Annotated in this window: 76 protein-coding genes (1 of these 76 only partly in view); 44 read left to right on the top strand and 32 right to left on the bottom strand. The window is 34.7% G+C overall.

Annotation, left to right across the window (positions count from 1 at the left end; translation table 11 throughout):
• Positions 1–38 precede the first annotated feature (38 nt).
• The 11 genes from V6624_RS19600 to V6624_RS19550 all read right to left on the bottom strand — a co-directional run bounded on the left by V6624_RS19600 (position 39) and on the right by V6624_RS19550 (position 20,512).
• A complete protein-coding gene (locus V6624_RS19600) occupies positions 39–1,838 on the bottom strand; it encodes a glycoside hydrolase family 2 protein (protein WP_111289620.1) in 1,800 nt (599 codons plus the stop codon).
• 215 nt (positions 1,839–2,053) lie between these two features.
• Positions 2,054–4,465, bottom strand: a complete 2,412-nt coding sequence (locus V6624_RS19595) for a glycoside hydrolase family 2 protein (protein WP_111289622.1) — start codon at positions 4,463–4,465, stop codon at positions 2,054–2,056.
• Positions 4,466–4,540: 75 nt separating this feature from the next.
• Positions 4,541–5,731, bottom strand: coding sequence for a glycoside hydrolase family 88 protein (locus V6624_RS19590; RefSeq protein ID WP_338839904.1), 1,191 nt, complete (start codon positions 5,729–5,731; stop codon positions 4,541–4,543).
• Positions 5,732–6,003: 272 nt separating this feature from the next.
• Positions 6,004–7,524, bottom strand: coding sequence for a RagB/SusD family nutrient uptake outer membrane protein (locus V6624_RS19585; protein ID WP_338839902.1), 1,521 nt, complete (start codon positions 7,522–7,524; stop codon positions 6,004–6,006).
• A 12-nt stretch (positions 7,525–7,536) separates the two neighbouring features.
• Positions 7,537–10,539 (bottom strand): TonB-dependent receptor, encoded by a 3,003-nt coding sequence (locus V6624_RS19580; protein WP_338839901.1) that lies wholly within the window; start codon positions 10,537–10,539, stop codon positions 7,537–7,539.
• Positions 10,540–10,935: 396 nt separating this feature from the next.
• Entirely contained in the window at positions 10,936–15,030 is a 4,095-nt protein-coding gene (locus V6624_RS19575; RefSeq protein WP_338839900.1) for a two-component regulator propeller domain-containing protein, read from the bottom strand.
• Between the two features lie 460 nt (positions 15,031–15,490).
• Positions 15,491–17,083 (bottom strand): hypothetical protein, encoded by a 1,593-nt coding sequence (locus V6624_RS19570; protein ID WP_338839899.1) that lies wholly within the window; start codon positions 17,081–17,083, stop codon positions 15,491–15,493.
• A gap of 271 nt (positions 17,084–17,354) precedes the next feature.
• Complete coding sequence (uxuA, locus tag V6624_RS19565; RefSeq protein ID WP_338839898.1) at positions 17,355–18,539, bottom strand: mannonate dehydratase; 1,185 nt, start codon at positions 18,537–18,539, stop codon at positions 17,355–17,357.
• Positions 18,540–18,561: 22 nt separating this feature from the next.
• Positions 18,562–19,374, bottom strand: coding sequence for an SDR family oxidoreductase (locus V6624_RS19560; protein WP_338839897.1), 813 nt, complete (start codon positions 19,372–19,374; stop codon positions 18,562–18,564).
• A 22-nt stretch (positions 19,375–19,396) separates the two neighbouring features.
• A complete protein-coding gene (locus tag V6624_RS19555; RefSeq protein WP_338839895.1) occupies positions 19,397–20,059 on the bottom strand; it encodes a bifunctional 4-hydroxy-2-oxoglutarate aldolase/2-dehydro-3-deoxy-phosphogluconate aldolase in 663 nt (220 codons plus the stop codon).
• A gap of 3 nt (positions 20,060–20,062) precedes the next feature.
• Complete coding sequence (locus V6624_RS19550; protein ID WP_338839894.1) at positions 20,063–20,512, bottom strand: YhcH/YjgK/YiaL family protein; 450 nt, start codon at positions 20,510–20,512, stop codon at positions 20,063–20,065.
• Between the two features lie 121 nt (positions 20,513–20,633).
• Between V6624_RS19550 and V6624_RS19545 the strand changes: the two genes are divergently transcribed.
• The gene (locus V6624_RS19545; protein WP_422389347.1) at positions 20,634–21,704 is read left to right on the top strand and encodes a substrate-binding domain-containing protein; all 1,071 of its coding nucleotides are present in this window, start codon (positions 20,634–20,636) and stop codon (positions 21,702–21,704) included.
• A gap of 123 nt (positions 21,705–21,827) precedes the next feature.
• Here the strand turns inward: V6624_RS19545 and V6624_RS19540 are convergent, their stop codons facing one another.
• A complete protein-coding gene (locus V6624_RS19540; RefSeq protein ID WP_338839893.1) occupies positions 21,828–22,997 on the bottom strand; it encodes a DUF4861 family protein in 1,170 nt (389 codons plus the stop codon).
• Between the two features lie 504 nt (positions 22,998–23,501).
• Here V6624_RS19540 and V6624_RS19535 point away from each other — a divergent pair.
• From V6624_RS19535 to V6624_RS19520, 4 genes are all read left to right on the top strand, one after another.
• On the top strand, positions 23,502–26,429 hold the full coding sequence (locus V6624_RS19535; protein WP_338839892.1) for a triple tyrosine motif-containing protein: 2,928 nt from the start codon (positions 23,502–23,504) through the stop codon (positions 26,427–26,429).
• A 287-nt stretch (positions 26,430–26,716) separates the two neighbouring features.
• Complete coding sequence (locus tag V6624_RS19530; protein ID WP_338839891.1) at positions 26,717–30,595, top strand: family 16 glycosylhydrolase; 3,879 nt, start codon at positions 26,717–26,719, stop codon at positions 30,593–30,595.
• Positions 30,596–30,721: 126 nt separating this feature from the next.
• Positions 30,722–33,370, top strand: a complete 2,649-nt coding sequence (locus V6624_RS19525) for a beta-1,3-glucanase family protein (protein WP_338839890.1) — start codon at positions 30,722–30,724, stop codon at positions 33,368–33,370.
• A 135-nt stretch (positions 33,371–33,505) separates the two neighbouring features.
• Positions 33,506–35,131, top strand: coding sequence for a glycosyl hydrolase family 18 protein (locus V6624_RS19520; RefSeq protein ID WP_338839889.1), 1,626 nt, complete (start codon positions 33,506–33,508; stop codon positions 35,129–35,131).
• Between the two features lie 360 nt (positions 35,132–35,491).
• Here the strand turns inward: V6624_RS19520 and V6624_RS19515 are convergent, their stop codons facing one another.
• Positions 35,492–37,423 (bottom strand): metallophosphoesterase, encoded by a 1,932-nt coding sequence (locus tag V6624_RS19515; RefSeq protein WP_338839888.1) that lies wholly within the window; start codon positions 37,421–37,423, stop codon positions 35,492–35,494.
• 333 nt (positions 37,424–37,756) lie between these two features.
• Here V6624_RS19515 and V6624_RS19510 point away from each other — a divergent pair, with 333 nt between their 5' ends.
• The gene (locus V6624_RS19510) at positions 37,757–38,125 is read left to right on the top strand and encodes an STAS/SEC14 domain-containing protein (protein WP_111289648.1); all 369 of its coding nucleotides are present in this window, start codon (positions 37,757–37,759) and stop codon (positions 38,123–38,125) included.
• Positions 38,126–38,202: 77 nt separating this feature from the next.
• On the opposite strand, the gene V6624_RS19505 is transcribed toward V6624_RS19510, so the two are convergent.
• The 3 genes from V6624_RS19505 to V6624_RS19495 are packed head-to-tail and all read right to left on the bottom strand — an operon-like array spanning position 38,203 to position 39,419.
• The gene (locus V6624_RS19505) at positions 38,203–38,475 is read right to left on the bottom strand and encodes a PrgI family protein (protein WP_111289650.1); all 273 of its coding nucleotides are present in this window, start codon (positions 38,473–38,475) and stop codon (positions 38,203–38,205) included.
• Between the two features lie 23 nt (positions 38,476–38,498).
• Entirely contained in the window at positions 38,499–38,897 is a 399-nt protein-coding gene (locus V6624_RS19500) for a hypothetical protein (protein WP_338839887.1), read from the bottom strand.
• Between the two features lie 33 nt (positions 38,898–38,930).
• Positions 38,931–39,419 (bottom strand): hypothetical protein, encoded by a 489-nt coding sequence (locus V6624_RS19495; RefSeq protein ID WP_111289654.1) that lies wholly within the window; start codon positions 39,417–39,419, stop codon positions 38,931–38,933.
• A 231-nt stretch (positions 39,420–39,650) separates the two neighbouring features.
• Between V6624_RS19495 and V6624_RS19490 the strand changes: the two genes are divergently transcribed.
• Positions 39,651–40,124 (top strand): CinA family protein, encoded by a 474-nt coding sequence (locus V6624_RS19490; protein ID WP_338839886.1) that lies wholly within the window; start codon positions 39,651–39,653, stop codon positions 40,122–40,124.
• A 329-nt stretch (positions 40,125–40,453) separates the two neighbouring features.
• Positions 40,454–40,915, top strand: a complete 462-nt coding sequence (gene tnpA, locus V6624_RS19485) for an IS200/IS605 family transposase (RefSeq protein WP_338839885.1) — start codon at positions 40,454–40,456, stop codon at positions 40,913–40,915.
• A 94-nt stretch (positions 40,916–41,009) separates the two neighbouring features.
• Here tnpA and V6624_RS19480 read toward each other — a convergent pair whose 3' ends face one another.
• Positions 41,010–41,924: a DsbA family protein gene (locus tag V6624_RS19480; RefSeq protein ID WP_338839884.1), complete on the bottom strand. Its 915-nt coding sequence runs from the start codon at positions 41,922–41,924 to the stop codon at positions 41,010–41,012.
• Positions 41,925–42,206: 282 nt separating this feature from the next.
• Between V6624_RS19480 and V6624_RS19475 the strand changes: the two genes are divergently transcribed.
• The 5 genes from V6624_RS19475 (at position 42,207) to V6624_RS19455 (ending at position 46,063) form a co-directional block, all read left to right on the top strand.
• Positions 42,207–42,902 (top strand): SMI1/KNR4 family protein, encoded by a 696-nt coding sequence (locus V6624_RS19475; protein ID WP_338839883.1) that lies wholly within the window; start codon positions 42,207–42,209, stop codon positions 42,900–42,902.
• A 17-nt stretch (positions 42,903–42,919) separates the two neighbouring features.
• Positions 42,920–43,450: a hypothetical protein gene (locus V6624_RS19470; RefSeq protein ID WP_338839882.1), complete on the top strand. Its 531-nt coding sequence runs from the start codon at positions 42,920–42,922 to the stop codon at positions 43,448–43,450.
• Positions 43,451–43,476: 26 nt separating this feature from the next.
• A complete protein-coding gene (locus tag V6624_RS19465; RefSeq protein WP_338839881.1) occupies positions 43,477–44,832 on the top strand; it encodes a DUF6138 family protein in 1,356 nt (451 codons plus the stop codon).
• A gap of 130 nt (positions 44,833–44,962) precedes the next feature.
• Positions 44,963–45,442, top strand: a complete 480-nt coding sequence (locus tag V6624_RS19460) for a TlpA disulfide reductase family protein (RefSeq protein WP_338839880.1) — start codon at positions 44,963–44,965, stop codon at positions 45,440–45,442.
• Positions 45,443–45,448: 6 nt separating this feature from the next.
• The gene (locus tag V6624_RS19455; RefSeq protein ID WP_338839879.1) at positions 45,449–46,063 is read left to right on the top strand and encodes a thioredoxin family protein; all 615 of its coding nucleotides are present in this window, start codon (positions 45,449–45,451) and stop codon (positions 46,061–46,063) included.
• A gap of 134 nt (positions 46,064–46,197) precedes the next feature.
• Here the strand turns inward: V6624_RS19455 and V6624_RS19450 are convergent, their stop codons facing one another.
• From V6624_RS19450 to V6624_RS19435, 4 genes are all read right to left on the bottom strand, one after another.
• A complete protein-coding gene (locus V6624_RS19450) occupies positions 46,198–47,427 on the bottom strand; it encodes a PQQ-dependent sugar dehydrogenase (protein ID WP_338839878.1) in 1,230 nt (409 codons plus the stop codon).
• 353 nt (positions 47,428–47,780) lie between these two features.
• Positions 47,781–48,074, bottom strand: coding sequence for a DUF3861 domain-containing protein (locus tag V6624_RS19445; protein WP_111290139.1), 294 nt, complete (start codon positions 48,072–48,074; stop codon positions 47,781–47,783).
• Positions 48,075–48,094: 20 nt separating this feature from the next.
• Positions 48,095–48,826 (bottom strand): LytTR family DNA-binding domain-containing protein, encoded by a 732-nt coding sequence (locus tag V6624_RS19440; protein ID WP_338839877.1) that lies wholly within the window; start codon positions 48,824–48,826, stop codon positions 48,095–48,097.
• Positions 48,823–49,872 (bottom strand): sensor histidine kinase, encoded by a 1,050-nt coding sequence (locus tag V6624_RS19435; RefSeq protein WP_338839876.1) that lies wholly within the window; start codon positions 49,870–49,872, stop codon positions 48,823–48,825. The genes V6624_RS19440 and V6624_RS19435 overlap by 4 nt, the downstream gene beginning before the upstream one ends.
• Positions 49,873–50,137: 265 nt before the next feature.
• Between V6624_RS19435 and V6624_RS19430 the strand changes: the two genes are divergently transcribed.
• The 4 genes from V6624_RS19430 (at position 50,138) to V6624_RS19415 (ending at position 56,761) form a co-directional block, all read left to right on the top strand.
• Positions 50,138–51,301: an efflux RND transporter periplasmic adaptor subunit gene (locus V6624_RS19430; RefSeq protein WP_338839874.1), complete on the top strand. Its 1,164-nt coding sequence runs from the start codon at positions 50,138–50,140 to the stop codon at positions 51,299–51,301.
• A gap of 5 nt (positions 51,302–51,306) precedes the next feature.
• Positions 51,307–54,477 carry an efflux RND transporter permease subunit gene (locus V6624_RS19425; RefSeq protein ID WP_338839872.1) on the top strand — a complete coding sequence of 1,057 codons (3,171 nt, stop codon included), beginning with the start codon at positions 51,307–51,309 and terminating at the stop codon, positions 54,475–54,477.
• An 18-nt stretch (positions 54,478–54,495) separates the two neighbouring features.
• Positions 54,496–55,902: an efflux transporter outer membrane subunit gene (locus tag V6624_RS19420; RefSeq protein WP_111289679.1), complete on the top strand. Its 1,407-nt coding sequence runs from the start codon at positions 54,496–54,498 to the stop codon at positions 55,900–55,902.
• A gap of 355 nt (positions 55,903–56,257) precedes the next feature.
• Positions 56,258–56,761, top strand: coding sequence for a hypothetical protein (locus V6624_RS19415; RefSeq protein ID WP_111289681.1), 504 nt, complete (start codon positions 56,258–56,260; stop codon positions 56,759–56,761).
• A 67-nt stretch (positions 56,762–56,828) separates the two neighbouring features.
• Here V6624_RS19415 and fucP read toward each other — a convergent pair whose 3' ends face one another.
• The 7 genes from fucP to V6624_RS19380 form a co-directional block, all read right to left on the bottom strand.
• A complete protein-coding gene (gene fucP, locus V6624_RS19410) occupies positions 56,829–58,133 on the bottom strand; it encodes an L-fucose:H+ symporter permease (protein ID WP_111289683.1) in 1,305 nt (434 codons plus the stop codon).
• Positions 58,134–58,253: 120 nt separating this feature from the next.
• Positions 58,254–58,697 carry a MaoC/PaaZ C-terminal domain-containing protein gene (locus tag V6624_RS19405; RefSeq protein ID WP_111289685.1) on the bottom strand — a complete coding sequence of 148 codons (444 nt, stop codon included), beginning with the start codon at positions 58,695–58,697 and terminating at the stop codon, positions 58,254–58,256.
• Between the two features lie 109 nt (positions 58,698–58,806).
• Positions 58,807–59,880 carry a Gfo/Idh/MocA family protein gene (locus V6624_RS19400; RefSeq protein WP_111289687.1) on the bottom strand — a complete coding sequence of 358 codons (1,074 nt, stop codon included), beginning with the start codon at positions 59,878–59,880 and terminating at the stop codon, positions 58,807–58,809.
• A 2-nt stretch (positions 59,881–59,882) separates the two neighbouring features.
• Entirely contained in the window at positions 59,883–61,106 is a 1,224-nt protein-coding gene (locus V6624_RS19395; RefSeq protein WP_111289689.1) for an extracellular solute-binding protein, read from the bottom strand.
• The gene (locus V6624_RS19390) at positions 61,106–62,245 is read right to left on the bottom strand and encodes a CaiB/BaiF CoA transferase family protein (protein ID WP_111289691.1); all 1,140 of its coding nucleotides are present in this window, start codon (positions 62,243–62,245) and stop codon (positions 61,106–61,108) included. Before V6624_RS19390 ends, V6624_RS19395 begins: the two co-directional genes overlap by 1 nt.
• A gap of 97 nt (positions 62,246–62,342) precedes the next feature.
• A complete protein-coding gene (locus tag V6624_RS19385; RefSeq protein WP_111289693.1) occupies positions 62,343–63,485 on the bottom strand; it encodes a CaiB/BaiF CoA transferase family protein in 1,143 nt (380 codons plus the stop codon).
• Complete coding sequence (locus tag V6624_RS19380) at positions 63,482–64,630, bottom strand: ABC transporter substrate-binding protein (protein ID WP_338839869.1); 1,149 nt, start codon at positions 64,628–64,630, stop codon at positions 63,482–63,484. Before V6624_RS19380 ends, V6624_RS19385 begins: the two co-directional genes overlap by 4 nt.
• A 398-nt stretch (positions 64,631–65,028) precedes the next feature.
• On the opposite strand from V6624_RS19380, the gene V6624_RS19375 reads away from it, so the two are divergent.
• From V6624_RS19375 to V6624_RS19360, 4 genes are all read left to right on the top strand, one after another.
• Positions 65,029–65,883, top strand: coding sequence for a fumarylacetoacetate hydrolase family protein (locus V6624_RS19375; RefSeq protein ID WP_111289696.1), 855 nt, complete (start codon positions 65,029–65,031; stop codon positions 65,881–65,883).
• Positions 65,884–65,899: 16 nt separating this feature from the next.
• Positions 65,900–66,913 carry a zinc-binding alcohol dehydrogenase family protein gene (locus tag V6624_RS19370; RefSeq protein WP_111289698.1) on the top strand — a complete coding sequence of 338 codons (1,014 nt, stop codon included), beginning with the start codon at positions 65,900–65,902 and terminating at the stop codon, positions 66,911–66,913.
• Between the two features lie 134 nt (positions 66,914–67,047).
• On the top strand, positions 67,048–67,845 hold the full coding sequence (locus V6624_RS19365; protein ID WP_111289700.1) for an SDR family oxidoreductase: 798 nt from the start codon (positions 67,048–67,050) through the stop codon (positions 67,843–67,845).
• Between the two features lie 6 nt (positions 67,846–67,851).
• Positions 67,852–68,688: an amidohydrolase family protein gene (locus tag V6624_RS19360; RefSeq protein WP_111289702.1), complete on the top strand. Its 837-nt coding sequence runs from the start codon at positions 67,852–67,854 to the stop codon at positions 68,686–68,688.
• 80 nt (positions 68,689–68,768) lie between these two features.
• Here the strand turns inward: V6624_RS19360 and V6624_RS19355 are convergent, their stop codons facing one another.
• The gene (locus V6624_RS19355) at positions 68,769–70,454 is read right to left on the bottom strand and encodes a glycoside hydrolase family 28 protein (protein WP_111289704.1); all 1,686 of its coding nucleotides are present in this window, start codon (positions 70,452–70,454) and stop codon (positions 68,769–68,771) included.
• A 391-nt stretch (positions 70,455–70,845) separates the two neighbouring features.
• Between V6624_RS19355 and V6624_RS19350 the strand changes: the two genes are divergently transcribed.
• From V6624_RS19350 to V6624_RS19330, 5 genes are all read left to right on the top strand, one after another.
• Positions 70,846–73,356, top strand: coding sequence for an L-rhamnose mutarotase (locus V6624_RS19350; protein ID WP_111289708.1), 2,511 nt, complete (start codon positions 70,846–70,848; stop codon positions 73,354–73,356).
• 158 nt (positions 73,357–73,514) lie between these two features.
• Entirely contained in the window at positions 73,515–74,579 is a 1,065-nt protein-coding gene (locus V6624_RS19345; RefSeq protein WP_111289710.1) for a Gfo/Idh/MocA family protein, read from the top strand.
• Entirely contained in the window at positions 74,576–76,156 is a 1,581-nt protein-coding gene (locus tag V6624_RS19340) for a sodium:solute symporter (RefSeq protein ID WP_111289712.1), read from the top strand. The genes V6624_RS19345 and V6624_RS19340 overlap by 4 nt, the downstream gene beginning before the upstream one ends.
• Before the next feature lie 279 nt (positions 76,157–76,435).
• Positions 76,436–76,777 carry a type II toxin-antitoxin system HigB family toxin gene (locus V6624_RS19335; RefSeq protein WP_111289714.1) on the top strand — a complete coding sequence of 114 codons (342 nt, stop codon included), beginning with the start codon at positions 76,436–76,438 and terminating at the stop codon, positions 76,775–76,777.
• Positions 76,777–77,337 (top strand): helix-turn-helix domain-containing protein, encoded by a 561-nt coding sequence (locus tag V6624_RS19330; RefSeq protein ID WP_111289716.1) that lies wholly within the window; start codon positions 76,777–76,779, stop codon positions 77,335–77,337. Before V6624_RS19335 ends, V6624_RS19330 begins: the two co-directional genes overlap by 1 nt.
• A 56-nt stretch (positions 77,338–77,393) precedes the next feature.
• Here V6624_RS19330 and V6624_RS19325 read toward each other — a convergent pair whose 3' ends face one another.
• Entirely contained in the window at positions 77,394–77,609 is a 216-nt protein-coding gene (locus V6624_RS19325; RefSeq protein ID WP_111289718.1) for a helix-turn-helix transcriptional regulator, read from the bottom strand.
• A gap of 163 nt (positions 77,610–77,772) precedes the next feature.
• On the opposite strand from V6624_RS19325, the gene V6624_RS19320 reads away from it, so the two are divergent.
• Positions 77,773–77,976, top strand: coding sequence for a SymE family type I addiction module toxin (locus tag V6624_RS19320; protein WP_111289720.1), 204 nt, complete (start codon positions 77,773–77,775; stop codon positions 77,974–77,976).
• Between the two features lie 61 nt (positions 77,977–78,037).
• Here V6624_RS19320 and V6624_RS19315 read toward each other — a convergent pair whose 3' ends face one another.
• Positions 78,038–79,408 (bottom strand): phosphatidylserine decarboxylase family protein, encoded by a 1,371-nt coding sequence (locus V6624_RS19315; protein ID WP_111289722.1) that lies wholly within the window; start codon positions 79,406–79,408, stop codon positions 78,038–78,040.
• Positions 79,409–79,699: 291 nt separating this feature from the next.
• Between V6624_RS19315 and V6624_RS19310 the strand changes: the two genes are divergently transcribed.
• Entirely contained in the window at positions 79,700–80,620 is a 921-nt protein-coding gene (locus V6624_RS19310; protein ID WP_338839865.1) for a hypothetical protein, read from the top strand.
• Between the two features lie 66 nt (positions 80,621–80,686).
• Here V6624_RS19310 and V6624_RS19305 read toward each other — a convergent pair whose 3' ends face one another.
• Positions 80,687–81,901 carry an MFS transporter gene (locus V6624_RS19305; protein ID WP_111289726.1) on the bottom strand — a complete coding sequence of 405 codons (1,215 nt, stop codon included), beginning with the start codon at positions 81,899–81,901 and terminating at the stop codon, positions 80,687–80,689.
• A gap of 100 nt (positions 81,902–82,001) precedes the next feature.
• Between V6624_RS19305 and V6624_RS19300 the strand changes: the two genes are divergently transcribed.
• From V6624_RS19300 to V6624_RS19225, 16 genes are all read left to right on the top strand, one after another.
• Positions 82,002–82,820, top strand: a complete 819-nt coding sequence (locus V6624_RS19300; protein ID WP_338839864.1) for a helix-turn-helix transcriptional regulator — start codon at positions 82,002–82,004, stop codon at positions 82,818–82,820.
• Positions 82,821–83,213: 393 nt separating this feature from the next.
• Entirely contained in the window at positions 83,214–85,400 is a 2,187-nt protein-coding gene (locus V6624_RS19295; RefSeq protein WP_338839863.1) for an alpha-rhamnosidase, read from the top strand.
• A 321-nt stretch (positions 85,401–85,721) separates the two neighbouring features.
• Positions 85,722–87,395 (top strand): hypothetical protein, encoded by a 1,674-nt coding sequence (locus tag V6624_RS19290; RefSeq protein ID WP_338839862.1) that lies wholly within the window; start codon positions 85,722–85,724, stop codon positions 87,393–87,395.
• Between the two features lie 143 nt (positions 87,396–87,538).
• On the top strand, positions 87,539–88,663 hold the full coding sequence (locus V6624_RS19285; protein ID WP_338839861.1) for a glycosylase: 1,125 nt from the start codon (positions 87,539–87,541) through the stop codon (positions 88,661–88,663).
• Positions 88,664–88,941: 278 nt separating this feature from the next.
• Positions 88,942–92,223: a glycoside hydrolase family 2 TIM barrel-domain containing protein gene (locus V6624_RS19280; protein ID WP_338839860.1), complete on the top strand. Its 3,282-nt coding sequence runs from the start codon at positions 88,942–88,944 to the stop codon at positions 92,221–92,223.
• Positions 92,224–92,415: 192 nt separating this feature from the next.
• Entirely contained in the window at positions 92,416–95,802 is a 3,387-nt protein-coding gene (locus V6624_RS19275) for a glycosyl hydrolase (protein WP_338839858.1), read from the top strand.
• A gap of 280 nt (positions 95,803–96,082) precedes the next feature.
• Entirely contained in the window at positions 96,083–97,507 is a 1,425-nt protein-coding gene (locus V6624_RS19270; protein WP_338839856.1) for a sialate O-acetylesterase, read from the top strand.
• A gap of 161 nt (positions 97,508–97,668) precedes the next feature.
• A complete protein-coding gene (locus V6624_RS19265) occupies positions 97,669–100,005 on the top strand; it encodes a DUF5703 domain-containing protein (protein WP_338839854.1) in 2,337 nt (778 codons plus the stop codon).
• A gap of 15 nt (positions 100,006–100,020) precedes the next feature.
• The gene (locus tag V6624_RS19260) at positions 100,021–102,480 is read left to right on the top strand and encodes a T9SS C-terminal target domain-containing protein (protein ID WP_338839852.1); all 2,460 of its coding nucleotides are present in this window, start codon (positions 100,021–100,023) and stop codon (positions 102,478–102,480) included.
• Positions 102,481–102,715: 235 nt separating this feature from the next.
• Positions 102,716–104,734: an aceric acid hydrolase gene (locus V6624_RS19255; protein ID WP_111289741.1), complete on the top strand. Its 2,019-nt coding sequence runs from the start codon at positions 102,716–102,718 to the stop codon at positions 104,732–104,734.
• A 169-nt stretch (positions 104,735–104,903) separates the two neighbouring features.
• Complete coding sequence (locus V6624_RS19250; RefSeq protein WP_111289743.1) at positions 104,904–105,890, top strand: pectinesterase family protein; 987 nt, start codon at positions 104,904–104,906, stop codon at positions 105,888–105,890.
• Between the two features lie 688 nt (positions 105,891–106,578).
• Positions 106,579–109,962, top strand: coding sequence for a SusC/RagA family TonB-linked outer membrane protein (locus tag V6624_RS19245; protein WP_111289745.1), 3,384 nt, complete (start codon positions 106,579–106,581; stop codon positions 109,960–109,962).
• A gap of 18 nt (positions 109,963–109,980) precedes the next feature.
• Positions 109,981–111,957: a RagB/SusD family nutrient uptake outer membrane protein gene (locus V6624_RS19240; RefSeq protein ID WP_338839851.1), complete on the top strand. Its 1,977-nt coding sequence runs from the start codon at positions 109,981–109,983 to the stop codon at positions 111,955–111,957.
• A 103-nt stretch (positions 111,958–112,060) separates the two neighbouring features.
• Entirely contained in the window at positions 112,061–113,773 is a 1,713-nt protein-coding gene (locus V6624_RS19235) for a polysaccharide lyase (protein WP_338839849.1), read from the top strand.
• Positions 113,774–114,056: 283 nt separating this feature from the next.
• Complete coding sequence (locus V6624_RS19230; protein WP_338839848.1) at positions 114,057–114,746, top strand: DUF3826 domain-containing protein; 690 nt, start codon at positions 114,057–114,059, stop codon at positions 114,744–114,746.
• A 95-nt stretch (positions 114,747–114,841) separates the two neighbouring features.
• Positions 114,842–115,343, top strand: the beginning of a protein-coding gene (locus V6624_RS19225; RefSeq protein ID WP_422389318.1) for a polysaccharide lyase. Its footprint extends 1,163 nt past the window's final position; the window shows 502 of its 1,665 coding nt (coding positions 1–502); it begins with the start codon at positions 114,842–114,844; its stop codon lies off the right edge, out of view.

The raw sequence follows: 115,343 nt of genomic DNA, 5'->3' as shown, positions 1-115,343 counted from the left end.
GACGTCTCTACAAATTAACATTATGTAAAAATAATTTTTTAATATTCCTTTTTCTTTTTAGCATACCAATCCTGCATAATATAAAACGCTTTTTTCTTTTCACCGTCATTCGAAATTAATCCTTTACGATTGTAACCATCCTGAATACCTGGAAGCAATCTTTTCGGAGATCTGAAATCAACCAAAATCCACGGACTTGTTCCGCTCAAGTGAGGAATCTTTTCAATCATTTTTAGATTCTGAATGTATAAATATTCCTGGTATTCTTCTGTCCAGCGTTCGTTTTTTTCTCCGTGAAATCCAGCTTTAGCATCACCTCCAAATTCAGAAACAAAAACAGGTTTGTTGTATGGCGTAGTCCAAAATGTCTTTTCAGCATTTTCTAAATTACCGCCATACCAGCCTAAATATTGATTGAAAGCAATAATGTCAAGCGATTTACCAATTTCATCGTCAATTTTTCCGTCATGCGTTAATAAAGCAGCACTGATTAATCTTGTATTATCCAATGATTTTGTATGATTTACCAAATTCGTGATAAAAGTATTTCGAGAGTCAGAAACTGGAGTTTCATTTGCCATAGACCAGATAACAATACTCGCTCTGTTTTTATCTCTTGTAATAGCAGCGGTTAACTGATCTTGTGCATTTTGATAGGTATTTTTGTTAGTAAATTCAACCGTCCAATAAACCGGAATTTCTTCCCAAACCATTAATCCCATTTTATCCGCTTCTCTAACCATATTCTCGTTATGCGGATAATGCGCCAAACGAACATAATTACAGCCCAATTCTTTTGCCCAGTTTAATAAACGTAAAGCATCTTCCTGAGAATTTGCACGTCCGCCTTTGGCATTTTCTTCGTGAATCGAAATTCCGCGCAAAAAGACTGGTTTTCCGTTCAGCAGGATTTTATCACCTTGCGTTTCAATTGTTCTGAAACCAATTTTGTCGTTTAATTTTTTTCCGTTAAAGTCCACAGTAACATCATATAATTTCGGATTTTCTGGCGACCAGTAAGAGATTTTTTTTGCTGGGATTTCAAAGTTTAAAATTCCGTTACTGTCAGCTTTTCCTTTGTAGTTGATTTTTAATTCAGGAATAGCAATCGAAATCTGATTTTTTGATGCATCTAAATTGTTGATTTTGACAAAACCTGAAATAACATTCGCATTGCCTTTTTTCAGCTGAATGTTGTAATCTTCCACAAATGAAGATTCCTCTTCAATTAAAGTCACATCGCGAGTGATTCCGCCGTAATTCCACCAATCGGTGTTTACGGTTGGAACATCTTCTTTATGACGGGTATTATCCACTTTGATGACCAAATAATTTCCAGTTGGTTTTACAATCGAAGTTACTTCATAATTAAACGGCGTGAAACCACCTTCATGAGTTCCTAGTTTTTTTCCGTTTAAATAAACATCAGCTTTATAGTTGATAGCTCCCAAATATAAAAACAGACGTTTGTTGGCTGCTAAATTGTAATCGAAAGATTTTTTAAACCATACATTTCCTTCATAATATTTCAGTTCCGTAATCTGCGAATTCCAATCGCCTGGAATAGTAATTGTTGGCGATTTATCAAAATCATATTCTACTAATTCCTGTTTGTTTTGAGCATGATAATTCGTGAAAAATGCGCCTTTTGCTGGTTTTTCCTGTTTATCGTATTGGTCAAGATGAAAGCTGTAAAAACCTGTTTGATATGGATCAATTATGTAATTCCAGACTCCGTTTAAAGAAGTGGTATTTCGGTTTGGAACGTTTGAAATTAAACCTTGTGATTGTCCAATTGCGAACGAGGTTAGGAGTAGGAATGTTAGAATTTTTTTCATTGTAAATTTGTTTATTATGTGTTTTGTCACGAAGACACTAAGGCACGAAGTTTTCTCTTTTTTGTCATCCTGACGAAGGAAGGATCACACTCGTAACTCTACAAAGATTGGCGCCAAAGATTGCGGAGCTTCTAGTGTGATCCTTCCTTCGTCAGGATGACAAACTAGACTAAAAAAACTTAGCGTCTTAGTCCCTTAGCAACTTAGAACCTTTTTTATTCAACGGGAATCTTCAAATATTCTCCTTTAAAACTTTGGTTCAAAGCCGTCATTTCAATCGGTTTTCCAGAACCATCAGGGATAACTTCGATAGAAGCTTTTCCATTTGCCATTCTAATAGATTCACTTCCCGTTGGTGTTCCTTGGTTTTTTAATGTTTTTCCTCCTTTTAAACATTGAAAATAAACACTCGCTTCATAATCCAAACAGCGTAAATTATTGTTGTCAATTGCAATTGCCGTAACCAGATAATTGCCATTTTTTAGTTTTTCTGATGATAATTGCAAAGAAGAAGCCGTATCATTTTTATTGAAACGATAATTGACTTTAATAGTATCAGAAACCGTTTTTCCATCTTTATTTTTGCCAATGGCAATTAGAACGTTTTCTCCTTTTTTAAAATTGACTTCCCAAGTTAAACCATTTGCAGGATAAAGAGAAAGATTTCGCTGTTTTTCTCCCAATGATTTTCCGTCATGGTATAAAGTCACTTTATCACAATTACTAAAAACACTGATTGTTCTCGGTGTATTTTCTGACCCTTGTCGCTCTGTCCAAGTATGCGATTCGATGTAAGTGAAAGGTTCTTTTGCCCAATAGCTTTTAAATACATAATACGCATCTTTCGGAATTCCGTTTCGATCCGTAAGACCTTTTTGGTTCATGTACGGAATATCATCTTCTGGACGTAACGGCGTTGCAAAATCCTTAAATGCCCATTGAATATTTCCCACAAACGTTGGGTCATTCTCGGATATATGCAAATGCCAGTCAAACAAATCAACTATATAGTTTTCGCTCCAATCGCCAATTTGCGCAATATTGGCAACTTTGGTCTGCACAATAGCTTCTTCCCAACCTTCAGCTTTAATCACATTTTCGCCAGTAATTGGGTTTTCGCTATGACGGCCAACATGACTGTCTCCACCATATTCAGCATGAATAAAATGCTTGTATTCTTTTTTGTAAACATCAATTGCTTTCTGGTAGCTTTTATAACTGCCCGAATACCAGCCAGACCAGATAGAAGGGGAGAACACATCTACAATATGTGATCCTTCATAATATTTTCTAATAGCCGTTTTTCTTGTGGGATCGAGTTTATGAGCGATATCATTCAATTCATTTAAAAATACATTGGTTTTATCTGCGTTATCTCCGTCAGGAAAATCAGGAAGCCAGTTAATTTCATTTCCTAAAGACCAGATAACAATACTTGGATAATTGTAATTTTGATTGATGATTTCCGACAACATATTTTTGGTGTTAGTTTTCCAAACATCATTTCCAATTCCGCCACGGCACCAAGGCAATTCATCCCAAACCAATAAACCTAATTCGTCGCAAGCTTTATAAACTTCTGGATCTTGCGGATAATGGGCTAAACGTACAAAATTGGCGCCCATTTCTTTAATCGATTTCATATCTGCCCAATGCTGTTCGTTGCTCATCGCAGCTCCAACTCCAGCTTGTTCTTCATGACGGTGTGTACCACGAATTAATAAGCGTTTTCCGTTAAGGTAAAACGGACCATGATCTTTAAATTCAAACCATCTAAAGCCTACTTTTTCAGAAACGCTATCTTTAATTATATTTTTTTCTGATAAAACAGCAGAAAGTCGGTATAAATTTGGTTTTTCGGTATCCCAAAGTTCTGGATTTTTGATGTTTTCGAAAGTAATTGTCGAAGTTTTATCGGTAACCAAAACGGTTTTGCTCGCTACTTTTTTCCCTTTCGGATTTTTAAGTGTTATAGTTAAAGATAAATCCTTTGAATTATCTGGATTTACAAAAGAAGAAACAATCTTCACCGAAGCTTTTTTGGCAGAAACCTCAGGAGTTGTGATTTTGATATTTTCAATATGATTTTTGTATTTCGAAACGAGCCAGACATCGCGCGTAATTCCACCATAAATAAAGAAATCACTTTTTTGAGACGGAATAATTTCAATATCATAACTATTATCAACGCGAACAAAAATATCGTTATTTCCTTCTTTAATTAAATTCGTAATATCAATTGAGAAACCAATATAACCGCCAATATGCAATCCAGCTTCTTTTCCGTTTACATAAACTTTAGTTGTTACGTTTGATCCTTCAAAGTATAAAGAATAAACCTTGTTTTTGTCGATTTTCGGAATATTTAATTTTTTTTGATACCAGCTTGCATCGCGTCTATAACCTGGATATAGATCGGTTGCATCTTCTGCGTTCCAAGTATGCGGTAAGTTTAAAGAAGTCCAGTTAGAAGCTCTTTGTGCTTCGCTGAGGTTTGTAGTATGATTTTCCAGATAAAGCCAATTGTCATTAATATTCATCTTTGTCTGAGCAAAACCGCTCAGACAAATTTGAAACAAAACAAAAAGCGCAAAAATTGAAAATGTATTGTTATGTCGTTTCTTCATAGGTTATTAGGCTTTTTTTAGGCTCAAAGGTTCAAAGGTGCAGAGATACAAAGGCAGAAAACCTTTGTTGCTTTGTTACTTTGTTCCTTTGCCACTTTTTCTTAAAAGGGCTTCCAGAAAATAATAATCGGCGTAGATTATTGGTTCATCAATTTCGTCATGTTTTGGCCAGTTTCCGGTGCTGTGATCAAATAGGAAAGGTGCTTTAATTTTGGTGTCTAAAATATATTTATCTGTTTGTACCGAAGTCATTAGTTTATCGGCGAAAGCCAAATAATTTTTATTTTTGGTATAAGTATACAATTCGTATAATCCTGAAGCCATAACCATTGCTGCAGAAACATCTCGTGCTGCATTTGGAATACTCGGATCTTTAAAATCCCAATACGGAATTCCGTCTTCTGGCAGGTTTTTATTTGTCATAAAATAAAGTGCTGTTCCTTCGGCTTGGTTTAAATAAGCGGGATCTTTTGTGTATCGATACGACATTGTAAATCCGTAAACTGCCCAAGCCTGACCGCGCGCCCAAACCGAATCGTCATTGTAACCTTGGAGAGTAGTTTTCTTTCTAACTTCACCTGTATTCGGATTATAATCTATGACATGATAACAGGAATTATCTTCTCTAAACTGGTTTTTTAAAGTTGTGTTGGCATGCTGAATGGCAACATTGCGGTACTTTGGATTTCCTGATATTTTAGAAGCTTCAAAGAGAAGTTCCAAATTCATCATATTATCAATGATTACAGGATAATCCCAAATTTCCTTGTTGAAATCCCAAGAAAGAATCGAACCCACTTTTGGATTAAACCTTGTACATAAAGTTTCTGCGCCTTTAACAATTACCGCTTCGTATTCTTTCTTGTTTTCCACTTTTAGAGCTTCTCCAAAACTGCAAAACACTTTAAAACCTACGTCATGCGAATTACTATTGACACTTTCTTTTTTGCTGAAAGGAGTCCATTTTTGAGCTTGTTCTTTATATTTTGAATCGCCTGTTAATCGGTATAATTGCCAAAGATTTCCAGCAAAAAAACCGCTTGTCCAATCTCTCGATGGCACTTTGCGAATCTCAAGAGTTTTAATATTCATACTTCTTGGCATCGACATCGAATCGGCGGGATAATCTAATAGCATTTTGTAACGCGTTTCCAATTTTTCTGTCGCAGCTAAGGTATTTTTGGTTTGAGAATTAATTCTTGATTTGCACGCTGTTACCAGCGATGCAAACCCAAGAATTAAAGAAATGAAATTGACATTCTTCATAGTAAATATTTTGTAATCGTGATTTTTAGACGCGGATTGTACGGATTCGCTATCGCGAAGACGCTGATTTGAACGATTTTTTTATTTCACGCAGATTTAAAAAGATTTTGGCAGATAAAGCAGATTTAAAAAAAATCAATTTTAATCAGCTTAAATCTTTTTAAATCTGCGTGAAACCTAATTATACACGACGTGATTAAAAAATCCTTTCAAATCAGCGTCTTCGCGATAGCGAATCCGTTTCATCCGCGTTCAATACTAATTGTGCTAAATTAATAACCAGGATTATTTGGTTTTAAATTCGGATTAATAGCCAACTCCGTTCCAGGCAATGGCCATAAATAATCTCTGTTTGGATCAAAATTAGCGTGTGGTTCTAAACCATTTGCGCCAAACACTTCTGGACCAATTTTTAATCTTTTAATGTCGTACCATCTTATGTATTCAAAAGCCAATTCTAATCTTCTTTCATCAACAACCATTTTTCTAAAGTCTGTTTGAGAAAGTCCTGGCGTTACATTTGCAGGAAAAGAAACCAATTTACCAGCTTTATTTCTTGCTCTTGCGCGAACACGGTTTACGTAACCATCAGCTTCGGTTGTTCCTGGATTAATTTCGTTTAAAGCTTCAGCAGCTGTCAATAAAACTTCTGCAAAACGCATTGTAATGTAATTGTGCTGCGAAGTTCTTCCGTTTGCACCTGCTTTTCCTGGAAAACGGAAATATTTAGCAATATGCGGGCGAGGCGCTTTTTCGTTATCACTTGAAGGATAAATTTCTAATGCCCCGCCAGGTCCAGTTTTCTTTCTGATAATTGTATCAAAACTTACAGCTCTTCTATAATCTCTCTGATCCCAAGTATTGAATACTTTTAAAGAAGGAACAGCAACAGAGAAACCTTGTCCGTAGCTATAACTGTCATCTTTTAAAGATCCAGTGAAAAATGCTGTATAATCCTGACCGTAATTTCCTGATGTTAAGTTATTAAAATCGATTGTAAAAAGAGGTTCTTTTAATGAAGCTGCTTTTGTAGCGTTAAATAAATCCTGAAAATCGGCATCTAAACCTAAACCAAATTTTGCTTCATTTGTAATGACATATTTGGCTTCGTCATACGCTTTTTGGAAATTCCCTAAAGTTAAATAAACTGAAGCTAAATATCCTGCGGCAGTACCTTTTCCGGGAACAGCTTTTACTTTTGGTTTATCATCCAGCCATTGTTTAGCAAATTCTAAATCGGCAATGATTTTTGGGTAAACATCTGCTTCTTTTGTTTTACTTAAAGAATTTACTTGTGATACATCATTCACAACAAAATCCACATACGGAATATCTCCAAAAAGGCGAACCAAATGATAATAAGCAAATGCTCTTGCAAAGTGAGCTTGAGCCACAATAGCATTGACTTTTGCAGGATCTCCAGGCGTTTTTTTAGCGCCTTCAATTGCCTGATTTGCGGCTGTTATAATTACATACGATTGAGGCCAAAAGTTTGCTACAAGCGCATTAGTATCATTCATTGACATATCGTTTACATCAATACGAGCCGCTTGCGTTGTTCTGTCTCCAATATCGGCCATGTCATCACGAAGCATAAGGGCAATTGTAAATTCTCTTCCCCAATAATTATTGTGGCCAATGTTAGCAAACGCGCCATTTACAGCAGCCTGCAAATCGTCTGTATTGTTGAAAAAGTTCGCTGGACGAATAATTCCTACTGGTTTTTCTTCTAGATCAGAACAGCTGAAAAAAGCGAGTGTTCCGAAGCAAAGAAGAGCTATATATTTTTTCATAATTGTCTTAGATTAAAATTTTAAATTGAATCCTGCTGTAAACGTTCTCACGTTTGGATATCCTCCATAATCCAATCCTAAATTGGTATTACTTCTTGAGTTGGTGTCATTTAAGTAGTTCGTTTCTGGATCTGTACCTGGATAATCTGTAATAGTCCAAAGGTTTTGTGCGCTGATGTAAAAACGAACTTTGCTTAAGCCCATTTTTGAAACAATTTTTTCATCTAAACTGTATCCGATAGAAATGTTTTTTAAACGAATGTAACTTCCGTCATAAACAAATCTTGAAGTGATTCTTTTGGTTCTTGCAGCATTAGCAGGAACATTTGTATCGGTATTGGTTGGTGTCCAAGCATCTAAAACCTCAGTTGTAGCATTGTTGTTTCCAGAAGCCAATTCCATCAAAGTATAGTTTAAGATTTGACCTCCTTGTGAACCTTGAAAGAAGATATTCAAGTCCAAATTTTTATAAGTGAAATCATTGTTGAATCCGAAGATGAAATCTGGATTCGGATTTCCGATAATCGTTTTATCTTGAGAATCCAGTTTTCCGTCGCCATTGTAATCTCTGAATTTTTCACCTCCAGGTGCAGTTTCAAAGTTTCCAGGCAAAACCGTTTCACCTTGCTGAATTACACCATCATAAATAAATCCGAAGAAAGAACCAACAGGTTGTCCAACTCTTAAAATCTGCGATTCAGTTGCTAAGAAATGCCCAGGAGCAGAGTTGATCAAAAGATCTTTGTTATCAGCTAATTTTAAAACTTTGTTTTTGTTCGAAGAAATATTAAAGTTTGTTGACCAAGTAAAATCAGCACCAATAAAGTTTCTGGTATTAATACCCAATTCCCATCCTTTATTTTCCAATTCACCTACGTTTTGAAGCTGAGATGCAATTCCAGAAATTCCTGGAAGCGGTCTGTTAAATAATAAATCTTTAGTAATCGTTTTGTAATAATCTGCCGTAATGCTGATTCTGTTATCAAACAAACCTAAATCAATTCCGTAATCTTGTTGATATGACGTTTCCCATTTTAAGTTCGGATTATCTAATGAAGTTAATTGCACTGCATTTGTAATCACGTCACCGCTTACATAATAGATTTCAGAAAATCTAGAAAGAGTAGAATAAGCTCCAATTGAAGGGTTTCCTGTTGCTCCGTAACTAGCTCTTAATTTTAAGTTTGAAACCGTTTTATTGTCTTTTAAGAAATTTTCTTTACTAATATTCCATCCAATTGCTCCTGAAGGGAAAGTTCCGTATTTGTAGTTTTGACTAAAACTTGAAGAACCATCTCGTCTAGCTGTAAACGTTAGTAAATATTTATCAGCATAATCGAAATTCAACCTTCCGAAAGCAGAAATTAATTCCGTTTCAGATAAACCAGAATCAGGTTTTAAGAAAACAGTTCCAGCACCTAGATTTCTGTATGAATTGGTATTTGTCAAGAAACCTCTTGAAGCTGCATACGAATTTTCGTTTTTGTTTTTTTGGTACGAATATCCTCCCAAAACAGTTAGCATTCCTTTATCGATAATTTCACGTTTGAAAGTCAAATAGTTCTCTGTCAAGAAAGAAGAAAATCTCGTGTTGTTTACAGAAGCTTCACCTTTGATATTTTTTCCTGCAATTAAAGTAGAAGGAATAAATCTTCCTGTTTGCGAATTATTATCGGTTAAACCTAAAGTTGTTTTAAAATCAAGATCTTTAGTAATTTGATATTGAGCGAAGAAATTGTTTCGGTTTACGATAGAAACAGTTTCCAAAATATTTTCCATTGCTGTTGCGTACGGATTGTCGATATCATCTCCAATTGGAGCCGTTGTGGTATAAGTTCCGTCTGTATTATAAATTCCTTTGTCTGGCATAAATCGATATGCAGAAGCAATTACACCTGCGGCACCAGTTCCTCCAGCACTTGTTTGGCTCACGATTCCTTCTTTGTTTTGTTTGCTTGTGAAAGTATTCAAACCAACTTTTAACTTTGGAGATAAATCTGCTTCAAGATTGGCTACGATAGTGTATTTGTCAATTCCTGAGTTAATTACAACTCCATTTTGGTTGAAATACGTTCCAGAAACATAATATTTCACATTTTCAGATCCGCCAGAAAATGATAATTGTGTATTCGAAATCATTCCTTCACGGTAAATTACATCTTGCCAATCTGTATCTGCAGGACCTTGTGTGTGCGTAGTAAAACTTTTTCTGTAAGCAGCAAACTGATCAGCGTTCAATAGATGCAATTTATTGTTTACCGATTGTACAGAGGTCGAATTGCTAAACTCAATTACTGGTTTTCCAGGTTTTCCTTTTTTAGTCGTTACCATAATAACTCCGTTTGAACCTCTAGATCCGTAGATTGCAGTTGCCGAAGCATCTTTTAAAACTTCGATAGAAGCAATGTCTTGTGGCGCTGGCATAGAAACGCCTGCAAATCCGTCAACAACAATCAAAGCGTCGCCACTCGCGTTAATAGAAGTTCCTCCACGAACCCTGATTTTTACAGGAGCTCCAGGTTCGCCACCATTATTTGTCATTACCGAAACACCCGCTGCACGGCCTTGTAAAGCTTGTTCAGCATTTAAAAGAGGAAAAGCAGTCAATTCTTTTGCAGTTACAGAAGATACAGAACCAGTTATGTCGCTTTTTTTACGAGTTCCGTAACCCACTACAATAACCTCGTCAAGGGCTTTTGTATCTGGTTTTAAACTTACATTGATAACCGTTTTATTTCCGACAGGAACTTCAACCGTTTGAAATCCAACGAAATTGAAAACTAAAATAGCATTTTTCTCTCCTACAATTACAGTATAATTTCCGTCCATATCGGCAGCAGCGCCAACAGAGGAATTTTTGATATAAACATTTGCGCCAGGAAGTCCGAGTAAATCATCACTGGAAGTTATTTTTCCAGTCACTTTTCGTTCTTGTGCATGCATCATGATATTTACCAGTAAAAAAGATACCAGCAAACACCATTTAAACGATTTGTTTTTGTGGTTTGTAAACATTCATTTTTTGGTTTTAAGGTTAATAAGTTAGATAAAGTAGAAAAGCAACAAACTCATTCCGATTATGATAATGACAAACAAAATTTGGAGTAAAAGGAAGCTTGTTTTTTTGATTTTCATATCGCAAATGTAGAAGCCAAAAAAGAAATAGAAATACAAAAAAGGGTATCTAAAAATACAGATACCCTTTTTGAAGCCTTTAAAAATGCGGATTATTTAAGTGAGATGCGAAATGTGAGTTGTAAAAAGTGAAAAAGTGAAAAGTGAAAAAGTAAAAAGTAAAAAGTAAAAAGTAAAAAGTAAAAAGTAAAAAGTAAAAAGTAAAAAGATTAGTTACCTCTAACAATTCACATTTGACATCTCACATTTAGCATCTCACATTTAGCATCTCACATTTCACAATTTAACCGTAGAAGATTTATAAAATTTGTCGGCGTATTGAGATGGAGTTTCGCCGTACTTTTTCTGAAAGCATTTGCTAAAGTATTTCGGATTGTTGAAACCGACTTTATAACTGATTTCAGAAACGTTTAATTTGTTTTGTTCTAATAATTGAGCTGCACGTTTTAATCTTATTTCATGAATAAATTCATTTGGCGTGCAATTCGTCCAAGCTTTGATTTTTAAAAATAACATTGTTCGGCTTACGCCTAATTCTGAACAGAAAAACGGAATATCAAATTGTTCGTTTGAAATGTTTTCTTCTACAATTTTGAATGCTTTTTTCAATAATTCTTCATCCAAAGAAGAAACCGTAATTTCTGACGGAATAAAACTGTCTTCGCTTGAAAATTTGATTCGTAAACGTTCTGTTGTATTGAGAAGATTTTTTACACGAAGTCTAAATTCCATTAGATTAAATGGTTTACTAATGTAATCATCGGCTCCGCTTTCTAATCCTTCAAATTTGTAAACCAATGAAGATCTCGAAGTCAATAGAATAACAGGAATATGACTAGTTTTAATGTTTTCTTTGATTTTTGAACACAATTCAGTTCCCACCATTTCTGGCATAATCACGTCGCTGATAATTAGGTTTGGAACAAATTTCAAAGCCTTTTCTAAAGCAATTTTCCCATTATCAGCTTCAATAATGTTGTAGTCTTTCTTGAGAAGGTTTTTCATGAACTTTCTCAAAACTTTATGATCTTCAACGATTAAAATCGTTTGTTTTTCTTCGTTGACAATTAAATCTTCAATGTCATCATTTTCTGCAATTTCTGAAGTTTCTAATTGAGCTGCGTATTGTGCAATATCGTCACTGATTTTAAAATCAGAAATAATTTCGTTGTCCAGAAGATGTTCACGCCCAAGCGGTAAAGTCACTTTAAAAATAACTCCGCCAGAAGGTTTATTGGTAACATCAATTTTTCCTTTATGAAGTTCAACAATGTTCTTAACGATCGAAAGCCCGATTCCTGTTCCTTTATTGTAGTTTTTCTGAACCTGGTTATGCGTCGGAACTTCAAAAAACAAATCGAAAATTTTATCGATATGTTCTTCCGCAATTCCAACGCCCGAATCTTCAACAGAAATAAACAGATTTTGCTGATCGTGATTTATTTTAATCTTAATCGAACCGCCTTTTGGAGTATATCTAAAAGCATTCGAAATCAGATTATAAAATACACGTTCAAGTTTATATCGGTCAAAATAAACCAGAATTTCTTCGTTCTCAGTTTCAAAAGTATAATTGTAACCGCCATCTTTGGCATATTCGATAAACGATAAAAAGATTTCTTTGGTGAATTTGACAATATTTCCGTTTGCTGATTCTAGTGTAACCTGATGATTTTCGAGTTTTCTAAAATCCATTAAACGGTTAATCAAACTCAACAAATGATTCGCACTTCCTTCAATAACCAAAAGCTTTTTGTACATTTCGTTGGTTCCGTTGTAATCGGCTAAAATTTGCTGTATCGGACCTAAAATCAAAGTTAAAGGCGTTCTAAATTCATGCGAAATATTGGTAAAGAAATCTAATTTCAGCTTGTTGTTTTCTTCAATACGCTGCGTTTCCAGATATTCCAGTTCGAGTTTCTGTTTCAATCTCGCTTTAGATTTCATAATCCAAATCAGGCCATATAAACCTAAACCAATTACGATTCCATAAAGCATAAATGCCCAAATACTGCGCCAAGGAGCTGGATTTACAATAACGGTTAAAGTGGTTGGAGCCTGATTCCAAACGCCGTCATTGTTGGCGCCTCGAACTTCAAAAGTATAAGTTCCTGGATTCTGAATCGCAAAATTGGCCTCGCTGTTTTTTGTCGTTGTCCAGTTGTTTTCCAAACCTACCAAACGATAACTGTATTGATTGTTTTTAGATCGTATGTAATTTGGAATCGCAAAACTGATCGAGAAATTCGCCTTGTCATAATCCAAAGTGATCGTTTGGGTAAAACCGATGCTTTGTTCTAAAATTCCATCTTTATCATGCGCATTTACCGTTTCGTTTTTAATTTTTAAATCGGTAATTAAAACCTGAGGAGCATAATTATTTAGGGAAATTTTTGTGGCATCGAAAAAAGTTGCACCCGACGGACTTCCAAAATAAAACTGATTGGAACCTAATTTTAAAGCCGAATTATCGTTGAATTCATTACTCGCCAAACCATCTTTCTGATCGTAAATTACAACCGATTTTTTAATTGTATTGTACTTTATAATTCCTTGATTGGTGCTGATCCAAAGGTTTTTGTCGTCATCTTCTAAAATCGAATGAATAGAAGTAATAACCGTATTTCCAATTCTAAGATTGATTCTAGTGAATTTTTTTCCATCAAAAACATGAAGTCCTTTTGCTTTTGTTCCTACCCATATTTTATTCTGAGAATCTTCAAACAAAGTCAAAATATCATCGCCAGACAAAGCTGAATGATCGTAAAAGAAATGCTGTATTTGGTATTTTTTCGGATCAAAATTTCGAAGCGAAATGCGATTTAAACCATTTTGTGTTCCAAGCCAGATTGAATTTTGTTTGTCGATCAAGATACTACGAACCATATTATTGGTTAGAAAAACTGGTTTAGAAGTGTCATTTCCAATAATTTGAAAGGTTCTATCTAATGTATTATAACGAATTAAACCTTTGCCAAAAGTTCCAATCCATAAGATTTTGTTTTCAGCTTTAAGAGAATAAACACCGCTTTCTTTTAATAATTCGGCTAAATCAGATGCAATTCGGTTATCTTCCATTCTTTTAGAAATGGTATTGTAAGCCGATAATCCTTTAGAAAAAGTTCCAATCCATAAAATATGATCATCAGAAAGACACATCGCTTTGATATCATTTTTATTTGCCTGCCCAGTTTTGCTGTTGATGTAGCTTACAGATTCGCTATTTCTATTATAAATCGTAATTCCGCCACCTTCAGTTCCAAAATAAATATTCTGGTTTTTATCTGCAATTATTGAACTTACCACATCAAAACTCATCGGAATCTTTTTTGAATTCTGATTGTAATTAGAGAAATTAACATTAGAAATATCCCAAAGATTTACGCCTTTGTAATAGCAACCAATCCAGATAGAACCTTTTCTATCCATAAAAACCGACTTTACTTTGTCGATTCCGTTTGCATTATTGCTGTTATTGATTTTCTGAAGGCTTTTATCTTTTCCTAAAATATAAATTCCATCGTAAGTACCGATCCATAAATCACCTTGATTATCAATTACTAAAGAACGAATGTCAGTATTAATCTCACGGTATTTTTCAGAAGGTAAAAATGAAACAAAAGCCTTTTCTTTTTGATCGAATTTTAAAAGCCCTTTGTTTTTTGTCCCTACCCACAAACCACCATTTTTATCTTCAATTACAGATTGAACGTTTAATAAATCGGTAGTGTTTAAAGGATAATTTTTAAAGAATAGTTTTCCGTTCATTCGATTTGTGAGCTTGCACAAACCTTTAGTTGTTCCAATCCAAATTTCGCCTTCCTTGGTTTTTAAAATGCTCAAAATATTATTGCTCGGAAGAGTAGAAGCATCATCATCTGAATGAAAAACTGATGTAAATAATCCTGTTTTTTTATTATAAATCGTTAATCCTTTTGAGGTTCCAAACCACATTTCGCCACCAATTTCGCGAATGCTCCAAACTGCATTATTGCTAATGGTATGATTGGCTTTGGTATGAAGATATCTTGTAAAACGGTTCGAAACGGGATCATAACAGTTTAATCCGTTATAAGTTCCAACCCAGATTTTTCCCGAATTATCTTCTTCAATAGCTAAAATATCATTGTTACTAATAGAATATTTATCGGCAGTATCATTTCTGAAAATGGTAAATCGGCTTCCATCATATTTATTTAAACCATCGCGGGTTCCAAACCACATCTGCCCAAATTTATCCTGATGAATGGCAATGACAGAACTCTGCGAAAGTCCGTCTGTGGTAGAGAAATTTTTAAGACGATATTTATTTTGGGAAAATATATTTCCGAAAACAAATACAAATAATAAAAGAGCTATTTTAAGTTTCATAGCGTTTATTTTTAGGTTCAAAGTTGCAAAGGAGCAGAGGAGCAAAGTTTTTTTTAGTTATGATTTAATCTCGCAAAGTCGCTAAGACGCGAAGGTTTTCTCATTTTTGTCATTTCGACGAAGGAGAAATCTCCACGAGTAGCTCTACAAAGATTGGCGACATACTATTAGAAGCAACTTATGAAAATTTACTTTGTCTATTTGCTATCGCTCGAGTCTCCATCCAAATGACAAACTATCCTTAATTAATGATTAAAAAGAACAAGTAAAACTTTGCGTCTTAGCGACTTTGCGAGATTAATTTTTAAACACATTGAAACATAGATTTCTTCTTTTTATAAAAAAGACATTAAAAAAAAACTAGTTTTTCACACATAGCTTTTACGCAAAATCTATGATTATTTATGCAAGTGAAACGCCTTTTTACGTTCCTAAAAGCTATGTTTCTATGTGTTTAAGTTTATTTTTTCAAACGTTTATTTAATTGATAATCGTAAAGAGACGGAATTTTTTCAATTGGCGTATCCAAAAGTTCTATGTATGGATCAATGTCATATTTGATTTCAAATTTCGTATTTCCGTGAACTCCAATAATTCTAGCTAAAGCACCATCTTTCATTCCGTACAATAAAACTGGTTTTGAGGCATCAGGATTTTCCACTTGAACATTTAAATTCCAAAATGTACTGAAAGGACCGTGAGAAGGTTTCCAATAATCTGCACCTCCGCCTCCAAACAAAGCGTAACTATTATTTTTGTCTATTTTTATGTGAACGGTAATATTATCAAATAAATTTTGATGATTGGCTCCTGAATGCTGATCTAGAAGTGGGTCAGTAAATATCTCGCAGTTTTGATACACATTTTTAGTTGCAAAAGTGTTGAAACTTAAAGGATGAACGGCTGAATTATAGATTTTTAAATCTTTAACCAAAACATTATGAACGCCGCCTAAAGTTACCGTATAATGCGCTAAATGCTTACCGTCTGTTGTAATATCTTGAATGGTAACGTTAGCAACTTCTTCTGCTAAAATTCCGCTGTCCGCATTGGTGATTTTGACATCTTTAACCCAACTGTTGAAAAGACGAGTCAAGAAAATACCGTTATTACCAGGTTCTACGTGATGCGCGACTCTTGGAATATCTGGAAACGTAAAACGAAGATGTTCAATTCCGACTTCATTTAAATGTTTCCATTCAACCAATTGCGCCTGATAACTTGGCTTAATCGAAATGGTTAAAGGTGTTTTTAAAGTGATTTTAGAACCCGAAATTTTGGTGATTTCAACCTGTTGCCTCACAATGGGAAGTTTTGGAAATTTCCAATGATGCGAACCCGGTTTTACTTTGGCGCCTTGATATAAATAGTTGATGATTTCGCCATTTTCGCCCTCTTTATTAAACAATTGCAATTCGACAACATTGCCAACTTTTAATCCTTTTACATCAGAAACCGTAATAATATGTTCGCCCATTTTTCCTGAACTGACTTTCGCCAACGGATTAGATTCTGGTTCGTATTTATCCAAATAGGACTTTACACGTTCGCCTGGAACTTGCGTCCAGATAAATCCTCCGGACCATGCATATTGCGAAAAAGGAATATCAATATTATTTTCTGGTTCACGTTGTCTTTTATCAAAAGTGGTTAAGTATTCGCGAAGTTCAGCCAAAACATCAGAATCTTTAAGGTACATCATCGGTCTTGGACAATAGATTTCAGTTCCGTTTTCGTTAGAACCAGCGCCGCGAAGTACAAAATTGCTTCGTTCGATGTAGAGAATTTCACTTAGAATAATTCGCCCCGCAGGCAATTGCAGAATGACATTTCCTTCAATAGCATTGGCAGCTTTAAAAGCTTTTAAAAGAGCTTTTGAATCGTCTAAATTGTCATTGGCTTTTACGCCAAAATCAATTGCATTAATAACTTTTCCATTAGTTTCAGGAATCTGGCTTTCGCCGAAGTGATAGCCCGCGTAACTAAAATCTGGAAGATAATTGTTTTTTGAAGTAATAATTTTAGGTATTTCCTGCGACAATATGGTATTCATGAAAAGACCGCAGGATATAAGAATGGCTTGGCGAATCATGGTTTTGTGGTTGTTTGTGGTTAGTTAGTTTTTTTTGTTTTGCCGCTAAGGCGCAAAGATTTTTATTTTTTTATTTCACGCAGATTTTAAAAAATTTAAGCAGATATGCGCAGATATTTATCATAATAAAATCTGCTATAATCTGCCAAATCTGCGTAAAAAATCTTTTTAATCCTTTTAATCTGTGGCTTAAAAAAATCTTCACGTCTTCGCGCCTTCGTGGCAAACAAAATTATAAAGATCGCTTAATCCCTAATTCAAGCCCTCGCAATTCTGCCAATCCCCTTAAACGGCCAATTGCAGAATAACCTGGATTTGTTTTTTTCTTCAAATCGTCCAACATTTGATGTCCGTGATCTGGACGCATTGGTAATTTGCTGTTATTTCTTTTTTCAACTTCTAGAATTGCTTTCACAACTTCGTACATATCAACGTCGCCTTCTAGATGATTTGCTTCATAGAAACTGCCTTCTTCGTCGCGCTGTGTGCTTCTTAAGTGAATAAAATTCATTTTATCGCCATGACGTCTCACAATTCCAGATAAATCATTATCGGCTCTAACACCGTATGAACCTGTACACATGGTAAATCCGTTTGATGGAGAAGGAGCAGCGTTCATTAATTCCATCAAATCTTCTTCTGTACTTACAACTCTCGGCAAACCTAAAATCGGGTAAGGAGGATCGTCTGGATGAATCGCCATTAAAACACCTTTACTTTCGGCAACCGGAATAATTTCTTTTAGAAAATGAAAAAGATTACTCTTTAAAGCCTGTCTGTCAATATGATTATAAGCGCTTAAAGTAACCAAGAAATCTTCAACTGAATACGCTTCTTCAGCACCTGGAAGCCCAGCCAAAATGTTCTGTTGCAATTTTACTTTATCTTCTGAAGTCATTGCTTCAAAATAGCTTTTTGCTTTTTGTTTTTGTTCTTCAGAATATTCGTTTTCTGCGCCAGGTCTTTTTAAAATATGCAATTCAAAAGCAGCAAAAGCATTAATATCAAAACGTAAAGCTTTTGAACCGTCCTCAACTGTAAATGATAAATCTGTTCTCGACCAATCTAAAACAGGCATAAAGTTGTAACAAACACATTTAATACCGCATAAAGCTAAATTGCGAATGCTTTCTTTATAATTTTCAATGTATTGCAGATAATTTCCAGTCTGTTTTTTAATGTCTTCGTGAACCGGAATACTTTCTACAACCGACCAAGTTAATCCAGAAGCGCCTTTTTTAGGATCTCCGTTTTCGTGCTCAATTTCAACTTTTCGTTTAATAATTTCATCAATGCTCCAAACTTCTCCATTTGGAATATGATGTAAAGCCGTTACAATTCCCGTTGCGCCGGTTTGTTTGATATCTTGTAAAGAAACAGGGTCATTTGGTCCGAACCATCTTAATGTTTGTTCCATTTTGTGTAATTATTTTAATGTTTTAGATACTTGTAGCAGCAAAACCACCGTCTACTTTTAAAGTTATTCCTGTTACGAATTTCGACATGTCGCTGCATAAAAATAAAAGCGCACCGTCAATATCTTCTGGAGTTCCGAATCTTCCCATTGGTGTGTGGTCGATGATTTTTTCGCCTCTTGGAGTTAGTTTTCCGTCTGGAGTAAGTAATAAAGCACGGTTTTGTTCTCCGATGAAGAATCCTGGAGAAATAGCATTTACGCGAATTCCTTCGCCATATTTAGAAGCCAGTTCCACGGCCATCCATTGTGTGAAATTGTCAATTGCCGCTTTTGAAGCAGAATAACCCACAACTCTCGTTAAAGGCCTTTGTGCCGATGCAGATGAAATGTTGATGATATTTCCCGATTTCTGCTTTGCAAAAAGTTCAGAAAAAACTTGAGAAGGAAGCATAGTTCCAATAATATTCAAATCGATTACCTTTTGCAAATCATCGCTTTTCATATCGTAAATCGCTTGATCAGGTTGAATCGTTGCGCCCGGCATATTTCCACCTGCAGCATTAATTAGAATATCAAGACGGCCGTATTTTTCAACAATAAAATCTTTGGCTTTTTCTAATTCTTCTTTGTTTAAAACATTTGCTTGAACAGCAAAACCTTGTCCACCGTTTGCTTCAATTGCTTTTACTGTATTTTCGGCTTTTTCCAATGATTGTGAAACGATTCCGACAATAACACCTTGCTGTGCCAAAACATTTGCAAATTGGCTTCCTAAAACACCTGCGCCACCTGTAATCAGGGCAATTTTTCCTTTTAGATTGAATATTGAATCCATTATTTTTTTTAATTTTAAATTTTTAACCTCTAATAGCTTCAATCAAATCCAAAACCCTTTTGGTTTCTTTTTCGATTGTATCGTAAGCGCCATATTCCATTACTTCTTTGCTAATTAATTTGCTTCCCATTCCCACAGCAGAAACACCAGCGTTAAACCAAGTTTCGATACTTTGTTTAGTAGTATCGACTCCGCCAGTTGGCATAAAAATTAAGTTTGGAAAAACATCTTTTATTCCGCTCATAAAATCTGGGCCTAAGATATTTCCAGGGAAAAGTTTAATGAATTTTACTCCAGCGTTTTCAGCTGCAATAATTTCAGTCGGAGTCATACAACCTGGAGCGTACAAAACTTCTTTGGAAATTAAAAAAGAAGCAATTTCAGGAACAAATCCTGGGCTTATAAAAAAGTCGGCTCCAGTTAAATAATACGTTTCTGCTTGCGCTAAATTTTTGATGGTTCCAATTCCTAAAAGCATTCCTGGCATTTCAGCATTTCTCACTTCAATCATTTTTTTGAAATTAGAAAGCGCTTCTGGACCACGGCTTGTATATTCTACTGCTCTAATTCCAGAGTTATAAAGTGTTCTTAAAATCGTGATGCTTTTGCTTTCGTCTGCATTAAAATACAATGGAAGCATTCCTTGTTTTGCAATAACATCAATCGAATTCTGAATAGTGCTCATAACTTATATTTTTACTTTAATAACGATCTTTTTCAGTGTTCCTTCACCAATCATTGCGGTATGAACATCTTCTGAAAACAGAATTGCAAATTGTTTTTCCTGCATTTCAAAAAAGGTATCTGGTGCATCATGAAAGAAACGAACGTCTCTTTCATCGCTATAATCTCCATTTGGATTCACACATTTTTCTCTCGGCTTCCACGCAAAAGTTTCAGGTCCTTTAATCGAAATTTGAATGTCGATGTTTTTATCATGACATTCGAATCCTTTTACAGCTTCTTCTTTTGTATTTCCCTGTCCGACAATTACAATTAGTTTTAAACCTTCACCAATTTCAAAAGCGCCTTCTTCTAGATTAGCAATGTCATTTTGATTTACATAATCAAAAGCTTTTTTGAAATTTGGATGCAAACCATAGTATTTTGGTGCATTTTGTAATGAGTCTAGTATCATTTTAATTGGTTATTATTTTTATTTTTTGATGTTATGTGTATATTTGCGTGTGCGTACACGGTATTTTACAAATGTATGCAAAAAGTGATGTAAAACAACTTATTTTTAATAAAATAAATTAATTTTACCCTACTGCTTTTATTTTTTTAACTTAAAAAGAATCAATATCATAACAATAAAAAAAATTGCCGAACTAGCTAATATTTCTGCCGGAACTGTCGACAGGATTATACACAAACGCGGACAAGTAGCGCAGGAAACCGTTGATAAAGTGAATGCGATAATTGAAGAGTTTGGTTATACCCGAAATATTCTGGCAAGTAATCTGGCTTTGAACAAAAAATTTCATTTTGCGGTTTTCCTTCCAAAATCTGAAACTTTGGAATATTGGAAAAGTCAGACGGATGGAATCGAAAAAGCAGCTTTGGAATTCAGCAAATTTGGGATTGTATTGGATTATTTTTTCTATGATTATAATTGGGCATCGTTTAAAGAATCTGCGCAAAAAGTATTGGAATTTGATTGCGACGGTTTATTGTTTGCACCAATTTTTTACGAAGATTCTGTTCAGTTTTTAAAGGAATATGAAAAAAAGAATATTCCGATTGTGATGGTCGATTCGAATATTTCTGAAGAAAATGAGCATGCTTATGTTGGACAAGATGCTTTTCAGAGCGGGTATTTAGCTGGAAGATTAATTAGTTTTGCTGTGAAAAATGAGCGACAAGTTTTAATTTTTAAGATTACTAGAGAAATCGAAAGTACTTCTGTTTATCAGCAACGTATAAAAGGTTTCTATTCGTATTTTCAAGATCACGATGAATTGACCAATTTTAAATTCTCTGAATTTGCCTTAAAAGATTCAGGAATCGATCAATTGAGTTTGGAAATGTTTTCTGGCGTAAACAGCGTTTTTGTACCCAATTCTCGAGCGTATATTGTTGCCGAATTTTTAGAAAAAAACAATATAAAAGGTGTTCGAATTATTGGTTTTGATTTGCTGAAAGAGAATATAGAATATTTAAACAAAGGCGTAATTGATTTTTTAATCAATCAAAGACCCGAAGATCAAGGCTATTTGGGAATTAATTATTTGTATAAGAAATTGGTTCTGCAAGAAGATACTGAGCGAACACATTATATCCCGTTGGAGATTATTTTGAAGGAAAATTATTTTCCTGCTAGAAAGTGATTTTTTGTAGTTTTTTTGTCATCCTGACGAAGGAAGGATCGCACAAGTAGCTCTACACAGAATGTCAAAAAACTTTGCCGATTTCGTGTGTGATCCTTCCTTCGTCAGGATGACAAGATTGTGTTATTTCTTCACCTTCACAATCAAAGGATTATTAATCTTGTCAGCAAAAGAACTCAAATACTTTTCCCATTCTTGTTTAGTTTGAAACGGACTTCCTTTTTTCCATCCAAAACCAACATAATAGATAGCTTTATTGTTTTTAACCGAAATATTTCCATACAAATTGCTCAAATCTTTTTCATCTGTTACATGATTGTCAAAACTGATTAAATTGCCTTTTGGAACAACCAGTCCCGTGCCAATTTCAGAATCGTCGATAGGTTCCCAATAGCTTAACCAGCCTTCTTTTACATTTGTTCCGATTGTTCCTTTTTTATCATGAAGTGTTAATCCAGCAGCAATTTGTTTTGTTCCCGTAATATTGATTTCAAAGCGCGAAAGCTGACTTCCGTAGTCTAAACTGATTAATTTCGATTCTATTATTTTATTGCCTTTTGCATCCCAATCGGCATAAGTTAGAATAAAACTCGTTCTGATTGGCCCCGTTGTAATAGTTTTCCAGCTGATGAAATTTTTAGAGAAATAGTATTTTCCATCCACATTTACGGCAATTCCGCCCACACCACGACTGTCACCTACGTGAAAGTTATCCAAACCTTCGCCAGTATCTTTATGATACGTTCCAGTTCCGTTTGTGGCTTTCTCATACCATTTATTAATGATTGGATAATTGACTCTTTTTAACCATGCATCAATTCCGCTGGTTAATGTTCCGCCTGCGATATTATCTTCAACCATTTTTTGAGCTACGGGACCGTAAGTTCTAAAAGCTACTTTATTGTTTTCCCAAGCATAATCGTCTGTACGTTCTGGAACAAAACGAGAGTAGCAGCTAACAACTTTTGAAGCCGAAGGATTTGTTCCCACTAAAATTTCAAAATCCTGTTTAGAAGAAGCTTTTATTTTTGGCTGAAATAAAAGCAAATCTGCATTTCCGTCACCGTCATTATCTACAGTTTGGGTTTCTAAGAAAGAATTACTGTTGAGATCTTTTACAACATAATTTTCAAGTTTTGAATCCGCATTTAATCCAAGTGATTTTTTAGTCAATTCGATGGTTTCAAACTCTCGGTCAACTTTTAAATTGTTGGTAATTGTAATGATTTTATTCTGAGAAAAAGCAGCAAAATTGGCTGTCAGAAAGGTTATGATAAAAAGATGTTTTTTCAAAATTCTTTGGTTTTAATATTTTAAAAAATAGGTTTGATAGGAATATAAAAGTACAAATTGAAACGGAATTGAAAATACAGAATAGGTGTAATTCTGTACAGAATGCTGAAAATGAGAAAACAAGATTTAGATTTTTGAATTGATTTATTTTACTAAAAAAATTATTCCGTTAGTAATATCTGGTCGGTTGAGAAAACGTATTTGCATAGTGTCCTGTAGGGACATCTATTTTGCGGAATGAATGGTATGTGCGTAATCAAATTTTCTAATCGGCATATTTTCTAATTATCAAATTCTCTTATTAAAACGCGATTTATTGCATTAAAATAAAATTTTATATATTTGAGTTTCGACATTCTCTTTTTTGCTTTAATAATAATGAATAATTGTTATTGATACATTTAAAAAAAGAATGTTTTTTGTCTAGAAAATGACTTTTCCCAAAGAAGCATTTTCCAGATTGTGATTTTAAAATCACAAAACTAACCTACAGACGCAAACAGAATGATGAAATTTAAAATTAGAATTTTACTTCTATTCCTATTATTTTCTCCAATTATCAATTCTCAAATCAAAAAGATTGGAGTTCCTTTTATAGTCAATTACAGTCCGAAAGCTTATAAAGCGGCATCAGAGAATTGGGATGTTTTGCAAGATTCTAAAGGCATGATGTTTTTTGCCAATCATTTTGGAATTATGCAATTTGATGGCGTGCGCTGGGGAATTGTGACGCAGCCAGAAAACCGAAGCATGGTGCGCTCTATGACAATTGATAAAAATGATAAAATGTATGTTGGCGCGCAAGGTGATTTCGGGTTTGTGATTCAGCTTCCAAATGGACAATATCAATATACTTCTTTAGTAAAACTCCTTCCTAAATCGGCTCGAAATTTTGGTGATGTATTGCATACCGTTATTCGAAATAATGAAGTCATTTTTTTCTCTTATGAAAGGATTTTTATTTATAAAAACAATTCAATCACAGTCATAGATGCTAAAACTTCTTTTGATGATTTTTTCGAAGTAGGGAAAGAAATTTATGTTTCAGACAATGAAAAAGGATTGTTAAAGCTAAAAGATAACGCATTAATTCCTGTAGAAAATAGTCAGAAGTTTGTTGGATTGCAGGTTAGAAAGATTTTTCAAACCCAAAACGGACTTTTACTATTAACTCAAAAAAAGGGTCTTTTTACTTTCAATGAAAATCAAATAAAGCCTTTTATAACGGAAGTTGATTATTTATTAAAGCAAAGTCAGATTTCAGCAGGAATTGAACTTTCAGACGGTTATTTCGGAATTGGAACCCGTCAATCTGGGTTGATAGTTATAGATGGTTCAGGGCATTTGATTCAACACATCGATAAACAAATGGGACTTCAGAATGAATATGTAACCAATTTTAAAATTGATAAAGAAGGAAATCTGTGGGTGACACTTAAAGGCGGAATTTCGTTAATTCAGATTTCGTCTCCTTTGTCAAAAATCATTGACGGCACTAATTCTGAAACCAAAATTTATTGCAGTCAGATTTACCAAAATAAATTATATATCGGCACCGACAACGGTTTGTTTTGGCTGAATTGGGAAGCTTATAAAAGCGGAAAAAGAGAAAATGTGACTTTTCAGCATGTTTCTGGAATGTCTGAAAATGTTTGGAATGTTGGTGTTTTTGGTAATTCGTTATTGGCCTTTGAAAAAAATGGAATATTTGAAATCAATGGAAATTCCGCGAAAGCGTTGGCCAAAATTGACGGAGCGTGGCAGGGAATTCTAGTTCCCAATCATGCTGATTTATTGCTTGTTGGTGGTTATACGGGATTGTATCTTTTGAAAAAAACAAACGGTTCTTGGGTTTTTCAACATCGAATAAAAGGTTTTGAGGAAAGCAGTAGAATCATGGAAACCGATAAACAAGGAAACATTTGGATTGCGCACGGTTATAAAGGAATTTACAAACTTAAATTTAATGCGATATTTGATTCGGTTACAGATATTCAGTTTTATAATGATAAAAATGGTTTTCCATCGAGCTTGTTTTTGAATACTTTTAAAGTTGATAACCAGATTTTTTTTGGAACAACAAAAGGCGTTTACAGACAAGATGTATCTTCAAAAAAGATGATTCCAGATCCTGTTTTCAAGAAATATCTGGGGTTAGAAAATCATATTCGATTATTAAAGCCAGACAATCAGGGCAATATTTGGTATGTTTCTGGCGAAAATACCGGAAAAATGAACAAGCAGAAAAATGGAAGTTTTAAAGTGGAAGAACTTCCTTTTCGAAAACTTCGCTATTTGTATGTTCCTGGTTTCGAAAATATTCAAACCACAAAAAGTGGTGATGTTTTCTTTGGAACACAAGAAGGTTTGATTCATTACAGTGCTATTAAAAACAAGAAATATCCAACGAAATATAAAGCAGTTATTTCTGAAGTAAAATGTATTTTCCCTAAAGATAGTTTGCTGTTTTCTAGCCGTTATGATGTTCTTCCGAATAAAACAGGATCTGTAAGCGATAAATTTTCGACTGTTTTATCGCATTCTAATAATGCGCTTCATTTTTCTTTTGCATCCCTTTGTTTTGATGATGCCGATGCCACAAAATATGAATATTGGCTAGAAGGTTTTGAACCAACATGGTCAGATTATAGTCTTCAAACAGAAAAAGAATATACCAATTTGCCTGAAAACGAATATATTTTTCACGTAAGAGCAAAAAATATTTATGATGTAGTTAGTGAAGAAGCTGTTTTTCGATTTGAAGTTTTACCGCCTTGGTATAGAACTACTTGGGCTTATATTTTATATTTGATTCTTTTTGGAGTTTTAATTTATACCATTATTAAATATCAAAAAGGAGTTGCAGAACGTGAGCGAGAACAGTTGATTCTCAATCAGGAGAAAGAATTGCTTCGAAATCGTGCGGAACTAAATGAGCAGAAATTGGCTTTAGAACAAGAAAATATGGCGATTGTGCGTGAAAATCTTCAAACTACAATTAACCTCAAAAATGCTAAAGTGGCTTCGAATACCGTCAATTTGATTCATTTGAATGAAATCTTACTTTCGATAAAAGAATTGATTGGTCAGATTGATAAGAAAAACGATCCAAATGTAAACTTCAGTCTTCTGACGAAAATCAATAAATTAATCGACCACGAATTGCAGGGAGACAAGCATTGGAATGAATTTGAAGAAATTTTCAATCAATTGCATGATAATTTTATGCAACGATTAAAATCAAGTTATCCAGAATTGACTCCACGCGATATGCGATTGTGTGCTTATTTGCGAATGAACTTCAATACAAAGGAAATTGCACCGCTTTTAGGAATTTCTGTTCGAGGTGTTGAAGATACTAGATACCGTATTCGTAAAAAATTGCAGCTTCCATCAGATACAAACATCACCGAATTTATTCTCAATTTTTAGTTTTTCTCTTGTAAATGAAATCCTAAGTAGTTTTACGGTTTTTATGGGCTATTTATTACATTTTTTTAATAGTACCGTAGTCAAACCGTACTCAAAAATGTAAGTCTTGCCTGATTTTTTAGTTAATATTGCGCTGTTATTGTCGGAAAATACGATCTATTTTTATAAAGTAGCATTGATTGAAGGAATAGCATTTACTAACTAAAACCTATTTAAAAATGAAGCAAAATGACTTTTTTTTCGGCCGACCACCGAAAAGCAATTCTTATTTATTTAAACAATTTTGTGTGGCAGTTTTATTCTTAATGCTGCCATTTCTTAAAACTCATGCCCAATGTAATACGCTCGTTTGGTCTGATGAATTTAATGGCACAACTGTAGATTTAACCAAATGGCAAAGCATCTCAGGAAACGGATGTCCGTCGCTCTGTGGATTTGGAAATGCCGAAGCACAGCGTTATGATCCAAATCAGGCCACAATCGTAAAAGAAGGAGCAAACAGTTATTTGAACATTCAGGCAAAGTATGAGCCGAATGCTTCATTTCCAGATCAGCCGTATGCTTCTTCAAAACTGACTACAGAAGGAAAGTATTCTTTAAAATACGGAAGAATTGAAGCTCGAATGAAGTTATCTAACGGGCAGGGAGCATGGCCAGCTTTTTGGATGCTTCCCGTAAATGGAAACTGGCCGTATACAGGTGAAATTGATATTATGGAAGCCAAACACAGAAATCCGCAATCTGTTGACGGAACGATTCATTATGATGGAAACGGATATCATTTTACGGGTAGAAGTTACAGTTCTCCAACTGATTTATCTTCAGATTTTCATGTTTATGCGGTAGAATGGGGACCAAACTTTATCAAATGGTTTGTTGATGATGTTTTATTTCACACCGCAACACCAAATACGACAGTTAATGGCGGATGGCCTTTTAACGATAGTCAGTTCTATATCATTTTAAACCTTGCTGTTGGTAGTGCAGGAACGCCTTACACCAGTGTAAATGGAGCAGGAGTAGCGCCAGTTTCTACTGATTTTCCAGTAAAATTACAAGTCGATTATGTTCGTGTTTACGATGGGAGTTTTAAATATGCGGTAACAGGTGATAATAAAGTTTACCAAAATGAAACTAGTAAAACCTATTCTGTAAATGCAATTGCGGGGGCGACCTACAACTGGACTGTTCCAGCGGGAGCAACAATTGCATCAGGGCAGGGAACAAATTCGATTACCGTAAATTGGGGAACTTCTGGAGGAGATGTTTCTGTAGCTGCAACAGTTTCTGGCTGTAATGTCAATACTTACAAACTAGCCGTTACAACCGAACCAGCATTGCCAGTAGAAAAAATACATGAAGATTTCCAGAGTAATCGAAATGTATTGTATCCTGTAAAAACGGGAGTTTTGACAGAAGCTGTTGCGAATCCTTCGGCTACAGGAATTAACACTTCTGCTTTGGTTGGAAAATATGTTCGAAATTCAAGTGAATTGTACGATGTTTTAAACATCAGAAATGTAACAATTACCAATGCGAACGATTATGTTTACGGAAGAAAAAGACTTTCGTTTGATATTTATACTTCGGCTCCTGTTGGGACAAAAATTTCGATGCAATTAGAAAACAGTAATGTTACGACTGCAACCAATTATCCGTCAGGAAGACATAGCGGTTTTAAAGCGACAACAACAGTTCAGAACAAATGGGAAACGATTGAATTTGAGTTTGAAAAAATAATCGATCCCAATACGAGTGCTTTATCAATCAATAATGTGGTGATTCTTTTTGAATCGAATTCTAATTCTGGAGCAACTTATTATTTTGATAATTTACTGACAAAAGCAGCGCCAGAAAAACCAATTATTGCAACAGATGTTCTGCAAAATTATGACGGCGTAAATAAAATCATAAAAGGAACTACAACGGGAACTTATTCTGTTGTGGCAAATCCTGGAACAAATTCTGTTAATGCTTCTGCGAATGTGGCGAAGTACGTTCGAAATGCATCTGAGCAATATGATGTGCTTTTCTTTAATACACAAACCTCAATTGAAGATGCTGGTTTATTTAAAAATCAGACCAATAAAATCATGATCGATGTATATACAACGGCGCCAATTGGTACGGTTGTAAGCATGAATTTTGAAAATAGTGCAACATCGCTTCCAGCCAATTATCCGACAGGAAGAAATAGTAATTATGTCGCAATTACAACCAAACAAAATCAATGGGAAACATTGACTTTCTATTACAATTCAAGTCCAGATGCGGGAACTTCAAATTTGGCAGTAAATCAAATGGTCTTATTGTTTAATTCGGGGTCGTACACAAGCGACACGTATTATTTTGATAATATTAGAATTGGTTCTACTAAACTTCCAGACACATTTACGCAAGGTGTCGTATATGAAGATTATCAAACGATTCACAATATAACGTTTAGAGATGCTATTGGAACTTACACAGCAAACACAGCAAATCCGAATGCAAGCGGAATCAATACTTCTTCGAATGTTGGAAAATACGCTCGTAAATCGACTGAATTGTATGATAACTTCTCATTCAATACGACATTGACCAATATTGGAGATTTTAAAGCTGGAACTAAAAAGTTCGCGATGGACGTTTACACTTCAGCGCCAGTTGGATCAATTATTTCTTGGCAGGCAGAAAGCAGTGCTTCGGTTCCGTCCAATTATCCTGTTGGAAGACACAGTATTTATCAGGGAGTTGTAAAACAAAGCAACGCTTGGCATACGATTACTTTTACGTATGTAAGTACGCCAGACGCTTCGACTCCAGATAATGATGTAAACCGTTTTGTTTTCTTGTTTGAACCAGGAACAAATTCTGGAAATACCTATTATTTTGATAATCTGAGAGCTTTAAATTTAGTATCTACAGAAACTCCAGCAGGATTGCCTTCGCCTTGGATTAGCACCGATTTAGGAGCGGTTTCACCTGCGGGAGAAGCAACACATTCTAACGGTACTTTTACGATTAAAGGTGCAGGAAATGACATTTGGGAAACAAGCGATCAGTTTCAATTTGTGAATCAGCCAATTACTGGAGATGCCGAAATTATTGCTAAAGTAAATTCGTTAACTAATACCAACACTTACGCAAAAGCAGGAGTAATGTTCCGTGAAACGTTAACACCGACTTCAAAACACGCCATGACCGATGCAAGCGCTGCGGCAGGAATTGAGTTTTTGACTCGTGAAACAACTTCGGGAGTAACAACTGCAGAAGTGGCGACAGGAGCAGCTCCAAAATGGATTCGTTTAGTAAGATCTGGAAATGTATTTACTTCTTATTCTTCGGATAACGGAACAACATGGACACAAATTGGAACACCAAGAACAATTTCAATGGCTAGTACAATTTATGTGGGAATGGCAGTTACTTCTCATGCTAATGGAACTTTAACAACTGGAGTTTTCAGCGATGTAACAGTTCGAAATATCACTCCAAATCCGAATGTAAATTTAGCTTTAGCTAAAACAGCGACGGCTTCTACAGAAGAAAACGCGACGTTTACAGCAAATAAAGCAACAGATGGAGATGCAGGTACAAGATGGGCGAGTTCTTTTGCAAATGCCACCGAATGGATTTATGTTGATTTAGGAAGCAATTATACTCTTAATCGTGTAGTATTAAAATGGGAAGCAGCTTATGCAACTCAGTACAAAGTACAGCTTTCCACTGATAATGTTTTTACAGAAAATGAAACAATCAATACACAAACGGCAAGCGATGGCGGAACAGATGATTTAGCCGTAAGCGGAACAGGAAGATATCTGCGTATTTTATGTACAACGAAAGCTTTAGCTCCTTACGGATATTCATTATATGAGATTGAAGCTTATGGTTCAGCTTCTACAGCTAGAATGGCTTTGAGTGTTGAGGAAGAACTTCCAGCAGAAGAAACTGTTTTTGCAGTATATCCGAACCCGACAACTAATTATGTTCAAGTTTCATCTCCTGAAAACTTAGATAATAAAGTCATTACGATTTATGACAATACTGGAAATTTGATTTTGCAAAATAGACCTCAAGGAAACGAAAGTGTAATTGACGTAAGTAAACTTCGCAGAGGGATCTACATTCTGAACTTCAAGTCAGATCAAAAAAGCTGGACAAAAAAGCTGATTAAGAAATAATTTTTTAAATCCGTTGGGTGCAATTCAAGGAGGGCATACCAGTTGCACCTGGCGGATTTATTTAGCCATTTATTTGAAAATGGCTTTGGTTAAAATCTATTTACATAACCCCAAAATTATTTAGATATGAATAAAATTAGACTTCAAAGATTTTCTTTTTTGACGACACTTTTTTTAGTGTTTTCAAGCTTGATGCATGCTCAAGGGCCTGTACCATTTACGATTAGTAATAATTCGCCGTTTGCAGACAGCGAATTATATGTAGCCATTGTTGGTATCGATTATACAACTGGAAATCACGTTTGGGTAAATGCCCAAACTAGTCAGGTTTTACCAATGAGCGCTTCTTACAATACGGTTACTGGACCAACTTACGGTGGAAACACAGGACCGGGACAAAATTCTAAATATGCTGCTTGCTTTACTAAGTTGAGTGATATTCCAAACAAAACCTTCACATTGCCATTAATTGCAGGATGCCGAGTTTTTATTTCTAAAGGCTCTCAACTGTATTTTTACTTTTTTGGTGCCAGCGGAGCTCCTTCGGGATATGCATCGCCAAATCCGCAGAACGCAACAGACCCGAATCAGGGAATTTTGTATGAAATGATTGAATTGACTAACAATCAATATGGTTTCTTCGGAAATCCAACAAGAGTTGATTCATACAAATATCCAATGGGATTGGAATTGTTTGGAGCAAACGGCTACCAAAAGAAAGTGGGTGATTTGAAAAAACACGCAGATATTGTTGCGGCTTTTAAAGCCAATGTTCCAGTAGAATTTCAAGGTTGTGTAAACGATGCAACGGGCGAAATTACAGCGCCTTCTAAAACGGCTGCTTACGCTGAAGGATCTGGACAATATGCAAATTATTTAAAATCATACATTGATGCAATTTGGAACAAATACAAAAATGAAGATTTGATTTTCTACGCAGGTGATGCAGGAGTTTTCAAAGGTAGAGTTATTGGAGAACAACTTGAAATGGTTGGACAATCTGGAGCTTTTGTTGGAAGAACTGGACGCGTACAAAATAGACCAACAACCCAAGAAGCTCTTGAAGGAAAAGGTGTTTTGGATAGAAGATTGGTTGACGGAGATTTAGATCTTGTAATTCAATCACAATTAACGGCTGCGATTAATCGTCATGTTGTAAATACAACAACGGCAAATCCGGGTCAGCAAAACTGGTATGATGCGTCTAAATTTTATCAGGTAAATCCAACGAATCATTATTCTAAGTTCTGGCATTTACCAGGCATCAATATTGATAATTTAGCTTACGGATTTGCTTATGATGATGTTGCAGATCAGTCGCCATCACTTCATTCTCCATCACCAACAAAAGTTATAGCAACATTTGGAGGTTATGCAGGATTAACGCCTTCAGTTCCAGCTTCAACAGATGTAATCACAGTTTACAAAGACTGCAACTACACTGGATTCTCAGGCGGATTAACCATTGGAGATTATAACCTAGCTCGTTTAAATTCTTTAGGAGTTTTAAATGATGATATTTCTTCGCTTAAAATCACTCAAGGTTATCAGGCGATTTTATATCAGGATGATAATTTTGGTGGAACTTCAACTGTAATTAATTCTGATAATTCTTGTTTGAATACCACTTGGAACGATAAAGTAAGTTCGATAAGAGTTATTGCAAATGGAACTACAACTTTAGGAAATCAGACTTTTTTCCTTCAAAACAGAAATAGTGGGTTGTATATGGACGTTTGGAATTCAAGTATGTCAAACGGAGCAGGAATTAATCAAGGCGCTTTGAACTCTGGTAACAATCAGAAATTTACGTTTACACATTTAGGAGACGGAATGTATAAAATCATTGCAAATCATAGCGGAATGTCAATGGATATCAATAATTTCAATAAAGCTAATGGCGCAAGAGTAGAACAATATCCATACAATGCAACTACAAATCAGCAGTTTATTTTGGTTTCAACTGGCGATGGCTATTATAAAATTGTGGCTCGTCACAGCGGAAGAATTGTTGAAGTTGCGGGAGCAAGTACAGCATCGGGAGCAATTGTGCAGCAATGGGATAACAATAATCAAACTTGCGGACAATGGAAATTAGTTCCAGCAACGAGTTCTCAAACTTCAGTTTTAATTCAGGCAGAAGATTACTCAGCAATGAGCGGTATTCAAGTTGAAGCAACTACAGATACTGGCGGAGGATCAAATGTTGGTTATACTGAAACTGGAGATTGGTTGGCGTACAACAATATTAATTTTCCAACAACAGGTTCTTATTTAATTGAATATCGCGTAGCAAGTGCTGTTTCAGGAGGAAGATTATCTTCTGATTTAAATGGAGGAACAATTGTTTTAGGAAATGTTGACATTCCAAATACTGGCGGTTGGCAGAATTGGCAAACCGTTTCGCAGACTGTAAATGTAAATGCAGGAACGTACAATTTCGGAATCTACATTCAGAATACTGGAATGAATATCAACTGGATTAAAATTACAAAAGTTGCGGGAACAGCGAGAATGGCTGCAGTTGAAACAGTAGAAAAAGAAGATGTTTCTACAGAATTGAATGTTTATCCAAGTCCAGCAGAAAGCACTCTTTTTGTAACAACTTCTGTAAGCGGAGAAAAAGTAAGTATTATAGATCAGACAGGAACGGTGGTTTCTGAACAAAAAATCAATAATAACAGTATCGATGTTTCACGTCTTAGAACAGGAGTTTATTTTGTTGTTTTTCATAAAGACGGTGCAAAAACGGTTAAACGTTTCATTAAAAAATAATTTTAGATTTTAGAATGCAGATTTTAGATTGATTTCAAAAGTAAAATTTGACAAAGTCAAAGTTCAATCTAAAATCTGCATTCTAAAATCTAAATTTCTCTCATCCCCATAATTTACAAATTAAAACAAATCACTATGAAAGACAATTACAAAAGAATGTCGGCAAAATGGATTCTTATTTTAGCATTGGGTGTTTTTAATTTTTCTGTAGCCCAAAAAAAGGTAATCGCATATATTCCAAATTGGATTGATTTAAATGCTTTTTCAAGCACTATTCAGTATAATAAATTAACGCACATTAATATTGCTTTCGAAAATCCTGATGCAAATGGATATTTGAGTTTTAATTCAGGAAGCAATACAATCATAAATGCGGCACATGCACAGAATGTAAAAGTTTTTGTTTCTCTTGGAGGAGGATCAGTTTCAGAAGGAGGAGCGATTCGTGACAATTATTTTAATCTGATAACTCCAGCAAATAGAACTGCTTTCATTCAGAAAATATACGATTATGTTGTTGCTCACAATTTTGATGGAGTCGATGTAGATTTAGAAGGACCAGCAATTAATGGTGATTACGGAGGATTTGTGATTGCTTTAGCGAATAAATTGCATGCCAATGGCAAATTGATTTCAGCAGCGCTTTCAGAAGGATATGGTGGTGCAAATGTACCTTCATCTACTTTTGCAGCTTACGACTGGATCAATATTATGGCTTATGATGCAACAGGCCCTTGGGCGCCAAACAATCCGGGTCAGCATTCTCCTTATAGCATGGCGGTAAATCAGTTTAATTATTGGACAGGAAGAGGATTGCCTGCAAGTAAGGCCGTAATTGGACTTCCGTTTTACGGATACGGTTTTGGAGCTTCTGCTAATCAAGGAATTTCTTATGCCAATATTGTAGCTCAATATCCAGGTGCTGAAAATTTAGATCAAGTTGGAAACACAATTTATTATAACGGAATTCCAACTATCAAACAAAAAACGACTTTTGCGATTCAAAATGCGGCTGGAGTAATGATTTGGGAATTGTCTCAAGATGCAACAGGTTCAAAATCTTTGTTAACTGCCATTAATCAAGTTATTACAGGAAGCAATCCGCCAGCAACAGGAACTTTAATTCAAGCAGAAAATTACAATACCATGAGCGGTGTTCAAACTGAAGCAACAACTGATACAGGCGGTGGATTAAATGTCGGATATTGTGATACAGGCGATTGGATGGCCTATTATAATATTAATTTCCCAACTTCTGGTTCTTATCAAATTGAATATCGAGTTGCAAGTGCAGTTACGGGCGGAAGATTATCATCTGATTTAAATGCAGGAACTATTCAGCTTGGTGCTATAAATGTTCCAAATACAGGAGGATGGCAAAACTGGCAGACGATTACTCAAACTGTAAACGTAAATGCTGGAACGTATAATTTCGGGATATATGTTCAAAACACAGGTTTTAATATAAACTGGTTTAAAATTACAAAATCGGGTTCAACGGCAAGATCAGCTGCGCCAACTACTGAACAATCTATCGCCAGTTTAGAAATTTATCCAAATCCAACAGAAAGTGAAATCTTTTTCAGCACCGAAGTTTCTGGCGGAAATGTAAATATTATTAATACTGAAGGAGGAGCAACTGTTTCCTCTCAGACCGTAAATAATAATAGTGTAGACGTTTCTACTTTAAAAACGGGCGTTTACTTGATTTCAGTTGAGAAAAATGGAATCAAAACGGTAAGACGTTTTATTAAAAAATAATCCTAACCCATTTGCCATAATGGTTTTAGATACATTAAATTTTAGGTTTTAATGTGATGAAAAGGGCCGTCTATTTGGACGGTTTTTTTTTTAAAACGCAAAGAGCGCAAAGGTTACGCAAAGTTCATTTAAGACGGTTTTTTGTAACGCAGAGAACGCTAAGGTTTTACGCAAAGTTCGCAGAGTATTTTGAGAAAAACTTTAGTAGTCAAAGTTCACAAAGCATTATGGAATTAGCTTTGCGAACTTTTTATTTTATAAATTCAGCTTAGAAAAAACTTCGCGAACTTTGCGTAAAATCTTTGCGTTCTTTGCGTTAAAAAATATGTTTTGCGTTAAAAAAAACATCCTTACAATAAATCACTTCAAACTCTTAATCTCGCCATTTTTCAAATCAACAGTAAAATGATCTGCTGGAACTTCGTGCATGAACTTATTGAAAATTATAAGAAATAATTTCATTTGTTTTTGCATCGGATTATCTTTCGAAATATCAGCTTTAGAACCTTCTAAAAATAAATTAGATAAAACTTTATATTCTATTGCTCTTTGAGTTCCAACATCAGTTAAAGCTAATTCGTCGGCGCTTCTGAAACGATAGAAATCTACTAAAAGATCGTAGCCTGTCCAATTAAAATTATCTTTTTTCAGATTGTTTTGAGCTAAAATTCTATCAGATTTTGCTTCAGCTTCATTCCATTCTTTTTGAAACTGTTCTTTATTTTTTAGAATATAATCAAAATCTTTATCCGATTGTATATTGGCTAAAACCAATAAATCTTTCGCAGAAACATTCAATATAAAATCTTTGAAAGCAGAAGGCCAATCATCTTTTAAGAAACGAAGACGAACTAATTCTTTCAAATGGAAATCGGTAAAATCGTGATAGTTTTTTGTCTTTAAAATATCAATATTCCAAATGTCTTGCGTTTTCTGACTTTTCAAAAATTGATATTCCATTTTATACAAATCAAAAAGCTCGTTATATCTCGGAACATCATCGATAGTAATGGTTTGAATATCGACAACATTATCTTTTTTGAAAGTCAATAATTTATAAGCTGGAATATAAGCTGCTAAAGATGGTGTTTGAATGTTAACCAAAGTATTTCCTTTTGCAGAAGTTCTTACACCCGTATCGTTGATATGCATGTGACCTCCAAAATGGATCTTCAATCCTGCATCTGCAAAAATCTGTGCCACTTCTTCAACTGGAACACGGTTTAACTGCCATTTGTTTGGGCCGAGAAGTTCTTTTATTTCCGCGGAAGCGTCATCATTAAAATCAATCATAGGAAAATGACTGAAAGCGATTAAAGTTTTTCCTTGTTTTTTGGCTTGAGCCGAAATAGTTTCAACCCATTTTATAAGATGTTTTTTGTTCGAAAGCACATTGTTATAACCTGTACTTGCTTCGCTGTAATTTTTAGAATCTTTTTCAGTAGAAGCATTTTTCTTTGGAATGTAAACATTTCCGTCAATTGCCATTAGCCAAAGTCCGTCGATTGGTTCTACAACATAACTAACATCTGGAACTTCGTATCCTGGCGCTACTTCATATACGCGATTTTCCAGTTTAGCGCTTTCTAAAGCTTTTTCGAATGTATAGTTTTCATTTGTATAAGAAGAAAATGGAGTAGCCCAAAATTTGTATTTTTTGTTGGGATGAAAGCCAAAATCCTGAAGCTGATGGGTAATACCTAAATAACCCATTTTAGCAATATCGGCGGTAACAACTACGGGCTGTTCAATGTTTAAATTTGGCTTATAAAGACCTTCTTTGCTATAAATGGGTTGACTTTTACCTTCTTTTCCTAAGAAATCTTCTTTTCCAGATTCTTGAGCAAAAGGCCCAACTGGATCATGGTTTCCTGTAGTAATGAAGAATTCTATTCCGTATTTTTTACTGTATTGATTTAATATTTTGGCTAATCTGCGAACGTGAATTGGTTGGCCGTCATCTGTGTAATCTCCTGGAAGTGCTACATATTTGATTTTTCGCTTTGCGATATCTTCTAAAGCAGCTATAAATGCAAAATAATTTTCATTGAAAATTCGAGTAGAATGAAGCTGTGATGACATGGTGCGCACCAAAGCATATTTTCCTGTTTTCGGATTTAAAACGCCTTTATAATCTGAATCTGAAAATGTACCAAATAAATCTTGTAAATGGACGTCAGATAAAAACGCAACTTGTGTTCCGTTGAGGTTTTTAGCTTTTTGCGCCAATGCGGTATAATTGAAAAAGGCAAAAAACGATAATAGATATAATATTGGAAATCTTGAATGCATAGGTTTTTAACTTTAATAAATTTGGGGCTTATTAGAAGTTTTAGAACTTTTAATTGACCGCAATTTTATTGATTTAAAGCGGAAATCAGTTTATGATAGTGTTATGGAATGATAATGTTTTGAGTTTTTTTTATCGCAATACCTATTTAAGTATTCGACATAAACCTTTGTCACTTTGCACTTTGAAACTTTGTCTCTTAAAAAAATATAATAAACGAATAGTTAAATGTAAATTCTATTTCGCTGATTATAAGTATATTTGAGATACAATTGAGTATTTTATAAAGTGCTCTGACAAAACTCATTTAAGTAACTCAAAAAAGTATAAAAATCATGATACATCAAATTGATACTACCGATAATATTGTAGCTTTTAGAGCATTGGCAGAAGTAACAAAAGACGATTTTTTGACAGCAGTAGTTCCAGCCGTTGAACATTTGGTAAAACAAACAAACGAGATTAATTTTTTATTGGTTTTAGATACCGATATTCAGAATTTTACCGCGGGAGCTTGGCTTCAAGATGGACTTTTAGGGCTTAAACATTTAGGAAAGTGGAATAGAGCTGCAATTGTAACGGATACAGATGAAATAATTTCTTTCACAAACGGATTTAGTTACATTGTTCCAGGGGAATTTCGTGGCTATAAAAAAATAGACTTTAATAAAGCTTTAAATTGGGTCGAAGGAAATATTTCTTAAACACAGATTTTAATTGAAATAAAAAAGAGCACTTTTTATAAGAAAGTGCTCTTTTTCATGAGATATAACAAAAACTATTAATGATTGTATTCGATACCGCTGCTAGCCTGAGCGTCTATTTTTTCTTTGCTAACTTGATTGTATTTTTTATAACAAGCCGATGCTAAAATTGGTAAAGCAAGACTTCCTACAACAGCACTTGCTTTTTTATGTCCCGTTTTTTTCAAAACAGCCGATGCTAAAAGAACACCAACCCCAGCACATACCATTTGTTTTACAGAAAGATTCAGCGGCTTTTTTTCAGGTGTGATTCCGTGTAATAATGGGTCTATGAAATTTAAGTTCTCCATAATGTTAATTTATTTAGTTATACTTATTTAATTGTGTTTTCATTATCCGATTCGCTTTCAATTTTCTCGATTTCGACTTTTTCTTTTTTTATAGTCTGACGAAGCAAAGCAAAAAGACTCATATAAACATTTGCCATAAAAACTAGAGAAAACCCTGCCAAAATATAGCCTCTCCAATCATTTAACAAAAGTTTATAATCGCAGATAATCAAAAAAGCGATTGTGACATAGTGACTAAAGCAATACTCGCACGTAAGAAGATAAAAGAACTTTCTTGACAATATGTACCTGTCATTTTTAGAATGTCTGACACACCATTCATGAGGTTCTCTAAAAATCTCTTCATGCGTGACAGTCCAACTTACGCAAGCAATCGGAATTGCTAATACAAAAAGCCAGACAATTTGCGTTCCTATAGTCATAAACTAATGCTTTTACAATTTACGAAAATTTCGTTATTCTCGAGGATGGTTTTCTGGATAATGTTCTGCATCAAAATCGTCTAATTCTTCATCTTGGTCGTGATCTGAATCTTTTTCTACATCTTCTTCATAATCTAAATCAGGATGGTGTTCTTCGTTCAAATCATCTTTGGTGCCATCATTGGTAATGGCATCATCTTCATTAATAATTCGCTCTTGATTCGGAATATTTTCTGATCGAATATTGGAGTTCGATTCAAAATCAACTTGCGGATGTTTTGGATCTTCGATGAACTCTTCCTGATATTGATACGGGTCTTCATCTCGCGCATAATTGTCATTATCAATAAGAGTATTTTGTTCGTAATAATCAGGATCACTTTCGCCAAATTCCCGATTGTCATGTTTTTTCAACACTTGTTTAAACTGATCTTCATTTGTATAAGTACCATCAGCAAGAGTGTTTTGATCTATATAATCAGGGTCAAACTGACCATAATCATGGTTGTGTTGCTTTTCCATAATACTGTTTTTTAGATTGTTATTTTTCTTGGGATTTATAATTTCCTGTATATCGCATTTTACAAATTTACCATGTAATCACGAGCATATCCTTACAAGAAAAAACATTATAGTTGCATAATTAACAGTTACTTATAATGTAATTGTTGTAAGGAATTATGTAAGTTTAATCTGTTGAAAAGAATCTACATTTGGTTAAGAAAGAAATGTGCAATTAAATCCTAAAACATTATGGCATCTGATAAAGTTACTCAATGTTGCGAAGCCTTAATAGAAAAAAACTTGACAATATCATTTGCAGAAAGTGCTTCTGCTGGAAAAATGTGTTATGAATTTTCGACGGTATTCAACTCCGGAAGAATTTTGATTGGCGGAATGATTTGTTATCATTCATCGATGAAAGAAGATTTACTTCAAATTCCGTGGGGAACTATCGAAAAATACAGTGCAGAATCTGCCGAAGTTACCAAATTAATGGCGCAGAATTTTTATCGGTATATAAACTCTGACATTTGCGTAGGTCTAACAGGATTAACAACTCCCGGAGGAAGCGAAAGTGAATCAAAGCCAGTTGGAACAATTTTCATACATATCGTTTTTTCAGATAAAGAAATAGCGAAACGTTATGAATTTAAAGGAGATCCAGAAAGTATAATCAATCAAGCAATTGATGTTGTTGCAGATTTGATTTTGAAGGAAATATAACAAACCAATCAAACGTCCCTACGGGACGAAAAAAAATGTTCGCATTTTTTTTCTACCGATGAGATGTTCCTAACGGAACATTTTTTTGTTTAAAGTAATTTCTTAGATACGTTAAGTAGTCACAATTTTATAATTGCAAGAATAGAAACAATGTTCCAGCGGAACATTATTTTGTCTTAAAATAATACTCTAAAGACTTTTAGGAGATATAATAAACACAAGCATTTTTAAAATTTGCATTACTAAAAAAAATGTTCCGTTAGGAACATCTCATCGGTAGAACTTTAAATGATTCATTTTTTTCGTTCCGTAGGAACGTTTGGTTGGTAATGGCAAATACATACACACAATTGCATATACAATTTGTATTTGCGGTGAAATACAGAAAAGCATTAATTTCTAAGGATTGGAAAGACAAATTACATCAATATATTACGGGTATAATTCAAGCCAATAATCATAAAATGTTATGTATTAATAGTATGCCAGATCATATGCATGTTTTTATAGGGATGCGTCCTACACAATCCATTTCTGCGCTGGTCCAAAATATAAAAACAGAAACCAGCAAATGGATTAAAGAACAAAAATTGTCTCCTAATTTTTCATGGCAAGAAGGGTATGGTGCTTTTTCATATTCGAGAAGCCATGTGCCGAATGTCATTCGATATATTCAAAATCAAGAACAGCATCATAAAAAAGAAACATTTTTAGAAGAATACCAGAAACAGCTGAAAGCTTTTGAAGTAGAATTTGATAATCAATACATTTTTAAAGAACCAATATTATAATGTCAAACGTCCCGATGGGACGAAATTAACAATGCATATATTTTTTTCTACCAACCAAATGTTCCGATGGAACATGATTTAAATATTCTTTTAATTATTTTCTACTATAAAGTGAACCATTTTTTATTGTCTTTTTATCTAATAAACCTTGCTGATATAATTTCTCTAAAATAGAAGTAGCTTCAGAAGTCGATTTATCTAAAATGACAGCATATTCTTTTGGAGCCAATGTTGGAAAAATCTCAAACAAATCTAACGGGTTTTCATTTTTAAAATTCTTCTTTTTTGCTTCTGGAAATAATGCTAATAAAGCATTTTCATAAGAAGCGTAAGGTTTAGAACCGTAAACAGTTAATTGATTATTATCTTCATTGGCTAAAAATAAAGTTGGGAAACCTCGTACGCCAAGAGTTTTTCCTAAATTTAAATCTTCTTGAAAAAGTTCTTCGGCATCATCATAATCTGCTTTCAGTTTTGGAACATCCAAACCTGCGATTTTTGCAGCTTCTGCTATGTTTTCCCATTTTGCAATATTCTTTTTATCGAGATAAAGCTTTTCGCGAAGAATACGCATAAAGTAAACCGCTTTTTCTTTGCTTTGCATTTGAGCGGCTTTCATAGCAATGCAAGAAGGATAAGAAGAATCTAACGGATCTTCAATCCAAACATTTCCGTCAATTGGCATTTCGTAATACAAACTCGCTTCATCCCAATGATGTGCAACGTCAGAAGGTTTGTTTATTCCGCCGCTGTTATAACTCCAATCGGGTAATAAGCCGCCCATTCTGTAATCAATTTCAAAATAATCTCCATATTCTAGTTTTAGTTTTCTAAGCTGAGGTTCAATTCCCCAGCAAGAAGAACAAATTGGATCAGTATAGTAAATTATTTTGATAGGTTTATTTTCTGTTGGAATAGCTGTTTTTTCATTCGATTTTTCGCCAATAGGCATTTCACACATTCCACTTACAGGATCACATAATAACGGATTTGTTTTGTTTTCACTCATTTTTGAATTCGTTTGTGATTGGCAACTCACACTGCAAATCAGGATTAATAGTATCGACAGTATTTTCATAGTAATTTTTAAAAGGTACTCTCGGATTTATGAATTTGCTGCAAAGTTGAGCCGAATATCATCGCCAGTCAATTAGTCAAAAAAACATGACTAGAAAATACATCCTAATCTTAAGAAATTGCTTTTGCAAAAAAGTGAGATTATCATTATAAAGTGATTGCAAGCTTGTAATTAATTGTTTATTTTTCACTTCGTAAAAAATAGAAGCCTAAAATGAATTATAATCAAAAGATTAAACGCCTTTACAACTTGTCTGAAACTGAAAACTACGGATTTTCAGAAAATCAAATTCTCGATCTTGAGAAAACATTAGAGATAAAACTTCCTTTAAAATTAAAAGAATATTATCTGGAATTAGGGAAAGAGGAAAACCTAAATTACTGCTTTAACAGACTTTTGAAACCTGAAAATGAAATCGGATTTTCTGATGATGATTTTTTGGTTTTTTATGAAGAAAATCAAAACGTAGCTTTTTGGGGAATTAAAAAAGAAGATCTATCACAGGAAAATCCGCCGATTTATGGCAATTATGATACGATAGAAAAATCGGATTGGGAAATGGAAACCGAGACTACGGAGAACTTTTTTTTGCTGATGGCTGTTTTTAATGGAACTTTGGGCGGACTTCAATTTAATGGAAATTATTTAGGAGAAATTGACTCGAAAATTGTAAAGTTTATTGAAGAGAATTATGCTCTTGTTTCCGAAATCAGCAGAGAAAATCAAAAAATATATACAGATGATTTTTATGAAGTGATCAGTTTGTCATTCGATCAGGAAAACAATTGTACGGGAGCTTTTATTGGATCAAGCCATCAGGAACGATTTGATGCTATTTTGGATAATATGGATATAGATTGGTCTTATCTTTCTTATGATGATGAAGAAGCCCATGGTGACGATGAGTAATTAAAAAACAGATAGTAATGCTTAAAATTCGACCAATTCAAGACATAAAAAAGCAACTTTTATTAAGTAAACAAGCTGTTAGAAACTTTCCAAAATTGGTTTCTTTTAAGTTTGATGCATTGTATGAAGAGATTGTAACTCAAATAAAGACCATTGAGATTTCATCTGAATGTATTTTGTTTGATAGTGTAGAATCATACAATGTTACAAGGGAATTTTCAGATCTAGATTATTGGTCAGAAAAAGCAAAAGAAGAAATAAACAAATTTTGGTTTTTTGCTACAAATGGGCAGGGTGATTTTTGGCTATTTGATGATGAAAATAAAGTTTATTTCTACGATCATGAATATGAAGAAATGTGTTTTAAAAACTTTACTGATTTAGGGTTGAATTTTGAAAAATGGTTACAGTATTCATGTCTCAATAAACAGCTTGGCGAAGTCTATGAAAAAGAAGACGAAATAAGTGAAGAAATAAAAAATGATTACAAAGAAAAATTAAAAGAATTAAGCGGTCTATTATCAAATAATTATCCTTTTGAGATATAGCTTACCGAAAAACGAATAAAATAAGAATGAGAGAATTAAATTATTTAGTAAAAATAGAAGGCAACGAATCGCTTTTAGAAAAATTCATTGAAGCGATTGATAATAATACAGTTAAAATTGATAAAGCATATCCAAATCCGTACGTATTAGATTCGGGCGAAAAATTTCTGCTATCACCCATAATTGAGTATTTTTTCCAGACTAGACCTTTTTCAAAAGAGTTTTATATTTCATTTGTAGAAAAACTTCGAAAACTTACAGGATTTGATAGTTACCGTTATTCATTAGGATTGCAAGCTGAGGAATTAGTTTTTAATAGTTTTGAAAGAGTAAAAAAAGGCAAATACAAGATTTTTATACCCAAAACAAAAGAAGAGCTTCCGAAACCAATATTGACAGAAGAACAAAAAGAACTTTTAAGGTTTATATGTTATATCGCTGTTTCTCATATTAAATACGGCCCAAGTTATGCTACAGTTACTGCAAATGAGTATTTTGATGTCGTAACGGAATTAGGTTCTGATGAAGTAGAACAGCTTAAGAAAAACGGAACAGGGAAACTTCCAAAAGAACTGATTGAATATAAAGACAAAGATTTTACAGGAAAAGCAAATGATGTTTTTGCGACAATCAATATAAAACTGATTACTGAAACAGAAGAAAGTTATAAAAAAGCATTAAACTTCGTTAACAGCCTTCTAAAATCTGATTTTCCTAAAAGTTTTGAAATTAGTTTTTCATCAAAAAATAAAGAACTACTCCCAATAAAAGGACTTCCAAAATGCGGACAGAATTATCTTTTTGCTGGAGCTGTTAAATATCCAAATCTTCACAATGACATTTTAGAATATATTAATCTGGCTAAAAAGAAATACGAATGGTACAACAATCTTGAAGACGAAAATTGTGCCATGCCATCGACTTTTGCCGTTTTTGCTTTAGGATTACAAGACGAAAAATATTTTGATACTCTGATTGATTATTATAAAACAGTTGATGATGAACACCAATCTGTTCATGCAAAATTTACATCTGTATTTTTAGAGAAATTCGGCGTAACCGAAAAATCTATAAAGGTTTATATAAATGCCGTTTTATCCATGCAGGAACATCCGCATAATAAGGCTTTCGTTTCTTATTTTGCAAATGAGAAGAGCCTAAAATTATTGTTGGATAGTAAAGAGAATTTCATTTCGTATTATTTTACAGAGGAAGATTTAAAAGAATATTCAGATAGTGGTACTAATGTACAGGAAATGGCAGATTATTGCTGGGAAAGTGTCATGTATACCACTTTTGGACAAAGTAAAGATTTTGCTAAAATTAGCAAAGAGCTTAAAGATTCTGAAAAAGAAATTTTTGAAAAACTTTTGCAACGATAGATTTAATTAGCACCATAGAATCTCAACATATTATAGCCTCAAAAGAATCATTAGATTTTCATTAACAAAATCTAATTAAGCATTAGTTTATATTTGTAGGAAACAAATTAATTTTAAGATCAAAAGGTCTATGAAAAATAAACTTTTAAAAATTTCCTTTCTTCTGTTTTTGCTTTTTTCTATAAAAGGATACAATCAGAACGTAAAGCTTTTAAACATAAATCAGCTTAATGAAAGAATTAAAAACGGAAAAGACAGCACTTATGTAGTCAATTTTTGGGCAACTTGGTGCGCGCCGTGCATAAAAGAATTACCGCATTTCGAGAAATTAGGAGCAGAACATAAATCAGAAAAAGTGGCTGTTTTGTTAGTAAGCTTAGATTTTAAATCGAAATTGGAATCGAATGTAATTCCGTTTGTAAAAAGGAAAAACTTACAGAATGAAGTCTTTCTTTTAAACGAAAGCAATCCACAAGAGTTTATTGATCGAATTGATCCGAGCTGGTCAGGAAGCATTCCTGCAACGCTTTTCATTAAAAATGATAAAAGAAAATTTATTGAAAGCGAATTTACCTATGAACAATTATTAACTGAATATAAAAAACTGTAAACTATTATGAAGAAAATAATCTTATTATTAGCATTAGCATTTTCTGCTTTTCTATCTCAGGCACAAAATGCTGTAACACTTAAAGCGGGCGATGCAGCTCCAGATTTCAAACTGAAAAATGTTGACAACAAAGAAGTTTCTTTTGGAACTTTTAAAGATGCAAAAGGTTATATCGTCGTTTTTACTTGTAATACTTGTCCATACGCAATTGGTTATGAGCAAAGAATTATCGATTTAGATAAAAAATTCAGATCACAAGGATATCCTGTAATTGCAATAAATCCAAATGATCCTGAAGCTTCTAATGCAGATACATTTGCAAAAATGCAAGATTTAGCAAAAGATAAAAAATATCCTTTCCCATATTTATTTGACCCAGGACAAAAAATTACAGATGAATATGGTGCAAAACGCACACCTCACATTTTTATCGTTTCTAAAACTTCAAAAGGAAATGTTGTAGAATATGTTGGAGCAATCGATAATGATCCAGAAGGAAATAACCCTCAGAAAGTAAAATATGCTGAAGATGTAATTGCATCATTAAAAAGCGGTCAAAAACCAGCAATTACGCAAACTAAAGAAATTGGCTGTACAGTAAAAAGAAAAGCAAAAGCTTAATTTTTTTGTTTCAAGTTTAAAGTTTCATGTTTTATTCCGTTGCGTTTAACTTGAAACCTGAAACAAAAAAACATAAAATAGAAACGCCCCATATTTGGGGCGTTTTTGGCATGTATAGTGAACAAGTTTACTTTCTATTTTTTATCAATTTTGTAAAGTCTTCCTTGATCGGTAACGGCGTATAATGCTTCATCTTTTCCTTGAGTAATATCTCTAAATCTTTGTCCTTGTCCGGCCAATAATCGTTCTTCTCCAGCGACTTTATTGTCTTTAAAAGCTAAGCGTACAATATGTGTGCCACTTAATGAACCAATGAATAGATTATTTTGCCATTCTGGAATACGGTTTCCAGCGTAGAAAGTCATACCGCTTGGAGAAACTACAGGATCCCAATAATAAACGGGCTGTTCCATTCCAGTTAGCTGTGTAATTCCTTCTCCGATTTTTTCTCCGCTATATTCGATTCCGTAAGTAATTGTTGGCCAGCCATAATTTGCACCAGCTTTAATTCGGTTAATTTCGTCACCACCTCTTGGACCGTGTTCGCTTTGCCATAATTCGCCCGTTGTTGGATGAATAGCCAAGCCTTGTGGATTTCTATGGCCAATAGTGTAAAGTTCTGGTAAAGCCCCAGTTTGTGTAAAAGATGGATTTCCTGCTGCAGCTTGTCCGTTAGTTGTAATACGAACAATTTTACCCAAACTACTTGTAACAGATTGAGCCAATGGACGAGTTTGTAAAACAGATCTTTCACCAATGCTCACAAAAAGATTTCCAGTTTTGTCAAATAAAACGCGGCCTCCATAGTGTAGTGTGCTTGCATTAGGAGTATTAGAACGATAAATAACAGTTGTATTTTCAAGTGCAGTTTCGTTGTCTGAAATTCGTCCTTTCGCGACAGCGGTAATATTTCCGCCAGCTACAATTTCAGAGAAGGTGAAATAAATCATTCGGTTTGTTGCAAATTCAGGATCTAGGCAAATTCCTAATAACCCACCTTGATCTGCAGGATTAACAGTAGGCACACCAGTTAAAGCATTACCAATAACTCCAGCTTGAGTAACAATTCGAATATTGCCTGCTTTTTCAGTAACTAAAAGACGTCCGTCAGGAAGATAAGCAACTCCCCAAGGGGCACTTAAACCGCTGGTAATTACTTTAGCTTCATATTCTGTTGTGGTTTGAATACTACCTGCACGTGTCTGTCCAGAAAAGGCTGGCTGATAAGTTGTATTGGCTGTACCAGTTTCGACAGGCGGTCCTGTTGGTCCTGGATCGGTGCCTTCGTCAGTATTGTCGTTATTTGAACAACTTCCTAAAGCGAAAATTGCGGTAAGAAGAAAAATACTTTTTTGAATTATCATAATGCTTTCATTTTATAGGTTAAAAAATAGCTCTGCATTATCAAACATCCAAAAGTGAATATTGTTTTTAGAGATTCATTAAAATGAAAGTTTTGCTTTTGAATGAAATTCTCCAGTTATATTTTCAATTAAAGATGCCTAAATGCTTATGCTATTTTTATGAAGCAAAAGAATTTCAAACTAGAAATTAAACTTCTTTTAGGAAAGCATTTAGTGGGACATGCATTAATTGAAAAACGGGATATTGTTGGAAAATATTGCCAGTAAGAATTAGATTATTTATTTCTTAGCCAAAATTTAACATTCAAAAGTTGAAAGAGAATAAGCTTGAAGTCTTATTCTCAAAGGTGTTTTTAAAGACTTTTTAATTTTTTCATGAAGATTGGAAAAACTTCATTTAATTCATCAAAAAGCGGATTTTTGCGATTTTTTATTTTGATTTCGCTAAATAATTTTAATCCTAAAGCAAACTGAACTGCTTGAGAATCGTCTGGAAAAATGTTTTTTTCTTTGATTCGTTCTATAATTGCGAAAATTTCGTCGTGATTGTCAAATTCGATTCCTAATTCTTTTGCTGGCTGAGTTTCGCCGTTTGCATATTCCTTTAGACTTAAAGTCAGGTAATATTTGTTTGATCTTTTTTCCATGATTTTTTGTAATTCTAATTTTATTTCAGCCACTTATCGACTAGTGTTTTAAAAGCTTCTTTATATTGTTCGCCGATTGTAACTTCTATTTTATCAATAAAAATGGAGTTTTTACTAATTGCGCTTATTTTATCTAGCGAAACAATAAACGAACGGTGAACACGCATAAATTTTGATGAAGGAAGTTTTTCTTCGAGAGCTTTTAGAGAAATCAGTGATAATAAAGCTTTTTGAGAATCTTCAAGATGTACTTTTACATAATCTTTCAGACTTTCGATATAAGTAATGTCTTTTAATGAAATTCTAACCCATTGGTATTCGACTTTTAGAAAGATAAATTCATCATCAGCCGCAATAGTATTAAAGTGATTATTAGCTTCTTCTGATAATTGTAAAACTTTACTCGAAGCGCGAAGGAATTCTTCGTAACTAAAAGGTTTCAAAAGATAATCGACCGCATTAACGCGGTAACCTTCAATTGCATAATGATTGTATGCTGTTGTGAATACGATTTTTGGCAACTGTCCAGGCTGATCTTGAAGAAGTCTTGCCAATTCCATTCCGCTCAAATTCGGCATATTGATGTCTAAGAAAACCAGATCAGGTTTTGTTTCTCGAATAATGCCCATTGCGTCTACGGCATTGTCGCATGTTGTTATTAATTCTAAAAACGGAGTTTGTTGTATAAACGTTTCTACTAGTTTTAAAGCCAATGGTTCATCATCTACCGCTATACATTTTAATAAGGTCATTGCTCTAAAGTTATTTTCAATTTAATTTTATATGTTCCGTGATTGGTAACTCCAAAAGTGATAGAATGCTGATTCGGATAAATCAATTGCAATCTACGTTTGGTATTGGTTAAACCAATTCCGCCTTCATCAGAAACTGATGTTTTTTCGAAAAAAGTATTTTCTACTTCAAATTCAAGATCAGTATCATTTTGCGAAAGTTTAATGTGTATTTCGCTTTTATCGGTTGCATGAACGCCATGTTTAAATGCATTTTCTACTAAAGGTAGTAATAACATTGGAACAATTGGATAATCATACAGTTTTTCAGGGATCTCTGTCGTTATAGTTAATTTACTATTGGCACGAAGTTTCATCAAAGCGATAAAATCTTTTAAAAATTCTACTTCTTTAAATAATGTCGTTCGTTCGCCTTCTGTGCTGTAAAGCAAATAACGCATCATACGGCTTAAAGTATGCAACGCATTTCTAGAATCTTCTATATCAGTATAAGTCAGCGAATAAATGCTATTAAGTGAATTAAAGAAAAAATGCGGATTTATCTGTGCCTTCAGCATGGCTAATTCAGCCATAGTTTTGTCTTGCTCTAATTTCAGTTTGTGCTGTGCAGCTTTCTGCCAATGCTGTAACATCGCCCAACTCGTACTGATTCCTAAAACCAGTAATGTTAGTGTAAAAACGTAATTGTCAAAGTACGGATTTTTATATTTTTTAAAACCAATTGCTTTACTAATTTGATTATGCAGATCCGTTTGAGAAGTATAAAAATAAGCGATTAATTGTAATGTAAGAATGGCAAGAAATGCCCAGATTAAATAGAGAGAAGTATTGTCTTTAATAATGGTTTTTGGAACAACGATTTTTGCTGTTGAATAAAAAACAACTATTAAAAGAAATAAGATTATACTCTGCCAAAGCCAGAATGCTTGCGGAAGCACAACATTCCAAGTTAAAGGAATGTAAAACAACATAAGATACCCTAATAAGAACCATCCCAGTATGTGTAATCCAGTAAAAAGATAAGGTCTAAAAAAGTTTGGTGTCATTTTAATTTCTGATTTTAAGGACAATATTACATTTTATTTGAATATAAAATTTGAGCAATCGCCCAAACCCGATTTAGAGTCTCTAAAAAGCATTTTAGAACCGATAAGACAAAAATTAAACACTTGTTTAATATTTAAAAAAATTCCGTCGGCTGTCATCTTGCCTTTATCGATTGTCTCTCGCTCTTCGTCTATTTGAAAAATTTTGTGTGTTATATTTTAGTTCTTTTGTTGGCATATAATAGATAATTACACATTTTTCAAGATGAAGAAGCAATCATTTTTAAGTATTCTCGCAGCCTCAGTTATTATCGCTTCTTGCGGTAATAAAAATGATAAATCGGCACAAGCCGGCGGTGCACCGCAAATCAAAGAGTATAAAACTGTTGTATTACAACCGGAATCTGCTACATTAAACAGCGATTTTCCAGCTAGTATACAAGGACAGCAAAATATAGAAATCCGTCCAAGAGTTGAAGGTTACATCGATAAGATTTTTGTTGATGAAGGAGCAGTAGTAAAAGCTGGACAGCCATTATTTAAAATCAGCGCGCCAGAGTATGAGCAGCAAGTTCGTACAGCAGCAGCAAGTATTAAAAGTGCTCAAGCAGAAGTAAGTTCAGCAAAATTGGCTGTAAATAAAGTTAAACCATTGGTAGAAAAAGGAATCATTAGTAAATATGATTTAGAATCTGCTCAATATACTTATGAGTCAGCGGTTGCGTCTTTGGCTCAAGCAAATGCAGCTTTAGTAAATGCTAAAGTTAATTTAGGATATACAACTGTTACAAGTCCAGTAAATGGAGTTGTAGGTTCAATTCCTTTCCGTTTAGGAAGTTTAGTAAGCTCTAATACAACTGAACCTTTAACAACAGTTTCTAGTATTGGAAATGTCTATGCTTATTTCGCTATGAACGAAAAAGCACTTTTAAACTTTACAAAAGAAAACAGTACAGGAGCTTCATTAACTCAAAAAATCAAAAGCATGCCAGCAGTTTCATTATTATTATCTGATGGTTCGGCTTATGATGAAAAAGGGAATATTGAAACCGTAAACGGATTGATCAATACAGAAACAGGAACTGTAAATGTAAGAGCCCGTTTCCCAAATTCAAAAGGAATTATCAGAAGCGGAAGCAGTACTACAGTTCGTATTCCAAAAGACATAAAAGACGGAATCATTGTTCCTCAAAGTGCAACGTTTGAACTTCAAGATAAAATGTTTGCGGTAGTATTAGGTAAAGACAATAAAACAAAGAATGTCAATATCACAGTGCTTGAAAATACAGCAGGAAATTATTACGTGGTAACAAGCGGTTTACAAGCAGGAGATCAAATCGTATTAGAAGGAGTAGCTTCATTAAAAGAAGGAACTGAAATTAAAGCCCAAACTCAAAGCCAGGAAACAGTTTACGCCGAATTAAAATAAAAAAAATGTTTAAAAAATTTATACAAAGACCCGTACTCTCGACGGTAATATCTGTTATTATCGTTATTTTAGGTGTTTTAGGCCTAATTGAGTTACCGATTTCTCAATATCCGGATATTGCACCGCCAACGGTAAACGTGGCAGCGAGTTATACCGGAGCCAATGCAGATGTGGTACTTAAAAGTATCGTAATTCCGTTGGAAGAACAAATTAATGGTGTAGAAAACATGACTTACATGACTTCTACAGCCACAAATGATGGAAATGCTTCTATAAAAGTTTTCTTTAAAGTAGGAACCAATCCTGATTTAGCAGCGGTAAACGTTCAAAACAGGGTTTCGAGAGCAACAAGTTTACTACCTGTTGAGGTAACTCAGGCAGGGGTTACTGTTACGAAAAGCCAGAGTAGTAACTTGTTGATTTTCTCTTTATACAGTGATGATAAAGCTTACGATCAGACGTTTCTTCAAAATTATGCGAAGATTAACCTTGTACCACAGATTCAGCGTGTAGTTGGAGTAGGTGATGTAACTGTTTTTGGTTCAAAAGATTACTCTATGAGAATCTGGCTGAAACCAGACGTAATGCAGCAATATAAACTGATTCCAAGTGATATCTCTACAGCTTTGGCAGAACAGAATATTGAGGCTGCACCAGGTAAATTTGGTGAAAACGGAAATCAGGCGTTTCAATACGTAATTAAATATAAAGGACGTTTAACCAGCGCTCAAGAATTTGAAAATATTATTATCAAATCTGTTGGGAACGGACAAATGTTGAGACTTAAAGATGTGGCTAAAGTAGAGTTAGGATCTTTAAGTTATTCGTCAACTATTAAAACAAACGGCGTAGAATCGGCTGCAATGGCAATTAGCCAGACGCCGGGATCTAATGCTCGTGATGTAATTATCAATTCTAAAAAACTGATTGAAGAAGCTGCGAAGAGTTTTCCAAAGGGAATGAAATACACTATCATGGTGGATGTCAACGAAAATCTGGATGCTTCTATCGAGAAAGTAATACATACTTTGATTGAAGCATTTATATTGGTTTTCATCGTAGTATTCATTTTCCTTCAAGATTTTAGATCGACTTTAATTCCGGCAATTGCAGTTCCGGTTGCGATTGTGGGTACGTTTTTCTTCCTGAATTTATTCGGATTTACGATTAACTTACTGACGCTTTTTGCGATGGTACTCGCCATTGGTATTGTGGTCGATGACGCGATTGTAGTCGTTGAGGCGGTGCACGCCAAACTCGATCACGGATATAAATCGGCTAAAAAAGCGACTATTCATGCAATGGACGAAATTTCGGGAGCGATTATTTCGATTACTTTGGTAATGGCGGCGGTATTTATTCCAGTAACCTTTATTAATGGATCTACAGGAGTTTTCTATAAACAGTTTGGTATTACACTGGCTGTTGCGATTATTCTTTCGGCAGTAAACGCCTTGACTTTGAGTCCAGCTTTATGTGCGCTTTTATTGAAACCGCATGCCGACGATCATAAACATAAAAGCTATTTACAGCGTTTTTACACTTCATTTAACGTTGCATTCGATAATGTTACGGCACGATACAAACGTTCTGTAAGTTTCCTTTCTGCAAAAAAATGGATTGCATTGGCTTCAATTATAATTGCTGGTGTGGCATTGGTTTATATGATGAAAACTACACCATCTGCTTTCGTTCCTTCGGAAGATCAGGGAACTGTTTTCGCGAATATTAGTTTACCGCCATCAGCTTCGATGGAGCGTTCAGATATTATTGCGAAAAGAGTTGATAGTATTGCGAAAACTATTCCAGGAGTTAAAAATACACTTCGTATTGTTGGACAGAATTTTACTGCGGGAGCGGGAAGTGCTTACAGTATGGTAATTGTGAAATTATATCCTTGGGATCAGCGTGATTTGAGTGTGGATGATGTAATTGGACAGCTTTTTGCTAAAACTAGCGGTATTCGTGAAGCAAGTATTTTCTTCATTTCGCCTCCAACTATTCAAGGTTTTGGACAAAGTGGTGGATTTGAATTCCAATTGCAGGATAAAGGAGGACATACAACTTCTGAGTTTTATAAAGTAAATAATGAGTTCTTGGCAAAATTAGCAGAACGCCCAGAAATTCAATATGCAACAACGCCATTCAACCCTGGATTCCCTCAGTATATGATGGATATTAATTTAGCGAAAGCGAAAGATGCTGGAGTTTCTGTAAATACGATTCTGTCAACAATGCAAGGTTACTATGGTGGATTGTACGCTTCGAATTTCAACAAATTCGGAAAACAGTATCGTGTAATGGTTCAGGCAGCTCCAGAATTTAGAGCTAATACAGAAGGATTGAATAAAATATTCGTTCGAAACAGTGCAGGAAATATGGCTCCAATTACCGAGTTTGTAAAAATGACGAGAGTATTTGGACCAGAATCGATTTCGAGATTTAACTTGTTTACGTCAATTTCGATTACTGGAGCACCAAAACCAGGTTATAGTTCTGGAGATGCTATTAAAGCAATTCAGGAAGTTGCTGCAGAAAATCTTCCAGCTGGTTACGGTTACGAGTTCTCTGGATTAACTCGTGAGGAATTAGCTTCGGGAAGTGAAACGATTTTCATTTTCTTATTGTGTTTGGTATTCGTTTATTTCTTGTTAAGTGCGCAGTACGAAAGTTATATTTTGCCATTTGCAGTATTATTATCAATTCCGTTTGGATTGGCGGGAGCTTATTTATTCTCGATTATTTTTAAACTGAATAGTAATATCTACTTGCAGATTTCCTTAATCATGCTTATCGGACTTTTGGCGAAGAACGGTATTTTGATTGTCGAATTTGCTTTGGACAGAAGACGTAAAGGTCTGCCTATTGTACAAGCGGCGATTGAAGGAGCAGTAGCACGTTTACGTCCGATCTTGATGACTTCATTTGCTTTTATTCTCGGACTTGTTCCTTTGATGTTTGCTTCTGGCGCAGGTGCTGTTGGTAATAAATCTATTGGTACAGGAGCCGTAGGAGGTATGTTAATTGGTACAATCTTAGGAGTTTTCGTAATTCCTGTATTGTTTATCATTTTCCAAACATTACAAGAAAAAGTAAGCGGACCAGCAAAAGATGGTTATGATGATGAAGATGACGATGAAGACGAAATTCATTTAATAGAAGCTCACAAAGAGTAAAATTTAATTACAATAAAGATGACGAATAGTTCAAATAAATATATTTTACTGGTAATAACAGCCGCACTAATTAGTGCGTGCTCTGTTACCAATAAATACGAACGCCCCACAACTTTAAAAACTGATCAATTGTACCGTGATGAGTCTTCAACAGATTCGACTTCAATTGCAGATATGCCTTGGAATACTGTTTTTAAAGATGAAAAACTGAATGCTTTAATTCAAAAAGGATTAGAACAGAATTTGAATCTGAAAAATGCAATTGAGAATATTGTGCAGGCAAGAGCTTCTTTGCGTCAAAGCAAATTGGCTTATTATCCAACATTGCAATTAGATGCTAATGTTACGCATACAAAACAATCTCAGGCAGGATTAAACTTTCCTTCAGGAATCAACATCAATACTTTAACAACAACTTATAAGTTAGGTGTAAGCACTTCTTGGGAAATTGATGTTTGGGGAAAACTAAGCAGTTCTAAAAGAGCGGCTTTGGCAACATATTTAGCTTCTGATGCTGCAAAACAAGCAGTTCAAACACAATTGATCGCAGATATTGCAAACAATTATTTCTTGTTGTTGGCTTATGACAAACAATTGGAAATTACAGAACAGACTTTAAAAAGCCGTATCGAAAATGTGGCAACAATTAAAGAGCTAAAAGAAGGTGCAATTGTAACTGGTGCGGCTGTAGTTCAAAGTGAAGCGAATCAGCATGCGGCGGAAGTTTTAATTCCAGATTTAAAACAAAATATACGTGAGACAGAAAACGCTTTAAATATTTTGTTAGGACAAGCTCCTGGACCAATTGAAAGAGGTGTTTTAGGAACGCAGATTATTCCTGAGAAAATTGCAATTGGTATGCCAGCTCAATTATTAAACAATCGTCCTGATGTCCGCCAAGCGGAATTTAACTTCAGAGTGGCATTTGAGTCGACTAATTTGGCTAAAACTTATTTCTATCCAAGTTTGACACTTACAGCAAGCACAGGATTTTCAAATTTAGAATTGAAAGATTTCTTTAGTAATTCTATTTTTTATTCGATTATAGGAGGATTAACGCAGCCTTTATTCAATAACGGACTTAATAAAATGAGATTGACAACAGCTCAATCCCAACAATTACAGGCATATAATAGTTTCCAGCAAAGTCTTTTAGTTGCGGGTCAGGAAGTTTCAAATGCTTTGTATTCGTATCAAATGGCTGTTGAAAAAGAAGATTCGAGAGCAAAACAAATTGCAGCTTTAGAAAAAGCAGTAGACTTTACTCAAGAACTTTTAGAATATAGCTCTGCAACCAATTATACAGACGTTTTAACATCGGAACAAAACCTTTTAGCAGCTCAGTTAAGTGGAGTAGCAGATAATCTGCAGAAATTACAAGCTGTTATTAATTTGTATAGAGCATTAGGCGGCGGCTGGAAATAGTATTTTGATTTCTTAAAATTGTACGTTTGTCGCTACAATTGTGCTTTTGGTCTAAATTTTATTCTATAATGATAAATTGTATTTACTTTTGATTCATCCAAAAACGGATAAGTAAATATGTGAGTTAGTAATCGTTCCACATTGATCATTTTATATCCAATATTATGGTCGCTATTAAAAGAAAACATGACTTAAAAATGCCTCAGAAATGAGGCATTTTTTTTAAAAGCTATGTCGGTAAAAAGGCACTATTCGTCGATTAGTTCAGCGGTTCTGTATAATGAATGCTATAAGCTTAAATATTGGCATTAATTTCGATTAATATCTACTAAAATTAATATTTAATTCTAAAGACATGAAAAAGTTAGTATTCGCCTCAGTGCTATTTATGAGTGTATTTTTTGCTCATGCCCAACAAGTTTCAATCAATGTTAACATTGGTACTCCTCCAAATTGGGGACCACAAGGTAACGACGACAGCAGATATTACTATTTGCCAGACATTGATGTGTATTATGATGTAAATCAAAGTGTATTTATCTACGAGAGCAACGGAAAATGGGCTCGTGATAAAAAACTTCCTGCAAATTACAGACAATATGATTTGTATTCAGGCTATAAAGTGGTTTTAAATGATTACAAAGGAGATACTCCTTATAAATATCATGCAAAACACAGAGCGAGTTATCCAAAAGGTTACCAAGGAAAACCTCAAAAAAATAGAGGAGAAAAACCAAAAGGTAACAATGGAAACCAGAATGGAAACAGCAAAGGGAATAATAAAGGAAAAGAAAATAATAACTCCAAACAACAGTCATCAAACAAAGACCACGATCACTCTAATGGAAAACACCATTAATCTTAAACATGACTAAAAGAAAACGCCTCCAATTGGAGGCGTTTTTGATTTATATATATATCAAAATCTATTCTGAAACTGCTTTTACTTTATGTCCGTAAGTTCCGAAAGAAAGAATAATCAAAAAGCAGATTAACGGAATAATATATCCTGACTGAATATCATCATGATTCATGTCGATTAGAGTTCCCATTCCGTAAGGAATAATCGCTCCACCAACAATTGACATTACTAACCAAGAAGACCCTGTTTCTGTATTCGATTTTAAGCCTTTAATTCCCAAAGAGAAAATAGTTGGGAACATAATTGACATAAAGAACCCAATTCCTCCAAGTGCATAAATTACCACAATTCCAGAGCCATAGATTGCTACTAGACAAAGTAAAACGCTCATTACGCAATAGATAGAAAGCAAAACATAATCTTTCACAAACCTTAAAAAGAAAGTTCCAATAAAACGTCCCGCCATAAAAAGGAAACCATAAATTCCTAAGTAATATCCAGCTGTTTTTTCGTCTAATCCAGCTCCTTGCTGTGCAATTCTGATAAAGAAACTTGTTATGCAAACCTGCGCACCAACATAGAAAAATTGCGCTGCAACTCCCCAGCTTAAATGTCTAAATTTTAAAACGGAGAAAAAACCTGGTTTAATTTCAGCCTCAGCGTGAGTAGCTTTCATAGAAGGCAATTGCACAAAATAGAATACAATTGCTACTAAAACCAAAATGCTTCCCAATACAATATAAGGCATTTTTACAGAGGCTGCTTCTCCTAATAAATAAGCCGCTTTTTCAGCTTCAGGCATTGCTGCCATTTGTTCTTTTGTATGATTTGTTCCAGAAAGAATAAATAATGAACCCACGATTGGCGCTACCATTGCTGCTAATCCGTTGAAAGAAGCAGCTAAATTCAATCTTTTTGAAGAAGATTCAGCTGGCCCTAAAATCGCAGCATACGGATTGGCACTGGTTTCTAAAATGGTTAATCCGCAACCAATTACAAACAAAGCAAATAAGAATAATTCATAAGTTCTAGTATTAGCTGCAGGAACAAATAAAAATGCTCCAATTGCAAAAACTAATAAACCTGTGATAATACTGTTTTTGTAACCAAACCTTTTAATCAGCATTCCAGCTGGAATTGCCATGATAAAATAAGCAAAGAATACAGAAGTATCGATAAGAGTAGATTGGCGATTGTTTAATTCGCAAGCTTTTTTCAAGTGCGGAATCAATACAGAATCAAGATTATGGGCCATTCCCCATAGAAAAAATAGGCATGTAACTAAAATAAAAGGCAAAAGGTATTGATTTCCTTTTCCGCCTTCTGTCGGCACTTCGTGTTGATCGCCAGCTTGGTTTGTAATTTGCATTTTTTAGATAGTTTTTGTTTTTATTTTTTGAGGTTCTAAGATTCTAAGTTTTTTCCTTTTGCCACAAAGGCACTAAGTCGCAAAGTATTTAAAAACTTAGCACCTTAGAATCTTAGCATCTTAGGACCTTTTCTTCACAAGCAATAGATGATCACAAACCAAAACGACTTCACCGCGTTGGTTAATGATTTCTACATGCTCTGTGACAGCGCCCAATTCAGGGTTTTTAGCTTCGCCTTTTTCAGAAATAGTGATTTCAGAATGAATTGTATCGCCAATGTGAACAGGTTTTACAAAACGCATTCTGTCGTAACCTCTTGAAAAAGCTTCTGGATTTATTTCTGATGCAGTCAAACCGATTCCGATACTGAAAACCATGGTTCCGTGTGCAATCCTTTGGCCGAAAGGTTGTGTTTTACACCATTCTTCGTCCATGTGGTGTGGGAAGAAATCTCCCGTGTGTCCAGCGTGAACTACAAAATCAGTTTCTGTTATCGTTCTGCCGACCGTTATACGTTTATCGTCGATGGTATAATCTTCGAAAAAAGTCGCTTTAAAATACATAATTTAATTACTTTTTATTCGTCATACTCTTTCAAATAAATGTCAAAATCACGTTTGTTTTGAAGAGGACTAAAATTTTGTTTTTTGGTTTTGAAATATAGTGTTTTAATTACACTTCATCAAAAGAAATTCCACCATTTTTACTGCTGATGTAGCAAGCTTCTACAACTTTCATTGTGCCTAAAACATCTTGTACGCTGGCAGACAATTTTTCATCAGAACCTTCTTTATAACGCATCAGATTTGACATTGCGCCAATAAAAGCTTCAGGAAACCAAGAACCTTCCAATTTAACTTCTGTCCATTGGTATTCATTTTCGCCTTCTTTTACTGGTAAAGCATATTCAAAAACGTCAGGAAGACCGTCGGGATAGTTCATCAGCAAGCCCATTTTTGCTCTAACAGCGCCTTTTGTTCCTTCCCATTTTATATAGCTTTCTTCGTGTTTCGGCCCAAAATGATGATCGTGATTAGTATTAATAACCACATGCATATCTTCGCCATAATCTAAAATAATGGTAGATCTGCTCGAAGATAATTTTTTAAGAGGATGTTTGGCAGTTTTCGCCATTACACCTTTCGGATTTCCTAGGAAAGAACGAATACAATCGATATAATGAACGCTATGAAAAAGAATCTCCAATCTTGGATGTTCTTTAATTAACGGAAACAATTCCCAAGGAGTATTTACAGTTACTTTGAATTCAAAATCGTATAACTGCCCCAAAATCCCTTCGTTGATTAAATAGCGTGCAGCACTTACAAACGAAGCAAATCTTAATTGAAAGTTAATCGCTGCTACCAAGTTTTTTCTTTCGCAAACGGCTACAATTTCGCGTGCCTGACTTAAATCATTGCCCATTGGTTTCTGAATCAAAACTGCAGCTCCATCAGGCAATTGCTCTAAAATTTCGATGTATTGATCAGGTAAAACCGTAATGTCATAAACAGCGTTTGATGGCGCATTTTTAACTGCATCAGCAACACTTTCAAAAACATGGTCGATTTTGAATTCTTTCTGTAAATCGTGTGCTTTTGAAATTGTTCTATTTGTAATACCAAAAACTTTAAAACCAGCCATTTCGTAAGCAGGAAGATGCGCATCTTTTACAATGCCGCTTGCCCCAATAATGATAATTGGCTGTTCTGTTTCAGGTAATAAAGGTTTATATGGAATATTCATATCTATTCTATTTTTTGAATATTAATCTGTGTTTCTTCTAATAATTGTGCCGAAGGAATATCGCTATTAATGGCTTTTAAAACCATATGGTCTATAAATTCGCAAACCTTTGGCCAAATTGGAGTTTGTGGTAATGTCAAAGCATTTTCGTGAAGCATTTCCAACTTATGATAAAAAGGAATCAAAGTATTGATTTCTTCATCTTTCCAAGTTGATTTTCTGCAGCCAATTCCGCCTTCTTTCGTCAACAATTTATCGCTTTCAGCAGTCGTGGCAAAACGTAGAAAATCATAAGCCAATTTTTTGTGTTTGCTTCCTGAACCAATGGTGTAAAGCCAATAGACATTTAAAGATGCCGTTTTATGATTTGGATCGGATGGAAGAGAAGTAATATCAATTTTGCCTTTTACTTTCGATTCTTCAATCACTTCAGCCATTGAGGCAAATCCGAACCAGTTGATTGCCATTGCAGCTTGTCCTTCGGCGAAAGCCAAACCAGCTTCAACCGAACCAAATTCCTTAGATTTTGGGTGAACGGCATTTTTATTATTGACAATTTTTCGATAAAAATCTAAAGCTTGAACTGCTGCTTCGCTATCGATGCAAATTTGATTTTTATTGTTGATTAAAGAACCTCCACGCGTCCACAATTGCAGGCAGAAGTCAAAGACCATATTGTGTCCATCTGGATAATTGGCAAAAATACTGCCGTATAAATTTTGTTCTGGGCGATTAAAGAAAGTTGCAATTTCAATAAATTCCTTCCAAGTTTTTGGTGTTGAAAGTTCGTAACCAAATTGCTTTTTGAAATTCTCTTTTTCAGTTTCGTTTTCGAATAAATCTTTTCTGTAAATCAAACATTCCGGTCCGTCGTGAAAAGGGAGTCCGTACGTTCCATTATCCAACTTTTGTAAATGCAAAAGCGATTTATGCCAACCGTAAGGATAATTCTCAGGCGGATTTTCTGCTATAAAAGGATATAAATCTTGAACCGCTTTTTCGTGTACAGCATCAAAAATCCAGTCGGTGTTGATGTGCGCAATATCCCATTTTCCTTCTTTTAAGCCTTTCTTAGAAATCGTGGTTTCATACAATTCATGAAGTTTCATTGGAATCATTTCAGATTCAACTTGAATATTATTTTGAAGACAGAAAGCGTCCCACAGCTTTTGGAGTGTGCTTTCGAAGGGATCGAATTTTCGAACGGCGATTCTAATTTTTTCCATTAACAGTCTATAAATTCTTTAATAATTTTCTCGTTGTCTTGACCCAGTTTCGGCGAACCTTTTCCAGAAGTCAGATATTCACCGTCAATTTTTATGGGACAGCGTGTTGTTTTATACGTATATCCGTCAAGCATTTCGACTCGCTGCGTAAAATTCAAAACCTTAAATCCGTCCTCGGCAAATAACTGCTGATAGTTTAAAACTCCTGCGCACCAAATGTCGGCTGGTTCTAAAATATCCAGCCAAAATTGTGTTTCCTGCGTTTGCAGATGATCGGCAAGAATATTTTTTATTTCGTCTCTAAGCGTAAATTTATTTTCAGGGAAAGCCAATAAAGCATCACATTGCAGCAGAGAAGCCAAAACAGGAATCGATCCCATTGCTAATGCTAAATAACCATTTTGGGTTTTGTAAATTCCGTATGGCGCACCCAAATAGGCGTGTGCATTATTCGTTTTAGTTCGAACAGGCAATTCTCCTCCGTCATTAAAGAAAGTGGTAATCGTTTCAAATTGAAAATCAAATGCCGATTCCAGCATACTGACTTGAATTTGTGCGCCAATATTATGAGTTGCTTTTCGGTATAAAGCGGCTAAAATTCCTTGAGCTAAATGTGCTCCGGCAAGCATGTCAACAATCGACAATCCCATTGGAACTGGACCATCTTCTTGATTTCCGCTTAACCAAGTTAGTGCCGTTAAAGATTGTAAAAGCAAATCTTGTCCCGGTAAATCTTTCAAATCGGGATGTTCTCCAAAACCTGAAATAGATCCATAAATCACATTTGGATTAATGCTTTTTACGTCATCATAACTCAAACCAATGCGTTCCATCACGCCGGGTCTAAAATTGTGCATCACAACATCAGCTTTTGCTAATAGTTTTTTTAGTTTTTGGAGCTCTTCTGGCTGTTTAAAATCAATCGCAAAAGATTCTTTGTTTCTGTTGATGGTATGAAAAACGGACGATTCGCCATTCATAATCAAATCAGAAGTATATAAAGTACGGCAGATATCTCCCGTTCCCGGTTTTTCAATTTTTATCACGCGCGCTCCCAAATCGGCCAGACGCAAACTCGCTGACGGCCCCGAAAGAAACTGACTGAAATCTACAATTAAATAATCTTCTAATGGTTTCATGTTGTGTTTAACCGTTTTATCGTTTATTTGTTTAACCGTTAATTCGTCGTTTTGTTTAATACGATTAAACGATTAAACAAATAAACGATTCAACAATCTAGCGAATAAACTCTTTATGTATAATCAAATTATCTTGTCCAACTTTTGGTGCTGCTTTATCACTTAATAAAATCTCACCATCCAACTGAATTGGACTTCTGGTGGTTACCAAAGTTTCGCCTTCGGAATTTTTTACGGTTTGTTTCAACTGTAATTCATTTACAAAAGGCTGATTATCCAGTTCTTCGTAATTAAAAACTTTTCCGCACCAGATGCCTTCTTTCTGCAAAATTTCGATCCAATAATCAGAAGTTTGGGTTTGAATTCTTTCACTTAAAATCGTTCTGATTTCGTCGCGTTTTTCAAACCAAAGATGTTTATCCGCAAATGCATTTAAATCCAAACCTAAAGCTTTTCCAATAAAAAGTAAATCACCCATTGCAAGAGATAAATAACCGTCCTGCGTTTGATAAACTCCATACGGAGCACTCAGAAAAGCATGCGCACTTCCTTTAATATCACCACGTTCAGGCAGTTGACCGCCATCATTTAAGAAAGAAGTAATCGCTTCAAATTGCACATCTAGAATAGATTCTAACAAGCTGACTTCTACCAAAACTCCTTTTTTGGTTTTGGCTCTTTTTAAAAGTGCTGCTAAAATTCCCTGTACAAAATGATTCCCACACATTAAATCAGCAACTGCCAATCCAAAAGGAACTGGACCTTGACTTTTTCGTCCGCTTAACCAGCTTAATCCAGAAAGCGATTGTAATAATAAATCTTGCCCCGGTTTTTTTGCCCACGGACCTTCATTTCCGTAACCTGTAATGGTTCCGTAAATAATCTGCGGATTAATAGAAAGTGTATTTTCAAAATCTAATCCGATTTTTTCCATCACTCCAGGTCTGAAATTATGTGTCATAATATCAGCCTTTTCGATCAGTTTTTTAATTAAAACCAAATCGTCAGGATTTTTTAAATCGGCTGCAAAAGATTCTTTATTTCTGTTAATAGTATGAAAAAGCAAACTGCTGTCGTCTACAAATAAATCTTTGATGCTCAATTGTCTACAAGCTTCACCTTTTACAGGACGTTCGATTTTAATGACACGAGCGCCTAAATCGGCCAGTTTTAAACCAGCTGAAGGTCCTGCTAAAAACTGACAGAATTCCAGAACAACTAATCCTTCTAAAGGTCTCATACGGTCTGGATTTTTAGAGATTCCGCGTAAAGCGAATTCATTTCTTCCAATACTTTTAATTCGTCTCCACCATTCATCAAATAATTACGAACCACATCTCCAGCATGATCTTGGAAATACATGTGTCCGTAATATCTCGGACGAAGGAAAGCACGTTCTAACGCAGGAAGTGTATTTTTAAAATAATCGTGCGTTACACCATTAATTCTTTCGCTTTTCCAAGCTTGTAAATGTCCTGGCTGACCGCCGTTATCGGTATAAATATTTTGCTGTACTTGTGATGAACACGTAAATTCAGCGTATTTTATGGCAGTTTCAATATGTTCGCTGAATGAAGAAACCGCTAATCCAGTTCCTCCCAAAGAAGAAATCATCGGATTATCATTCAATTTGACTAAATCATAAAAATGTAAAAGGTTTTGGCTGTAGCCAATGCGGGAATAATTAGAATAACCATAAGCAAAAGGGCAATAGGCAATTTCGTCTGAATTAACCATCGCCTCATAAACCTGAATTGGATTACGGTTAAAGTTAGCTGGATCAATTAATTGAGCTAATTCTCTAAACATTTGAAGCGCTTTGATTCCTATCGTTTCAGAAATCACTTTTTCTTCAGAAAGAAAAGGAGCTTCACCCAAACTGCAGCAAAACATATAAAAACTCATTAAAACATCTACTGGAATTCCAGCAAAAGCGACTAAACCTTTTTTCGCTAAAGCCAATAAATCATCATAAGTTTTAGGAACTTCTAAATTATTTTTTTCTAAAAGATCTAAGCGGGCAGAAGCAACCGGAGTTGCAGCATCGATAGGAAGCGCCCATAATTTGTCGTGAAAAACATAACTTCCGTATGATTTTCCAACCGTATTACTTTCTTGATCTTTAATATATTCATTTGATAAATAATCAGATAGCGGAAGAATTGCTTTAGTCTGTGCTCCAAAACCTGTCCAAGGATGATCAATTACCAATAAATCAAATCTTTTGGCTAAGTCTTCGATAGAGGCATCGGCAAATTCTTGTAAACTTCTCTTTTCCCAAGAAATTTCAACTTCGGGATGTAGTTCAGTAAAACGCTGCGATGTAGCAACCATTGGAAGTAAACCTCTTGTATGGTTCCAAGTTATGCCTTTTAATTTTATCATTTTATATAAGAATTTTTGATAATGTAATCGATTGTATTAATAAATGTAAAAATTACAATTACAAAAGTAGGAATAAGATTGATATGAACAAGAAATCATTTATTTTTAAGAAATCTTTTTTACTTAAAGTGATAAATAGGACTGTAATTTTTACAAATCATTTAAAAATTGTTATAATTTATTAAAGTTTGATCATTTTTAAAGGCAGAAAATAAAATATATCTCGGATATTAATTTTTAAAAAGTACTTTTGTAATTGTGTTTTTTACATTTATTATTTTTGCTTCAGCTTTTTTAGCAATTTTTGAATTAGTAAATGGTAAAATATCTTGTAAAATAAAATCGTGATGAAGCTCTTTCATCAAAAAAGAATAAACTAACAATAAAAATATACGATTATGAAATTAATACGTTTTGGAGAAATCGGAAAAGAAAAACCTGGAGTTTTGATTGGAGAAAAGAGATATGATGTTTCTTCGATTGTAACCGATTTTAACGAAAGTTTCTTTGAAGAAAACGGATTAGAGAAATTAAAAAAAGCGCTAGAAAGCAATTCGTCTTTGCCAGAAGTTGATGCTTCGGTACGTTTGGGGTCGCCAGTTGCTCGTCCTTCAAAAATTATATGCATTGGTTTAAATTATATTGATCATTGTAAAGAAACAAACGCTCCGATTCCGACAGAACCTATTATTTTCTTCAAATCGACAACTTCTTTATGCGGGCCAGATGATGATTTGATTATTCCAAAGAATAGCGAAAAAACAGATTGGGAAGTGGAATTGGCTTTTATTGTTGGCAAAAAAGCAAGTTATGTTGAAGAAGCAGAAGCTTTAGATTATGTTGCTGGTTATGCTTTATTGAATGATTATAGTGAAAGAGCTTTTCAGCTAGAACGTGGCGGACAATGGGCGAAAGGAAAAGGAAGCGATACTTTTGCGCCTCTTGGACCTTTTTTGGCGACAAAAGATGAAATCGCAGATGTTGATAATTTAAAGATGTGGCTGACGGTAAACGGTAAAAAGTACCAAGACAGTAATACTTTGAATCTTGTTTTCAAGATTCCTTATTTAGTGCATTATTTAAGTCAGTTTATGACTTTGCTTCCGGGCGATATTATCAGCACAGGAACGCCTCCGGGAGTTGGTTTAGGAATTAAGCCAGATCCGATTTACATTAAAGCGGGCGATGTTGTTGAACTTGGAATTGAAGGTTTAGGAACAAGCAAACAAAAGGCTGTAGCATATCAAAAATAAATTTAAGAAGTATAAAATGAAATATATTGTTTGCGAAAAACCGCAGGAATTTCTACTAAAAGAAACCAGTATTCCAGAACCAAAAGAAGGGGAAGTTTTATTGAAAATTAAAAGAATCGGAATCTGCGGAACTGATATACACGCTTTCGGTGGCACTCAGCCGTACTTTGAATATCCAAGGATTTTGGGTCATGAATTGGCTGCTGAATATGTAAAAGGAAATGCAGAAGGTTTTAAACCGGGAGATAAAGTAACTTTTATTCCGTATTTCAATTGCGGAAAATGTGTTGCGTGCCGAAACGGATTGACAAACTGCTGTGTAAATATCAAAGTTTTCGGAGTTCATATTGATGGCGGAATGGCTGAATATGTTTCGATTCCAGAACAATATTTATTGCACGGTCAAGGTTTAGATTATGATGAACTGGCTTTGGTTGAACCGTTAGCAATTGCAGCGCACGGAGTTAGAAGAGCAGCAGTAAAACCAACTGATACCGTTTTGGTAATGGGAGCAGGACCAATCGGAATTGGCTTGATTCAGTTTGCTAAAATTGCTGGAGCAAAAGTAATTGTAATGGATATCAACGATTACAGATTGAATTTCTGTAAAACAGAACTAAATGCAGATGAAACGATTAATCCGTTAAACGATGATGTTGCACAAAAATTAGCTGAATTAACAAACGGCGATATGGCAAACGTGGTTATTGATGCAACTGGAAATCAGAAAGTGATGAACAGCGCTTTTAATTATATTTCGCATGGCGGAAGATTTGTTTTGGTTGGACTTCAAAAAGGGGAATTAAGTTTTAGTCATCCTGATTTCCACAAAAGAGAATCGACTTTAATGAGCAGTAGAAATGCAACTATTGAAGATTTCGAATATGTAATGAAATGTTTGAAAGAAGGTAAAATCGATCCGAAAAAATACATCACGCACAGAACAAGTTTTTCTGAAATGATTACTGATTTTGGGAATCTGATTGATCCGAAGAATAATGTGATTAAGGCGTTAATCGAAATTGAGTAATTAGTTATTAGTGAAAAGTAATTAGTGAAATGTGAAATGTGAAATGTGAGAATGTTTAAGTAGAATATTTTTACATTTCACTTTTCACTTTTCACATCTTACATCTCACAAATCACATCTAACACAAAAACGAAATGGATTTAAACTTAAAAAATAAAATAGTTGTCGTTTCTGGTTCAGCTGGAAAAGAAGGCAGTATTGGAGAAACGATCGTCAACAGATTGGCTGATGAAGGAGCTATTCCGGTTTTAGTTGATAGAAATGCAAGAGGTTTCGAATACGTAGAAAGACTTCAAAAAAGAGGCGTTAATTCATTATTTGTGCAGACTGACGTAACGGATCCTGTTGCAATAGAAAACGCTGTAAAAGTAATCGGAGCTAAATACGGAAGAATTGATGCCATCGTAAATAATGTCGGTGTAAATGACGGAGCAGGATTAGATTCTAGCTACGAAGAATTTATGAACTCTTTGAAATTGAATGTGGTAAGTTATTTTCTTTTAGCTAAATATTCACTTCCGTATTTAAAAGAATCAAAAGGAAATATTTTGAATATCGGTTCAAAAGTGGCTTTAACAGGGCAGGGCGGAACTTCGGGTTACGCTGCTGCGAAGGGTGGTGTTTTAGGTTTAACCAGAGAATGGGCGGTAGATTTGATTCAGTACGGAATTCGTTCGAATGCGATTATTATTGCAGAAAGCTATACGCCAGCTTACGAAGATTGGATTAAAACATTACCAGACGGACAGACTGTTTTGAATAAAATCAACAAAAGTATTCCGTTAGAAAGTCGAATGACTAAAACCGAAGAAATTGCAGATACAGCACTTTTTATCATCTCAGAAAAATCATCACATACTACAGGACAATTTGTTTTTGTAGATGGAGGTTACGTACATTTAGATCGCGCATTAATCAGCGATGTTAATTAAAAAGTTATGAGTAAAAGAATAGATTCCCATCAGCATTTTTGGAAGTTTGATCCAGTTAGAGACAGCTGGATTGATGAAACGATGCAGAATATCCAAAGAGATTTTCTTCCTGAAGATTTACAGCCATTATTAAATGCGAATGATTTTGAAGGTTGTGTTGCTGTTCAGGCAAGCCAATCGGAAGAAGAAACTCAATTTTTATTGGATTTAGCTTCTAAAAATGATTTCATAAAAGGAGTTGTCGGTTGGATCGATTTGCGAAATGAGAATATCGAAGAACGTTTGCAATTCTTTTCAGATCAAAAAAAGCTGAAAGGTTTTAGACACGTCGTTCAAGGAGAAGCTGATGATTTTATGTATGGAGAAGCATTCAGAAGAGGAATCACAGCTTTAAAAGCATTTAATTATACTTACGATATATTAATTTTCGAACGTCAATTACCAGCGGCAATAAGTTTAGTTCAAGATTTTCCAAACCAAAAGTTTGTAATTGATCATATCGCGAAACCAGATATTAAATCAAGAAGTATTGATTCTTGGAAAAAAGGAATTGAAGAAATTGCAAAATACGATAATGTTTGGTGTAAAATCTCAGGAATGGTCACAGAAGCCGACTGGAAAAACTGGAAACCAGAAGATTTAAAACCGTATTTAGATGTAATTTTTGAAAATTTTCCAGTTGATAAATTAATGTATGGTTCAGATTGGCCTGTTCTAAATGTAGCTTCTGATTATAATGAGGTTGTAAAAACTTTAGAAGATTATATTTCGAAGTTTTCTATTGAAGAACAGAATAAGATTTGGTTTGAGAATGCGAATGCTTTCTATAGTTTGAATGACTAAATATTCAATTTTAGATTTATAATAAAAAAGCGTGAATTATTAATTCACGCTTTTTTGTTTTAAAATTTGAAATTTGAAAATTAAAATTTCACCGCTTTTTTAGGAACGTTTTTATCAATAGTTGTCGTCTTAGAGAAATTAATAGAAGAACCACTTAAATCAATATTCTTACTCGCTTCACCATTAATCGTAATTGTATTTGAAGAAGAAGGATTAAACTCGATATTTTTCAGCGAAAGGTTTTTAGTATTGTAAATTTCGAAAGCATTCTTAGCTTCAATATCCAATTGAGCGTTGCTGATTTTAATTCCGTTAGCATCAATTATAGAAAAACCTTTTTGAGCTTTTGCAATTAGGTTTGTGATTTCAATATTTTCTAAATTCATTTCAGGAAGACCTTGTAAAAATACGGCTTGTTGGGCACCTTTTATTGTAATATTTTTGATCACTATATTTTTAAACTGAGGCGTTTCTTCGTTTACTGGAATTGCTTTTGTGCTTACCGTATTGCCGCCTTCAGCTAAAGTTTCAGCAATAGATTTTCCTCCGTAATACAAATCGAAAGAAATCGCCTGAGATGGAATATCAGTCATAAAAACGTCTGAGATATAAATATTTTCAACGACACCGCCACGTCCGCGAGTGCTTTTAAAACGAAGACCAACATCAGTTCCCATAAAAGTACAATTGGAAACGTGCAGATTTTTTACACCTCCAGACATTTCACTTCCAACTGTAACACCACCGTGACCATGATATACGATATTGTTTTTTACAATGATATTTTCGCAAGGAACACCTCTGTCGCGTCCGTCTTTATCTTTTCCAGATTTAATGCAGATGGCATCGTCTCCAACATCAAAACTTGAATTTTCGATTACTACATTTTTACAAGATTCAACGTCAAGTCCGTCACCGTTTTGAGAAAACCACGGATTACGAACCGTAATGTTTCTAACAATTAAATCTTCAATTAATAAAGGGTGAATATTCCACGCAGGTGAATTTTGAAAAACGGGTCCGTCAAATAGAACCCTTTTGCTATTTTGAATACTCACCAATACTGGACGCAAGAAATCATGAATTGCTTCAAAATCTTCTTTAGTTTTCAAATCATGGCGAATATTCTGATCGGCACCTTTAACCCCTTTTAAGTATTGTTCAGAAGGATACCAGCTGTCTTTCTTTTCATTTAAAACACCGCCCGAAGCTACAAATTTCTTCCATTGTTCGTCTGTCAATTTGCTTTTTTTAACTTGTCGCCAAGCTTCACCAGAACCATCCCAAACGCCATTTCCGGTAAAAGCAACATTCTCTAAATTTTTGCCGTAAATAGGAGAGATGCATCGCCAAGTATTTATACCTTCAAAACTGGTTTCGATAATTGGATATAAAGTTTTGTCTGTCGAGAATTTGATTAAAGCGCCAGTTTGAGCGTGAAGTTCAATATTGCTTTTTAAGATAATTGGACCTGTAAGCCAAATCCCAGGAGGAATAATTAATTTTCCACCGCCTTTTTTAGAAAGTGCATCTATAGCATCAGCGAAAGCTTTTGTGTTTAAAACATAACCGCCATTTACAGCTCCAAAGTCTTTTAGATTTACTGTATTAGCAGGAATTACAGGTTCGTTAACTTTTAGCATTTTAAACTCAATATTCGCATAAGTATCTGCCAAAGCTGTGTTTTGAGCATTGCCAGTCTGCGAACTCATACAAAGCATAATTGCCATTGCAAGAGAAAAAAGATTTAATCGGTTGGTTTTCATTGTTAGTAATTTTTTGGTGTTATTTTTATAGATGTGAAAAATTACTTCTCACATAAATAATAATATTTGAATGTAATCGATTACACAAATCTATAAAAAAAGTTTAAAAGATAGCCACGAATTCACGAATTTTCTTTTAATACTTTATCTAAAAAATATTATTTCGAATTTATTCGAATAAATAATCGCAAAGATTCTAAAAATAAAATTCGTGAATTCGTGGCAAAAAAAACTCAAACAGGAGGGTACAGGATGCATCTAACTTTATGTTCGAGTAAATTGGACGAATTATTTGGTAAAAGTGTTAAAAATACATTTATATGTAAGTTATATATGCTTAAAATTGACTGCCTTATAATTTTTACCCAGAAAAAAATCAAAATATTAAATAATGCGTTTGAATTCATTTACTAAAATCCTGAGCTTCTTTTTAATCTTCTGCATCTCGTTTTCTATGAATGCGGCTGAAATTTGGGTTTCTTCAAAAGGGAGCGATAAAAACTCAGGAACAAAATCAAATCCGCTGGCAACGGTTCACATGGCAATGCGAAAAGCCAGAGAACTTCGTCGTTTAAAAGATCCATCGATTAAAGACGGAATCCGAATCATAGTAATGAATGGAACTTATTATTTAAACGAACCTTTGTTTGTTCGACCTGAAGATTCAGGAACAGCAGACAGTCCGACAACAATTGAAGCCGATGTAAATGCAAAACCAATTATAAACGGTGGAATCGAAATTAAAAATTGGACAAAATCGACAACGGTTATCAACGGACTAAAAAAAGGTGCCGTTTGGGTGGCAGATGCTCCTAAAAAGGCGGGAAGCCTAATTGATTACAGACAATTATGGGTAAACGGTAAAAAAGCTGTTAGAGCCAAAAATACTACTGGAACCGCAATGGAGCGTATTTTATCGTGGAATCACGAAGAACAAACTTGTTGGATTCCGTTTAAAGATAAATCGGTGAAGTTTGAACCGGGAATGGAAATGTTTATTGTGCAATGGTGGTCAAACGCTAATCTTCGAATCAAAAATATCGAAGTTCAAAAAGACAGCGCAAAACTTTCGTTTGAAGAACCAGAAAGTCGTATTCAAAGCGAGCATCCGTGGCCTGCACCGTGGATTTCTAAAAACAACGGGAATTCAGCTTATTTCTTAAATAACGCTTTTTCGCTTTTAAATGAACCCGGAGAATGGTATTTAGACAAGAAAAATGCTAAAATCTATTATATTCCGAGAGCTGGAGAAGAAATTAATTCGGCAATTGTAACTGCGCCTGTTTTAGAAAATCTGGTTGAAGTAAAAGGAACGATCGATTCGCCTGTGAGCCATTTTAGATTTAAAGGAATTTCATTTCAGTACAGCAATTGGCTTCGTCCTTCACAGCAAGGTCATGTGCCGTTGCAGTCAGGTTTATATTTGTTAGATGCTTATAAATTGAAACAGCCGGGAACACGAAATCAGGCGAATTTAGAAAATCAAGCTTGGGTGGGAAGACCTCGCTCGGCAGTTGAAGTAAATTATGCTAATAATATTCAGTTTGAATCTTGTCGTTTTGAGCACTTGGCTTCGACTGGTTTAGATTTAAATAAAGGAACAAATCACAATACGGTAAAAGGAAATTTATTTAAGGATATCGGTGGAAGTGCCATCAATGTTGGGATTTTCTCTGAAGAAGCTTTCGAAGCGCATTTGCCTTTAATTATAAAAGATGAAAGAGAAATGTGTTCTGATGAAGTGATTTCAGATAATTTAATCACCAATGTAACCAATGAAGATTGGGGAACTTTAGGAATTAGTGCAGGTTTTGTTCGAAATATAACCATTGAACACAACGAAATTTCGGATGTGTCGTATTCCGGAATGGCGATGGGCTGGGGTTGGACGCATGCGCCAAACGTAATGCAGAACAATAAAATTCTGGCGAATAAAATTCATCATTATGCAAAACATTTACATGATGTAGCAGGAATTTATACGCTTTCTGCACAGCCCAACAGCCGAATTGAAGAAAATTATATCGACAAAGTTTACAATAGTCCGTATGCGCACGATCCGTTTTTATGGCTGTATTTATATACCGATGAAGGAAGCGAAGGTTTTACGATAAAAAACAATTGGATTGCCGAAAAGAAAATCCTTAAAAACCATAACGGTCCAAAAGGAAATATCTGGGAACACAACGATCCGTATGTAAGTACTAAAATAAAAGATGCAGCGGGAATCAGAGCGCCTTACAAAGATTTAGAAAAAGAAGTCGTAATCGATGAAAAATGGGGATTGCAGGAAATGCCAAAGCCGTATGCAATCGAATTGATAGGTTCTGATTTTGATATCGAAAAAATCAAATCGACTTTGGTTGGGTTTAGAATTGTTGGTCAGGAATTGTACCAATGGAAAAATCATTTGGTGATTTACGGAAAAATGAATCAGCCGGAAAGAACGAAACGAAAACTGGCGGGAGCTTTCCCTTCTTTAGAAATTAAAATCTATGATGATTTGGTTTATGATTTTCAAAACTTCGAAAGATGTAAAGATTCAAAACCTGCATCAGATTGGGAAAATGTGGTTTTAACTGCGAATCTTCCTGCTGATGAAAAATTGCAAAAAGAATATGTCGATTATCATAAAACGCAATTTGAAAAATGGCCAGAAGTGGCAAAAGGTTTCTGTAATGCTGATTTTCAACAATTGCAAGTCTTCAAAAAAGACAGACAATTAATCTTAGTAATCAGTATTCCGAAAGGAGAAAATCTCGATAAACTAAATCCAAAAACAACTGAAAATAATCCTCGTGTAGACGAATGGAATGCCCTAATGAAAAAATACCAATCAGGAATTCAAGGTGCAAAACCAGATGAAACCTGGATATTTTTAAACAAAGTAGAAACTAAATAAAAAAGAGATAGCCACGAATTCACGAATTATTTTTTGAAAATCTTTGCGATTATTTTTTCGAATTAATTCGAATAATATAACATGCAGATTTTAAAAAAATAATTCGTGAATTCGTGGCTAAAAAAAAAATAACTATCAAAAAACTAAAATAAAAACTAATGTTAAAAATAGCTATTCTGGGACTTGGAGAAGGACGAAGCACAATGTCGGCTGCTATAGAAAGTTCAAAACTAGAACTCGTGAAAATATGCGACCGAAACGAAGAATTGTGTAAACAACGAGCAAAAGAATTCGATTTTCATTCGTACACCACCAATTACGACGATTTGTTAAACGATTCATCAATTGATATTATTGCGATTTATACGCCCGATCATTTGCATGCGCAACATGTAAAACAAGCTTTATTAAGTGGAAAATATGTCGTTTGTACAAAACCGTTTATCGATGATCTTTCTGATGCAAAAGAACTCTTAGAATTAAGCAAATCAACAGGAAAGAAAGTTTTTATCGGGCAAAGTTCACGTTTCTTTGAACCAGCTAAAAGACAAAGAGCCGATTATGAAGCAGGATTAATTGGAGATTTAATTACAATTGAAGCACAATACCACGCCGATCACAGATGGTTTTTAAAGAAAGAATGGTCGCTTTTGCAATCGTTTAAATGGTTGTATGGAGGTTTGAGTCATCCTGTAGATTTTATCAGATGGTATTTGCCAAACATACAGGAAGTAATGGGTTACGGAATGATTAGCAGTAACGGACAAAATGCAGGATTAAAAAATGAAGATACGATGCATTTTATCTTTAAAGCAACCGATGGAAGAATTGCCCGTGTAAGCGGTGTTTACACTTCGCCGACTCAGCCAGCGCAACGCGACAGCGGAATGAGTACAATTCTGCGAGCTACAGAAGGCGCTAGCCAAGCCGATTATCATGAATTACGTTATGCCGTTACAGATAAAACGGGCGAAGAAAAAGTAATTACTTGGGGCGATAGCACGATAAAATATTATTTCCGTTTTGAAGGACAAAGTCATCATGGCGGGGAATATCAGAATTATTTAGAATATTTTGTAGATAGCATCGACCAAGGTTTTGAAGCGTATCCAAATATGGAAGAAGGAATTGGAACTGTGGCTTTATTGCAAGCAATGGACAAATCTTTGCAAACTGGAATGCCGGTTAAAATTGCCGATATTCTTAACGAATACGGACTATGAACAGTATCTACGATAAATTAACCACGCTCGATTTTGTAATTGTTGCCGGTTATTTAGTGGCTTTATTAGTCATTGGATATGTGGTAAGTATGAAACAGAGAAAGAAAAACGAAACGCTTTTTCTGGCCGGAAATTCATTAAACTGGTACAGCATCGGGTTTAATATGTGGGGAACCAATGTTGGGCCTTCATCCTTATTGGCTTTTGCGAGTATTGGTTACGCTACGGGAATTGTAGCAGGAAATTTCGAATGGTACGCTTTTGTATTTTTACTGCTTTTGGCAATGGTTTTCGCACCAAGATATATTGCGAGCAAAGTAAGTACGATGCCCGAATATATGGGAAAACGCTACGGTGACAGTACGCAGAATATTTTGGCTTGGTACGCTTTGGTAAAAATATTAGTGAGCTGGCTGTCTTTAGGATTATTCAGCGGAGGCGTTTTAGTACGTCAGATTTTGGGAATTCCAATGTGGCAGAGCGTAACGGTTTTAGTAATTTTCTCTGGAATTTTTACGTTTGCAGGAGGATTAAAAGCGATTGCTAAAGTGAATGTTTTTCAGATGATTCTGCTGATTGTAGTTTCATTGACACTTTCCTTTTTAGGCTTGCAAAAACTGGGTGGAATCGATGTTTTAATTGCTAAAACACCTTCAAACTTTTGGAATTTAGTCCGTCCTTCTGACGATGCGCATTATCCATGGCCAGCTATTTTGTTGGGATATCCTGTTGCTGCAGTTGCTTTTTTCTGTACTGATCAATCGATGGTGCAGAGTGTTTTGGGAGCTAAAAATTTGGAACAAGGACAATTGGGCGTAAACTTTATTGGGTGGCTAAAAGTAATGGCTTTGCCGTTGTTTATTCTTCCCGGAATTTTGTGTTATGCCTTATATCCAGAATTAGGAAGCAATTCTGATCTAGCTTATATGACAATGGTTACGAATCTTTTCCCAAGCGGAATGAACGGTTTAGTAATCTGCGTGATGATTGCGGTTTTGGTGGGAACAATTGGTTCTTCTTTAAACGCTTTGAGCACCGTTTTTACGAATGATATTTATGTAAAGAAAATAAATCCAACGGCGACGATTCAAGATCAAATTAAAATTGGCCGATTAACAATTGCTGCTGGATGTGTTTTTGCGATTCTGATTGCTGTTGCGATTGATAATATTAAGGGACAGAATTTATTCAACATTTTTCAGGCGGTTTTAGGTTTCTTGGCGCCTTCGTTATCTGTTGTTTTCCTTTTGAGTGTTTTCTGGAAACGCACTACAAAAAAAGCGGTAAATGCAACACTTTCTTGGGGTTCTGCTTTTAGTTTGTTTGTTGGGGTTTTGTATCTATGGATTTTTCCTGCCGATAAATATCCTGCTTGGCCTCACTTTTTATTGATTTCGTTTTACATTTTTGCTGTGCTTTTAATTACAGCCGTTATTATTTCTTTAACTGATAAAAATCCTGAAGTTAATGTTTCAGATGAAACGGATATTCCTAAAACTAGTAAAAAGGTGAAGCTTTTGTTTGGTTTGTTGGGGTTGGTGATTTTGGTTTTGTATTTGGTTTTTAATGGGAATTAAATTCTCTTCGAACTCTTATAATTTTAAAAACGCTTCTTTGATAAAAGGAAGCGTTTTTTTATACTTTTTAAAAATTAACACATAATATAATAATTTAAAAAAGAAGGTAAATACGTGTTAAAAATTGAAATAAAATTGTAAGTTTGTTTTTATCGATAACTTTTTTTGAATAAAGAAAATAGAAATCTTTCGGTAAAATTTAAATGGATTTAAAATGAACTATAAAGTAAAAGTTCGGTTTATATAAGAACTTTTAATTATCTTTGCTAAGTTGGTATTATGAGGATTATTGGGAAAAAGACAATTTTAAAAATTAAAAAGAAAAATATAGGTAATAAAAAGTTATGCGATGAAATTGATAAGTTAATTGTTGATTTAGAAAGGTTTAATTCTAATGAAAATACTATTGACGAAATTAGAAATGATGCAGATTGTGTGCACAACGACGGTTTTTATTTCTTCAATATCAATATCCATAGAACACTTATATTAATTGAGTTTGATGATGATGGCGAGGCTACAATTGTATGGGCAGGAACGCATCAGGAATATGAATCAACATTTAAAAATAACAAAGCAACTATTGAAAAATGGTTACGAAAAAATAACTATGTAGAATAATGAAAACACATTTTGATATAGAAAAAATAGTAGAAATAGGTGTAATCACAAACGAACTAGATTATGAAAGAGCTCTTATTGCTGACCGAAAATTAAGGCTTTTGGCGAAAGATAATTCACATTTTAAAAACTTAAGATCTAGTTTGCGTGACATAATTGAGAAGTATGAAAATTCAGAATGGAATGATGTTTATAAAATTGATGATCAAAAAATTTTAGAAAGTGATAAATCTGAGCGCATAGCAGAACTAGAGAGATTGTTTCTTGAAAATAGAAAACAAATAATAAGGAAGAAACTCAAAGAACTTGAATTGACTCAGGAAAATCTGGCTCTAATTTTAGGTCATAAAAGCAAAACGTATATGTCTGAACTTATGAATGGTATTAAACCATTTACTTTGAGAGATTTAATAGTGATAAATCGATTATTAAAAATAGAAATAGCGGTTTTGATTCCAGTATTCCTTTCAAAAGAAGATCAAGCTAAAGTACAAGAAGCTGTAATAAAATTAGGTAAACCAAAGGTAAAGCTAACCAGCGCTGATTTAGTATTGTCGTAAACTTTTAGAATTTTAAACTCATTAAAAAAACGCTTTCCCAATAAGAAAGCGTTTTTTTATGATTTATTTCCAGTAGAAACCAACAACTCCCGAATATCAACCTTCAAATATTTAGCAACCTCATAAAGCGTTTCAATAGAAGGCTGATATTCATTAGTACACCAACGCGAAACAGTCGATACCGTTTTACCCAGATGTTTGGCTAATTCCTTATTGCTTCTATTGTTTTCAACTAAAACAACCTTTATTCTATTTAATTTAAGTTTCGACACAATGTTGATTTATTGATATTTTATGCAAATATCTTATAATTTAAATATAATAAAAAGTATAATATGGTTATTCAAAAGTGCTATGAAATTATAATTTAGTTTTTAAATATCACATTTTGTAGTAAATTTTTTACTATTTTTGTTTCAATGAAATAAAAATAAAATGAAACTATCAGCGACAAGACGATTAAAAATACAGCCAAAACATATGGCAAGATCATATCATCGATACGTTATATTTCCAGAAATTCGTCTTTGCGGAAAATGGCTTCAGAAAATCGGTTTTAATTGCGGGAATTTCGTAACGATTGAACATCAGCAAAATAAAATCATTATTACAACCAATAATGAAATTGAAATAAAATAAAAAAACACACAGCTTTTCAATCTAGAAAACTATGTGTTTTTTTATGAAAACAAAATGCCTTTTAAAGCACTTTTGCTATTTGTGTGTTTACACGAATGTTATTAGGAGCGTCCAAACCTGGTGTTTCGTAAGTGGTGAACTCTAAATTTACACCTGGTCTAAAAAGCAGACAGTGTGTTGATCCTCCAAAATGAAACATACCCAGTTCATCGCCTTTTTTCACAATGTCACCGGCTTTTACTGTTATCTGACAGCTAGAAACCTCTGCCATACCCACAGGTATTACACACATAAGTCCAATTTCGGGATTATCAGCTTCAATAAATATAACAGCTCTGGTGGCAACAGCAGTTAAAAAAGGTTGAGAATTGTTCGGCGCACTAGAGTCGGCTCCTGCTGGATTGTAGAAACCTTGATATAGATTTTCTAAATAATAAGAGCCATTTACAATAGCCGTTTTGACGATTGTACCGTTTACAGGACTGTGCCAGCGGTGATAGCTCAAAGCACTTAAAAAGGCCTGATAAACTGTTCCTCCATCAAATTGAGGCGCTAATTCATCAAAATTCATCATATTTTCTAACGAATAAGGCTGTCCTTTTAACCAAAATTGATCCGACAATGATACATTAAAAGCTACTTGTAAAGGAGCTGATTCGCAGGTGTTTACAATAATTGAATCATCATTAGGTCCAGTAACAGGGCGTACATTTGGGCAAAACAATCTCGTGAAAAAATCGTCCCAGCTTTTGAAACCATAATATGTATCTGAAGGATCTGATTGGAAAACATCAGAAAATGTCGCATTTGGCGGAATAGGATTCTCTTCTAAACCTAATGCCCCTTGGGCAACTTGCATCATTTCAGACTGTGCTACTTCGCTCAACCAAGCAATTACGTTTTCTGATGGATCATTTTCAATTAAAACATATCTGGAATCTTCTGTAACCAAAAAATTAGACCAGTAGTTTAATATTTTTTTTAGCTGCTGATTGACCAGAGCGTTTGAAAAAACATCATAACCAAAATTGGTCGCCATTGGCCAAGCCAAAAGGGCATTAATAGGAAAACCAATCATGCCCGCAGGCGATTGACTTCCAGAAGCACCAGTTTGGTAAGCTTCCGGAGCGGTTTGCATGATTCCGTTGAGCAAAACAAGGAAATCCTCAAAAGTCATTGGCTCTGGTTCCCAAATTAAGGGAGTCTGTTGTTTTAAAAAATATGCTTCGGCAAACATTCCCTGTACATTCGCATACAAAACAGGATCTGAATACACTAAATTCTGAAATTCGGCAATTTCTGGAATAAGTGGCGTTGGATTTTTTTGAGTTAATTTCTTGATTTTTAAAATCCAATCTTCAATAATTTGTGGGCTTTGTGGTAACCAGCCTCCCAACAATTGTTTAGCTTTAATAAATTCTGTTGTTTCCATAGTCTTTTAGGTTAAATTCATAACGAAGGTATTTTAGAAAACAATTCGGAAATTTTAATTTGTTGCAAGAACGCTTTTTTTTGGTACAAGAGCTTGTTTTTCTGTCATAAGAGTTCATATTACTGATGCGAAACTAATTTTTTGAGTAAAAGAATAATTACTATTACTGTAGATAAAAAAATTACCAAAATATTTTAAAGTAGTATTAATATTACTTTTAGTAGTAATTTGTAGTATTTTTATTATATTTGCGTCGTTTTTAAAACATTGTTTAACGATAAAAATAGAATCATGTCAAAAACTATATTGGCAATCGTAGTCTTTTTTACAGTAAGTATTGGTAAGATTACATCACAGAATCAAAAAATTTATGTCACTCGCGTACAAAAAGAAGACAATAGTGTAGAGTTTAATTATATTAAATCTATACCAGGAAATTATTTTCTTGAGTTTGATTTAGAAAGCGTAACGAATACGGAGGATATTTATGCATTCAAAAAAACTTATAATTTAAATTTAGAGGCTAATTCTGGTACACTTTTTAAATTGTATCCTATAGATAAAAATAGACAGATATATTGTTCTTACACTTATAGTTACAAAAAAGGTCTTATAAAGCCGGAGGTAGATAATTCTGTTGTTTACTATCTGCCATTTAAAGAGAATAAAAATGTTGAAGTATATGAGTCTTTCAGATACAATGTAAGTCCAGAAATATGGAAAAATTATGGTGTTTATTCTAAAAGCAAAGATACTATATGTGCCATGAGAAAGGGAATAGTTACGGATATTAAAAAATTTCCAGTGACAGAAAATGGTCAAACCGTTTTCAGGACAGAAGTTATAGTTGATCATGCTGACGGAACTAATGCATCATATATTGGTATAGATGAAAAATCAATGGCTGTGAGAGTGAATGATCTTGTTCTTCCAGGTTTTAGAATTGGGGTAATGGACGATGTTGTAGATGATGATAAAAATCACAATTTTAAATTCAATGTTTATTATTTCTCTGATGAAGAAATACAAGGTTTGGACGGAAAAAGCGTTAAAATAGTTGAAAGATCAGTGTTCCCAATCTTCTATACAGCTGAAGGATATCTTAATTTAGCAACTGATAAAAAATATACAGTCAAACATCTAGATGAAATTTTCTTCAAAGAGTTGAACGCTCAAGAAAAAGAAAAATACCAATCTCAGTACAAAAGTTAATAACACAATCAAACAAAAAATGCTCCTTATTTTGGAGCATTTTTTGTTTTTAGAAGATTTTAAAAATTAATTCTCAGCTTTCTTTTTCTTCTCCAAATTAGGTAAGAACCCAGTAATAATACCAATTAAAGGCAGAAAAGCACAAATCTTAAATACATATTCGATACTTGTAGCATCGGCAATTTTTCCTAAAACTGCAGAACCTAATCCGCCCATTCCGAAGGCAAATCCGAAGAAAAGACCAGCTACTAAACCAACTTTTCCTGGCATTAATTCAGTTGCGTAAACCAGAATCGCAGAAAAAGCAGAAGAAAGGATCAATCCGATAATTACAGATAAAGTTCCAACCCAGAATAAAGATACATAAGGCAGCATCAAAGTAAATGGCGCAACTCCAAGAATAGAAACCCAAATTACATATTTTCTTCCAAAACGATCGCCAATTGGTCCACCAATTAAAGTTCCTGCAGCAACAGCTCCAGAGAACAAGAATAAATAAACTTGTGATTGCTGAATAGAAATATGGAATTTATCAATCAAAAAGAAAGTGTAGTAACTCGTAATACTGCTCATATAGAAGTATTTAGAGAAAATTAAAACCAATAAAATGATTAATGAACCAATTACACGATTTTTAGATAAATGATGAGTTTCAATTTTTGCAACTGTTTTATTGGCATTTCTTTCAGATAAATGTTCTGTATACCAAATTGCAATTCTGTACAAAGTAAAAACTCCAATTAAAGCAATAATACAAAACCAAGCCACATAACTTTGTCCGTTCGGAATAATGATAAAAGCAGCTAATAAAGGTCCGATAGCACTTCCTGCATTTCCTCCTAATTGAAAAATAGATTGTGCTAATCCCTTTTTACCGCCTGAAGCCAAATGCGCTACACGAGAAGATTCTGGATGAAAAATTGAAGATCCAATTCCGATCAAACTTACAGATAATAGTAAGAAAACAAAATTTGTAGCAATTGAAACTAGAAATAATCCAGTCATTGTAAAACACATTCCGATTATTAACGAATATGGTTTAGAATTTTTATCTGTATACATTCCAACAAATGGCTGAAGGATTGAAGCTACGATTTGGTAGGTAAAAGTGATGATTCCAATTTGAGTAAAGCTCAGTCCGAAATTGTCTTTAATAAGTGGATAAATTGACGGAACTACAGCTTGTAAAAGGTCATTAATTAAATGCGAAAAGCTGATTATAAAAAGTATTGAATACGTTGTTTTTTTAATTACTTCTGGTTGTACTTTAACGGTTTCCATGAGTGTTATTTAGGTTAATGGTATTTTTTAAAATTACAGCTGTATTAATTTTTTACAAAATTGAAATAAATTAGAATGTCAAAATTGCTATATTTGGACAATGAATAATCAAATTCGGACATATCGAATGGCTCAGGATTATGGATATCAAGTTGATCCATCAATACCTGTTATAGGTTATACCGAAACGGTAACCAACGAAATGTGTATTTCACATTCGCATCCAAGAGGGCAATTGATCTACGCCACACGCGGCGTAATGAATGTTGTTGTAGGCAATCATATTTGGGTTGTAAATCCGCTTCAAGGCTTGTGGCTTCCGGGCGGAGTAGAGCATCAGGTTACTTTTCAGAAAGATGTTAGTTATTATAGTGTTTTTGTTGATCCGTCTGCTATGGAAGGATTGCCAGAAAGTAGTTTCTCATTTGATATTCCTATGTTTTTAAAACAGTTGGCTTTTAAAATCATTTCTTTTGGAACAAGCGGAAACTTAACAGAATCTCAATTAAGAGTTATTGGCGTTTTTTTAGACGAACTCGCATTAATTGTTCCAAGTGCCACTTTTTTACCCACCACAAACAACGAAAGGCTTCAGAAAGTGGTTGAACTTTTAATGAATGATATTGCCAGTAAACAAAACATCGATTACTACGCCGAACTTTCTTTTATGAGTAGTAGAACTTTATCGCGTTTGTTTATAAAAGAATTAGGAATGAATTTCAGCGATTGGCGTACGCGAATGAAATTATTGGAAGCCATTAAAAGATTAGGCGAAAAACAATCTATAAAAGAAATCGCTTTAGATTTAGGTTACGAAACGGCCAGTGCATTCATTTATATGTTTAAAAAACACTTAGGAACAACACCTTCTAATTATATTTTAGAGGATGAAAATGAATCTGAAAAAATGATTGCTTAGATTATAGTTTTACACAAAATAACCACAATCATTGTCATTTCGACGAAGGAGAAATCTCCACGAGAAGCTCGACAAAGATTGGACTTTCGTTACGGAATTACTTGCGAAGATTTGCTTCGCCTGTTCGCTATTACTCGACTCTCCTTCGTCGAAATGACAAAAATGCGCAAATAAATAAAATCCGTTTTCATCCGCGTCTTCGTGATAACGAATCCGTTTCATCAGCGTTCCATAAAATTGTAACATCATTTTTTTTAGTACTAAAAAAGTGATAAGCCGTAATTTTTCCCTTAAAAAATTATCAAAAAGTGTTGTTTTTTATGAAATTGCAGGATAGTGCAGGGTGTGAAATGTAAAGAGAACATTTATCTTTAGTCCCAAAATAAATTAACTATGCTAAACCGCTTTTCCATTTTTAAGACTTTACTTCTTTTTGTTGCCCTTTTTTGTTGTTCGCTATCATCTGCACAAGAAAAATCAAAAGAAGCGACATGGATCTGGTATCCAGGCGATTTTGAAGTTTGGTTAAGCAATAAAATGCAAGTAAGACGTACAGAACGTGAAGCAGTATTTCCGCCACTTTGGCAATATTACAGTCCTTATGCTTTGGTCACTTTTCAAACCGAAGTAGATATTCCAAAGCCAGATGAAGTGAAAATCTTTTCAGAAGGCCCTTTTCAATTACTCTTAGATGGCGTTCAAATTTACGGACAGCCAAAATCAATTACAGTTCCTGCCGGAAAACATAAAATTTCTTTTAAAGTTTATAATCAGGAAGTATTGCCAGCTATTTATATTTCAGGTCAATACATTAAATCTGATGCTTCGTGGAAAGTAACCAACGAAGATAAACTTTGGATTGACGAAACTGGAAAAGCACAACAATCTGGTACACCTTGGGTTCCAGTTGGTTCTTGGAATTTTAATTCTCCAGAAAATAAACCTTCAGGATTTAAACTAACAACAAAACCTTTAAGTGCAAAGAAAACAGAAAAAATAGGAACTGGCCAGTTAGTAGATTTTGGTAAAGAAACTTTTGGTTATATTAAAATTCATGGCTTAAAAGGAAAGGGAAAAGTCGCACTTTATTATGGAGAATCTCGTGAAGAAGCTTTGGATTCTGCGAAATGTGAAACTTTAGATCATTTATCTTTTGATGGAAAACAATCTGAAACCTATACACATGACGGCTCGAAAGCATTTCGTTATGTTCAGGTGCAAGCAGATGCAGGAGTAAAATACGATTCGATTTCGATGCTTTATGAATATCTGCCATTAGATTATCGTGGTGCATTTAAATCATCAGACGAACAATTGAATAAAATTTGGGATGTGTCAGCTTACACGATGCATTTAACATCTCGTGAATTTTTTATAGATGGAATCAAACGCGACCGTTGGGTTTGGTCTGGTGACGCTTATCAAAGTTATTTAATGAATTATTATTTATTCTTTGATTCGGCTTCGGTAGAACGAACGCTGTTAGCCCTTCGCGGAAAAGATCCTGTAACGGCTCACGTCAATATCATCATGGATTATTCGCTGTATTGGTTTGTAGGTGTTTACGATTACTATTTGCACACAGGCGATACGAAATTTATCAAAACTTTTTATCCAAGAATGAAATCACTTATGGATTTCTGTTTAGAAAGAAGAAATAAAAACGGATTCCTGGAACCATTAGAAGGCGACTGGGTTTTTATTGACTGGGCAGACGGACTTCCAAAAACAGGCGAGGTTAGTTTTGAACAAATGCTTTTAGCAAGAAGTTTAGAAGCGATGGCGGTAAGTGCTGAAATTGCTGGTAAAACTGAAGACCAAAAACAATATCAAAAATTAGGTGATGATTTAAAAACAAAGCTATTTGATGTGTTTTGGGATAAAAAAGAAAATGTCATGAAGCATCAGCGCATCGACGGTAAAATGCAAAACATTGTAACCAGATACGCTAATATGTTCGGTATTTTCTTCAATTATTTTACTGAAGAACAAAAACAAAGCGTAAAAAATAAAGTGTTGCTCAATAAAGACGTTCTTCAAATCACGACACCATATATGCGTTTTTATGAGTTGGAAGCGCTGTGTGCGATGGGCGAACAAGATTATGTTTTAAAAGAAATGAAGGACTATTGGGGAGGAATGCTGAATGAAGGCGCAACCTCTTTCTGGGAAGAATACAATCCGAACAAAAAGGGAACGGAACATTTAACAATGTACGGTCGTCCTTACGGGAAAAGCCTGTGCCACGCATGGGGAGCAAGTCCGATTTATTTATTAGGAAAGTACTATTTAGGCGTAAAACCAACCGCTCCTGGATATTCAGAATATGAAATAAAACCAAGCTTAGGAGGTTTAAAATGGATGGAAGGAAAAGTGCCGACACCAAACGGAGAAGTTGCTGTGTATTGCAGTACGAAAGAAATTAAAGTAAAAGCAGGCGAAGGCGAAGGAAAATTGATTTTTGAAAGTGCCAGCAAACCAAAGACAAGTTCTGGAACGATTACAGAATTAGCAAAAAATAAATATCAATTGATTGTAAAACCGAATGTGGAGTATAAAGTAAGTTATAAGGCTTTGTAAGTTATGAGTTATGAGTTATGAGTTATGAGTTATGAGTTATGAGTTATGAGTTATGAGTTATGAGTTATGAGTGATTAGTGATTAGTGATTAGTGATTAGTAATTAGTAATAAGCCGCTAGTTTATAACGTCTAGTTTGTCATTCCGAGGAACGAGGAATCACACTCGTAACCACAAAGATTGTCACGTCAGTTTTGTCATTTCGACGAAGGAGAAATCTCCACAAGTAGCTCCACAAAGATTGTCGAATATTGTTGCAAAATTCTAGTGTGATTCCTCCTTCGTCGGAATGACAAAAAATTCAATAAAAAATAAAAAACCAATGTTTTCAAAAAATAATAAATACAACTTCAAAGTAAAAGCCGTTTTCCTAATGCTGTTCATTGTCTGCATCCAAGCCACAGCACAAACCGCATGGAAACCAGCATCATTTGAAATTGTAAAATCCAATTACAAAACTTTCAAAACCACTCAATACGCTCATGTATTTTCGGGAAGCAAACACAATATTGTTCGTTTAGCTCCAGAATTGCAAGGTTTGACGGGGATTGAACTTCCTTTAGAAAAATATAAAAACGGAACAGATACACCTTTGCAGTTAAAGTTTAAAGAACAGGTTCAGGTTTTAATTGGTGTTTTTCACGATAAAAATGCGGAATATCTTCAAGCTGATAAGCTTCAAAATGCTAAATTAATTTTAGAAAATGGAGCTACTGTGACAGGATTACCAACTGTAAATGTTTATGCGGTTTCTTTCTCAAAAGGAACACAAACATTAAATTTTGGAAAAGGATTATTTGCCTTTTTAGGAGTTGTAAAAGCTTCTGAAAAACTAGAACAAAGAAACGCCAATTTCCCAGACGGAAAACTTTGGAATCCAACTTTTATTGTTGAAGGATTTTCAGATGAAAAACCGCTTTTCGAAATTATTGGCGGAGAAAATAAACCGGTTATTGATGAAGGAATGTCTGGAACAGAAGACATTCAAGGCGGTTTTGAAGGCGGACGTGTCGTAAAAGTGGGCGATACCTATCATATGTTTCCAACCGAAAGAGCAGGAGAAAAAGGAGTAGATTACTATTATGATCGTGTAAAAACCAAAATAGGACATTGGACAAGTAAAGATGCCATTCACTGGAAAAGAGAATCAACAATTTATCAAGCAAGTGGAACTTATGCCGTAACTGAAGACGATAATCCAATGAATGATCGTCGTGCAGCAATTTGGTCTTATATGCCAATTTTTAATGAAAAAGCAAATAAATGGTACGGCTATTATTTGGCGTATACGGTAAGTAAAGAAATAGAACCGAATCACTCTTTTGGAAGAATTTGGCGTTGTGAATCAACTGTAGAAGGAATCAACGGAATCGGCGGACCTTATAAAGATATGGGAATCATTATGGAGCCGGGATTAGATTCTCAGCCTTGGGAAGGACGTCAGGGTGTAGCTTCATTTTTTCCTTATCAGGTAGGCGATAAATATTTCGGATTTTATAGCGGTGCATATCCGTTCAATTCATGGGCAGATTATCCAAAGAAATCAGGAAAAGGCTGGTTTGTAGCTTTAGCCGAATCAAAAAGCTTAGAAGGTCCTTGGTTAAGAATGAATAAAGGTTTGGAACCTATTAAAACCATTCATCCGCAGTTTGTAGAAAATCCAATTGTAAGTCAATTACCAAACGGAATGTACATTGCGATTTTTGACGGTGGTCCAGACGGCTGGGGACATCATTTACCAAATATGATTGCGTATTCATTATCTGCAGACGGAATTAATTGGGCAGAAGCACATTATTTACCAATCGAAACCAAAGTCGATAAATGGTGGGATATTATGCGAACGCCTTTGTGCCTAATCCCAGAAGGAAATGACGTTTATACAATTGTCTATAATGCAATCGATTTGAAAAGAAGATTTCATCCAACCGGAATGATAAAAGTAAAATTAAACAAAGATGTGATGGAGTCTAAATTAAAAGAGTTGAAGAAATAATTTCACGCAGATTTTGCAGATTTTGGCTGATTGACGCAGATAAAAATCAATTAATAATCTGCTTAAATCTGCAAAATCTGCGTGAAACAAAAAATAAAGAAAACTTAGAGCCTTTGCGCCTTCGTGGCAAAAAAAACATAAAAATGAAAATTAAATACCTAATTCTAGCCATTTCAGTACTTGCTATCGCAAGCTGTGCAACTAAATACAAGAAAAGAGAAATTACCGACAGCGTAATGCAGGAGATTTACGAAGAAATCAAAACGCCTTATAAATACGGTTTGGTGATGGTTCCTACTGACAACTCATACAAAATGGACTGTCCAAGTGTATTTAGGAAAGACGGTAAATGGTACATGACGTATTTAATTTATGACGGAAGAGGTTACGAAACCTGGCTTGCGGAAAGCGACAATCTTTTAGATTGGAAACATCTAGGAAAAGTAATGTCCTTCTCAGAAAATGAAAAACATTGGGACGTCAACCAAAAAGCAGGATATATTTCGTTACAAGATTTAACTTGGGGCGGAAGCTACGAATGGGGTAAATACGATGATAAATATTGGATGAGTTACTTTGGTGGAGATAGTAAAGGTTACGAAGCAGGTGTTTTATCAATCGGAATGGCTTACACTAAAGAAACACCAACAAAACCACACGAATTCCAGAAATTAGAAAATCCGGTTTTAACACCAAAAGACAAAGACGCCAAATGGTGGGACAATAGTACAATGTACAAAAACAGTGTAATCCGTGACAAAGATAAACTGACAGGACACAATTTTATCATGTATTACAATGCCCGTGGCGACAGTATCAATCCGGCTAAAGGCGCGGAGCGTATTGCGATGGCAGTATCAAACGATATGAAAACATGGAAGCGTTATGGCGACAAACCATTAATTAATCATCATAAAGGAATTTCGGGAGATGCTTATATTCAGCGAATTAATGATACTTGGGTGATGTTTTATTTTGGAGCTTTTTGGACAGGTTGGAATCAAGGTGCATTTAACCGTTTTGCAGTTTCAAATGATTTAGTAAACTGGACGGACTGGAAAGGCGACGATTTAGTTAAATCTTCTGAACCTTATGATGATATGTTTGCGCATAAATCATTTGTGGTAAAACATAACGGAGTAGTTTATCACTTTTATTGTGCTGTAAATAAAGCAGAACAAAGAGGAATCGCCATTGCAACTTCTAAAGATTTAGGAAAAAGCAAATTGAATTTTGTGGCACCGCCTGAGAAAAAGAAGAAGAATTAAGAGGGAAGTACAAAGTACAAAGTACAAAGTACAAAGAATTAAGATATCGTACGTTTTAAAACCTGTCAGGTTTAATTACGCAAAAATAAATAAAGACACAGTTTGTCATTTCGACGAAGGAGAAATCTTCGCGTCAATATTCTACAAAGAGAGGAAATACTTTGTAGAGCTTCTTACGGAGATTCCTCCTTCGTCGGAATGACAAAAAAACGAATAAAAAAAATATAGAATTAATGTCCAAACCATTTCAAATAAATAACTTTTCAAGGTTTCGATTTTTGATACCAAAATCGGTATTCACATTTTTCATTTTACTTCTAACATATCCCACACAAGCCCAATCCGTTACAGGAGAACCTGCGGGAATTCCAGAATTACATAAAAAATACCAATTTGCTCCTTGGGAAGATCCAACAGTTACAAGCATCAACAGACAACCATCGAGAGCAACAGCTTATTCGTATACTTCTGTAGAAGATGCCTTAAAAGGAGACAGAACCAAAAGTAGAATCCAAATGCTAAATGGCGATTGGGATTTTAAATATGCCGTAAATCTAAAAGAAGCTTCAAAAGATTTCTATAAAAATACTGTTTCAGGATGGGATAAAATAGAAGTGCCATCAAACTGGGAAATGAAAGGATACGATAATCCAATTTACAAAAGTGCCGTTTATCCGTTTCGACCTATAAATCCACCTTATATTCCTAAAGATTATAATGGAGTTGGTTCTTACCAAAGAAGTTTTACCGTTCCTGAAAATTGGAAAGACATGACGGTGACTTTACATTTCGGAGCTGTAAGTTCAGGTTTTGAGGTTTGGCTAAACGGAGAATTTTTAGGCTATGGCGAAGACAGTTTTCTGCCATCAGAATTTGATATTACGCCTTATTTAAAAGCGGGAGAAAATGTAGTTTCAGTTCGTGTAATCCGTTGGACAGATGGTTCTTATTTAGAAGATCAGGATCACTGGCGCATGAGTGGCATCCAGCGTGAAGTTTTCATTATGGCCGAGCCAAAATTGCGCATTCAGGATTTCTTTGTTCAAACGAAATTAGACAAACAATACACAGATGCAATTTTTAAACTGCGTCCGAAAGTAGAGAATTTGACAGGAGAAAAAATCAAAGATTATACGATGAATGTTCAATTGTACGATGCCAATAATACGGCAATGTTCAAAGAACCGCTTCAAAGACCTGTAATTGATTTAATTAACGAAAGTTATCCCCGTTTGGATAATGTTCGCTTCGGATTCTTTCAGGAAACCATTAAAAATCCTAAAAAATGGAGTTCAGAAGAACCGAATTTGTATACGATGGTTATTTCGATAAAAGATAAAAACGGAAATGTTACCGAAGCCAAAAGCTGTAAAGTGGGTTTCCGTTCGATTGAATTTTCCAAGGAGAACGGAAAAATGCTCATCAACGGAAAAGAAACCTATGTATATGGCGTAAACCGTCACGATCATCATCCAACAAGAGGAAAAGCGGTTACGAGAGAAGACATCAAGCAAGATATTACCACAATTAAAAAGTTCAATTTCAACTTTATACGTACAAGCCATTATCCAAACGATCCGTATTTCTACGAATTATGCGATCAATACGGAATCATGGTAATGGATGAAGCGAATCAAGAAACTCACGGAATTGGCGGAAAATTAAGCAACGATCCGCTTTGGACAAATGCTTATATGGAACGAATGATTCGAATGGTTGAAAGAGATAAAAATCATCCGTCGGTTATAATGTGGAGTTTAGGTAACGAAGGAGGAAAAGGGCCAAATCATGCTGCAATGTCGGGTTGGGTTCACGATTTCGATATTACACGTCCAGTGCATTACGAACCAGCGCAGGGAAATGCAAAATTAGATGGTTACATCGATCCGCTTGATCCAGGATATCCAAAAACAATCGATCACGCGTATCGATTCGAAAACCCGCAGGATGATTCGTATGTCGATATGGTCAGCCGTTTTTATCCGGGCGTTTTCACACCAAAATTTTTAGTAGATCAAAAGAAAGATACTCGTCCGATTATTTTCGTTGAATATTCTCATGCAATGGGAAATTCAGTTGGAAATTTAAAAGAATTGTGGGATGAATTCCGCTCGCTTCCAAGAGTTATTGGAGGTTGTATTTGGGAATTTAAAGATCAGGGAATCGTAAAATTTGATTCCAGATCTGGTCAGAATTATTTTGCTCATGGAGGAGATTTTGGAGAAAAATATCATGACGGAAATTTCAATACAAAAGGAATTGTAGATTCAAACGGAAAACCAAAAGGGTCCATTTTTGAAAATAAATGGGTGTATCAGCCAGCGATTTCCACTTTAAACGGAAATCAATTAGAAATCAAAAATCGTCAGGCAGTTAAATCTTTAGAAAGCTATATTCCGGTTTTAAAAGTTTTGGAAAACGGAAACGTGATTAGAACTCAGATTTTAAAACCATTTAAAGTTGAAGCGGGACAATCCACAACATTAGATATTAGTTCTTATCTTCCAAAAATGAAAGCGGATGCCGAATATATTTTAAATATAGAATTCCAGCTTTCAAAGGATGAGCTTTGGGCGTCAAAAGGTTACGCTGTCGCGGAAGATCAGTTTATATTAAAAAAGAAAGAAGCCGTTTCTCCAGAATCTAAAAAAGAAACGCTGAATGTTTCTGAATCCGATTCTGATTTTAAAATCAAAGGCAAAACTTTTGATATTACAATTGGAAAAACAAACGGAGCTTTGAGTTCTTATATTTTTAACGGAGAAGAACAAGTTTTTGCACCGCTATTGCCAAACTTAGTAAGACCACTTACAGACAATGATAAACGTGGTTGGAAATCGCAAAAGTTGTTGAAACAATGGTACAAAGCAAAACCAAAATTGGTTAACATTTCAATTGATAAATCAGCTTCTGAAATTAAAATAACAAGCGATTACGAAGTTATAAAAGATAGTGCGAGCGTAAAAGTGATCTATAATATTTTACCAAACGGATTAATAAAAGTAGATTACAGCTTAAAAGCATCAGATAAACTGCCAAACATTCCAAAAATCGGAATGCAGATGGGAGTTCAAAGAAAATTCGATCAGATTTCGTGGTACGGAAAAGGAGAATTAGAAAATTACAGCGATAGAAGTTTCGGTTCGTTTGTTGGGAAATATTCACTTCCAATAAATGATTTTATCGAACATTATCCAAAACCACAAGAAAACGGAAACAGATGTGATGTAAGATGGATGGCATTGAGCACTCCACAGAAAAACAACGGATTCTTAGTAGTAAATGATGCCAAAGTTTTAAGCATGAGCGCATGGCCATACACACAAGAAAACTTAAGTACATCAGGACATACGTACGATTTGAAAGATCCAGGATTTTTAACACTAAACATCGATTTAATTCAAATGGGAGTGGGAGGAAATGACAGCTGGACATTGGTTGCACAGCCATTAGAACAATATCAGATTAAATCTGGAAATTATGATTACAGTTTTTATTTGACGCCTTTTAGCGGTTCAAAAACTGAATTAGAAAACAGTTTGAAGAAGTTTAAATATTAGATAATTGATAATTGATAATTGATAATTGATAATTGATAATTGATAATTTTAAAATTAAGAACTAAAAGTTTAAGGTACAGTTTGTCATTTCGAGGAACGAGAAATCACACAAGAAATTCGACAAAGATTATGAAACATAGCCCGAGGTTTCAACCCCCTGTCGGGTTTACAAACGAAATAAAACAAAGAATAATGTTTCAAAAAAAACACATCTTTTTTATACTCCTTTTGGCGAGCTTCGTCTCGGCACAAGAAGTCCATAAAAAAGAAACTTTTCAGCCAACACTAGAAACCTCAAGACCTTGGGTGTATTGGTATTGGATGAAATCGGCGTATTCTAAAGCAGGAATTACGGCTGATTTAGAAGCGATGAAACAAGCTGGAATTGCGGGAGCTTATTTAATGACGATTAAAGGACCGGCAAATCCGCCATTGATAGATCCGCCGGTTTTACAATTGACGCCTGAATTTTGGGATATGATTCATTGGGCTTTCAAAGAGGCAGATCGTTTAGGGTTAAAACTAGCTTTTCACGGAGCAGATGGATTTGCCGTTGCAGGAGGACCGTGGATTACACCAGAAATGTCGATGCAGAAAGTAGTTTGGTCAACAACTGAAATTTTAGGAGGAAAAAAAGTTGCGTCGAAATTGCCAGTTCCAGTACATTACAAAGATTATTATAAAGATATTGCCACTTTTGCTATTCCGATTAAAGAATACCAAATTACTTCGCAGATGCAAGTTCCAAAAGTAACGACATCAAACAACACCGATGCATCGTTTTTGGCTGATCATAAAAAAGATGAAAACTTCAAGTTTGCCGATGCAGGTTGGATTCAGTACGAATTTGCACAGCCATTTACCTGCAAATCTATTTTGATTGAAACTAAAGGAAGAGATTTTCAAGCACAACGTCTTATTGTAGAAGTGAGTGATGATGGAGTTAATTTTAGATTCCATGAAAGAATGATTGCACCGCGTCATGGCTGGCAGGATATGGATTTTCCAAATACGCATACCATTACGCCTGTAACGGCAAAATATTTCAGATTTGTGTATGATCCAAAGGGAACAGAACCCGGAGCGGAAGATTTGGATTTTGCCAAATGGAAACAGAATCTGAAAGTAAGTAAAATAACACTTTCAAATCAATCACTGATTAATAATTACGAAGGAAAATCAGGAGCAATTTGGCGTTTGACTCCACAGACTACTGAAAAAGAAATAACAAATTCTGATGCATTTAAAAAATCAGAAATTATCAATATTTCGAATTTTGTGGATGCCGATGGAAACCTGAATTGGAAAGCGCCAAAAGGGAAATGGAAAATCATCCGAATGGGACATACTTCTACAGGACATGAAAATGCAACTGGCGGAGCTGGAAAAGGACTTGAAGTTGACAAATTCAATCCAGAATTAATTCGTTTTCAATTGGATCATTGGTTCGGAGAAGCTGTTCGTTCAGCTAGTCCAGAACTGGCTTCAAAAGTTTTAGAAATTCTGCATTTTGACAGTTGGGAATGCGGAAGCCAAAACTGGTCTTCGGTTTTTCAGGCTGAATTTAAAAAGAGACGTGGTTACGATCTTGTAGATTATCTTCCAGTTATGGCGGGAATTCCGATAGAAAATGCCGATTTTTCAGAGAAAGTTTTATACGATGTTCGCAAAACAATTGCCGATTTAGTAGCCGATAATTTTTACGGAACTGTCGCTCAAATTGCAAAAGAATACAACGTTAAGTTAAGTTCTGAAAATGTCGCACCAACAATGATGAGTGATGCTTTGCTGCATTATAAATATGTCGATTATCCAGGTGGTGAATTTTGGCTGAAAAGCCCCACACACGACAAACCTTTTGATATAGTCGATGCTATTTCGGGCGGACATATTTACGGAAAAGATATTATTCAGGCAGAATCTTTTACGGCTTTGCGAATGGATTGGGACGAACACCCAGGAAATTTAAAAACAACAGCAGACCGAAATTACGCTTTAGGAATTAACCGTTTATTCTATCACGTTTTTGTCCATAATCCTTGGACAGATAGAAAACCGGGAATGACTTTAGACGATATCGGAACTTTTTTCCAACGAGACCAAACTTGGTGGAAACCCGGAAAAGCGTGGTTTGATTATTGTCAAAGAGTACAGTTTCAGTTGCAAAAAGGAAAACCAGTAATTGACTTGGCGGTTTTTATTGGCGAAGATTTTCCTTCACGTTCTTTTGCGCCGGATCGTTTGGTGCCATTTATTCCGAATGTGTTTGGAAAAGAAAGACTCGAAAGCGAGAAAATCCGTTTAGAAAATGAAGGTCAGCCAACGGCAAAAATGCCAAAAGAAGTGACCTATTCTAAAAATATAACCGATTTATCACAATGGATTAATCCGCTAAATGGTTATCAATATGATTCTTTCAATGCGGATGTTTTAATTAATAGAGCGAAAGTGGTAAACGGAAAAATTTCGTTTGATGGCGGAATTGAATACGGTGCTTTATTGTTCCCGGGAAGTCACAAAATGGCACCGAATAAGATTTTATCTTTGGCTTCCGCCGAAAAAATCCTGCAATTGCTAAAAGACGGAGGAACCATTTTTGTGAATGAAAAACCAAATATTCTGCCGGGTATTCAATCAGAAGGTGATCAGAAGAAATGGCAGAATGTAATTGATGAAATTTGGAATAACGCCAACTCGTCTTCATGGAAAATCGGAAAAGGAACGGTTGTTAAATTGCCGTATTTAGGAAATGATTTTGCTTCAATCGGAATCACACAAGACGTTTATTTTCCAAATTTAAGCAGAGCTGATTCAGAAACATTGGCTTGGGCGCATCGAAAATCAGAAAGTGAAGATTTATATTTCCTTTCGAATCAAAAGAATGAAAAAAGAGTATTTGATGCTTTTTTCAGAATAGCTGGGAAATTTCCACAATGGTATAATCCCGTGACAGATCAAACTTCGGCTTTAGCCAATTGGAAAATAGAAAACGGAAGAACAATTGTTTCGATAACTTTAGAGGCTAACGAATCTGGTTTTGTGATTTTTAAAGAGGAAACAAAAGAAATTTCAGCACAAGGAAAATCTTCTGAATTTGAAAAAGTGCAGACTTTAGATGAAAACTGGGAATTACAATTTGATTCAACATTTAAAGGTCTAAAAGAAGTGGTAAAAACAAACAAACTTTTTGACTGGAGCGCTTCTGAAAATGATCAGATTAAGTATTATTCGGGAACTGTGGTTTATAAAAAAGATTTTATATGGAAAGGAAAAGATACTAATAAAATCTGGTTGGATTTAGGAGAAATTGCCAATATTGCCGAGATTAAAATCAACGGAAAAGATTGCGGAACGCTTTGGACTTTCCCTTTCAAAACTGATATTTCAAAAGCTTTACAAAAAGGGAAAAATATAATAGAAATAAAAGTTACAAATACTTGGGCAAATAGATTAATTGGTGACCAAAAATTGCCAAAAGAAGAAAGATTAACGTGGACAACAGCGCCGTTTCGTTTAGAAGGAGAACCTTTGTTGAAAGCGGGATTATTGGGGCCTGTAAGTATTCTAAAAGAAAAATAAAAGTTAGCCACAGATTAAAGGATTAAAAAGGATTGTTTAATCTGTGATAAAAGAAAGAGTAAAATCAATTACCTCCAGCTTTAGCTGGAGGTTTAGAAGAAGATAAGAATTGGGCTTTAGCCAAACTAATTATTTGGCTAAAGCCCTAGAAATGCAAATACTTTATAACCTCCAGCTAAAGCTGGAGGCAATTGAGAAGAAAAATATCAATAGATCAAAGAATTTCAAGAAATTAATAATCCTTTTTAATCCTTTAATCTGTGGCAAAAAAAAAAAAAAAATGAAAAAATCAATTATTGCATTATTAACGGTTTTAGCAAGCTTTCAAATCAATGCAAAAATCAAATTACCAGCTTTGTTTACTGATAACATGATGTTGCAGCAAAAATCCAACGCACCTATTTGGGGCTGGGCAGAAAAGAACGCCAACATTGTAATCAAAACTTCTTGGGATTCTAAAATCTACAAGGTAAAAGCAGACGCTTCAGGAAAATGGAAATCAGAATTACAGACTTCTTCTTTTGGTGGCCCATATACGATTGAAGTTTCTGAAGGAAACGAAAAAATAACCATCAAAAATGTTTTGTTGGGCGAAGTTTGGCTTTGCTCTGGACAATCCAATATGGAAATGCCGTTGAAAGGATTCCAAGGTCAGCCTGTTAAAAACGGAAATGAAATCATCGTAAGATCAACCAATAAAAATATCCGTTTAATTACGATTCCAAGAGCGACAGTTTTAGAACCATTGCAAGATTTTGAAGGAAAATGGGAAGAAGCTTCTCCAAAATCAACATCCAATTTTAGTGCTACGGCTTGGTATTTTGGATCGCTTTTACAGGAAGTTTTAAATGTTCCTGTGGGATTGATTCATGTTTCGTACGGAGGTTCTAGCATGGAAGCTTGGATGAACGCAGCAATGCTAAAAGATTTTTCAAGCGCTAAAATTCCGACCACAAAAGAAGAATTGGCAAAAGACCCAAATCGTGTTCCAACAACTTTGTTTAATGGAATGCTTTCACCTGTAATTGGTTACGGAATCAAAGGCTGTATCTGGTATCAGGGAGAATCAAATTACGAAAGAGCTTCTGAATATACTGCTTTGATGAAGAAAATGGTCAGCAGTTGGAGAACGTTGTGGAATCAGGGAGATTTTCCTTTTTATTTCGCTCAGATCGCACCATTTAATTACGCCTCATTTCATCCAAAAGATTATCAGGAAAAATACAATTCGGCTTATTTGAGAGAAGCGCAGTTTAAGGCTTCAAAGGAAATTCCGAATTCAGGAATGGCTGTTTTAATGGATGTTGGAGAAGAAAATAACATTCACCCAATGGATAAGGAAAAAGGAGGAAACCGATTGGCTTTTCAAGCTTTGGCAAGAACGTACGGAATTGAAGGTTTCGAATTCGAAAGTCCTAAATATAAATCGATGGAAATAAAAGAAGGTTCAGTAACCGTTTCTTTTGATGATGTTGCCAACGGAATTACGTCTTATGACAAAGAGGTTTTAGGTTTTGAAATAGCAGGAGCAGATAAAGTTTTCTATCCAGCAAAAACGGTTGTAAGAAGAAAATCAGTTGTTCTGACTTCAGATAAAGTGAAAAATCCAGTTGCTGTTCACTATTTATGGAAAGATTTCGCTAAAGCGGAATTGTTTAGTGCTGGAGGTTTGCCGGTTTCTTCGTTTAGAACAGACGAATGGTAATTATGAATTGTGAATTGTAAATGATTAATGATGAGTTTAACGACTAGTTTGTCATTTCGACGAAGGATAAATCTTCGCAAGTAACTCCGCAATCTTTGTCGATCATGCAACGAAGATTTCTCCTTCGTCGAAATGACAAAAAAACTTTAAAAAGAGTAAAATTGAAATACATTAAATACATTAAATACATACTTCTCTTCACCACGCTTTGTCTTAAAGCACAAATCCCTGCGCTTGATAATTACAATCAAATCTGGACAACGCAAAGCAATAATTCATCAGAATCGATGCCTTTGGGCGGCGGCGATATTGGTATGAATGTCTGGGTTGAGAAGGGAGATTTGTATTTCTATTTTTCACGAAGCGGTACTTTCGACGAACACAATACTTTATTGAAATTAGGACGAGTAAAAGTGACTTTAACACCAAATCCATTTGAGGGAGCAGCTGGTTTTCATCAGGAATTGAAACTAAAAGACGGTTATGTTTTAGTTGGGCAGAATGATACTAAAATCAAACTTTGGGTAGATGTTTTTAAACCGATTATTCATGTTGATTTAGAAAGTAAAAATCCGTTGAAAATGACGGCTTCTTATGAAAGCTGGCGTTATCAAAATCGTTATCCAAAAGGAAAAGAAAACAATGCCAATTCTTATAAATGGGCACCCCAAGGAGAACTTATTACCTATAAAGATTCTATTGCTTTTGAAAACAACGGAATAAAATTCTATCACAGAAACAGAGAAAATACGGTTTTTGATGTAGCGGTAAAACAGCAGAAAATGGAATCGGTTAAGGACCAAATGCTGAACCCGATTGCGAATTTAACTTTTGGCGGATTTATGAAAGGTGATAACTTAAAACCAGACGGGACGTATCTTGGAAAATATCAGGATACCGATTTTAAAGGTTTTAATTTAACTAGCATAAAACCATCCAAAAAGCATTCGTTAGAAATTTATTTAAACACCAACCAATCTGATTTTTCTATTTGGAATAATGAACTAAAAAGTCTGATTTCTGCAAACAAAAACACAGCGAAACAAGCTGAAAAAAACACTCAAAAATGGTGGAATAATTTCTGGAACCGCAGTTTTATTTTTACACAAAAAAATCAATCGATTGAGAAAGATTCAGTGTATCAAATCGGACAGAATTATCAATTGTTTCGATATATGCTCGGATGCAATGCGTATGGAAAATATCCAACCAAATTCAACGGCGGACTTTTTACGGTTGATCCCGTTTACACGAATAAGGATTTAGATTTTACACCAGATTTCAGAAATTGGGGAGGAGGAACAATGACGGCTCAAAATCAGCGATTGGTTTATTTTCCGATGGTAAAAAGCGGTGATTTTGATATGATGAAATCGCAATTGGATTATTACGTAAGTCTTCAAAAAAATGCTGAATTAAGAAGCAAAGTCTATTGGAATCATAATGGTGCTTCATTCACAGAACAATTAGAAAATTTCGGCTTGCCTAATCCAGCAGAATACGAATGGAAACGTCCCGCAGATTACGATCCGGGAATGGAATACAATGCGTGGCTGGAATACGAATGGGATACAGTTTTGGAATTCTGTCAAATGATGTTGCAGCAGAAAGAATATGCCGGAGAAGACATTCAAAAATACAATCAATTCATTATAAGCTGTCTTCGATTTTTTGATGAACATTATCAATACTTAGCAAAACAGCGAGGAAGAAAAGCTTTAGATGGAAACGGAAAATTAATTCTTTTTCCAGGTTCGGGAGCGGAAACTTATAAAATGGCAAATAATGCCAACAGTACAATTTCGGCTTTGCAAGTTATTACAGAAAACCTTTTAAACCTTTCAGGAAATCAGTTGTCAAAAGAAGACGTTGCATATTTAAAAGCACTTCAAACTAGGATTCCGCCTTTAAACTTTGGGCAGATTGAAAATCATAAAGTTTTGCTTCCTGCCAAAACATGGGAAAGAGTTAATAATTCAGAGGTTCCGCAATTGTATCCCGTTTATCCGTGGGGAATTTACGGCGTTGGAAAACCAGATTTAGAAACGGCTTTAAATACCTGGAAATATGATGCTGATGCTTTAAAATTCAGAAGTCATATAGGATGGAAACAAGACAATATTTTTTCAGCTCGTTTAGGATTAACCGAAGAAGCAGCAAAATATAATACACTAAAAATGGCGAATTCAGAAAGACGTTTTCCAGCTTTTTGGGGTCCGGGATTTGACTGGGTTCCAGATCATAATTGGGGCGGATCGGGAATGATTGGGATGCAGGAAATGCTTTTACAGGAAGCAGAGGGGAAAATTTATCTTTTTCCAGCTTGGCCAAAAGAATGGAATGTTCATTTTAAATTACACGCCAAACAAAATACTACAATTGAAGCCGAACTCGTAAATGGAGAATTGAAGGTTTTAAAAGTAATTCCAGAAGAAAGAAAAAAAGACATTATAAATCTGTTAGGAAAATCTGAAGCAGAAAAAACGAAATTAAACTAACTATTGCCAACTATAATGATAAAGAAATTAATAAGTGGTGCTGTTTTGTCCATGCTTTTGACCACAAATGGACAGGCACAATCAGTCGCAAATACTGATAAACAAATTGTAAAAGTGGACTTTGATTTTTTTCAAAGAAGACTAGAAGAAGTTCATGATCCGAGTTATGATTCTTGGGTAATTAATGAAGGAAAAGAAGCTGAAAAATCATTTAACAATGTGTCTTTTAAACTCAAAGGAAACTTTACTTCAAAATGGTATAAAGTCGGAATGAGCGCTCCGTTTTACAATAGATTAGGAAGTGACGGTTTGGTTACGGCTGAAAATTTAGAATTGAAAATTAGTGGATTGAAAGCAGGAAAACATACACTTTTGACTTTTCATAACGCTTTTGATGTCATTACAGGAAAAACTTTTTCTCCGATAAAAATCTACGTAAACGGAAAACTTCAGGAAACCGTAAATGCAAGTCAGAGAGCCAATGCTAAAATTGATGCTTCAATGGCGTATATTACTTTTAATGCTGAGAAAGGCAAGGATGTAGTTGTTCGTTTTGAAATTGATCCGACTTCTAATCCAGATGTTGTTAAGCAAATTGTGATTAATGGTTTCGAAATTGATACGCCAAACTTGATGAATCAGGCGCGTACTCCTGAACCAAAAAATAGGGACGAACATGTGGAAGTGGGTAAAACTTTAACTCTAAAATGGGATGCTGTAAAAAATGTAGCATCTCATAAAATATATTTCGGTGAAGATAAAAATGCCGTAGAAAACGCAACAGAAGCTTCAAAAGAATTTAAAGGGAAACTTACTGAGAAATCTTTCTCAGTTTCTGATTTATATAGCGGTACAACTTATTATTGGAGAGTAGATGAAGTCGATGCTAAAGGTGAAGTTACTCAAGGTAATGTTTGGTCGTTTAAACCTGCACAATTGGCATTTCCGGGAGCAGAAGGTTACGGACGTTACGCCGTAGGTGGTCGTGGCGGAAAAGTGATTGAAGTAACCAATTTAAATGATGACGGACCAGGAAGTTTACGTGATGCGATCAATCAGGAAATTGGTCCAAGAACGATCGTTTTTACTGTTTCGGGAAATATAAAACTGGCTTCGAGATTAGTAGCAAATCAGCCTTATATTACTATTGCGGGACAAACCGCTCCAGGGGAAGGAATTACGATCAGCAGAGCGCCAATTGGGTTGACAGGAAATGATGGTGTGATTCGATTTTTGAAAGTGAGAATCGGGGGCGGAACTACTTTTGACGGAATGGGATTAACGGGCGCAGATTATAGTATTATTGATCACTGCTCGATTAGCTGGACAATTGATGAATCGTTTAGTTCGCGTGGCGCGCATCATATTACTTTACAACGAACTTTAATTTCTGAGGCATTAAATGTGGCTGGACATGATAAATATCCTGCTGGAAAAATGCACGGATTTGCTGCAACAATTGGCGGAGATATTGGAAGTTTTCATCACAATTTACTAGCTCATAATTACGGAAGAAACTGGAGTATTGGCGGTGGTTTAAATGGAGATGGCTACTACACAGGAAGATTGGATATTACCAATAATGTGGTTTACAACTGGGGACAAAGAACGACAGACGGCGGTGCAAACGAGGTGAATTTTGTAAACAATTTTTACAAACCAGGAGCTTCAACTAAAATATTTGTCGCGTTAAATGCACAGCACGAAGGTGTTGGAAAAGGAATGCAGCGTTATTATTTTAACGGAAATATCATGCCAGGCTACTTTGATGAGAAATCTCAGGAAAAAGGCAGAAAATCTACTATAAGCCATAATGAGAAAGTAGATTATGAAACTTTTGTAGACAAACCATTTTTTCCTTCTTACGTAGAAACGCAATCAGCGAAAGCGGCGTATAAAAATGTACTTTCAGATGTTGGTGCCAATCAGCCGTTTTTTGATAAACACGATAACCGAATTGTAGATGAAACTTTAAAAGGAACTTTTACTTACAAAGGCAGTAAAAGCGGTTTAGGTGGTATGATCGATAATGAACAAGATGCAGGCGGATGGCCAAATTTTGCTTCAGAAACTCGTCCGTCAGATTGGGATACAGATCATGACGGATTGCCAAACTGGTGGGAAAAAGCTTTTGGTTTAAACGAAAATTCAAAAGCTGGAGATTTTTCAGATGCGAATCAGGATGCTGATAAAGATGGATTTACGCAGTTGGATAATTATTTAGACTGGTTGGCGCAGCCTCATTATTTTGTGAATTCGGGAGAGAAAAAAACTTTAAATGCCACGGATTATTTTAAAGGATACGAAAACAAACCAGTTTATACTTTCTCTGATCTTAAAAATGGTAAAGTGGTTTTAAAAGGAAAAGAAATTCAGTTTACAACTGCTGAAAAAGGATTCGCTTCTTTCGTTCTAACCGTAAAAGATGCAGACGGAGATTCAATGAGCAGAATGATTAATTTCTTCGTAAACTAGAAAAGTTTCACGCAGATTTTAGCTGATTTACGCAGATCTGCGCAGATTTTAATTTTAAAGAATAGAAATCAATAAATATCTACTAAAATCTGCAAAATCTGCGTGAAAAAAAAACTCAGAATAGGAGATTATAATAGATTAAAGAAAAAAATAAATCAGCGTAATCTGCTAAATCTGCTTGAAAAATTAAGCTCTCGCAGATTTAGCAGATCAGGCAGATAAAATTAATATCAAAATGAAAAAGAATATCATCATCTCAAGTTTATTTCTTTCAACCGTAATCTTTGCGCAGAACAAAGGTTTAGTTGCGAATTCAGAAAGTCCATATTCGAAATTACAAAGTGTAGGCTTACAAGATGTAAAATGGACAAACGGTTTCTGGAAAGAACAATTTGATGTAGAAACCAAAAATACATTGCCGTATATGTGGGATTTGTATCATAACGATGAAATTTCGCATGCTTATAAAAACTTCGAAATCGCAGCAGGTTTAAGTAAAGGAACTTTCAAAGGCCCTTCGTTTCATGATGGCGATTTCTACAAGATTTTTGAAGGAATGGCTGCAACTTATGCCGTAACAAAAGATAAAAAACTAGATGTCGAAATGGATAAAGCCATTGCGCTTTTCGCCAAAGTACAGCGCAAAGACGGTTATATTCATACTCCAGTTTTAATCGATGAACGCTGGGGGACTTTAGGCCCAGAAGAAGTAAAGAAACAATTGGGTTTTGAGAAATACAATATGGGACATTTAATGACTGCGGCTTGTATTCATTATCGTGCCACAGGAAAAACAAACTTCCTTAATATTGCAAAAGGTGTTGCCGATTTCTTGTATGATTTTTACAAAAAAGCTTCGCCAGAATTGGCTCGAAATGCTATTTGTCCGTCGCATTATATGGGAATTGTCGAAATGTACAGAACGACTAAAAATCCGAAATATCTGGAATTAGCTAATAATTTAATTGACATTCGCGGAACTACAAATGATGGAACCGATGATAATCAAGACAGAGTTCCGTTTAGACAGCAAACAACTGCAATGGGGCACGCTGTAAGAGCAAATTATCTTTATGCCGGAGTTGCCGATTTGTATGCTGAAACGGGGGAAAAGAAATTACTAGATAATTTAGAATCAATTTGGGATGATGTAACGTATCGCAAAATGTACATTACTGGTGGCTGTGGTTCTTTATACGACGGCGTTTCGCCAGACGGAACGTCTTATGATCCAACTGTGGTTCAGAAAATCCATCAAGCGTATGGAAGACCTTTTCAATTGCCAAATGCAACCGCTCATACCGAAACCTGTGCTAATATTGGAAATGTGTTATGGAATTGGAGAATGCTTCAAATTACAGGAGATGCCAAATATGCTGACATTGTTGAATTAGCATTATACAATAGTGTGCTTTCGGGAATGGATTTAGAAGGAGAAAAATTCCTTTACAATAATCCGCTGAATGTTTCAAATGATTTGCCATTTCATCAAAGATGGGGTAATGAACGTGAAGGTTATATCGCATTATCAAACTGTTGTGCGCCAAACGTAACCAGAACAATTGCCGAAGTTGGAAATTATGCGTACAATATTTCGAAAGAAGGTTTGTATGTAAATTTATACGGAAGTAATCAGTTAAGAACGAAATCTTTAAATGGAGAAGAAATTGAAATTGAACAGCAAACTAATTATCCTTGGGACGGAAAAATAACTTTGAAAATTGTAAAAGTACCAAAAGATTTACAGACTTTCTTTTTAAGAATTCCGGGCTGGAGTCAGAATGCGGAAGTATCGGTAAATAATGCAAAGATTACTGATAAAATCATTTCTGGAACTTATCTGCAATTAAACCAAAAATGGAAAAAAGGAGATGTGATCGAATTGAATCTTCCAATGCCTGTTGAATTAATGGAAGCTAATCCGTTGGTTGAAGAAGTTAAAAATCAGATAGCCGTAAAAAGAGGACCTCTGGTGTATTGTTTAGAATCGGATCAGCTTCCTGCGAAAATAAGTGTAAATGATGTGGCTTTGAATTTGAAATCGAATTTTGCAACAAATAATTTTACCTTGAATAATAGAAATTTAGTAAGCATTGATGCAGAAGCTGTTATAAATTCGAATAATTCATGGAATAAATCTTTGTACAAACCGCTTTCTTCTAAGGATGCAACGGCAGTATCTGTAAAATTGATTCCGTATTTTGCTTGGGGAAATAAAGGAAAAGGCGAAATGACGGTTTGGATGTCGCATTAAAATGATTGTCGTAAACTTTTGACAAAGTTTTTACCTTCAGTTTGTCATTCCGAGGAACGAGGAATCACACTCGGGAATCGACAAAGATTGGATACATTCAATGCGGAGTTTCTAGTGTGATCTTTCCTTCGTCAAGATGACAAAACAAAACGAATAAATAAAAAAAGAAATGAAATATATTCTAACTCTATTTTTAATAACGACATTGGCAATATCAGCTCAAACGCTCGATAACAAATTAGCATTAACCGTTGCTCAAGACGGTTCTGGAGATTTTAAAACCATTCAGGAAGCAGTAAATAATGTAAAAGATAATTCAGAGAAACGTGTTGTAATCACTATAAAACCAGGAAAGTATGTCGAGAAATTGGAAATTCCAGCTTCAAAACCCTTTATTACTTTAAAAGGTTTAGACAGAAATAAAACTATTATTTCATTTGATGATTATTCAGGGAAACCGCTTCGAGAACCAGATCCGTCGGGTAAAAAAGAATTTGGAACAGGAACTTCGTATTCTTTCATGATCAAAGGAAATGATTGTACGCTTGAAAATCTAACTGTAGAAAATACAGCAGGACGAGTAGGACAGGCGGTGGCGCTTCATATTAAAAGTGACCGAGTTTTGGTGAAGAATTGTAATATCTTAGGAAATCAGGATACGCTTTATTTATCAGAAGGAAATACGCGAACTTATTTTGAAAACTGTTTTATAAATGGTACAACCGATTTTATTTTTGGTGCTGCGACGGCTTATTTTTATAAATGTACGATTGAAAGTTTAACCAATTCATACATAACCGCTGCGTCGACTCCGCAAGGACAGGCTTATGGTTTTGTTTTTGTTGATTGTAAACTTACTGCAAAAGACAAATCGGTTGATAAAGTATTTTTGGGAAGACCATGGAGACCTTACGCGCAAACGGTTTTTATTAATACAGATTTAGGTTCGCATATAATTCCCGAAGGTTGGAATGCTTGGCTTGATTCTCGATTTCCTGATAAAGATAAAACTGCTTATTATGCAGAATTTGGAAGTAAAGGTTCTAGTGCTAAAGATATTTCCCAAAGGGTTTCTTGGTCTCATCAATTAAAGAAAGAGGATATTAAAAAATACAATAGAGATTTAGTTTTAAATAAATGGAATCCGAAAGCGTAGTTTAAATAAGTTCAACAGAACAAAAATAATTTTAACAAATGCCCGCTGATACTGATGTCAGCGGGTTTTTTATTGGGTTTTCTTAAGTAAGAAAAACGTCGAAAAATAGCGTTTACATTTTGTTGGTCAGAAATTACTTTTAAAAATTAATTTTTTTATTAAAAATTATTTAATGTTTTTTTAAAGGTATCCTGTATATATCCTGCGTATATTTTTACAGGTTTTTTATTACGAAATGAACTCGTTTTAGTTAATTATCTCTATCGTTTTCGTAAAAAATGACTTTTTATAAGCGCTTAGATATCAGTAGGTATAGTAATAAGTTTTGCAGAATAAATAACAGATGTTTATTTTTGATGTAAATCTTATCGTTTTTTAGTGAAAATGGGTTTATAAATTTTGTTTTAAGCAAACATTTGTCTTAAATATTTTGTTTCGTTTATTTTTTCCTTTTGTTTTTTATTAATATTGTTTTTTTTGAGTCTTTTTTTTCCAAATTATACGATTAAACAGGATAGAGCAGGACGGTTCTAATATATCATCGTTATATTTTTGGAATACTAAAATAAATGTGTTTTAAACATTTAAAGAAAATGTTTTAAGATTCCTTTAAGGAAAATTATGTTACCATTAAGACACGTTTAAACATGACTAACTAACATTAATAACCTAACCAAAAAAAACATTTATGAAACAAGCACTTATAAAAAGATGTAGTTTTCTTTTGTTTGCACTGATGAGTGTACTGAGTTATGCTCAAAATCAAGTTACAGTAACGGGAACTGTTACAGACAATTTAGGAGGATTGTTGCCTGGAGTTAACGTAACTGAAAAATCTACCAAAAATTCAGTGACGACAGATTACAATGGAAAGTATCAAATCAAAGTTAAAAGTGGAGGTACTTTGGTTTTTTCTTTCATCGGAATGAAAAAAATAGAATTGCCTCTTAATAATCGTTCGATCGTTAATGCACAAATGCAAGACGATTTTAACCAATTAGAAAACATTGTTGTAGTAGGTTACGGAACTCAAAAGAAAAAGGAACTTACAGGAGCAATCGCAACGGTAAAACCAGATGATTTAATGGACTTGCCAGTGACCAACTTATCTGACGCTCTAAAAGGTTTAGTTCCAGGTCTTGCTGTTACAAGTGGATCAGGACGTCCTGGAGATGCTGGAAGTATTCAAATTCGTCAATCATTCGGTTTTTCAAAAGATGGAAACTCAACTATTCCTTTAGTAATCATTGATGATATGATTCAGGTAGATCCAACTAATGGTAAACCTACATTGGAACAATTCAATAGATTAGATCCGTCTGAGATTGAAAGTATTACGGTTTTAAAAGATGCTTCTGCAGCAATTTACGGTTCTCGTGCTTCGCAAGGTGCAATCGTAGTAAAAACAAAACGTGGTAAATCTGGTAAAGCAAAATTTACTTATAATAGCCAGTTTGCTGTAAACGATGCTATTAGCCACAGTAAAACTTTAAATGCTTATGAATTTGGAGTTTTCAGCAATAGATTTTTAACTTCTCAAACTCCAAATATAGATCCAGTTAAATTGTATTCTGCTTCTGAATTAGAAGAAATGAAAAGTTTAGATTATAACTGGTTAGATGAAGCTTGGAAACCTGCTATTCAGCAAAAACACTCTTTCAATGTAAGTGGAGGTAGCGAAGATATTACTTATTTTGCTGGTGCAACTTATCTTACTCAAGATGCCAATTTAGGATATCAGAAATATGATAAATGGAATTTCCGTACAGGAATTAATGCAAAAATCGCTAAGAACTTAGATTTCTCTGCTTCTGTTTCTGGTAATTCAGGAACAATTGATAAATCTTTTACTAAAGCTTCTGCAAATATTAGTGACGGAAGCTACGGTTCTGCAGCAGGTGGAGAGCAAGCAGATTACGGATTCTTGTTACACATGCCTAAACATGTGCCGTGGGAAACGGTTGTAGATGGTAAGACATATTATATGTCTCCATTTCCTAACTCAAACAAAAACCTAGGAAGTGCAAATGCCAACACTACAATTGCCGGATGGAACTATTTTGCCAACTTAAATAATGGTTCTCACCAAATTACAGACGATTATTCATATAACGTGAATGCTTCGTTAAACTATAAATTAGCAGCTGTTAAGGGATTATCTTTCAAAGGAACTTACTCAAGAACGCAAAGTTCTTCTTATACAGAACAAATTCAGTTGCCATACGATTTGGCTAGAATTAGAAACTACGAAACAGAAGGAAATCACCTTGCTAGTGCAGCTGATCCATCTGTTTACAACGCGACAACTAATCCAAATGGAGATTATGTGATCGAAACTAACGTTAGAAATTCAAGAGTTTACTATAACAATAGCGATAGTAAAAGTACTCAAGGAGATTTTTTCATTAACTATGATAGAACATTTGGAGATCACCAAATTGGAGCCATGGTAGGAGGAGAGGCTTCTGAAATTTACAATACATCTACTCGTTTAGCTTATGAGCAAACAGGGAAAGATTATTTAGGAGATTATCGTACAGCAGGAACATTAAGTGCTTCTAACAGTACTGCAACAAAAGTAGAAGGAGGTACACTTTCTTATTTTGGACGTTTAAATTATAACTACAAACAAAAATATTTATTCCAATTCCTTTTCCGTAGCGATGCTTCTACAAAGTTTGCTCCAGAAAATTATTGGGGATATTTTCCATCTGTTCAATTGGGTTGGGTAATGTCTAAAGAAGATTGGTTTGAAAAAGCTTTACCGTGGGTTGATTTCTTAAAACTTCGTTATTCTATTGGTAAAACTGGTAAAGATAATATTCAGCCTTGGAGATGGGTTCAATATTATGATGTTATTGTGGATAAAGGTTTCCAATTTGGACCTGCAGGAACTAACTCTGGAGGAGGAAATAATGGAAACGGTGTAACTCCAAGGGTAACTCCTAATAGAGATGTTACTTGGGATACTACAGTAAAAAACAACATTGGTATTGACTTAACTGTTTTGAAAAACAGATTAAATTTTACTGCTGATTTCTATTATGATAAAACTACTAATATGTTAACAGACATGAGTAGTGCGGTTGGTGTGCCAATTTCTGCTGGTGGAGCTTATGCAGAACAAAACTATGCAGCTATTGATGCGTGGGGATCTGAGTTTAGCCTTAACTGGAGTGATAAAATCAAAAGCAATGTAAGTTATGATATAGGTATTAACTTTAGTTATGCTAATAATGAAGTGAAAAAATACCCAGACCAAGGAAATGTACTTCCATCTAACAATGCTACAAGAGAAGGACAGTCAGTAGGATTTAATCCAGTTTGGGGATTTGCAGTTTGGAAAGGAACATCTACAGGAGACGGTATTTTACGTACAGACGAAGATATTGCTAACTATTGGGCTTACTTAAGCGAGCGTGCAACAGCTGTTGGTGGAACTCCAAAATACTTTGATATTACTACACCTTCTGGAATCAGAAAAGGATCTTTAGCTTATCAAGACGTTGCTGGACAGCTTAATCCTGACGGATCTTTAGCTCCTGCTGATGGTCAAATCATGAAAGAAAATGATTATGTGAAATTAGCAAACAGCAGCAGAACTTATGGATTTACTACTAATTTAGGATTTAAAGCAAATGGATTCTATTTGAGAACTCAAATTTCAACTTCATGGGGAGGTGCTACATTTGTTGATTTAGTAAGCCAAGGAACATCAAGTGCAAACAGTATGTGGTCTCGCGAAAGTTTCTGGAGAGATATGTATTCAGATGATAATCCAAACGGAAAATATCCTAACGTAGCACAATGGAGCTATATGTCAAGCCCGTCAGATTTCTGGCAATTGAATACTTTCCGTTGTTTTGTTAGAAACTTAAGTGTTGGATATGATATTCCTAAAAAAGTGTTTGCAGATACAAAAATATCTGGTATAACATTAGGTGTAACAGGTAATAACCTTTGGGATTTATATAATCCTTATCCAGATCATTACCGAAACATGTATGATAATTCTTCAGTAGGATATCCTACGCTTAGAACTTGGACGCTTAATTTTACCGTATCATTCTAATCTAAATTAAAAGCAATTATGAAAACACCATTTAAATATATAACATTATCACTTTTGCTTGCCTTAGGTACTGCTTCTTGTAGTGATGATTTTCTTAAAGATAAGCAAGCTTATGGCTTATATGATGATACGTTCTATCAAACTCAAGAGCGTGCACAAGCCTATGTAGATAATCAATATTATGATTTTTATAATTCATATAAATCGCCTACAGCAACAGTTATTGGTTCGTATACAGATACCAATTCAAAACTAACTGAGGAATTAGGAGGAACACAGGATTACATCAATCCTAATAAAACGCTTTTGAATGCTGCTGAAGCAAGTACATATTATGGAGCAAAATTAACAACAAGTATCAATAATTATCCATATAACAGAATTAGAGAATGTACAGCTTTCATAGAAGAAGTTGATGTTAAAGGTTCAAACCTTGACAAAACTTTCCGTGATCGTGCAAAAGGGCAAATGTACTATATGCGTGCCATGCAATATTTTGATTTAATGCGTGTATACGGAGGAGTTCCTATTGTTACAACTGTTCAAAACGCATCAGCAGATGATCCTTCTATTCAGCTTCCAAGAGCAAAAGTTTCAGAAGTAGTAGATCAAATTGTTAAAGATCTTGATATGGCTGCAAGTTTGCTTCCTGGAAATTGGGATTCAGCTAATTATGGACGTTTTACAAAAGGTGCTGCAATGGCTCAAAAATCAAGAGTTTTATTAACTTTTGCAAGTCCGTTATTTAACAAAAGCTGGGATGGTTCTAATGAGCGTTGGGAAGCTGCTTTAAAAGCAGGTCTTGAAGCAGAAGCACAATTAACAGCTGATGGCTATGGATTATATGGAAGTTCTGCAAAACAATGGGAATCAATGTTTTTAATTGATAATGTTTTTTGTTCAGAAGCTATTGCAGTGCAACTTTGCGGAACATCTACTTTATCTACAGGAATAAACAATTCATGGGAAAAAGGTATTCGTTTATTAAGTTTAGGTGGAACAGGAGGAGGAACACCAGCTCCTAAAGAAATGATTGATTTGTTTCCAATGAAAGACGGTAAAAGACCTACAGCAGCAAACGGATATAATGATTTTACATTCTTTGTAGATAGAGATCCAAGATTCTACAGAACATTTGCTTTTTCTGGAGTTAAATGGGGTTACAAAGAAACTCCAGACGCAGTTCTTTGGGCTTACCGTTGGGTAGATGGTTCTAATAAAGCAGGTTTTGCAGATTCAAATACAGCAGTTTCAAGTCCTGCGTTTGTTAGAAAAATGAGTAATTCAGCGGCAAGTAAAGAAACGAATTTCCAATATTCTGGAACAGATATTATGGAATATCGTTATGCGGAATTATTATTGAATATTGCAGAATGTTATGCGGCTTTAGGTCAGACAAACAATACATTAGCTTATTTAGGAAGAATTAGAAACCGTGTAGGTATTCCTGCAGCTAATAATTACGGTATAGGAACACTTTCTGATAAATATGCAGCAATCGAAGCAGTATTATACGAGCGTAGAGTAGAATTAGCATACGAAGGGAAACGTTTCTGGGATGTTCAAAGATGGATGCTTTACGATAATGAAGCACTTGCAGGTGTAACTGGTGGAACAGTAAGTAAATTGCATTTAACTCCAATTAATGGAACAAAACGTACTGGAAACTTTTTACAATATAAAAATACAGCAGAATCTTCTACAAAAGATCCTTTGTCTGCTGATCGTGCAGGTATTATGGCCGATCCAGATGCAACTAATTTCCAAGCACAATTAACAGCTTTGGCTAATTTCTATAACACTAATTTTACACGTACAGAATTAATAACACCAATGGATAACTATAATGGAGCGGCGGTTAATATTAAATTTAATCCAAACTACTACATAAATGGTCTTGCAACTGCACCTTTAACAGCAAATCCGTGGTTATTACAAACTATTGGCTGGAATGATAATTTTGGAGCACAAGGAACCTTCAATTATCAAGAATAAATTTAATATCAAAACAAGGATTATTATATAAAGCTTTTCACCTGTATTCGTCAAAAGATACAGGTGATTTGTTTAAAAAGAATTACCACAATTACAAATTAACATGAAAAATTCCGCATTATTTATCGCATCATCTCTTCTTTTTTTAGGAAGTGCAAAATGTTTTGCCCAATATCCGAAGATAAGTCCAGAAGTTCAGGCTCAGGAAAAAGCTATTAAAGAAGAAGCTCAAAGACTTTCTGATGAAGCTTGGACAAAAGCTTTAGTAGTTATTGAAGAAGAAGCAAAACATGGAAAGCCTTATATCCCGTGGGCAGCTAGACCAACCGATTTACCTCAGGCAGAAATTCCTGCTTTTCCAGGTGCTGAAGGTGGAGGAATGTACACGTTCGGTGGTCGTGGTGGAAAAGTTTACACAGTAACAAGTCTAGAAGATCGTGGACCTGGAACATTACGTGAAGCTTGCGAGCAAGGAGGAGCGAGAATAATAGTGTTTAATGTTGCTGGAATTATAAGATTGAAAAGTCCGTTGATTATTCGTGCGCCTTACATCACAATTGCTGGGCAAACAGCTCCTGGCGATGGTGTTTGTATTGCAGGAGAATCAACTTGGATTGATACACATGACGTAATTATCAGACACGTACGTTTCCGTCGTGGAGAAACTTTTGTAGGACGTCGTGATGATGCTATTGGAGGAAATCCTGTTGGAAATATCATGATAGATCACGTTTCTGCAACTTGGGGATTAGACGAAAACATGTCAATCTACAGACACATGTACAATCCAGGAGCAGGTTATCCAGATATTAAAGTTGGAACAGTAAATATTACAATCCAAAATAGTTTATTCGGAGAAGCTTTGGATACTTATAATCACGCTTTCGGAAGTACTTTAGGTGGAGAAAACTGCTCTTTCATGAGAAATATGTGGGCTAATAATGCTGGAAGAAACCCTTCTATTGGTTGGAACGGAATTTTCAATTTTGTGAATAACGTAGTTTTTAACTGGTACAATAGATCTACTGATGGTGGAGATTATACTGCTAATTACAATATTATCAATAACTTCTATAAACCAGGACCAGTTACCGATTTGACACAGCCAATCAGCTATAGAATTTTAAAACCAGAATCTGGAAGAAGCAAACTACCTTATGTGGTTTTTGGAAGAGCTTACGTAGATGGAAATATTATTAACGGAAACGAAAAAGTAACTAAAGACAATTGGGACGGCGGTATTCAGCTTGAAAATAAAAAAGGGGAATTAATGACGTATGATGAGGCAAAAGAATATTTTGCTAAAATGAAAGCAGCTAAACCTTTCCCAATGCCATGGTTCCGTCCATTCATGAAAGCAGACGAAGCATATGAGTTTGTATTGAAAAATGTTGGAGCAACGCTTCCAATTAGAGATAAAGTAGACGAAAGAATCGTAAGAACGGTAAAAACTGGGGTTCCAGAATATGCAAAAGGATTAGAGAAAAAAGAATTTTATCAATTTGAACACAGACGTTTACCGATGGATTCTTATAAAAAAGGTATCATCACTGATATTTCTCAAGTTGGAGGATATCCAGAATACAAAGGGAAACCTTATGTAGATACAGACAAAGACGGAATACCGGATGCATGGGAGAAAAAATACGGTTTAAACCCGAACGATCCATCTGATGCTCAAGGAGATTTAAACGGAGACGGATACACTAATATTGAAGATTACATCAACGGTGTAAATCCTGCGATAAAAGTAGACTGGAAAGATTTGGCTAATAACAAAGAAACATTAGTTAGACCTTTATTAGATTTAAAATAGGAACAATTTTTTAAAACATTCCTGTTTTTAAAAAGTAGGAATGTTTTAAAAAAGAGCCTGAAAGGCTCAAAGCACTAAAATAGGACAACGTCCTATGTATAGAATAATGAAAGAAAAAAGCCCTGAAAGGGCGAAAGCAATTAATGAAAATAGACAAAGGCTTGCGCCCTTTCAGGGCTCTGTCTACATGATTTGTGAGTCATAGGATTTTATCCTATGGTGTTGCTTAAAGGCCGTTGGCCTTATGATTGAGTTAAAAAAAATAACTAAAAAAAGAAAGACAATGGCACTAAATAAAATAAATGCTGGTTTATTATCGCTGGTTTTTGCATTTTCAACTTTAAATGCACAACAGCATTTAGATCCTGAATATGTAAAAGTTACCAACGAAAGAGCTGCAAAAATCGTTACTAAATTAGATTTGAAAAATGAAGCAAAAGAAAAAGTAATTTCAAATATCATCGCGCAGCAATTCAGAGACTTAACTGAAATTCAGGACGGAAGAGATGCTGAAATTAAAAAAGTAAAAGAAGACACTAGTTTAGCAAAAGAAAAACAAAACGAAAAAATTGATAAGCTGAAATCAAAAGCAGACGAATCAATTGCAAAATTGCATAAATCTTACCTTAAAAAATTAAGTAAAGAATTATCAGAAGATAAAATTACTGAAGTTAAAGACGGAATGACTTACGGTGTACTTCCAATCACGGTTGCAGGTTACAACGATATGTTGCCAAATTTAACAGCAGAACAAAAAGATTATATTTATAAAGCTTTAGTTGAAGCAAGAGAATTTGCAATGGACGGTGGATCATCTAAAGAAAAACACGGATGGTTTGGTAAATACAAAGGAAGAATCAACAATTATTTATCAAAACAAGGTTACGATTTGAATAAAGAAAGCGCTGACTGGCACAAACGTCTTGAAGAAAGAGAAAAGAATAAAGCAAAAGATTCTACTACAAAAGAATAATTTTTTCCTTTAAACTTTGCACCAAAAACTATCAACCAAAGAATATTTTTTTCATGCACAATATTTTCCCCAACCGTACTTTAAAAAGAGCATTTATGACATTGTCATTCTGCTCTCTTGTATCATCGGCTTATGCACAATATCCCGTAATTCCAAAACCAGTTCAGGAAAAGGCAGACGCTTTTTTAGCTGATGAAGAAAAAAGGCTAAACGAAATCTGGACGAGCAATTATAATATTATTAAAGAAGAAGCCAAACAAGGAAAACCTTATTTACCTTGGGCATCTTATCCAAAAGATTTTGTTTTGGCAGATATTCCTGCTTTTCCAGGTGCAGAAGGCGGTGGAGCATACACACAAGGCGGTCGCGGCGGAAAAATATTTGTGGTTACGAGTTTAGAAGACAGCGGAAAAGGAACTTTCCGTGAAGCCTGCGAAGCGGTTGGAGCGAGAACTATTGTTTTTAATGTTTCGGGAATTATTCAATTGAAAAAAAGAATCAGCATGCGTGCGCCTTATGTAACCATTGCTGGGCAAACTGCTCCGGGTGACGGAATCTGTATTGCTGGAGAAACGTTAGAAATAGATACACACGATG

This window comes from Flavobacterium ginsenosidimutans, from assembly GCF_037478105.1.
GTDB classification, from domain to species: domain Bacteria; phylum Bacteroidota; class Bacteroidia; order Flavobacteriales; family Flavobacteriaceae; genus Flavobacterium; species Flavobacterium ginsenosidimutans.
This window is presented reverse-complemented; position numbering and strand designations above follow the sequence as displayed.

What these genes read in the sequence shown, in the direction of transcription:
- V6624_RS19600 (WP_111289620.1), bottom strand. Translation starts at nt 1,838, where the DNA reads ATGAAAAAAATTCTAACATTCCTACTCCTAACCTCGTTCGCAATTGGA.
- V6624_RS19595 (WP_111289622.1), bottom strand. Translation starts at nt 4,465, where the DNA reads ATGAAGAAACGACATAACAATACATTTTCAATTTTTGCGCTTTTTGTT.
- V6624_RS19590 (WP_338839904.1), bottom strand. Translation starts at nt 5,731, where the DNA reads ATGAAGAATGTCAATTTCATTTCTTTAATTCTTGGGTTTGCATCGCTG.
- V6624_RS19585 (WP_338839902.1), bottom strand. Translation starts at nt 7,524, where the DNA reads ATGAAAAAATATATAGCTCTTCTTTGCTTCGGAACACTCGCTTTTTTC.
- V6624_RS19580 (WP_338839901.1), bottom strand. Translation starts at nt 10,539, where the DNA reads ATGTTTACAAACCACAAAAACAAATCGTTTAAATGGTGTTTGCTGGTA.
- V6624_RS19575 (WP_338839900.1), bottom strand. Translation starts at nt 15,030, where the DNA reads ATGAAACTTAAAATAGCTCTTTTATTATTTGTATTTGTTTTCGGAAAT.
- V6624_RS19570 (WP_338839899.1), bottom strand. Translation starts at nt 17,083, where the DNA reads ATGAATACCATATTGTCGCAGGAAATACCTAAAATTATTACTTCAAAA.
- uxuA (WP_338839898.1), bottom strand. Translation starts at nt 18,539, where the DNA reads ATGGAACAAACATTAAGATGGTTCGGACCAAATGACCCTGTTTCTTTA.
- V6624_RS19560 (WP_338839897.1), bottom strand. Translation starts at nt 19,374, where the DNA reads ATGGATTCAATATTCAATCTAAAAGGAAAAATTGCCCTGATTACAGGT.
- V6624_RS19555 (WP_338839895.1), bottom strand. Translation starts at nt 20,059, where the DNA reads ATGAGCACTATTCAGAATTCGATTGATGTTATTGCAAAACAAGGAATG.
- V6624_RS19550 (WP_338839894.1), bottom strand. Translation starts at nt 20,512, where the DNA reads ATGATACTAGACTCATTACAAAATGCACCAAAATACTATGGTTTGCAT.
- V6624_RS19535 (WP_338839892.1), top strand. Translation starts at nt 23,502, where the DNA reads ATGATGAAATTTAAAATTAGAATTTTACTTCTATTCCTATTATTTTCT.
- V6624_RS19525 (WP_338839890.1), top strand. Translation starts at nt 30,722, where the DNA reads ATGAATAAAATTAGACTTCAAAGATTTTCTTTTTTGACGACACTTTTT.
- V6624_RS19520 (WP_338839889.1), top strand. Translation starts at nt 33,506, where the DNA reads ATGAAAGACAATTACAAAAGAATGTCGGCAAAATGGATTCTTATTTTA.
- V6624_RS19515 (WP_338839888.1), bottom strand. Translation starts at nt 37,423, where the DNA reads ATGCATTCAAGATTTCCAATATTATATCTATTATCGTTTTTTGCCTTT.
- V6624_RS19510 (WP_111289648.1), top strand. Translation starts at nt 37,757, where the DNA reads ATGATACATCAAATTGATACTACCGATAATATTGTAGCTTTTAGAGCA.
- V6624_RS19505 (WP_111289650.1), bottom strand. Translation starts at nt 38,475, where the DNA reads ATGGAGAACTTAAATTTCATAGACCCATTATTACACGGAATCACACCT.
- V6624_RS19500 (WP_338839887.1), bottom strand. Translation starts at nt 38,897, where the DNA reads ATGACTATAGGAACGCAAATTGTCTGGCTTTTTGTATTAGCAATTCCG.
- V6624_RS19495 (WP_111289654.1), bottom strand. Translation starts at nt 39,419, where the DNA reads ATGGAAAAGCAACACAACCATGATTATGGTCAGTTTGACCCTGATTAT.
- V6624_RS19490 (WP_338839886.1), top strand. Translation starts at nt 39,651, where the DNA reads ATGGCATCTGATAAAGTTACTCAATGTTGCGAAGCCTTAATAGAAAAA.
- tnpA (WP_338839885.1), top strand. Translation starts at nt 40,454, where the DNA reads ATGGCAAATACATACACACAATTGCATATACAATTTGTATTTGCGGTG.
- V6624_RS19480 (WP_338839884.1), bottom strand. Translation starts at nt 41,924, where the DNA reads ATGAGTGAAAACAAAACAAATCCGTTATTATGTGATCCTGTAAGTGGA.
- V6624_RS19475 (WP_338839883.1), top strand. Translation starts at nt 42,207, where the DNA reads ATGAATTATAATCAAAAGATTAAACGCCTTTACAACTTGTCTGAAACT.
- V6624_RS19470 (WP_338839882.1), top strand. Translation starts at nt 42,920, where the DNA reads ATGCTTAAAATTCGACCAATTCAAGACATAAAAAAGCAACTTTTATTA.
- V6624_RS19465 (WP_338839881.1), top strand. Translation starts at nt 43,477, where the DNA reads ATGAGAGAATTAAATTATTTAGTAAAAATAGAAGGCAACGAATCGCTT.
- V6624_RS19460 (WP_338839880.1), top strand. Translation starts at nt 44,963, where the DNA reads ATGAAAAATAAACTTTTAAAAATTTCCTTTCTTCTGTTTTTGCTTTTT.
- V6624_RS19455 (WP_338839879.1), top strand. Translation starts at nt 45,449, where the DNA reads ATGAAGAAAATAATCTTATTATTAGCATTAGCATTTTCTGCTTTTCTA.
- V6624_RS19450 (WP_338839878.1), bottom strand. Translation starts at nt 47,427, where the DNA reads ATGATAATTCAAAAAAGTATTTTTCTTCTTACCGCAATTTTCGCTTTA.
- V6624_RS19445 (WP_111290139.1), bottom strand. Translation starts at nt 48,074, where the DNA reads ATGGAAAAAAGATCAAACAAATATTACCTGACTTTAAGTCTAAAGGAA.
- V6624_RS19440 (WP_338839877.1), bottom strand. Translation starts at nt 48,826, where the DNA reads ATGACCTTATTAAAATGTATAGCGGTAGATGATGAACCATTGGCTTTA.
- V6624_RS19435 (WP_338839876.1), bottom strand. Translation starts at nt 49,872, where the DNA reads ATGACACCAAACTTTTTTAGACCTTATCTTTTTACTGGATTACACATA.
- V6624_RS19430 (WP_338839874.1), top strand. Translation starts at nt 50,138, where the DNA reads ATGAAGAAGCAATCATTTTTAAGTATTCTCGCAGCCTCAGTTATTATC.
- V6624_RS19425 (WP_338839872.1), top strand. Translation starts at nt 51,307, where the DNA reads ATGTTTAAAAAATTTATACAAAGACCCGTACTCTCGACGGTAATATCT.
- V6624_RS19420 (WP_111289679.1), top strand. Translation starts at nt 54,496, where the DNA reads ATGACGAATAGTTCAAATAAATATATTTTACTGGTAATAACAGCCGCA.
- V6624_RS19415 (WP_111289681.1), top strand. Translation starts at nt 56,258, where the DNA reads ATGAAAAAGTTAGTATTCGCCTCAGTGCTATTTATGAGTGTATTTTTT.
- fucP (WP_111289683.1), bottom strand. Translation starts at nt 58,133, where the DNA reads ATGCAAATTACAAACCAAGCTGGCGATCAACACGAAGTGCCGACAGAA.
- V6624_RS19405 (WP_111289685.1), bottom strand. Translation starts at nt 58,697, where the DNA reads ATGTATTTTAAAGCGACTTTTTTCGAAGATTATACCATCGACGATAAA.
- V6624_RS19400 (WP_111289687.1), bottom strand. Translation starts at nt 59,880, where the DNA reads ATGAATATTCCATATAAACCTTTATTACCTGAAACAGAACAGCCAATT.
- V6624_RS19395 (WP_111289689.1), bottom strand. Translation starts at nt 61,106, where the DNA reads ATGGAAAAAATTAGAATCGCCGTTCGAAAATTCGATCCCTTCGAAAGC.
- V6624_RS19390 (WP_111289691.1), bottom strand. Translation starts at nt 62,245, where the DNA reads ATGAAACCATTAGAAGATTATTTAATTGTAGATTTCAGTCAGTTTCTT.
- V6624_RS19385 (WP_111289693.1), bottom strand. Translation starts at nt 63,485, where the DNA reads ATGAGACCTTTAGAAGGATTAGTTGTTCTGGAATTCTGTCAGTTTTTA.
- V6624_RS19380 (WP_338839869.1), bottom strand. Translation starts at nt 64,630, where the DNA reads ATGATAAAATTAAAAGGCATAACTTGGAACCATACAAGAGGTTTACTT.
- V6624_RS19375 (WP_111289696.1), top strand. Translation starts at nt 65,029, where the DNA reads ATGAAATTAATACGTTTTGGAGAAATCGGAAAAGAAAAACCTGGAGTT.
- V6624_RS19370 (WP_111289698.1), top strand. Translation starts at nt 65,900, where the DNA reads ATGAAATATATTGTTTGCGAAAAACCGCAGGAATTTCTACTAAAAGAA.
- V6624_RS19365 (WP_111289700.1), top strand. Translation starts at nt 67,048, where the DNA reads ATGGATTTAAACTTAAAAAATAAAATAGTTGTCGTTTCTGGTTCAGCT.
- V6624_RS19360 (WP_111289702.1), top strand. Translation starts at nt 67,852, where the DNA reads ATGAGTAAAAGAATAGATTCCCATCAGCATTTTTGGAAGTTTGATCCA.
- V6624_RS19355 (WP_111289704.1), bottom strand. Translation starts at nt 70,454, where the DNA reads ATGAAAACCAACCGATTAAATCTTTTTTCTCTTGCAATGGCAATTATG.
- V6624_RS19350 (WP_111289708.1), top strand. Translation starts at nt 70,846, where the DNA reads ATGCGTTTGAATTCATTTACTAAAATCCTGAGCTTCTTTTTAATCTTC.
- V6624_RS19345 (WP_111289710.1), top strand. Translation starts at nt 73,515, where the DNA reads ATGTTAAAAATAGCTATTCTGGGACTTGGAGAAGGACGAAGCACAATG.
- V6624_RS19340 (WP_111289712.1), top strand. Translation starts at nt 74,576, where the DNA reads ATGAACAGTATCTACGATAAATTAACCACGCTCGATTTTGTAATTGTT.
- V6624_RS19335 (WP_111289714.1), top strand. Translation starts at nt 76,436, where the DNA reads ATGAGGATTATTGGGAAAAAGACAATTTTAAAAATTAAAAAGAAAAAT.
- V6624_RS19330 (WP_111289716.1), top strand. Translation starts at nt 76,777, where the DNA reads ATGAAAACACATTTTGATATAGAAAAAATAGTAGAAATAGGTGTAATC.
- V6624_RS19320 (WP_111289720.1), top strand. Translation starts at nt 77,773, where the DNA reads ATGAAACTATCAGCGACAAGACGATTAAAAATACAGCCAAAACATATG.
- V6624_RS19315 (WP_111289722.1), bottom strand. Translation starts at nt 79,408, where the DNA reads ATGGAAACAACAGAATTTATTAAAGCTAAACAATTGTTGGGAGGCTGG.
- V6624_RS19310 (WP_338839865.1), top strand. Translation starts at nt 79,700, where the DNA reads ATGTCAAAAACTATATTGGCAATCGTAGTCTTTTTTACAGTAAGTATT.
- V6624_RS19305 (WP_111289726.1), bottom strand. Translation starts at nt 81,901, where the DNA reads ATGGAAACCGTTAAAGTACAACCAGAAGTAATTAAAAAAACAACGTAT.
- V6624_RS19300 (WP_338839864.1), top strand. Translation starts at nt 82,002, where the DNA reads ATGAATAATCAAATTCGGACATATCGAATGGCTCAGGATTATGGATAT.
- V6624_RS19295 (WP_338839863.1), top strand. Translation starts at nt 83,214, where the DNA reads ATGCTAAACCGCTTTTCCATTTTTAAGACTTTACTTCTTTTTGTTGCC.
- V6624_RS19290 (WP_338839862.1), top strand. Translation starts at nt 85,722, where the DNA reads ATGTTTTCAAAAAATAATAAATACAACTTCAAAGTAAAAGCCGTTTTC.
- V6624_RS19285 (WP_338839861.1), top strand. Translation starts at nt 87,539, where the DNA reads ATGAAAATTAAATACCTAATTCTAGCCATTTCAGTACTTGCTATCGCA.
- V6624_RS19275 (WP_338839858.1), top strand. Translation starts at nt 92,416, where the DNA reads ATGTTTCAAAAAAAACACATCTTTTTTATACTCCTTTTGGCGAGCTTC.
- V6624_RS19270 (WP_338839856.1), top strand. Translation starts at nt 96,083, where the DNA reads ATGAAAAAATCAATTATTGCATTATTAACGGTTTTAGCAAGCTTTCAA.
- V6624_RS19260 (WP_338839852.1), top strand. Translation starts at nt 100,021, where the DNA reads ATGATAAAGAAATTAATAAGTGGTGCTGTTTTGTCCATGCTTTTGACC.
- V6624_RS19255 (WP_111289741.1), top strand. Translation starts at nt 102,716, where the DNA reads ATGAAAAAGAATATCATCATCTCAAGTTTATTTCTTTCAACCGTAATC.
- V6624_RS19250 (WP_111289743.1), top strand. Translation starts at nt 104,904, where the DNA reads ATGAAATATATTCTAACTCTATTTTTAATAACGACATTGGCAATATCA.
- V6624_RS19245 (WP_111289745.1), top strand. Translation starts at nt 106,579, where the DNA reads ATGAAACAAGCACTTATAAAAAGATGTAGTTTTCTTTTGTTTGCACTG.
- V6624_RS19240 (WP_338839851.1), top strand. Translation starts at nt 109,981, where the DNA reads ATGAAAACACCATTTAAATATATAACATTATCACTTTTGCTTGCCTTA.
- V6624_RS19235 (WP_338839849.1), top strand. Translation starts at nt 112,061, where the DNA reads ATGAAAAATTCCGCATTATTTATCGCATCATCTCTTCTTTTTTTAGGA.
- V6624_RS19230 (WP_338839848.1), top strand. Translation starts at nt 114,057, where the DNA reads ATGGCACTAAATAAAATAAATGCTGGTTTATTATCGCTGGTTTTTGCA.